At 71.6% G+C, this 99,189-nt stretch carries 91 protein-coding genes (1 of these 91 cut by a window edge); 52 read left to right on the top strand and 39 right to left on the bottom strand.

What is annotated here, in order from left to right; all coding sequences use genetic code 11:
- Window positions 1-264 precede the first annotated feature (264 nt).
- From ACWPOB_RS11410 to ACWPOB_RS11370, 9 genes are all read left to right on the top strand, one after another.
- On the top strand, window positions 265-1,521 hold the full coding sequence (locus tag ACWPOB_RS11410) for a nitrate/nitrite transporter (protein WP_100056178.1): 1,257 nt from the start codon (window positions 265-267) through the stop codon (window positions 1,519-1,521).
- A 1-nt stretch (window position 1,522) separates the two neighbouring features.
- On the top strand, window positions 1,523-5,212 hold the full coding sequence (locus tag ACWPOB_RS11405; RefSeq protein WP_455400868.1) for a nitrate reductase subunit alpha: 3,690 nt from the start codon (window positions 1,523-1,525) through the stop codon (window positions 5,210-5,212).
- Window positions 5,213-5,252: 40 nt separating this feature from the next.
- Complete coding sequence (gene narH / locus ACWPOB_RS11400; RefSeq protein ID WP_455400867.1) at window positions 5,253-6,929, top strand: nitrate reductase subunit beta; 1,677 nt, start codon at window positions 5,253-5,255, stop codon at window positions 6,927-6,929.
- Complete coding sequence (gene narJ / locus ACWPOB_RS11395) at window positions 6,926-7,624, top strand: nitrate reductase molybdenum cofactor assembly chaperone (RefSeq protein ID WP_455400866.1); 699 nt, start codon at window positions 6,926-6,928, stop codon at window positions 7,622-7,624. Before narH ends, narJ begins: the two co-directional genes overlap by 4 nt.
- A gap of 2 nt (window positions 7,625-7,626) precedes the next feature.
- A complete protein-coding gene (narI, locus tag ACWPOB_RS11390) occupies window positions 7,627-8,358 on the top strand; it encodes a respiratory nitrate reductase subunit gamma (protein ID WP_455400865.1) in 732 nt (243 codons plus the stop codon).
- An 84-nt stretch (window positions 8,359-8,442) separates the two neighbouring features.
- Window positions 8,443-9,825 (top strand): M16 family metallopeptidase, encoded by a 1,383-nt coding sequence (locus tag ACWPOB_RS11385; RefSeq protein WP_455400864.1) that lies wholly within the window; start codon window positions 8,443-8,445, stop codon window positions 9,823-9,825.
- An 83-nt stretch (window positions 9,826-9,908) separates the two neighbouring features.
- Window positions 9,909-10,664 carry a 4-hydroxy-tetrahydrodipicolinate reductase gene (dapB, locus tag ACWPOB_RS11380; RefSeq protein WP_455400863.1) on the top strand — a complete coding sequence of 252 codons (756 nt, stop codon included), beginning with the start codon at window positions 9,909-9,911 and terminating at the stop codon, window positions 10,662-10,664.
- The gene (locus ACWPOB_RS11375; RefSeq protein ID WP_100056171.1) at window positions 10,661-11,137 is read left to right on the top strand and encodes a hypothetical protein; all 477 of its coding nucleotides are present in this window, start codon (window positions 10,661-10,663) and stop codon (window positions 11,135-11,137) included. The genes dapB and ACWPOB_RS11375 overlap by 4 nt, the downstream gene beginning before the upstream one ends.
- Before the next feature lie 152 nt (window positions 11,138-11,289).
- Window positions 11,290-11,772 (top strand): flavodoxin family protein, encoded by a 483-nt coding sequence (locus ACWPOB_RS11370; RefSeq protein WP_100056170.1) that lies wholly within the window; start codon window positions 11,290-11,292, stop codon window positions 11,770-11,772.
- A 39-nt stretch (window positions 11,773-11,811) separates the two neighbouring features.
- Here the strand turns inward: ACWPOB_RS11370 and ACWPOB_RS11365 are convergent, their stop codons facing one another.
- Both ACWPOB_RS11365 and ACWPOB_RS11360 read right to left on the bottom strand, forming a co-directional pair.
- Window positions 11,812-12,249, bottom strand: coding sequence for an SRPBCC family protein (locus ACWPOB_RS11365; protein ID WP_100056169.1), 438 nt, complete (start codon window positions 12,247-12,249; stop codon window positions 11,812-11,814).
- Between the two features lie 60 nt (window positions 12,250-12,309).
- Complete coding sequence (locus tag ACWPOB_RS11360) at window positions 12,310-12,837, bottom strand: toxin-antitoxin system HicB family antitoxin (protein ID WP_100056168.1); 528 nt, start codon at window positions 12,835-12,837, stop codon at window positions 12,310-12,312.
- 116 nt (window positions 12,838-12,953) lie between these two features.
- Here ACWPOB_RS11360 and thyX point away from each other — a divergent pair, with 116 nt between their 5' ends.
- The 6 genes from thyX (at window position 12,954) to ACWPOB_RS11330 (ending at window position 21,129) form a co-directional block, all read left to right on the top strand.
- Window positions 12,954-13,709 carry an FAD-dependent thymidylate synthase gene (gene thyX / locus ACWPOB_RS11355; RefSeq protein WP_006948294.1) on the top strand — a complete coding sequence of 252 codons (756 nt, stop codon included), beginning with the start codon at window positions 12,954-12,956 and terminating at the stop codon, window positions 13,707-13,709.
- Window positions 13,710-13,758: 49 nt separating this feature from the next.
- Window positions 13,759-14,667 carry a 4-hydroxy-tetrahydrodipicolinate synthase gene (gene dapA / locus ACWPOB_RS11350; protein WP_455400862.1) on the top strand — a complete coding sequence of 303 codons (909 nt, stop codon included), beginning with the start codon at window positions 13,759-13,761 and terminating at the stop codon, window positions 14,665-14,667.
- Window positions 14,664-16,481: a ribonuclease J gene (locus ACWPOB_RS11345; protein WP_455400861.1), complete on the top strand. Its 1,818-nt coding sequence runs from the start codon at window positions 14,664-14,666 to the stop codon at window positions 16,479-16,481. Before dapA ends, ACWPOB_RS11345 begins: the two co-directional genes overlap by 4 nt.
- Before the next feature lie 76 nt (window positions 16,482-16,557).
- Window positions 16,558-17,181, top strand: coding sequence for a TIGR03085 family metal-binding protein (locus tag ACWPOB_RS11340; RefSeq protein WP_455400860.1), 624 nt, complete (start codon window positions 16,558-16,560; stop codon window positions 17,179-17,181).
- Between the two features lie 90 nt (window positions 17,182-17,271).
- The gene (locus tag ACWPOB_RS11335) at window positions 17,272-19,932 is read left to right on the top strand and encodes a DNA translocase FtsK (protein WP_455400859.1); all 2,661 of its coding nucleotides are present in this window, start codon (window positions 17,272-17,274) and stop codon (window positions 19,930-19,932) included.
- A gap of 210 nt (window positions 19,933-20,142) precedes the next feature.
- The gene (locus tag ACWPOB_RS11330; RefSeq protein ID WP_006948285.1) at window positions 20,143-21,129 is read left to right on the top strand and encodes a TerC family protein; all 987 of its coding nucleotides are present in this window, start codon (window positions 20,143-20,145) and stop codon (window positions 21,127-21,129) included.
- A gap of 26 nt (window positions 21,130-21,155) precedes the next feature.
- On the opposite strand, the gene ACWPOB_RS11325 is transcribed toward ACWPOB_RS11330, so the two are convergent.
- Both ACWPOB_RS11325 and ACWPOB_RS11320 read right to left on the bottom strand, forming a co-directional pair.
- Window positions 21,156-21,440, bottom strand: coding sequence for a YciI family protein (locus ACWPOB_RS11325; protein WP_100058400.1), 285 nt, complete (start codon window positions 21,438-21,440; stop codon window positions 21,156-21,158).
- Between the two features lie 42 nt (window positions 21,441-21,482).
- Window positions 21,483-22,010, bottom strand: a complete 528-nt coding sequence (locus tag ACWPOB_RS11320) for an amino-acid N-acetyltransferase (protein WP_455400858.1) — start codon at window positions 22,008-22,010, stop codon at window positions 21,483-21,485.
- A 132-nt stretch (window positions 22,011-22,142) separates the two neighbouring features.
- On the opposite strand from ACWPOB_RS11320, the gene pgsA reads away from it, so the two are divergent.
- The 5 genes from pgsA (at window position 22,143) to pspM (ending at window position 25,708) form a co-directional block, all read left to right on the top strand.
- Entirely contained in the window at window positions 22,143-22,799 is a 657-nt protein-coding gene (gene pgsA, locus ACWPOB_RS11315) for a CDP-diacylglycerol--glycerol-3-phosphate 3-phosphatidyltransferase (RefSeq protein WP_455400857.1), read from the top strand.
- Between the two features lie 4 nt (window positions 22,800-22,803).
- Window positions 22,804-23,304, top strand: a complete 501-nt coding sequence (locus ACWPOB_RS11310) for a CinA family protein (protein WP_455400856.1) — start codon at window positions 22,804-22,806, stop codon at window positions 23,302-23,304.
- Between the two features lie 145 nt (window positions 23,305-23,449).
- Window positions 23,450-23,848, top strand: a complete 399-nt coding sequence (locus ACWPOB_RS11305; RefSeq protein WP_006948280.1) for a helix-turn-helix domain-containing protein — start codon at window positions 23,450-23,452, stop codon at window positions 23,846-23,848.
- A gap of 194 nt (window positions 23,849-24,042) precedes the next feature.
- Window positions 24,043-24,858, top strand: coding sequence for a PspA/IM30 family protein (locus tag ACWPOB_RS11300; protein WP_100059027.1), 816 nt, complete (start codon window positions 24,043-24,045; stop codon window positions 24,856-24,858).
- A 40-nt stretch (window positions 24,859-24,898) separates the two neighbouring features.
- On the top strand, window positions 24,899-25,708 hold the full coding sequence (pspM, locus tag ACWPOB_RS11295) for a phage shock envelope stress response protein PspM (protein WP_455400855.1): 810 nt from the start codon (window positions 24,899-24,901) through the stop codon (window positions 25,706-25,708).
- A 15-nt stretch (window positions 25,709-25,723) separates the two neighbouring features.
- Here pspM and ACWPOB_RS11290 read toward each other — a convergent pair whose 3' ends face one another.
- The 3 genes from ACWPOB_RS11290 to ACWPOB_RS11280 are packed head-to-tail and all read right to left on the bottom strand — an operon-like array spanning window position 25,724 to window position 27,625.
- Window positions 25,724-26,329, bottom strand: a complete 606-nt coding sequence (locus ACWPOB_RS11290; RefSeq protein ID WP_455400854.1) for an energy-coupling factor transporter transmembrane component T family protein — start codon at window positions 26,327-26,329, stop codon at window positions 25,724-25,726.
- Entirely contained in the window at window positions 26,326-27,006 is a 681-nt protein-coding gene (locus ACWPOB_RS11285) for an energy-coupling factor ABC transporter ATP-binding protein (RefSeq protein ID WP_455400853.1), read from the bottom strand. Before ACWPOB_RS11285 ends, ACWPOB_RS11290 begins: the two co-directional genes overlap by 4 nt.
- Window positions 27,007-27,028: 22 nt before the next feature.
- A complete protein-coding gene (locus ACWPOB_RS11280; RefSeq protein ID WP_455400852.1) occupies window positions 27,029-27,625 on the bottom strand; it encodes a biotin transporter BioY in 597 nt (198 codons plus the stop codon).
- A 217-nt stretch (window positions 27,626-27,842) separates the two neighbouring features.
- Between ACWPOB_RS11280 and ACWPOB_RS11275 the strand changes: the two genes are divergently transcribed.
- Window positions 27,843-28,016, top strand: coding sequence for a hypothetical protein (locus tag ACWPOB_RS11275; protein WP_029543328.1), 174 nt, complete (start codon window positions 27,843-27,845; stop codon window positions 28,014-28,016).
- Window positions 28,017-28,028: 12 nt separating this feature from the next.
- Here ACWPOB_RS11275 and ACWPOB_RS11270 read toward each other — a convergent pair whose 3' ends face one another.
- Entirely contained in the window at window positions 28,029-30,452 is a 2,424-nt protein-coding gene (locus ACWPOB_RS11270) for a bifunctional lysylphosphatidylglycerol flippase/synthetase MprF (protein WP_455400875.1), read from the bottom strand.
- 59 nt (window positions 30,453-30,511) lie between these two features.
- Window positions 30,512-31,846 carry an alpha/beta hydrolase gene (locus ACWPOB_RS11265; RefSeq protein WP_455400851.1) on the bottom strand — a complete coding sequence of 445 codons (1,335 nt, stop codon included), beginning with the start codon at window positions 31,844-31,846 and terminating at the stop codon, window positions 30,512-30,514.
- 57 nt (window positions 31,847-31,903) lie between these two features.
- Here ACWPOB_RS11265 and ACWPOB_RS11260 point away from each other — a divergent pair, with 57 nt between their 5' ends.
- Window positions 31,904-32,623, top strand: coding sequence for a PIG-L deacetylase family protein (locus ACWPOB_RS11260; protein ID WP_455400850.1), 720 nt, complete (start codon window positions 31,904-31,906; stop codon window positions 32,621-32,623).
- Here the strand turns inward: ACWPOB_RS11260 and ACWPOB_RS11255 are convergent.
- On the bottom strand, window positions 32,605-33,510 hold the full coding sequence (locus ACWPOB_RS11255) for a diacylglycerol kinase (protein WP_455400849.1): 906 nt from the start codon (window positions 33,508-33,510) through the stop codon (window positions 32,605-32,607). The genes ACWPOB_RS11260 and ACWPOB_RS11255 overlap by 19 nt on opposite strands.
- Entirely contained in the window at window positions 33,507-35,129 is a 1,623-nt protein-coding gene (locus ACWPOB_RS11250; protein ID WP_455400848.1) for an FAD-binding oxidoreductase, read from the bottom strand. The genes ACWPOB_RS11255 and ACWPOB_RS11250 overlap by 4 nt, the downstream gene beginning before the upstream one ends.
- Before the next feature lie 20 nt (window positions 35,130-35,149).
- Between ACWPOB_RS11250 and ACWPOB_RS11245 the strand changes: the two genes are divergently transcribed.
- From ACWPOB_RS11245 to ACWPOB_RS11235, 3 genes are all read left to right on the top strand, one after another.
- The gene (locus tag ACWPOB_RS11245) at window positions 35,150-35,767 is read left to right on the top strand and encodes a TetR/AcrR family transcriptional regulator (protein ID WP_100057112.1); all 618 of its coding nucleotides are present in this window, start codon (window positions 35,150-35,152) and stop codon (window positions 35,765-35,767) included.
- Complete coding sequence (locus ACWPOB_RS11240; RefSeq protein WP_455400847.1) at window positions 35,764-37,299, top strand: glycerol-3-phosphate dehydrogenase/oxidase; 1,536 nt, start codon at window positions 35,764-35,766, stop codon at window positions 37,297-37,299. The genes ACWPOB_RS11245 and ACWPOB_RS11240 overlap by 4 nt, the downstream gene beginning before the upstream one ends.
- Window positions 37,300-37,383: 84 nt before the next feature.
- Window positions 37,384-38,931, top strand: coding sequence for a serine/threonine-protein kinase (locus ACWPOB_RS11235; protein WP_455400846.1), 1,548 nt, complete (start codon window positions 37,384-37,386; stop codon window positions 38,929-38,931).
- 117 nt (window positions 38,932-39,048) lie between these two features.
- On the opposite strand, the gene ACWPOB_RS11230 is transcribed toward ACWPOB_RS11235, so the two are convergent.
- The gene (locus ACWPOB_RS11230; RefSeq protein WP_455400845.1) at window positions 39,049-39,552 is read right to left on the bottom strand and encodes a DUF427 domain-containing protein; all 504 of its coding nucleotides are present in this window, start codon (window positions 39,550-39,552) and stop codon (window positions 39,049-39,051) included.
- A gap of 160 nt (window positions 39,553-39,712) precedes the next feature.
- Here ACWPOB_RS11230 and ACWPOB_RS11225 point away from each other — a divergent pair, with 160 nt between their 5' ends.
- From ACWPOB_RS11225 to recX, 4 genes are all read left to right on the top strand, one after another.
- A complete protein-coding gene (locus tag ACWPOB_RS11225) occupies window positions 39,713-40,867 on the top strand; it encodes a glycosyltransferase (RefSeq protein ID WP_455400844.1) in 1,155 nt (384 codons plus the stop codon).
- Between the two features lie 63 nt (window positions 40,868-40,930).
- A complete protein-coding gene (locus ACWPOB_RS11220) occupies window positions 40,931-41,125 on the top strand; it encodes a DUF3046 domain-containing protein (protein ID WP_165037959.1) in 195 nt (64 codons plus the stop codon).
- Window positions 41,126-41,310: 185 nt separating this feature from the next.
- Complete coding sequence (gene recA, locus ACWPOB_RS11215; RefSeq protein WP_100057242.1) at window positions 41,311-42,351, top strand: recombinase RecA; 1,041 nt, start codon at window positions 41,311-41,313, stop codon at window positions 42,349-42,351.
- A gap of 8 nt (window positions 42,352-42,359) precedes the next feature.
- Complete coding sequence (recX, locus tag ACWPOB_RS11210; RefSeq protein WP_455400843.1) at window positions 42,360-42,938, top strand: recombination regulator RecX; 579 nt, start codon at window positions 42,360-42,362, stop codon at window positions 42,936-42,938.
- Between the two features lie 4 nt (window positions 42,939-42,942).
- Here recX and ACWPOB_RS11205 read toward each other — a convergent pair whose 3' ends face one another.
- From ACWPOB_RS11205 to ACWPOB_RS11190, 4 genes are all read right to left on the bottom strand, one after another.
- A complete protein-coding gene (locus ACWPOB_RS11205) occupies window positions 42,943-43,872 on the bottom strand; it encodes an amino acid ABC transporter permease (protein ID WP_100057244.1) in 930 nt (309 codons plus the stop codon).
- The gene (locus ACWPOB_RS11200; protein ID WP_165037965.1) at window positions 43,869-44,549 is read right to left on the bottom strand and encodes an ABC transporter permease subunit; all 681 of its coding nucleotides are present in this window, start codon (window positions 44,547-44,549) and stop codon (window positions 43,869-43,871) included. The genes ACWPOB_RS11205 and ACWPOB_RS11200 overlap by 4 nt, the downstream gene beginning before the upstream one ends.
- 83 nt (window positions 44,550-44,632) lie before the next feature.
- Complete coding sequence (locus tag ACWPOB_RS11195) at window positions 44,633-45,466, bottom strand: glutamate ABC transporter substrate-binding protein (RefSeq protein WP_100057246.1); 834 nt, start codon at window positions 45,464-45,466, stop codon at window positions 44,633-44,635.
- A gap of 58 nt (window positions 45,467-45,524) precedes the next feature.
- On the bottom strand, window positions 45,525-46,253 hold the full coding sequence (locus ACWPOB_RS11190) for an amino acid ABC transporter ATP-binding protein (RefSeq protein WP_100057250.1): 729 nt from the start codon (window positions 46,251-46,253) through the stop codon (window positions 45,525-45,527).
- Between the two features lie 260 nt (window positions 46,254-46,513).
- On the opposite strand from ACWPOB_RS11190, the gene miaB reads away from it, so the two are divergent.
- Together miaB and ACWPOB_RS11180 are read left to right on the top strand one after the other, a co-directional pair.
- The gene (gene miaB / locus ACWPOB_RS11185) at window positions 46,514-48,064 is read left to right on the top strand and encodes a tRNA (N6-isopentenyl adenosine(37)-C2)-methylthiotransferase MiaB (protein ID WP_455400842.1); all 1,551 of its coding nucleotides are present in this window, start codon (window positions 46,514-46,516) and stop codon (window positions 48,062-48,064) included.
- Complete coding sequence (locus ACWPOB_RS11180) at window positions 48,061-48,669, top strand: Rv2732c family membrane protein (protein ID WP_455400841.1); 609 nt, start codon at window positions 48,061-48,063, stop codon at window positions 48,667-48,669. Before miaB ends, ACWPOB_RS11180 begins: the two co-directional genes overlap by 4 nt.
- Before the next feature lie 74 nt (window positions 48,670-48,743).
- Here the strand turns inward: ACWPOB_RS11180 and ACWPOB_RS11175 are convergent, their stop codons facing one another.
- Window positions 48,744-50,102, bottom strand: a complete 1,359-nt coding sequence (locus ACWPOB_RS11175) for a DUF349 domain-containing protein (RefSeq protein WP_100057249.1) — start codon at window positions 50,100-50,102, stop codon at window positions 48,744-48,746.
- A 151-nt stretch (window positions 50,103-50,253) separates the two neighbouring features.
- Here ACWPOB_RS11175 and ACWPOB_RS11170 point away from each other — a divergent pair, with 151 nt between their 5' ends.
- From ACWPOB_RS11170 to ACWPOB_RS11150, 5 genes are all read left to right on the top strand, one after another.
- Window positions 50,254-50,970, top strand: a complete 717-nt coding sequence (locus ACWPOB_RS11170; protein WP_455400840.1) for a hypothetical protein — start codon at window positions 50,254-50,256, stop codon at window positions 50,968-50,970.
- Entirely contained in the window at window positions 50,958-51,893 is a 936-nt protein-coding gene (gene miaA, locus ACWPOB_RS11165; RefSeq protein ID WP_455400839.1) for a tRNA (adenosine(37)-N6)-dimethylallyltransferase MiaA, read from the top strand. The genes ACWPOB_RS11170 and miaA overlap by 13 nt, the downstream gene beginning before the upstream one ends.
- Window positions 51,894-51,903: 10 nt before the next feature.
- Window positions 51,904-52,770 (top strand): diaminopimelate epimerase, encoded by an 867-nt coding sequence (gene dapF, locus ACWPOB_RS11160; RefSeq protein ID WP_029543356.1) that lies wholly within the window; start codon window positions 51,904-51,906, stop codon window positions 52,768-52,770.
- Window positions 52,771-52,872: 102 nt separating this feature from the next.
- Window positions 52,873-54,321 carry a GTPase HflX gene (gene hflX / locus ACWPOB_RS11155; protein ID WP_006935077.1) on the top strand — a complete coding sequence of 483 codons (1,449 nt, stop codon included), beginning with the start codon at window positions 52,873-52,875 and terminating at the stop codon, window positions 54,319-54,321.
- A complete protein-coding gene (locus tag ACWPOB_RS11150) occupies window positions 54,321-55,352 on the top strand; it encodes a hypothetical protein (protein WP_455400838.1) in 1,032 nt (343 codons plus the stop codon). The genes hflX and ACWPOB_RS11150 overlap by 1 nt, the downstream gene beginning before the upstream one ends.
- Before the next feature lie 2 nt (window positions 55,353-55,354).
- Here the strand turns inward: ACWPOB_RS11150 and ACWPOB_RS11145 are convergent, their stop codons facing one another.
- From ACWPOB_RS11145 to ACWPOB_RS11130, 4 genes are read right to left on the bottom strand one after another with little or no spacing between them, the layout of a single operon-like run.
- Window positions 55,355-55,612, bottom strand: coding sequence for an HPr family phosphocarrier protein (locus ACWPOB_RS11145; RefSeq protein WP_100058929.1), 258 nt, complete (start codon window positions 55,610-55,612; stop codon window positions 55,355-55,357).
- Between the two features lie 38 nt (window positions 55,613-55,650).
- Window positions 55,651-57,696 carry a PTS fructose transporter subunit IIABC gene (locus ACWPOB_RS11140; protein ID WP_455400837.1) on the bottom strand — a complete coding sequence of 682 codons (2,046 nt, stop codon included), beginning with the start codon at window positions 57,694-57,696 and terminating at the stop codon, window positions 55,651-55,653.
- A 9-nt stretch (window positions 57,697-57,705) separates the two neighbouring features.
- A complete protein-coding gene (locus tag ACWPOB_RS11135; protein ID WP_455400836.1) occupies window positions 57,706-58,728 on the bottom strand; it encodes a 1-phosphofructokinase family hexose kinase in 1,023 nt (340 codons plus the stop codon).
- Window positions 58,725-59,492, bottom strand: coding sequence for a DeoR/GlpR family DNA-binding transcription regulator (locus tag ACWPOB_RS11130; RefSeq protein WP_100059067.1), 768 nt, complete (start codon window positions 59,490-59,492; stop codon window positions 58,725-58,727). Before ACWPOB_RS11130 ends, ACWPOB_RS11135 begins: the two co-directional genes overlap by 4 nt.
- A gap of 139 nt (window positions 59,493-59,631) precedes the next feature.
- Here ACWPOB_RS11130 and ptsP point away from each other — a divergent pair, with 139 nt between their 5' ends.
- The 3 genes from ptsP (at window position 59,632) to ACWPOB_RS11115 (ending at window position 63,920) form a co-directional block, all read left to right on the top strand.
- A complete protein-coding gene (ptsP, locus tag ACWPOB_RS11125; protein WP_455400835.1) occupies window positions 59,632-61,317 on the top strand; it encodes a phosphoenolpyruvate--protein phosphotransferase in 1,686 nt (561 codons plus the stop codon).
- 69 nt (window positions 61,318-61,386) lie between these two features.
- Window positions 61,387-62,697, top strand: a complete 1,311-nt coding sequence (locus tag ACWPOB_RS11120) for a uracil-xanthine permease family protein (RefSeq protein WP_455400834.1) — start codon at window positions 61,387-61,389, stop codon at window positions 62,695-62,697.
- A gap of 80 nt (window positions 62,698-62,777) precedes the next feature.
- Window positions 62,778-63,920, top strand: coding sequence for an acyl-CoA dehydrogenase family protein (locus ACWPOB_RS11115; protein WP_100058521.1), 1,143 nt, complete (start codon window positions 62,778-62,780; stop codon window positions 63,918-63,920).
- Between the two features lie 90 nt (window positions 63,921-64,010).
- Here the strand turns inward: ACWPOB_RS11115 and lexA are convergent, their stop codons facing one another.
- On the bottom strand, window positions 64,011-64,724 hold the full coding sequence (gene lexA / locus ACWPOB_RS11110) for a transcriptional repressor LexA (protein ID WP_100058522.1): 714 nt from the start codon (window positions 64,722-64,724) through the stop codon (window positions 64,011-64,013).
- A 251-nt stretch (window positions 64,725-64,975) separates the two neighbouring features.
- Here lexA and ACWPOB_RS11105 point away from each other — a divergent pair, with 251 nt between their 5' ends.
- On the top strand, window positions 64,976-65,509 hold the full coding sequence (locus ACWPOB_RS11105) for a LysM peptidoglycan-binding domain-containing protein (protein WP_455400833.1): 534 nt from the start codon (window positions 64,976-64,978) through the stop codon (window positions 65,507-65,509).
- 192 nt (window positions 65,510-65,701) lie between these two features.
- Window positions 65,702-66,175 (top strand): transcriptional regulator NrdR, encoded by a 474-nt coding sequence (gene nrdR, locus ACWPOB_RS11100; protein ID WP_029543374.1) that lies wholly within the window; start codon window positions 65,702-65,704, stop codon window positions 66,173-66,175.
- A 42-nt stretch (window positions 66,176-66,217) separates the two neighbouring features.
- On the opposite strand, the gene hrpA is transcribed toward nrdR, so the two are convergent.
- Window positions 66,218-70,138: an ATP-dependent RNA helicase HrpA gene (hrpA, locus tag ACWPOB_RS11095; RefSeq protein WP_455400832.1), complete on the bottom strand. Its 3,921-nt coding sequence runs from the start codon at window positions 70,136-70,138 to the stop codon at window positions 66,218-66,220.
- 68 nt (window positions 70,139-70,206) lie between these two features.
- On the opposite strand from hrpA, the gene ACWPOB_RS11090 reads away from it, so the two are divergent.
- The gene (locus ACWPOB_RS11090; protein WP_455400831.1) at window positions 70,207-71,469 is read left to right on the top strand and encodes an aminotransferase family protein; all 1,263 of its coding nucleotides are present in this window, start codon (window positions 70,207-70,209) and stop codon (window positions 71,467-71,469) included.
- A gap of 50 nt (window positions 71,470-71,519) precedes the next feature.
- Here the strand turns inward: ACWPOB_RS11090 and ACWPOB_RS11085 are convergent, their stop codons facing one another.
- The 4 genes from ACWPOB_RS11085 to ACWPOB_RS11070 all read right to left on the bottom strand — a co-directional run bounded on the left by ACWPOB_RS11085 (window position 71,520) and on the right by ACWPOB_RS11070 (window position 74,808).
- Entirely contained in the window at window positions 71,520-71,783 is a 264-nt protein-coding gene (locus ACWPOB_RS11085) for a hypothetical protein (protein ID WP_006935037.1), read from the bottom strand.
- 128 nt (window positions 71,784-71,911) lie between these two features.
- Window positions 71,912-73,009 carry an MBL fold metallo-hydrolase gene (locus ACWPOB_RS11080; RefSeq protein ID WP_455400830.1) on the bottom strand — a complete coding sequence of 366 codons (1,098 nt, stop codon included), beginning with the start codon at window positions 73,007-73,009 and terminating at the stop codon, window positions 71,912-71,914.
- A gap of 50 nt (window positions 73,010-73,059) precedes the next feature.
- Window positions 73,060-73,647 carry a cysteine dioxygenase family protein gene (locus tag ACWPOB_RS11075; protein WP_100056941.1) on the bottom strand — a complete coding sequence of 196 codons (588 nt, stop codon included), beginning with the start codon at window positions 73,645-73,647 and terminating at the stop codon, window positions 73,060-73,062.
- Window positions 73,648-73,758: 111 nt separating this feature from the next.
- A complete protein-coding gene (locus ACWPOB_RS11070; protein WP_455400829.1) occupies window positions 73,759-74,808 on the bottom strand; it encodes an alpha/beta fold hydrolase in 1,050 nt (349 codons plus the stop codon).
- Between the two features lie 140 nt (window positions 74,809-74,948).
- Here ACWPOB_RS11070 and ACWPOB_RS11065 point away from each other — a divergent pair, with 140 nt between their 5' ends.
- Entirely contained in the window at window positions 74,949-75,605 is a 657-nt protein-coding gene (locus ACWPOB_RS11065; RefSeq protein ID WP_455400828.1) for a hypothetical protein, read from the top strand.
- 95 nt (window positions 75,606-75,700) lie between these two features.
- Window positions 75,701-76,078, top strand: coding sequence for a VOC family protein (locus ACWPOB_RS11060; protein ID WP_006935029.1), 378 nt, complete (start codon window positions 75,701-75,703; stop codon window positions 76,076-76,078).
- A gap of 162 nt (window positions 76,079-76,240) precedes the next feature.
- Here the strand turns inward: ACWPOB_RS11060 and ACWPOB_RS11055 are convergent, their stop codons facing one another.
- From ACWPOB_RS11055 to ACWPOB_RS11035, 5 genes are all read right to left on the bottom strand, one after another.
- The gene (locus ACWPOB_RS11055; protein ID WP_455400827.1) at window positions 76,241-76,993 is read right to left on the bottom strand and encodes a LysR substrate-binding domain-containing protein; all 753 of its coding nucleotides are present in this window, start codon (window positions 76,991-76,993) and stop codon (window positions 76,241-76,243) included.
- Between the two features lie 4 nt (window positions 76,994-76,997).
- A complete protein-coding gene (locus tag ACWPOB_RS11050) occupies window positions 76,998-78,440 on the bottom strand; it encodes an amidohydrolase (protein ID WP_455400826.1) in 1,443 nt (480 codons plus the stop codon).
- Window positions 78,441-78,443: 3 nt separating this feature from the next.
- The gene (locus ACWPOB_RS11045; protein WP_455400825.1) at window positions 78,444-80,948 is read right to left on the bottom strand and encodes a DEAD/DEAH box helicase; all 2,505 of its coding nucleotides are present in this window, start codon (window positions 80,946-80,948) and stop codon (window positions 78,444-78,446) included.
- A 183-nt stretch (window positions 80,949-81,131) separates the two neighbouring features.
- Window positions 81,132-82,169, bottom strand: a complete 1,038-nt coding sequence (locus ACWPOB_RS11040; RefSeq protein WP_100058562.1) for an alpha/beta fold hydrolase — start codon at window positions 82,167-82,169, stop codon at window positions 81,132-81,134.
- A gap of 182 nt (window positions 82,170-82,351) precedes the next feature.
- The gene (locus ACWPOB_RS11035; protein WP_100058561.1) at window positions 82,352-83,308 is read right to left on the bottom strand and encodes a proteasome assembly chaperone family protein; all 957 of its coding nucleotides are present in this window, start codon (window positions 83,306-83,308) and stop codon (window positions 82,352-82,354) included.
- Window positions 83,309-83,447: 139 nt separating this feature from the next.
- On the opposite strand from ACWPOB_RS11035, the gene ACWPOB_RS11030 reads away from it, so the two are divergent.
- Window positions 83,448-84,215 carry a hypothetical protein gene (locus ACWPOB_RS11030; RefSeq protein ID WP_100058560.1) on the top strand — a complete coding sequence of 256 codons (768 nt, stop codon included), beginning with the start codon at window positions 83,448-83,450 and terminating at the stop codon, window positions 84,213-84,215.
- Between the two features lie 151 nt (window positions 84,216-84,366).
- The gene (locus ACWPOB_RS11025; protein ID WP_455400824.1) at window positions 84,367-85,500 is read left to right on the top strand and encodes a DUF4192 domain-containing protein; all 1,134 of its coding nucleotides are present in this window, start codon (window positions 84,367-84,369) and stop codon (window positions 85,498-85,500) included.
- A 19-nt stretch (window positions 85,501-85,519) separates the two neighbouring features.
- On the opposite strand, the gene galE is transcribed toward ACWPOB_RS11025, so the two are convergent.
- Together galE and ACWPOB_RS11015 are read right to left on the bottom strand one after the other, a co-directional pair.
- Entirely contained in the window at window positions 85,520-86,512 is a 993-nt protein-coding gene (galE, locus tag ACWPOB_RS11020; protein WP_455400823.1) for a UDP-glucose 4-epimerase GalE, read from the bottom strand.
- 51 nt (window positions 86,513-86,563) lie between these two features.
- The gene (locus ACWPOB_RS11015) at window positions 86,564-87,250 is read right to left on the bottom strand and encodes a metal-dependent transcriptional regulator (RefSeq protein WP_006935008.1); all 687 of its coding nucleotides are present in this window, start codon (window positions 87,248-87,250) and stop codon (window positions 86,564-86,566) included.
- Window positions 87,251-87,400: 150 nt separating this feature from the next.
- Here ACWPOB_RS11015 and ACWPOB_RS11010 point away from each other — a divergent pair, with 150 nt between their 5' ends.
- Together ACWPOB_RS11010 and ACWPOB_RS11005 are read left to right on the top strand one after the other, a co-directional pair.
- The gene (locus tag ACWPOB_RS11010) at window positions 87,401-88,672 is read left to right on the top strand and encodes an acetoin utilization protein AcuC (protein ID WP_029543391.1); all 1,272 of its coding nucleotides are present in this window, start codon (window positions 87,401-87,403) and stop codon (window positions 88,670-88,672) included.
- A 136-nt stretch (window positions 88,673-88,808) separates the two neighbouring features.
- Window positions 88,809-91,454: a bifunctional acetate--CoA ligase family protein/GNAT family N-acetyltransferase gene (locus ACWPOB_RS11005; RefSeq protein WP_455400874.1), complete on the top strand. Its 2,646-nt coding sequence runs from the start codon at window positions 88,809-88,811 to the stop codon at window positions 91,452-91,454.
- An 87-nt stretch (window positions 91,455-91,541) separates the two neighbouring features.
- Here ACWPOB_RS11005 and ACWPOB_RS11000 read toward each other — a convergent pair whose 3' ends face one another.
- The 3 genes from ACWPOB_RS11000 to ACWPOB_RS10990 form a co-directional block, all read right to left on the bottom strand.
- Complete coding sequence (locus tag ACWPOB_RS11000) at window positions 91,542-92,504, bottom strand: sigma-70 family RNA polymerase sigma factor (RefSeq protein ID WP_100058687.1); 963 nt, start codon at window positions 92,502-92,504, stop codon at window positions 91,542-91,544.
- Window positions 92,505-92,677: 173 nt separating this feature from the next.
- Window positions 92,678-94,159: a DUF7782 domain-containing protein gene (locus tag ACWPOB_RS10995; protein ID WP_455400822.1), complete on the bottom strand. Its 1,482-nt coding sequence runs from the start codon at window positions 94,157-94,159 to the stop codon at window positions 92,678-92,680.
- Between the two features lie 54 nt (window positions 94,160-94,213).
- Window positions 94,214-94,573 carry a DUF3099 domain-containing protein gene (locus ACWPOB_RS10990; RefSeq protein ID WP_455400821.1) on the bottom strand — a complete coding sequence of 120 codons (360 nt, stop codon included), beginning with the start codon at window positions 94,571-94,573 and terminating at the stop codon, window positions 94,214-94,216.
- A 72-nt stretch (window positions 94,574-94,645) separates the two neighbouring features.
- Here ACWPOB_RS10990 and ACWPOB_RS10985 point away from each other — a divergent pair, with 72 nt between their 5' ends.
- The gene (locus ACWPOB_RS10985; protein WP_003935590.1) at window positions 94,646-94,882 is read left to right on the top strand and encodes a DUF3039 domain-containing protein; all 237 of its coding nucleotides are present in this window, start codon (window positions 94,646-94,648) and stop codon (window positions 94,880-94,882) included.
- Here ACWPOB_RS10985 and ACWPOB_RS10980 read toward each other — a convergent pair.
- A complete protein-coding gene (locus ACWPOB_RS10980) occupies window positions 94,855-96,036 on the bottom strand; it encodes a YihY/virulence factor BrkB family protein (RefSeq protein ID WP_455400820.1) in 1,182 nt (393 codons plus the stop codon). The genes ACWPOB_RS10985 and ACWPOB_RS10980 overlap by 28 nt on opposite strands.
- A 257-nt stretch (window positions 96,037-96,293) precedes the next feature.
- Here ACWPOB_RS10980 and ACWPOB_RS10975 point away from each other — a divergent pair, with 257 nt between their 5' ends.
- Window positions 96,294-98,018: a DEAD/DEAH box helicase gene (locus ACWPOB_RS10975; protein ID WP_455400819.1), complete on the top strand. Its 1,725-nt coding sequence runs from the start codon at window positions 96,294-96,296 to the stop codon at window positions 98,016-98,018.
- A 103-nt stretch (window positions 98,019-98,121) separates the two neighbouring features.
- Here ACWPOB_RS10975 and ACWPOB_RS10970 read toward each other — a convergent pair whose 3' ends face one another.
- On the bottom strand, window positions 98,122-98,322 hold the full coding sequence (locus ACWPOB_RS10970) for a DUF7455 domain-containing protein (protein ID WP_003935586.1): 201 nt from the start codon (window positions 98,320-98,322) through the stop codon (window positions 98,122-98,124).
- A gap of 255 nt (window positions 98,323-98,577) precedes the next feature.
- Between ACWPOB_RS10970 and ACWPOB_RS10965 the strand changes: the two genes are divergently transcribed.
- Together ACWPOB_RS10965 and ACWPOB_RS10960 are read left to right on the top strand one after the other, a co-directional pair.
- Complete coding sequence (locus ACWPOB_RS10965; protein WP_455400818.1) at window positions 98,578-98,922, top strand: DUF952 domain-containing protein; 345 nt, start codon at window positions 98,578-98,580, stop codon at window positions 98,920-98,922.
- Window positions 98,923-98,967: 45 nt separating this feature from the next.
- A protein-coding gene (locus ACWPOB_RS10960; protein WP_029543402.1) for a cation:proton antiporter regulatory subunit crosses the window boundary here: on the top strand, window positions 98,968-99,189 show its start. The gene runs 261 nt beyond the window's last position; the window shows 222 of its 483 coding nt (coding positions 1-222); the start codon lies at window positions 98,968-98,970; the stop codon falls past the right edge of the window.

Raw genomic sequence — 99,189 nt, 5'->3', positions numbered from 1 at the left:
CCCCCCCCTTTCCGAGGTTGTGGTCCCGCGGTCGTGTTTCCGTGGGAAGGCACGCGTGGGGCATCGGCCGGGTCGCGCCCCGGGGTCCGGGACATTCGCCCCGGCGTGACCGGATCGTTGTACTGTGTTGACGCACAATGCGTTCGGTGAATCCACGTGCCGTGTTCCGGGGGCGGAACCGTTCGCCCATCCCACAGCCGGCCCGCCATGCAACTTTTCCCTCAAAGCGGCTCGCTCGTTGCCTGATGGTGGTTCTCTGGGGACGTGAACACCGCAACGGAGCGTGGCCCCGGTTCCGGCCGGGGACTGAACCTGGCGCTGGCCACCTGGGTTTCCGCCATCAACTTCTGGGCCTGGAACATGATCGGCCCGTTGTCCACCACCTACGCGGGTGACCTGTCCCTCAGCAGCTCGCAGGCGTCGATGCTGGTCGCGACGCCGATCCTGGTCGGTTCGCTCGGCCGCATCGCCGTCGGTTCGCTCACCGACCGCCACGGCGGACGGATCATGTTCATCGCGATCTCCCTCCTGTCGATCCTGCCCGTGATCGCGGTGGGTTTCGCGGCCGAGGCCGGATCGTACCCGCTCCTGTTGGTCTGCGGGTTCTTCCTCGGCATCGCGGGCACGATCTTCGCGGTCGGAATCCCGTTCGCGAACAATTGGTACGAATCCGCCCGCCGCGGATTCGCCACGGGCGTTTTCGGCGCCGGCATGGTCGGCACCGCGCTCTCGGCATTCTTCACCCCACGCTTCGTGAACTGGTTCGGGCTCCTCGCGACGCATGTCATCGTCGCGGCCGCCCTCGCCGTCACCGCCGGCGTGTGCGTCCTCGTGATGCGCAACTCCCCGGACTTCCACCCGAACACCGACCCCGTCGTACCGAAACTTGCTGCGGCGCTGAAACTGCGGGTCACGTGGGAGATGTCGTTCCTCTACGCCGTGGTGTTCGGCGGATTCGTGGCCTTCAGCAACTACCTGCCCACCTACATCAAGACCGTCTACGGCTTCTCCGCCGTCGACGCGGGCGCCCGCACCGCAGCGTTCGCCCTCGCCGCGGTGATTGCGCGGCCGATCGGCGGTGCCCTGTCCGACCGGATCGGCCCCAAGCCCGTCGTGCTCGTCTCGTTCGCCGGGACCGCGGTGATGGCCGCCATCGCGGTCCTGCAGCCGCCGCCGGAGGTGTGGGCGGCCACCGACTTCATCCTGCTCGCGGTCTTCCTCGGCGCCGGCACCGGCGGTGTCTTCGCCTGGGTCGCACGACGTTCCCCGGCGAAGTCCGTGGGATCGGTCACCGGCATCGTCGCCGCGGCCGGAGGTCTCGGCGGCTACTTCCCGCCGCTGGTCATGGGCGCGACCTACGACCCCGTCGACAACGACTACACCGTGGGACTGGTGCTGCTCGTCGCCACCGCTTTCGTCGCCCTGCTCTACACCGCGGTCAAGCTGAGGGCCCACGAGAACGCCGCGCACGACAAACCCGGGGCCGGCACGACCACCACGACACGACCCGAAGGGAGATGACGTGACAACCCAGCACACCGGCGGTGCCGCCGAAGAGTTGCTGCGCAGCAGCGGACGGTTCTTCACCCCGGGGGAGATCTCCGACGACGGCCGTACCGTCACCCGCCGCGGCGGCCGCGAAGGCGACATCTTCTACCGGGACCGGTGGAGTCACGACAAGGTGGTCCGATCCACCCACGGCGTCAACTGCACCGGCTCGTGCTCGTGGAAGATCTACGTCAAGGACGGGATCATCACGTGGGAGACGCAGGAAACCGACTACCCCACCGTGGGGCCCGACCGCCCCGAGTACGAACCGCGCGGCTGCCCCCGCGGCGCTGCGTTCTCGTGGTACACGTACTCGCCGACGCGGGTGCGCTACCCGTACGCCCGCGGCGTGCTCGTCGAGATGTACCGCGAGGCCAGGGCGCGGCTCGGCGATCCCGTTCTGGCCTGGGCCGACATCCAGGACGATCCCGACCGGCGCCGCCGCTACCAGCGGGCCCGCGGCAAGGGCGGCCTGGTCCGGGTGACGTGGGCCGAGGCGACCGAGATGATTGCGGCGGCCCACGTGCACACCGTCCGGGAATACGGCCCCGACCGGGTGGCCGGCTTCTCGCCGATCCCCGCGATGTCGATGGTGTCCTTCGCTGCCGGTTCCCGGTTCGTCGAGTTGATCGGCGGCGTCATGACGTCCTTCTACGACTGGTACGCCGACCTTCCCGTCGCCTCTCCGCAGGTGTTCGGGGACCAGACCGACGTACCCGAATCCGGCGACTGGTGGGATGCGTCGTATCTCATGATGTGGGGATCGAACGTGCCGGTCACGCGCACACCCGACGCGCACTGGATGGCCGAGGTCCGCTACCGCGGTACGAAAGTCGTGACGGTGAGTCCCGACTACGCCGACAACACGAAGTTCGCCGACGAATGGATACCGTGCGCGGCGGGCACCGACGGCGCACTGGCGATGGCGATGGGCCATGTGCTGCTGACCGAGTTCTACGTCGAGCAGCGGGTCCCCTTCTTCGTCGACTACGTCCGGCAGTACACCGACCTGCCGTTCCTCGTGAAACTCGAGGAACGCGACGGCCGGCTCGTCCCGGGCAAGAACCTCACCGCGGCCGACCTCGGTCGGGACGTAGAGAACGCGGCGTTCAAGCCGGTGCTGCTCGACGGTGCGACCGACACCGTGGCGGTTCCGCACGGTTCGCTCGGCTACCGGTACGGCGACGACGGTATCGGCAAGTGGAACCTCGATCTGGGCGACCTCGTGCCGGTACTGACCGTCGCACATCCCGGCGGCATCGCCGGCGAGGACGCGGTGACGGTGCACCTCCCGAGCTTCGACACGGTCGACGGGCACGGGGCGAGCATCGAGCGCGGAGTGCCGGTGCGGCGCGTCGGAGAACACCTGGTATGCACCGTGTTCGACCTCATGCTTGCGCAGTACGGCGTCTCCCGTCCGGGCCTACCGGGCGTGTGGCCGACCGGCTACGACGATCCCGCCGTCCCCTACACCCCGGCGTGGCAGGAAGGCATCACGGGAGTTCCCGCCGCCCAGGCGATCCGGATCGCGAAAGAGTTCGCGCGCAACGCGGAGGAATCCGGCGGCCGGTCGATGATCATCATGGGTGCCGGAATCTGCCAGTGGTTCCATGGTGACGCGACCTACCGGGCGGTGCTGGCGTTGCTCCTACTCACCGGGTCGATGGGCCGCAACGGGGGTGGCTGGGCCCACTACGTCGGGCAGGAGAAGTGCCGCCCCGTCACCGGCTGGGCTGCGATGGCGATGGGCACCGACTGGAGCCGGCCGCCGCGGCAGATGGCCGGTACGTCGTACTGGTACGTCCACACCGACCAGTGGCGCTACGACGGGTACCGCGCCGACGCGCTGGCGAGCCCGCTGGGCCGCGGCCGGTTCCGGGACAAGCACACGATGGACGTGATGACCTCCGCGGTCGCGATGGGGTGGACCCCGTTCTACCCGCAGTTCGACCGCAACACCCACGAGATCGCCGACGAGGCGCGGACCGCGGGCGTGGACATCCCCGCGTACGTCGCCCGGAAACTCGCGAGCGGCGAGGTGAAACTGTCGGTCACCGACCCGGACAACCCGCGCAACTGGCCGCGGGTGCTCAACGTGTGGCGGTCCAACCTGCTCGGCTCGTCCAGCAAGGGCAACGAGTACTTCCTGCGGCACCTGCTCGGGACCGACTCGAACATCCAGGGCGTGCCGACCGGTCCGGACCTGCGCCCGCACGACGTCGCCTGGCCGGACGACCTGCCCGAAGGCAAGCTCGACCTGCTGATGTCGATCGACTTCCGGATGACGTCGACCACGCTGTTCTCCGACGTGGTGCTGCCCGCCGCGACGTGGTACGAGAAGGGCGACCTGTCGAGCACCGACATGCACCCCTACATCCACGCCTTCAGTCCCGCGATCGACCCGCCGTGGGAAACGCGTTCCGACTACGAGGCATTCGGCGCCATCGCGAAGGTGTTCAGCGCGCTGGCGGCGAAGCATCTCGGAACCCGCACCGACATCGTGCTCGGCACACTGCAGCACGACACCCCGGGCGCGATGGCGTATCCGTCGGGCACGGAGAAGGATTGGCGCGTCACCGGGGAGGTGCCGGTGCCGGGCAGGACCATGGGCCCGCTCGTGGTGGTCGAACGGGACTACACCGCGATCGCCGACAAATGGTCGACCCTCGGGCCGCTCGTCGACACCCTCGGCCTGACCACCAAGGGCGTCACGACACGTCCGGTGCAGGAGGTCGCGGAGCTCGCCGCGAAGTTCGGTGTGATGAATTCCGGTGCGGGGGAAGGACGCCCGGCGGTCACGAGCGCCGAACGCATGGCCGATGTCATCCTCGCGCTGTCGGGCACCTCGAACGGCCGGCTCGCCGTCGAGGGCTTCCGTGAACTCGAGAAGCGCACCGGTCGCCGGCTCGTGCACCTCGCCGAGGGCAGCGAAGAACGCCGCATCACCTACGCCGACACCCAGGCCCGGCCGGTCCCGGTGATCACCAGCCCGGAATGGTCCGGCAGCGAGACCGGCGGGCGCCGCTACGCGCCGTTCACGGTGAACATCGAGGAACTCAAACCGTTCCACACGCTCACCGGCCGCATGCACTTCTACGTCGATCACGACTGGATCGAGGAACTCGGCGAGCAGCTGCCGACCTACCGTCCGCCGCTGGACATGTCGCGCCTGTTCGGCGAACCCGCGGTGGGCAGCGGCGACGGCGTCGGACTGACCGTGCGGTACCTCACCCCGCACTCGAAGTGGTCGATCCACTCCGAGTACCAGGACAACCTGTTCATGCTGTCCCTCTCGCGGGGCGGCCCGACCATGTGGATGAGCCCGGGGGACGCGGCGACGATCTCGGTGCGTGACAACGACTGGGTCGAGGCCGTCAACCGCAACGGCGTCGTGGTGTGCCGCGCGATCGTCTCGCACCGCATGCCCGACGGCGTCGTGTACGTATACCACGCGCAGGAACGCACCATCGACGTGCCGCTCACCGAGACCACCGGCACCCGCGGCGGCATCCACAACTCGCTCACAAGGATCCTGATCAAGCCCACGCACCTGGCGGGTGGCTACGCGCAGACGTCGTTCGCGTTCAACTACCTCGGCCCCACCGGAAACCAACGCGACGAGGTGACGGTCGTACGCCGCCGGTCGCAGGAGGTCACGTACTGATGTCGACGCCCACGACCACGATCCGGGAAGCGAGGCCGGCATGAAGGTGATGGCCCAGATGGCGATGGTCATGAACCTCGACAAGTGCATCGGCTGCCACACGTGCTCGGTCACCTGCAAACAGGCCTGGACCAACCGCTCCGGCACCGAATACGTGTGGTTCAACAACGTCGAGACCCGACCAGGCCTGGGATATCCCCGTACCTACGAGGACCAGGAACGCTGGCGCGGCGGATGGATCCGCGACCGGAACGGCCGGCTACGGCTGCGCGACGGCGGCCGGTGGAACAAGCTGTTCCGGATCTTCTCGAACCCGAAGATGCCGGCGATCGACGACTACTACGAACCGTGGACCTACGACTACGAGAACCTCACCACCGCGCCGCTCGGCGACCAGATCCCGGTGGCGCCGCCGCGCAGCCTGATCAGCGGCAAGCCGATGAAGGTCGAATGGTCGGCGAACTGGGACGACGACCTCGGCGGCTCGCCGGAGATCGTCCCCGCCGATCCGGTGCTGAAGAAGGTCGGCGAGCAGGTCCGGCTCGAACTCGAACAGACCTTCATGTTCTACCTGCCGCGCATCTGCGAGCACTGCCTGAATCCGTCGTGCGTCTCGTCGTGCCCCTCGGGAGCGATGTACAAGCGTGTCGAGGACGGCATCGTTCTCGTCGACCAGGACCGCTGCCGCGGCTGGCGGATGTGCGTGTCCGGCTGCCCCTACAAGAAGGTGTACTTCAACCACAAGACCGGCAAGGCCGAGAAGTGCACGCTGTGCTACCCGCGCGTGGAGGTGGGCCTGCCCACCGTGTGCGCGGAAACCTGCGTGGGCCGGCTGCGGTACATCGGGCTCGTGCTCTACGACGTCGACCGGGTGCTCGAGGCCGCGTCCGTCGAGGACGAGAAGGACCTCTACGAGGCACAGCGGCAGGTGCTGCTCGACCCCCACGACCCGGAGGTGATCGCCGGCGCCCGCGCCGAGGGCATCTCCGACGAGTGGATCGAGGCCGCCCAGCGGTCGCCCGTGTACGCGCTGATCAACACGTATCGGGTTGCGCTGCCTCTGCACCCGGAGTACCGCACGATGCCGATGGTCTGGTACGTGCCGCCGCTCTCGCCGGTCGTCGACGCGGTGACCCGCGAGGGCCACGACGGCGAGGAGATCGGGAACCTGTTCGGTGCGCTCGAATCGCTGCGCATCCCGATCGAGTATCTGGCGGGGCTGTTCACGGCGGGCGACACCGACGCCGTCGAAGCGGTGCTGCACCGGCTCGCCGCGATGCGCTCGTACATGCGCGACATCAACCTGGGCCGGGCCACGCGGCCGGACATCCCCGATGCCGTGGGCATGACCGAGGAGCAGATGTACGAGATGTACCGATTGCTCGCCCTCGCCAAGTACGACGAGCGGTACGTGATCCCGACCGCCTACGCGGCCGAAGGCCACCAGCCCGAGGAATCCGCCACCGACTGCGCGTTGTCGTTCGAGGGCGGCCCCGGCATGTACGACTCCGGGCCGTTCGGCGAGGCCAGCGGAGGTCCCGTTCCCGTCGCGGTGGAAACCTTCCACGCGCTCCGGCAGCGGCAGACCTCCGAGGGGATGGCGGCGAACGCGTCGAATCCCTCCCGCGTGAACCTGCTCAACTGGGACGGCAAGGGCGTGCCCCAGGGCCTGTTCCCGGCCGGGCACCGAGCCGAGAACCCGGGGAGCGAGCGATGAGGGCGCTGCTGCGCCGTGGGGCGCGCGACACCGCGTCGCGGCACCTGCAGCACCGGCTGATCCGGCAGGCGGCGTCGCTGCTGCTGGCGTACCCCGACGAGCGACTGCCGTCCCGTCTCGCGACCGTCGACCGGCTTCTCGGGCACATCACCGGGGAACCGGCGGAGCTGCTGGGCCGGACCCTCGCCGCCCTGCGCGACGCCGATCCCTTCGCCGCGCAGTCCGACTACGTCGACACGTTCGACATGCGCCGGCGCTCGACGATGTACCTCACGTACTGGACCGGCGGCGACACCCGCAACCGGGGCGCGGCGATCCACGCGTTCGCGCAGGCCTACCGCGACGCCGGCGCGGAGTCGCCGCCCGGGGAAGCGCCCGATCACCTCCCGGTGGTGCTCGAATTCGCCGCGACCGTCGACCCGGACGCGGGGGAGCAGCTGCTCGCCGCGCACCGCAGCCCGATCGACGTGCTCCGGGTCGCGCTCGGCGAACGCGATTCCCGGTATGCGGCGACGATCGAGGCGGTGTGCGCGACGCTGCCCCCGGTCGGCGATCAGGAAGAGCGCCGCGCCCGGCAGCTCGCGGAGGCCGGGCCGCCGGCCGAGGCGATCGGCCTGGAACCGTTCACCCTCACCGTCCCACCGCGCCGGACCGCAACCGTCTCGGCCCGGACCCGAGCCGAAGGAGTCGACTGACCATGTCCGCCGGGGAGATCTTCTGGGACGTCGTGCCGTACGTCACCATCGCCGTGGTGGTGGTCGGTACGTGGTGGCGCTACCGCTACGACAAGTTCGGCTGGACCACCCGCTCGTCGCAGCTCTACGAGAGCCGGCTGCTGCGCATCGCCAGCCCGATGTTCCACTTCGGCATCCTCGTGGTGATCGTGGGGCACGTGATCGGTCTGCTCATCCCGCAGTCGTGGACCGATGCGATCGGTCTGAGCCAGCACGCGTACCACGTGCAGGCGGTGACGCTGGGCACCATCGCCGGGATCGCCACCCTCGTCGGGATCCTGTTGCTGATCTACCGCCGCCGCACCCGCGGACCGGTGTTCATGGCCACCACCGCCAACGACAAGCTGATGTACGTCGTCCTCGTCGCCGCGATCGTCGCGGGACTCGCCACGACCCTGATGGGCTCGGGTGTGGTGGGGGAGGAGCACAACTACCGCGAGACCGTCTCACCGTGGTTCCGCTCTATCTGGATCCTGCAGCCGCGCGGCGACCTCATGGTGCAGGCACCCCTGTCGTTCCAGCTCCATGCGCTGATCGCCCTGGTCCTGTTCGCGCTGTGGCCGTTCACCCGCCTGGTGCACGCCTTCAGCGCGCCCGTCGGATACCTGTTCCGGCCCTACGTGGTCTACCGCAGCAGGGACGTCGCTCCCAAGGGGCAGCTGGTCGGGTCGCGGCCGCACCGCCGCGGGTGGTGACCGGGAGGGGTGCGCGGCGGCGCGTGTAGTGTGAGATGTTCCGTCCAGCACACCCACTCGCCTGTAGGACCGTCGAACATCTTCATGGCCGCCACCCGCCGCTCCGCCGCCGCTCCGTCCGCCGCGACTCCGTCCGCCGCTGTTTCGTCCGTCGTTGCTTCCGCGTCGGCGCCCACCGAGCCCGACGCCGGGGTTCGGCGCACCCACCTGCCCGGGGGGCTCCGCGTCGTCACCGAACACGTGCCCGGCGTGCGTTCGGCCGCCGTCGGCGTCTGGGTGGGCGTCGGCTCCCGCGACGAGCAGCCCTCCGTCGCCGGTGCCGCCCACTTCCTCGAGCACCTGCTGTTCAAGGCCACCCCGACCCGGACCGCGCTCGACATCGCCGAACTCGTCGACGGGGTCGGCGGCGAGCTCAACGCGTTCACCGCGAAGGAGCACACCTGCTTCTACGCCCACGTGCTCGACGACGATCTGCCCCTGGCCGTCGACCTCGTCGCCGACGTCGTGCTGCGCGGCCGTTGCCGCAGCGCCGACGTCGACGTCGAACGGCAGGTCGTCCTCGAGGAGATCGCAATGCGCGACGACGATCCCGAGGATCTGCTCGGCGACGCGTTCCTCACCGCCCTGTACGGCGACCACCCGATCGGCCGGCCCATCATCGGTTCGGTCGAATCGATCGAGGCGATGACCCGCACTCAGTTGCACTCGTTCCACGTGCGGCGGTACACGCCGGACCGCATGGTCGTCGCCGTCGCCGGCAATGTCGATCACGACCACACCGTGGAACTGGTCCGTCGCGCATTCGCCGGGCACCTCGACCCCGCCACGACCGCCGCCCCGCGCCGCGAGGGCAGTCTCCGCCTGCGTACGACGCCGACGCTGAGCATCACCGACCGCGACGGCGAGCAGGCCCACCTGGCGGTCGGCGTGCGATCCTTCGGCCGCCACGACCACCGGCGCTGGGCGCTGTCGGTGCTCAACGCCGCCGTCGGCGGCGGCTTGAGCTCACGGCTGTTCCAGGAGATCCGGGAGAAGCGTGGCCTCGCCTACTCGGTGTACTCGGGTGTGGATACCTTCGCCGACACCGGCGCGTTCTCCGTCTACGCCGGCTGCCAGCCCGAGAACCTCGGCGAGGTCGCCGCACTCGTCCGCGAGGTGCTCGCCGACGTCGCCGAGAACGGCGTCACCGAGGCCGAGTGCGCCCGCGCCAAGGGTTCGCTGCGCGGGGCTCTGGTCCTCGGCCTCGAGGACACCGGGGCCCGGATGAACCGGATCGGTCGCAGCGAACTGAGCTACGGCACGCACTGGAGCGTCACCGAGACGCTCGAGCGGATCTCGTCGGTGAGTGCGGCGGAGGTCCGCGCCGTCGCCGCCGAGCTGCTGCACCAGCCGTTCGCCGCGGCCGTCGCCGGACCGTATCGCCGGCCCCGGGACCTGCCCGCCTCGGTGCGCGTCCTCGTCGCGTGACCGCGGGCTGAGCACGGTCGAGGTCGTCCGGTTGCGTAGGCTGCTGCGGGACGGCGATCGGACGAGGAAGCGTGGAGAGTCAAGTGAACGCAGCAGCAATTCGGGTGGGTGTGCTCGGCGCCAAGGGCAAGGTCGGACAGGCGATCTGCGCGGCCGTCGAGGCGGCCGCCGACCTCGAGCTCGTTGCCGCGGTCGACCGAGGCGACAGCCTCGAGGACTTCGTCACCTCCCGGGCGCAGGTGGTGGTGGACTTCACCCACCCCGATGTGGTGATGGGCAACCTGCAGTTCCTCGTCGAGCACGGCATCCACGCCGTCGTCGGTACTACCGGATTCGACGACGCACGACTGGACCTGGTCCGCGGCTGGCTGGCCGCGCAGCCGGAGGTCGGCGTCCTGATCGCGCCGAACTTCGCGATCGGCGCCGTGCTGTCGATGCGCTTCGCGCAGGCCGCCGCGCGGTTCTTCGACTCCGTCGAGGTCATCGAGCTGCACCACCCCAACAAGGCGGACGCGCCGTCGGGCACGGCCTACCGCACCGCGGCGCTCATCGCCCAGGCCCGCGCCGCGGCCGGCGTGGGCCGCAGCCCCGACGCCACCAGCACCGAACTCGAGGGTGCCCGCGGCGCCGACGTGGAGGGGGTGCGGGTGCACTCCGTGCGTCTGGCCGGGCTCGTCGCACACCAGGAGGTGCTGCTCGGCACCCAGGGCGAGACCCTGACCATCCGCCACGACTCGATCGACCGGTCCTCCTTCGCGCCCGGCGTGCTGCTCGGCGTCCGTGAGATCGGTGGCCGGCCCGGCCTCACCGTCGGCCTCGACCCCCTCCTCGACCTGTGAGGAGCGACCTGGTCAAGGTCCTCGCGCCGATCACCTTCATCGTCGTCGCGCTGGGGTTCTACTTCGTGCTGCTCGGCGGGCGCGGGCTCGAACTGGTGCGCTCCGGCAACGCCGCGGCCGTCGGGCTCGGCATCGGCGTGCTGCTGCTGCCGTTGGTGGGCGTGTGGATCGTCTACGCCACCCTGCGGGCCGGTTTCCAGCACCAGCATCTGTCCCGGCGGATCCATGAGGAGGGCCTCGAACTCGAGGTGCGCGACCTGCCGCGCCGGCCCTCGGGCCGGATCGACCGCGACGCCGCCGACGCCCTGTTCGAGCGGGTCAAGAAGGAGTGGGAGGCCGACCCGGACAACTGGCGCAACTCCTACCGTCTCGCCCGCGCGTACGACTACGCCGGCGACCGCGGCCGGGCCCGGGAGACCATGCGCCGTGCCGTCGCGCTCGAGAAGCTCGAGCGCACGCAGTCCGCCGACTGATCGCGCGCCCCGGCGTCGAGCGAATGTATCGTTCATCTCCTCAGCCGTAGCGGGCGATACATTCGCTCGGTCCACGCCCCGGTCCACGCCCCGAACGCGGTTGTGGTTGCGGGGCAGGAACACCGATCGGTCGGCGACGTACCCTGCAGGGTGTGACCGAGGCCCCCGCCGACGGTGAGCGCACTCTGCTCGTCGTCCACCACACCCCGTCCCCGTCGACCCGCGAACTGCTCGAGGCGGTGCTGGCCGGGGCGCATGACCCCGACATCACGGGCGTGCGGGTGCGGACGGTGCCCGCGCTGGGCGCGACGGTGCCGGACGTGCTCGCCGCCGACGGTTACGTGTTCGGCACCACCGCGAACTTCGGATACATGTCGGGGGCACTCAAGCACTTCTTCGACACCGTCTACTACCCGTGCCTCGATGCCGTCGCGGGCCGGCCGTACGGGTTGTGGGTACACGGCAACAACGACACCGCGGGCGCCGTCGCCTCGGTGCGCAAGCTCGTCACCGGCCTCGCTTTGGCGCAGGTCACGGAGGACCTCGAGATCACCGGGCCGATCGACGCGAAGGTCCGTGAACGCTGCTACGAACTCGGGGCGACCGTCGCGGTGTCCGTGTCGGAGGGGTACTGACCGTCCGGGAAACGCGGGCACCGGACACCGCGCGGCGCGTCAGAGCTGCTTCTCGACGAACTTCGTCAAGCCCCGCTCGGCGGTCTCCATTGCCATCTTCTGCGCCTTCTTGACCATGAAGCCGGGCAGCGGGATCTTCGGATCGATCGTGAGGGTGAAGTCGACGCGGGTGCCGATCTCGGTGGCGGTGAGGGTGTAGGTGCCGTCCTGCTGGTGCTGCTGGTGGCTCTCGACCAGGGTCCAGGACATCGATTCGTCGCCGTTCCAGTAGTAGTCCACCACCTGCTCGTCGTGGAGGCCGATGATGGAGACGGTCATGCGCACGCGGTGCGGGCGGCCGTCCGGGTGGGTGGTCTCGACGACGACGGTCTTGTGGGGCCCGGACCACTCCGGCAGCCGGTCGACCGCGGCGATTCCCGCCATCACGCGACCCGGGTCGGCCTTGATCTCGAAACTGCTGGAACTGCTGACGGCCATGGGCTCACTTCCTCGTCTTTCGGGTGACGTGCGTCGGCAATGTACCGCACGGCCTCCCGCTCAACCGTCCTCGCGCTCGGACGGTTCCGGCGATCCGGACGGACCGGGCCCGGTCTCCTCGGCGCGACGCGTCGCGGCGCGCTCGTCCGCGCGGCGCTGATACCGCATCTGCTCGCGCAGCGCCCCCTGGACGGCCTGCGACACCCACGAGTTCAGTGACACGCCGTTCTGGGCCGCCGCCTCCTCGGCGCGTGCCTTGATCTGCTCGACGAGGCGCAGCGTCACCCGGCTGATGTCCCCGGTGACGTCCTCGAAAGTCGGTGCGGCGCCCGTGGTTTCGGTAGGCGCGTCCGTGCGCACCTCGAGCACCGCCTCGCTGCCGTCGAGACGCACGGTGACCACCCGGTCGCCGAGCTCCTTCGAGATCTCCGCCGCCATGTCCGACAGCGCGCGCAGCACGGCCAGGCGGGCGGGCGCGGCGACCGCTGTGGCCAGGGCTGCCGCGGTCCGGCGGGTCTGTTCGTCGCCGAGCTCAGCGGCGGCGACGAGGGACTCGGTGATCGCGTCCAGGTACGGATCGAGGTTCATGACGCCATACTGATGTCAACAATGATGTCAGTCAAGGCGTCGACAAGCGGCCCGCGTCCGGTGCCGCCCGCGGCGGCGCTACGGTTCGACTGGATCGACAACCTGGAGGAGAACCGATGGCGCCCGAGCCCGTCACGCTGAAGGTCAGGCTGGTGGCCAAGACCGAGTTCGTCCCGCCCGCCGACGTGCCGTGGGAGACCGACGCCGACGGCGGGGAAGCACTCGCCGAGTTCGCCGGCCGGGCCTGCTACCAGAGCTGGTCCAAGCCCAACCCGCGCACGGCCACCAACGCCGGGTACCTACGCCACCTGCTCACCGTCGGGCACCTGTCCGTGCTCGAGCACGGCTCGGTGAGCTTCTACATCACCGGCATCTCCCGGTCCTGCACCCACGAACTCATCCGGCACCGGCACTTCTCCTATTCCCAGCTGTCCCAGCGGTTCGTCCGCGGCAGCGACGCGCCGGTCGTGGTCCCGCCGGCCGTGGCGGGGGATCCGCGGCTCGAGGAACTGTTCCTCGCCGCCGCCGAGTCCAGCCGGGCCGCGTACATCGAACTGCTCGACGCGCTCGACGCGAAACTGTCCCACCTGCCCGAGGGGCCGATCCGCGCGAAACAGGCCCGCGAGGCCGCGCGATCGGTGCTGCCCAACGCCACCGAGACCCGCGTCGTCGTCACCGGCAACTACCGGTCCTGGCGGCACTTCGTGGCCATGCGCGCGACCGAGCACGCCGACGTCGAGATCCGCCGCCTCGCCGTCGAATGCCTGCGTCAGCTGCAGGACGCCGCGCCGAACATCTTCGGCGACTTCACCATCACCCGCCTGCCCGACGGCTCCGAGGTCGCCGCCAGCGCCTTCGCCGCCGACACCTGACCGGCAGGTGTGTGTGGAACAGCCCCCGTCACGCGGTAGCCTTCTGACCATGACCAACGGTGATTCCGCATCTGCTGTCGAGCTTCCGTTCGGCACCATCGCCACAGCGATGGTGACCCCGTTCACCGCCGACGGCAAGCTCGACGTGGACGCGGGTGTGCGTCTTGCCGCCTACCTGGTCGACGGCGGCTGCGATGCGCTGGTTCTCGCGGGCACCACCGGCGAATCGCCGACCACCACCGAGAACGAGAAGCTCGAGCTGATGCGCGCCGTGCTCGCCGCGGTGGGGGACCGCGCGAAGATCATCGCCGGCGCCGGCAGCAACGACACCGCCCACAGCGTCGAACTCGCCCGCGACGCCGCGCGGGCCGGCGCCCACGGCCTGCTCGTCGTCACTCCGTACTACTCGCGGCCGCCGCAGGCCGGGCTCTACGCCCACTTCACGGCCGTCGCGAACGCCACCGACCTGCCGGTCATGCTCTACGACATCCCACCGCGCTCGGTCGTCCCGATCGAAACGGAGACGCTGCGCCGGCTCGCGGAGCATCCGCGCATCGTGGCAGTCAAGGACGCCAAGGGCGACCTCAACGCCGGTGCCGAGCTCATCGGCACCACCGACCTGAAGTTCTACTCCGGCGACGACCCGCTGAACCTGCCGTGGTTGTCCGTCGGCGCCGTCGGATTCGTCAGTGTCATCGGGCATCTCGTCCCCGGCCGGCTGCGCGAGCTGTACGACGCCTTCCAGGCCGGCGACCTCGTCCGCGCCCGCGCGGTCAACCTGAGCCTCATGCCGATCCTGCGCGCCGTCTCCCGCCTCGGCGGGGTGAGCGCGTCGAAGGCGGGTCTACGGTTGATGGGTCTCGACGTCGGCGAGCCCCGCCTGCCCCAGGTGCCGCCGACCTCTGCGCAGATCGACGCGCTCGCCGCGGATCTGCACGCCGCGGGGGTGCTCGCGTGAGCCGCCCGTCGCGCGGCCGGGGCCGCGCCACCCGCAACGCCGGACCGCCCAGCGGCCGGCCCGTGCGCCGTACCGTGCAGACCTCGGCCAACACCCAGCGACCCGATCCGCGCAAGGTGGCGGACATGTCGGGGCGCCTCGGCACCCCGCCGAAGGCGCCGCCCAAGGGCCTGCGCGTCGTCGCACTCGGCGGCATCGGTGAGATCGGCCGCAACATGACGGTCTTCGAGCATCAGGGCCGGCTCCTCGTCATCGACTGCGGCGTGCTCTTCCCCGAGGACCAGCAGCCCGGCGTCGACCTGATCCTGCCGGACTTCCGGCACATCGAGGACCGCATGGACGACGTCGAAGCCGTCGTCCTCACCCACGGCCACGAGGATCACATCGGGGCGGTGCCGTTCCTGCTGCGCCTGCGTCCCGACATCCCGGTCGTGGGCTCGAAGTTCACCCTCGCGCTCGTCGCCGCGAAATGCCGCGAGCACCGGCTGCGGCCCAACCTCGTCGAGGTCGTCGAGGGGGACAAGACCACGCACGGCCCGTTCGAGTGCGAGTACTTCGCCGTCAACCACTCGATCCCGGACGCGCTCGCCGTCGCCGTCCGAACCGAGGCCGGGCTCGTGCTGCACACCGGCGACATCAAGCTCGACCAGTTGCCGCTCGACGGCCGCCTCACCGACCTCGCCGGGTTCTCCCGGCTCGGTGACGAGGGCGTCGACCTGTTCCTCGTCGACTCCACCAACGCCGAGGTGCCGGGCTTCGTGATGCCCGAACGCGAGATCGGCGGCGTCCTGGACAACGTCATCGGCAAGGCCACCCAGCGCGTGATCGTCGCGTCCTTCGCCAGCCACGTGCACCGCATCCAGCAGGTCGTCGACGTCGCCGGGCGGTACAACCGCCGCATCGCCTTCGTCGGACGGTCGATGGTGCGCAACATGCAGATCGCGCAGGACCTCGGCTACCTGCGGGTGCCGGACGGGCTCGTCGTCGATCTCGACACCGCCGCGACATTGCCCGACAACCGGCTCGTGCTGATCTCCACCGGCTCGCAGGGTGAACCGCTGTCCGCGCTGTCGCGCATGGCGCGCGGCGAGCACCGCCAGATCAACATCAAGGCCGATGATCTCGTCATCCTGGCTTCCTCCCTGATCCCGGGCAACGAGAACTCGGTGTTCGCGGTCGTCAACGGCCTCGCCAAGCGAGGCGCCACCGTCGTCACCCAGCAGAACGCGAAGGTGCACGTCTCCGGCCACGCCTCCGCGGGCGAGCTGCTGTACCTGTACAACGCGGTGCGCCCGACGAATGCGATGCCGGTGCACGGCGAATGGCGGCACCTGCGGGCCAACGCGGCGCTGGCCGAGGCGACCGGGGTGCCGCGGGACCGGATCGTGCTCGCCGAGGACGGCGTGGTCGTCGACCTCGTCGACGGGCTCGCGGAGATCGTCGGACAGGTACCCGTCGGCCACGTCTACGTCGACGGCCTGTCCGTCGGCGACGTCGGCGAATCGACCCTGTCGGACCGGTTGATCCTCGGCGAGGGCGGCTTCATCTCCATCTCCGTCGCCGTGGACGAGAACGGTCGCGCCGTGAGCACCCCGGGGGTGTCCGGCCGTGGCTTCTCCGACGACCCGGGAGCGCTGTCCGAGGCCGCGCAGCTCGTGGACAAGGTCCTCAACGAGCTCGCCGCCGAGGGCATCGACGACGCCCACCGCATCGCCCAGGCGATTCGCCGTGTCGTCGGGCGCTGGGTGTCCGACACCTACCGTCGCCGGCCGATGATCGTGCCGACGGTGATCACCGTCCCGGGCCCGGCGTAACCGTGCCGGCGCGGCCGCAACCTGCCGCGTCGGACGGTCCGGCGCTACCGGACGGTCCGGCGCTACAGTGGGCCGCGTGAGCCTCGCCCGTGACGAACGACACGCACTCGTCCGCACCATGACACAGACCGGTCCCGACGCCCCCACCCTGTGCGGGGACTGGACCGCCCGGGACCTCGCCGCCCACCTCGTGGTCCGCGAACGCCGGATCGACACGATGCCGGGAATCGTCCTGCCGCCACTGGCCGGGCACACCGAGCGGGTGCGCGCCGGGGCGGCGGGACGGTCGTGGGAGCAGCTGCTCGCCGACATCGAGTCCGGACCGCCGGTCTGGTCGCCGCTGTACCTCGTCGACGGGCTCGCCAATGCCGCGGAGATGTTCGTCCACCACGAGGACGTGCGGCGCGCCGCGCCCGGGTGGGAGCCGCGACCGCTCGACCCGTCGACCCAGGACCGCCTGTGGCAGATGGCCCGGCAGATCGGCCGGCGCGGCTATCGCGGCACCGACGTCACGGTGGTGTTCGAACGCCCCGACGGCACCCGCGCGACGGTCCGGCGTCGCGGGCCGCGCACCGTGGTCCTGCGCGGAGAACCCGCCGAACTGCTCCTGCATGCGTTCGGCCGCGACGAGGTGCGCGTCGGGACGTCCGGGGAGGCAGCCGACGTCGCGGAGGTCGCCGCATCCGATCGCGGCATCTGATCCGTCCCGGCGCCGATGTGACCACCGCGTGCGGCTGATGCCGGTGTTGCGGATGGTTCGGTTGTGGACATTGCGACTAACCTGACGGGTATGGCAGGAAAGTCGGGTGCCCGCGGATCGTCGTCAACGACCTCACGGTCGAGGTCGGGCGCGCGCGGCTCGTCCGCCGCCGCGGGCTCGTCGTCGCGGACGAAGAGCAGCACCCGCAAGCCCGCCACGACGACCCGCCGGCAACCGGCGGCGAAGCGCCCGGCCCGCGCCACCACCCCCCGGCGCAAGGCGCCCGCCCGTTCGTCGCGGGGCAGCGTCCTGCACACGCTCGGTCGCGGGATCGGAAGCGGCTGGACGATGATCGCCCGCGGTGTGGGTGCCACCACCCGCACGATGGGCAGGGTGACGGAGGTCGAGCACGGCCACCGCCGCGACGGCATTGCCCTTGGGCTCATCGCCGCGAGCGTCGTCGTCGCCGGCACCGTCTGGTTCGCCGTCGGTGGCCCGCTCGGGGGCTGGCTCGAGACCGCGGTCCGCGCGGTCGTCGGCGGCGCCAGCGCAGTGCTGCCGCTGGTGGGCCTCGTGATCGCCGTCGTCCTCATGCGCACCGAGCCGCGGCCGGAGATCCGGCCCCGGCTCGTCCTCGGGTCGCTGCTCGTCGCGCTGCCCGCACTCGGCCTGTGGCACATCGCCTCGGGTATGCCGGACGACGGCCCGGGCCGGGAGGGTGGCGCCGGGTTCGTCGGCTATCTGGTGGGCGGACCCCTCACCGACGGTCTGACGGTGTGGCTGTCGGTTCCGTTGCTGCTGATGGCGGCCGGCTTCGGGATCCTGCTGCTCACCGGCACGACGATCCGGGAACTGCCCGGCATGTTCCGCGACTACTTCGGTCTGCACTACCGAGCCGACGACGAGTACGGCGAGTACGACCCGGACCCTGCCGACGGCTACGACCCGGAGCGCGACCCGACCCTGTTCGACGCCGACGGCTACCCCGTCGAGCGGCGCACCCGGACCCGGCGGCGCACCCCGGTCGAGAACTACCCCACGGACGAGTTCGACGGCGACGCCCGCACCGAGGTGCTGCCCATGTGGGAGCCGGATCCGGCGCCCGCCGCGCCGCCGGCGCCCGAACCCGAACCGGTGCCCGAACCGCCGCGGGCCCGCACCCGGCCCAAGGCGGCCCCCGCACCGGTCCCGCCGGCGGAGGAGCCCCCCGCCGACGACAAGCTCGAGCCGCTCGTGCCCGATCGGGTGGTCGAGGGCGACTACACCCTGCCGTCGCTCGGGCTGCTGCTCGAGGGCGATCCGCCCAAGCAGCACAGCTCGGCGAACGACCAGATGATCGAGGCCATCACCGAGGTGCTCGAGCAGTTCAAGATCGACGCCGCCGTCACCGGCTTCACCCGCGGCCCGACGGTCACGCGGTACGAGGTGGAACTCGGCCCGGGTGTGAAGGTCGAGAAGATCACCGCACTCGCCCGCAACATCGCGTACGCCGTGGCCACCGACAACGTGCGACTGCTCGCGCCGATCCCCGGCAAGTCCGCCGTCGGCATCGAGGTCCCGAACTCGGACCGTGAGCTGGTGCGTCTCGCCGATGTGCTCGCCGCACCATCGACCCGCAAGGACCACCACCCGCTGGTGATCGGGCTCGGCAAGGACATCGAGGGCGACTTCGTCTGCGCGAACCTGGCGAAGATGCCGCACCTGCTGGTTGCCGGCTCCACCGGCTCCGGTAAGTCGAGCTTCGTCAACTCGATGCTGGTGTCGCTGCTCGTGCGCGCCACGCCGGACGAGGTCCGGATGATCCTCATCGACCCGAAGATGGTCGAGCTCACGCCCTACGAGGGCATCCCGCACCTGATCACGCCCATCATCACCCAGCCGAAGAAGGCGGCCGCCGCCCTCGCGTGGCTGGTGGAGGAGATGGAACAGCGCTACCAGGACATGCAGGCCAACCGGGTGCGGCACATCGACGACTTCAACACCAAGGTCAGGTCCGGCGAGATCACCGCGCCGCTCGGCAGCGAGCGCGTCTACCGGCCCTACCCGTACATCCTGGCGATCGTCGACGAGCTCGCCGACCTGATGATGACGGCCCCGCGCGACGTGGAGGACGCGATCGTGCGGATCACCCAGAAGGCCCGCGCCGCCGGCATCCACCTGGTGCTCGCCACGCAGCGGCCCTCGGTGGACGTCGTGACCGGCCTGATCAAGACGAACGTGCCGTCGCGGCTCGCGTTCGCCACGTCGTCGCTGACCGACTCCCGGGTCATCCTCGACCAGCCCGGTGCCGAGAAACTCATCGGCATGGGCGACGGCCTGTTCCTGCCGATGGGCGCCGGCAGGCCGATCCGGATGCAGGGCGCGTTCATCACCGACGAGGAGATCGCGGCCGTCGTCGACTTCGCCAAGAACCAGAAGGAACCGGAGTACACCGAGGGCGTCACGACGGCGAAGGCGGGCGAGAAGAAGGACGTCGACCCCGACATCGGCGACGACCTCGACGTTCTCCTGCAGGCGGTCGAGCTGGTGGTATCGAGCCAGTTCGGTTCGACGTCGATGCTGCAGCGCAAGCTGCGCGTCGGCTTCGCGAAGGCGGGTCGGCTGATGGATCTGATGGAGACCCGCGGCGTCGTCGGTCCCAGCGAGGGGTCCAAGGCGCGGGAGGTCCTGGTCAAGCCGGAGGAACTCGACGGCCTGTTGTTCTCGATCCGCGGCGGCGGGGACGGGGAGGCGCCGGCGCCGGCGGAGTAGGGCCGGCGGCACGGTTCGATGCCGCGACCCGCATGTGGTTGAATGGGAGAAGTGGAGGGGAGTATCCCCTAACCCGCGGCAGTTCCGTCAACACGTGCGACACCGATGTCGTTCCGGGGCTGCCGACCTCGAAGCCGCACCGTCGAGCTGCGATCCGAGGTGGGAGAGACCTCCGGTGGTTTGCTGTACCTACCGGAGGAATATCTGCCGATGCATGTCACCCCGCTCACCTGGATCGTCACCATCCTGGTGATTCTCGGGCTCTTCGTCTTCGACTTCTACGCCCACGTCCGCAAACCGCACGCGCCGTCGCTGCGCGAGTCAGGCTTCTGGTCGGCGGTGTTCATCGGCCTCGCCGTGGTGTTCGGCGTCGTGGTGTTCGCGATCTGGGGGCCGACGTACGGCGGTGAGTACTTCGCCGGTTACGTCACCGAGAAGGCCCTCAGCGTCGACAACCTGTTCGTGTTCGTCATCATCATGTCGACCTTCGCGGTGCCGCGCGAGTACCAGCAGAAGGTGCTCACGATCGGCATCGTCCTGGCGCTCGTGATGCGCGGGGCGTTCATCGCCGTGGGTGCCGCGGCCATCAACGCCTACAGCTGGGTGTTCTACCTGTTCGGGGCGTTTCTCATCTACACCGCGATCAAGCTGATCCGCGAGCACGGAGACGAGGTCGAGCACGAGAAGGAGCGGGAGAACCGCATCGTCTCGCTGGTCCGCAAGGTGTACCCGACCACCGACGAGTACCACGGCGACAAGCTGTTCACCCGGATCGACGGCAAGCGCTTCGCCACCCCGATGCTGCTCGCCCTCGCCGCCATCGGCTTCACCGACATCCTGTTCGCGCTCGACTCGATCCCGGCGATCTACGGCCTCACCAGCGAGCCCTACCTGGTGTTCACCGCCAACGCGTTCGCCCTGATGGGCCTGCGGCAGCTGTTCTTCCTCATCGGCGGTCTGCTCGAGCGGTTGGTCTACCTGTCCTACGGCCTGTCCGTGATCCTCGCGTTCATCGGCGTCAAGCTGGTGCTGCACGCGCTGCACGAGAACACCCTGTCGTTCGTCAACGGCGGTGAGCACGTCGCGGTGCCGGAGATCTCGACCTGGCTGTCGCTGGGCGTGATCGTCGGCGTGCTGGTGGTGACGACCGTCGCGAGCCTGCTCAAGACGCGCAGCGAGAAGGCCGACCTCACCTGACCTTCCCGCCGTGCCGGTGATGGGCGTCAGTCGTTGAAGACGCCCATCACCGGAAGCCACTCCGTGATCCGGACCTCGTCGACCAGGCCCTGACGGGCGAACGGATCCTGAGCCATGACCTCCCGCACCGCCGGCTCGTCCGCGGCCTCGACGACGATCAGTGCGCCCGACCCGTCGACCCACGGTCCGGTCGCGCGCACCGTCCCGGCCTCGACGAGTTCTCCGAGCCAGCCCCGGTGGGCGGGCCGGTGCTCGTCGCGGCCGCTCGCGGTGGCCTCGGAGTAGGTGTACTCGACGGCGAACAGGGGCATGGGTCCTCGCATTCGTGACAGGTGGACGGAAGGAGCGGCGGCTCAGAGCGTGAGCAGCATCCGGGTGTTTCCGAGGGTGTTCGGTTTGACGTAGCTCAGATCCAGGAACTCGGCGACACCGGTGTCGTACGAGCGGCACATCTCCGCGTACACCTCGGCGGTGACGGGTGTGCCGTCGATCTCGGTGAATCCGTGCCGGCCGAAGAACTCGACCTCGAACGTGAGCACGAACAGCCGTTCCAGTTCGAGTTCGTGGGCGACGTCGATCAGGCGGGACACCACGAGGTGGCCGACCCCGCGGCCCTTGACCCGGGGATCCACCGCGACGGTCCGGATCTCGCCCAGGTCGGACCACAGCACGTGCAGGGCCCCGCAGCCGACCACGGTGCCCGCCGTCTCGGCCACCCAGAACTCCTGCACGGCCTCGTACAGCGTGACGAGGTTCTTCTCCAGGAGGATCTTGCCCGAGTAGATGTCGACCAGCCGCTTGATCTCCGGAATGTCGCCGGTTCGCGCACGTCGTACGAGGATGCGGTCGTGAGTCTCCTGGTCCGTCGTCCGCGAAGTCATAGTGGTGAACAGTAGCCGGTCGCTCTACCGATATTGTGTCCGTGTGCCGGTCGGATCCCCATGCTCACGTGTCGCCCCGGCGGACCCGGGTCCGCCTCGTCCTGCGGCGACGTCCGTGGCGCGGAGGCCGGCGTGAGCGCGCCGCATCCGGAGGTGGCCGGAACCGGCGGTGCGGCGGCGGCTCCCGGGCCGCATGCCCCCGCGGCCGCGGGGGCGGTGCCGCTGTGGAACATCGCCAACATCCTCACCATGCTGCGGATCGTTCTGGTGCCGGTCTTCCTTCTGGTGCTGTTCGTCGGCGACGGTCACGACGTCGCGTGGCGCATCGCCGCGACGGGTGTGTTCGCCGTCGCGGCGATCACGGACCGCATCGACGGTCAGCTCGCGCGCAAGTACGGACTCGTGACCGATTTCGGCAAGCTCGCCGATCCGATCGCCGACAAGGCGCTCATCGGCGCCGCCCTCGTGGGCCTGTCGCTGCTCGGTGACCTGTCGTGGTGGGTGACCGGCATCATCGCGGCCCGCGAGCTCGGCGTCACGGCGCTGCGCTTCTTCGTGCTGCGGCACGCGGTGATCCCCGCGAGCCGCGGCGGCAAGGCCAAGACCCTGGTCCAGACGCTCGCGATCGCGCTGTACCTGCTGCCGCTGCCGGAGGCGGCGACGCCCTTCGCCGTCGCGCTCATGGGGCTCGCGGTGATCCTGACGGTGGGCACCGGCATCGACTACGTGGTCCAGGCGGTGCGGCTGCGCGCCGGCGTGCACCGCGTCGAGCAACAGCACGGGGAGTGAGGCGGTGCCCGACCCGCTCGTTCCCGGCACCGCGGCCGCGGAGCTGGTCGCGACCCTGGCCGCGCGGCGGCAGACGGTGGCCACGGCCGAATCACTCACGGCCGGGCTGATTGCGGCGACGATCGCCGGGGTACCCGGCGCGAGCGTGGTGCTGCGCGGTGGGCTGATCGTCTACGCCACCGACCTCAAGTCCACCCTGGCCGGCGTGGACCCGGAACGGCTCGCGGCGGACGGGCCGGTCTCCGAGTCCACCGCCGCGGCCCTGGCCGAGGGCGCAGCGGCTCGCTGCGGAGCGACGTGGGGCGTGGGCGTCACCGGCGTGGCCGGACCGGACCCGCAGGACGGGCATCCGCCGGGCGCGCTGTATCTCGGGATTGCCGGGCCGGGCGGCACGGTGGTCACCCGCCCGCCGGTGCGCGGGGACCGGTGGGACATCCGGGCCGGGGCGGCCCGTGCCGCCGTGTCGGGCCTACTCACCCGCGTGCGCGGCGCCGCGGGGATGTAGTGTCTTGACACCGCGGTACCGGTGGCAGCCGGACCCGTGCGGAGCCGCGCCCGGCAGGGTTTTCGTGCCCGGGCGGGGAGCCGGGAACCCGGCGACGTGCGTCGTGCGTTGACGGGTTGAGCGACGACGGACGAAGGAGGATGGGATGGCGCTGTTGTTGCGTGAGGCAATCGGTGACAGTCTTCGGCGCACCCGCGTTTCGCAGAGCCGCACCCTGCGTGAGGTCTCCAGCAGCGCCCGGGTCAGCCTCGGCTACCTCTCCGAGATCGAACGCGGGCGCAAGGAGGCGTCGAGCGAACTGCTCGCCGCGATCTGCGACGCCCTCGACGTCCCCTTGTCCGACGTGCTCTTCGACGTCAGCGAGTCGCTTGCCGATGCGGTTCCCGCCCGCGGCCGGACCCCGGTGGGGGCGGCGGCGGGTCTCGGGGCCGAGCCGAAGTCCCGCGACTCGGACGCCCGCGCCGCCGAGCATGCGGCGCTCGTGGCCCAGGACACGCGTGTGGTGATCCCGCCGCCGGCGGCACGCGCGCTGGCCGCCGCATAACATGGAGGACGGACCGCGCCGGCCTGGCCGGACGCGGCCGAAAGCGACACAATTCGGGTCACCACCGGGGGGTGGCTCGGGACACACGGCGGCCGGGTACGCGGGGATCACACGGCCGACCGGAAACGGTGCGCGAGGGCCGCGCACCGGGTCGCGTTCGCCGCGGCGTACCAGATGGAGGCAGGATCACACCCATGGCTAATCCGTTCGTCAAGGGTTGGAAGTACCTGATGGCGCTCTTCAACTCGAAGATCGATGAGAAGGCCGATCCGAAGGTCCAGATTCAGCAGGCGATCGAGGACGCGCAGCGCCAGCACCAGGCACTGTCCCAGCAGGCCGCGTCCGTCATCGGCAACCAGCGTCAGCTCGAGATGAAGCTCAACCGTCAGCTCGACGAGGTCGAGAAGCTCAACGCGAGCGCGCGGCAGGCCGTGCTCATGGCGGATCAGGCCAACGCCGCCGGCGACACCGAGAAGGCCATCCAGTACACGAACGCCGCGGAGGCGTTCGCGGCCCAGCTGGTGACCGCCGAGCAGTCCGTCGAGGATCTGAAGGTGTTGCACGATCAGTCGCTGCAGGCCGCGGCGCAGGCGAAGAAGGCCGTCGAGCAGAACGCGATGGCTCTCCAGCAGAAGGTTGCCGAGCGCACCAAGCTGCTCAGCCAGCTCGAGCAGGCCAAGATGCAGGAGCGCGTGAGCGAGTCCCTGCGCTCGATGGACTCGACGCTCGCCGCGCCCGGCACCACGCCGAGTCTCGACGCGGTCCGCGAGAAGATCGAGCGTCGCTACGCCACCGCGCTCGGATCCGCCGAGCTCGCGCAGAACACGGTGCACGGCCGCATGCTCGAGGTTCAGCAGGCCACCGTCCAGATGGCCGGCCACAGCCGTCTCGAGCAGATCCGGGCCTCCATGAAGGGCGAGGCGCTGCCCGGCGCGGCGGCACCCGCGACCCCCGCGGTCAACCCCACCAAGGAACCGCCGTCGGCGGCGGGAAGCGCCGGCTCGCAGTAGCGCCGGCGTCGACGGCAGACGGCAGAAACGCGGCAACGCAATGAACACACCCGCACGCGGCCGGACCGGACAGTTCCCCGGTCCGGCCGCGGCTGCGCTCCGGGACATGACCGGCAGCGTGGTCGAGGCGGCGCGCCGCTGGAACGACCCCGCGGCCCGGTTGCGCCGCAAGAAGCGCCGCGCCCGTCGTCGTGCCCGCCTCTTCGGCGCCGCCTCCGGAATGAGCGGTGTCGGCACCGCGACGCTGGTGGCCGCGTCGGCTCCCGACTGGACCATCGTCGCCACCGGGGGGACGACCGCCGCGCTCGTCGTGCCCGCCGCGCTGGCGGTGCGTACCTTCCGGCGCCTCGACGCCGTGCCCCTGCCGCCGCCGGCACCCGCCCGCCGGGCCCTGCCGCCGTCGGGTTCCGTCGCGCGGGCCCCGATGGCCCGGCTGGCGAGCGACGAACAGAGTCTCGCCCAGCTGCTGTCGGTGCTGGCCCGTTCCCGCACCGTCGCCGCCGACGACCTCGAGGAGATCGCCGCGGCCGCCCGGGAGGCATCCGCCGCGCTCGAGGCCGTCGCGGTGGATGTGGTCGCGCTCGAATCCGCCGCCCGGGACAGCGCCGCCGCCGGGGCGCACCTCGGGGCGGCCGTCGCGGCCGCCGGAAAGCGACTCGACACGGGCGTCGACCAATTCGAGGAACTCGTTGCCGCCGCGGCCCGGCTCGCGGCGGCCCCGGACGGAACCCGCTCGATGGCCCTGCTCGACCGCCAGCGCGCCGAGCTGATCTCGGCCTCGGACCGGCTCGAGAGCTGGGCCCAGTCGTGGCGGGAGATCCAGCAGATCGAGGGCCGCTACCGGTACTGACGTCGTACCGGTGGCTCAGTCGTCCAGGCCGCGGGCGACGAGGGCCTCGCCCATCGCCTCGGCGGTCAGCAACGCCCCCACGACGACGGGCACCGCCAGGGCCCGCAGCGAGAAGCCGAGCCCGCGGGCCTTGCGTGCCTCGGTCACCTGCGCGACGATCCCGCCGAGCATCGGGACGGCCCGGACGGTCATCACCAGCACGAGGCCGACCCGCTCCGGATCCACGCCGACCCGCCGGAACGGGCCCAGCCCCGCCACGATCGCATCGAGCATGTCGCTCACCCGGGTGGTCAGCGTCACCAGCGCGGCGAGGGCCACGGCAACCAGCAGCTGACCGGACACCACCACCGCCCGCTCCCAGCCGGCGAGCAGCACCTGGAACGCCGCGATCACCACGAGCATCCACAGCAGCGGCCGGAGCTGTCGCAGTGCGGGCCGGGGCGGGATCCGCGCCAGCAGGTAGAGCCCGAGCACGATCACCCCGGCCACCGGCACCTGCCACGGCTGTCGCATCCACACCGTGAGCGCGACGATGAGCACGGCGGTGACCAGCAGCTTCGGGCCCGCCGGCGCCCGGTGCAACGGCGACGACGCGCGATGGTACAAGCCCAGGGTGCTCACGCGACCAGCCTGCGGTAGTAGTCGATCGCCGGGGCGGGCGCGTCGTCGGCGACGACGCGCCCATCGTCGACGACGAGCACCCGATCGAAGCCGGTCAGCAGGTCGAGATGGTGGGTGACCACCACCAGTTGCTGCTCGAGGTCGGCGAAGGTCCGCGCGATCAGCCGGGCGTTGCGCAGATCCAGCAGCGTGGTGGGCTCGTCCGCCACCAGCACCTGCGGCTCGGTGACCATGATCGCCGCGAGGGCCAGGAGCTGCTTCTGCCCGCCGGAGAGCAGGTGACTCGGGTGGTCGTGGTGCCCGGCCAGCCCGAAGTCGGCGAGCACCCGCCGAACCCGCTCCGCGCGCTCGGCCTTGTTCAGTCCGCTGCGGCGCAGGGAGAAGGCGACGTCTTCCGCGACCGTGGGCATCACGATCTGATGGTCGGGATCGGTGAAGACGAATCCCACGCGCCGGCGCACCTCGCGGGCCTTGCGGGCGGTGTCCAGGCCGTCCACCGTGACCGTGCCGGCGGTCGGGATCACCAGCCCGTTGATCATCCGGGCCAGGGTGGACTTGCCGCTGCCGTTGGCGCCGACGATCCCGACGCGGCGCTCGGTGAGGGTCACGTCGATGCCGTCGAGGACGGTGCGCTCACCGTAGGCGTGGCCCACCTGCCGGAAGCGGATCTCGCTCATGCGGTCGTGCCCGGCCCGGCGCTCAGCGCGCGGGGTCGGTGGCCGGGCGTGCCGGTGCGCTCGGGCTGAGCAGGGCCGGGTAGGCGCGGTGCACCTGGGCGGCGACGACCGCCGTGACGACGGCCTTGAGCAGGTCACCGGGCAGGAAGGTGGCATTCGCGCTCAGCGCCGCCCACAGCGTGAGATCGGTGCGTGCGAGCATGCCGGCGATACCGAAGACGTAGAGCACGACGATGCCGCCGAGCACGTTGACGGCGATGCCCGGCAGCACCCGGTAGCGGGGCAGCATGCGCGCCGAGAGCCAGCCGATCACCGCGACGGCGGGAAGCCAGCCGAGCAGGAAGCCGACCGTCGGCCCGGCCAGCGCCGTGAGGGTCGTGCGTCCCCCGGCGAGCACCGGCAGCGCCAGGCCCAGCACGATCACCGTGGCCACCGACAGCACGCCCTTGCGGACGCCGAGCAGCGCCCCGGCGAGCATCACGCCCAGCGTCTGCAGCGTGATCGGCACACCCGACGAGCCGACGGTGATCTGCCCGGGCAGACCCAGAGCGATGATCAGGGCGGCGAACACGGCGATCTGCGCCAGGTCGCGGGCGGGCGTGCGGCGGGTCGAGGACACGATTCTCAGCCTTCTGACGAGGGGACCGAACCTGTCGAGGGTATGTCGCCGCGGCGTGCACTTTCTCACCACCCCGCTCCGGGCCGGCCCCCGAACAGGGCCGCACCGGCCTCCGGGTAACCACCCATCTTTCCCTGATCTCTGCGTTGACCTGGTGTTTTTCCGTCCGTGGGGTGTCACGATCGACAACGAACGGCAACGACGCAAGGAGAAGACGATGTTCTGGAAGATCGTGGGTGTGGTGGCGCTGGTGTGGATCGCCCTCGTGGTGGTCGGGGCGCTCGCGGAGCACCTGTTCGGGATTCTCGTGGTGAGCGCGCTGATCTTCGGCGGCTACATGCTGTACAAGGCCGTGGCCGGCAGCAAGGACGACCACATCACCCACGTGTGAGGTCGCGGCGGCTCAGCGGCGCAGCAACTGCGCGAGCAGCCGGCGACCCTGCCCGAGCGACACGTCGGGCAGGTACGCATGACCGACGGCGATGCCGATCGTGGGCAGTGCCGCGGCGTCCGGGAACACCATGTACATGGGCCGGCGCTGCGGCTGGAACTTCGCCTTGAAGGCGAGCAGTGACCGGAAACCGTAGACCGGCTCGAGGGTGCGGCCCAGCAGGTCGAGCAGCGCGTCGAGCGCGCCGCGGTCGAGCGCGCCGGCCGACGGGTCGGCGCCGGCGAGCGGCGCGCCGGACAGGCTGAGGAAATCGAGGCCCTGTTCCTGCGCGGACATGGCGGCCGAGGCGATGAGGAACTCCATCGCGGGACGGAAGCCGTCGGAGCGGCGGCGCATGAAGTCCAGGGTCAGGCCGACCAGGGTGCCGTCCCGGTAGACCGGCATCCACGACGTCACGGCGTGCACGTGGTCGTCCGCGTCGATCGCCAGGAGCAGCCGCACCTCGGGGTCGCGCAGTTCCTCGAGCCCACCGAGGGTGAAGCCCATCTCGGGGAGGCCCTTGTCGGCGACCCATTCCTCGGAGATCTCGACGATCTGCTCCGTCACCGGCAACGGAGCCTCGGTGAACGTCGTCCACCGCGCCTCCACACCGTCCTTGGCGGCGCGGTTGAGGGCGGTGCGGACGTCCTGGAACTTCTTGCCCTTGAACACGAGGCCGGGAAGCACGACGACCGTCTCCTCGGCCACCCGCAGACAGCTCCAGCCGTGGTCCCGGGCGATCGCGGCGGTGTCCTCCCCGACGGAGTAGAAGCACGGGGTCCAGCCGTTGCCGAGGCAGTACGCGGCGAACTCGTCGATCGCGTTCTCCAGGCCGGCCGGATCGCCCACGGGGTCGCCTGTGGTCAGGGCGACCCCCGAGTGCACGCGGTAGGCCACGGCGTGCCGGCCGTCCTCGCCGAACCAGTAGTGGTTGCCGGGCCACGTCGTCATCCACGACAGCGAGGTGCCGCCGGGGGAGTGCAGCAGTGCACGCACCCGGTGTTCGTCGCCGGGATCGTGCCCGAGCGCGGGGAGCAGGAAGCTGCGGACCATCAGCAGGCAGAACGCGGCCCACACCAGCACCCCCACCCACTCGAACAGCAGCGTGGTGGCCGGGGTCAGCGGCAGTACCGGCGGCTCGAACAGCTGCAGATACACGGGTGGGACGAGACGGCGCGGCGCGTCGCGCACCAGCGTGGCGGCGCCGGGGTCGCGGTCGAAGCCGTCGGCGAGCAGTACCCCCACCACCACGTAGGTGACGAGCGCGGCACCCGCCGCGGCGGCGGTGCCCAGCCACACCCGCGGATACGTCCCGCGCGGGGCGCGCACCTCGAACAGCCGGCGGGTCACCAGCAGCAGCACGAGCACCGCGACGAGGGCCAGCAGCGGAGCGAGCTCCATGTACACCGAGCTGGTGCGGCGGGTGCCGTACAGCAGCGACCGGGTCTCTTCCTGCTCGGTGATCTGCACGACCGCACTGACGGCGGCCACCGCGATCAGGGCGACGTGCCCCCACACCGAGAGCAGCCACGCGGCGCGGCGGCCCCGGCGCAGTCCCTCCGCACCCACGAGCAGCACCGCCGACGGCATCAGGTTCATCACCAGCGGTCCGATCCCGGACAGGCGCAGCGCCTGCCGGCCCTTGCGGCACTCGTCGCGCAGGGCCGGGTCGGCGCAGATGTCGACCAGTTCCCGCGCGCTGTACGGGACCTGGTCGAACAACTCCCGCAGCGCCGCGAGCGGCCCGATGGCGTGGGGGGAGAACGCCGCCAGGATCGGGCCGAGGACGCTTGCGGCGACCACCAGCGCCACGAGGGTGCGGCGCTCCCGCACGGTGCCGCCGAGGGCCGGGCCCCGGGCCGCGCGGCCGAACAGCACGGGTCCGAGGAACAGGCCCGCCAGCGCCGCGCAGAGCCGCACCACGTCCTGCAGGTGCCCCGCGAACAGGGCGCTCGTCACGAGGAACACCAGCACCAGGGTGCGGATGCGGCGCCGCCACAGCGTGCCCATCGCCGCGGTGGCGGCGAGCAGGGTGCCGAGCACCCACGGCAGGGGATCCTCGGTCAGGTGCCCGTGCAGTTCGAAGCCCCACGAGTTCGGCACGGTCGACGCCAGCAGCGCCACCAGCAGGGCGAGCGCGGCGCCCGCGCCCTGCGAGAGCGCCGCGGCGAGCGCGAATCTGCGGCTGCCGAGGCGGTTCTCCACCGGCACCGCGACGGCGAGGATCGCCACGCTCGACAGGACGTACTCGCCGAGGCCGGACGCGAAGAGCCCGGACGTCCAGAGCACCCACGGATGGCCCTCGCCGAAGCTACGGGTGCCGAGGGAGACGTCGAGGGCCAGTTCGTGGGACGGCCCGCGCCACACGGACCCGGTGGCGATCGCGAGCACCCACATCGCCGCGAGCAGGGTGAGACCGACGGGGGCCCGGCGCAGCGCCGCGACGCTGCGTGCGATCACGGGGCGACGAGGCCGAGTCGGCGGCTGAGCCACGGCAGCTCCTTCTCGAGTCCGGCGGACCACACCGCGAAGCTGTGCGCTCCCGGCAGTTCCGTGAGGTGGACGTCCATGCCGGCGGCCCGGGCCGCCGTCGTGAGTTGTTCTATTCCCGAACGGTATTCGCTGTCGTCGAGGCCCACGACGAACGCCCCCGCCGAGCCGGGGTAGCGGTTGCGGGCCAGCAGGTCGGCAGGGTTGTTCCGCGCGAACGCCTCCGTGTCGCCGCCGAACACCTCACGGATCGTGCGGTCCCGGTCGCCGAGGGTCGGCTCGGCCTGGCCGGAGAAGTCGAGGAACGTGGGGTACACGTCGGGGCGGGCGGTCGCGAGCTGCAGCGCGCACGTCCCGCCGTACGAGAGACCGCCGATCGCCCAGCCCGCCGGATCGTCGTCGACCTGCAGGTGCTCGCGGACCCAGGCGGGCACGTCGACCGCCAGGTAGGTTGCGGCGTTGCCGAGGTGGGAATCGGCGCACAGCGGGTTGTCGAACTGGCCGCCGGTGCCGTCGGCGAGCACGACGACCGGTGCCAGCCCCTCGTGCTCGGCCGCGAACGCGTCCATGATCTGCGGCAGCCGGCCCCCGATCAGCCAGTCGTCGGTGCTGCCGGGCTGGCCGGCGAGCAGCACCAGCACCGGGAGTTCGGGGCGCGGCTCGGCGAAGTAGGCGGGTGGCAGGTAGATCCGCGCGTCGCGGGCGCGGAATCCCGAGACGGCAGCGGGGATCGGGGTGGTCGTCACCGCGCCGGTCGCGGGCAGATCGGCCGGGGGCGACCAGTTCTCGGACAGCGGTTGCCGAGCGATCGTCGCCGTGGCCGGTGCCAGGGCCACGTCGAGCGGCACGGTGCGGTAGTCGGTCATGCCGAGGGCGGAACGCACGGTGGGGTAGGCGTCGAACACCGCGTTGATCCGCCCCGCACCCGCCACCGCCACCGCCAGCGCGGCGACGACGAGGGCGGCCGCGACGAGCGGACGCGCCCGGTCCCGGCGGCGGACGAGCCACCGGCCGGCCAGGAGCACCACGGCGAGGACGGCGAGGGCGGACCACGCGTACACATCCCGTGGTAACCGATCCGGGAACGGTCGCCACACCTGCTCGACGAGCACGGCGGCGAGCACCACCAGCACCAGGGTCAGCGCGACGGTCGTCGGAATCCCCATCAGGAGCCAGCGGCGGTGCCGTCGTGCGGCCAGGGTGGCCAAGCCGGCGACGGTGAGGACGGTGAACACCACGGCCGCCGCCGTCGTCGTCAACCGCACGTCGAGCGCTGCTTCGACGAGCCCGGACCACGACACGACGTCCAGTATGCGCGAGGCCCCCACCCGCGCATCGGGATCGGCGATAGTGGACGAATGGAACCGGTACCGGAGGACTGGCAGCGGGCGCTCGTGATCGCCGCGCACCCCGACGACATCGAGTACGGCGCGGCGTCCGCGGTGGCGCGGTGGACCCGACAGGGCAAGGAGGTGCGCTACGTCCTGGCGACCAGCGGCGAGGCCGGCATCGCGGGCCTGCCGCCGGCGGCGTGCGGGCCGCTGCGCGAGCAGGAGGAGCGGGCATCCGCCCGGGTCGTCGGGGTCGAGGTGGTCGAGTTCCTCGGGCATCCCGACGGCCGCCTGGTGGCGGGGCCGGACCTGCGCCGCGATCTTGCGGCGGCGATCCGCCGGCACCGACCCGAGATGGTGGTGACCGGCAACTTCGGGCTCACGTGGTTCCCCGGCGTCCTCAACAGCGCCGACCACCGTGCCCTGGGGCTGAGCGTGCTCGACGCGGTCACCGACGCGGCGAACGAGTGGATCTTCCCGGACCTGGCCGAGCAGGGTCTGCCGCCGTGGCCGGGGGTGCGGTGGGTGGCGGTGAGCACCACGTCTCCCACTCACGGAGTGGACGTCACCGACACCGTCGAGGACGGCGTCGCGTCCCTCGCCGAGCACCGCCGCTATCTCGAGGCGCTCGCGCCCGCCCCCGTGCTCGACCAGGCCCGGGGGCAGGTGGAGTCGGCCACGGCCGCTCTGCCCGGGTTCGCGGCGGAACGGGCCGCCGGGTTCGAGCTCTACACGTTCGGGGCCTGACCGCCGGGCACGAGGACGACTCCGGCACCGGGCACGGCCTCGACGTCCACGGGCAGCGGTCCGAGCGGTTCGCCGTCCGCGTAGGCGGAGATGCCGGGACACTCGAGCCGCACCCGCCGGACGCGGTGCACGTTCACCTCGTCCAGGTCGACGTGCGTACCGCGGTAGACGGTGGGGAACAGGCGCAGCAGGCGGGTCCGGTTGGCCGAGGTCACGATCACGACGTCGAGGAGGCCGTCGTCGAGACGCGCGTCCGGCGCGATGCGCATGCCGCCCCCGTAGGTGGAGGCATTGCCCACGGCCACCATCGTCGCCGTCACGTCGAGGTCGTCCCCGTCCAGCGTGATGCGATACGGCAGCAGGCGAAGATTCGCCAGTTCCGCGACCATCGCGACGTTGTAGCGCAGGCGGCCGCGCGGCCGGCGCATCCGGTTGGCGCGGTCGGTGACCAGGGAGTCGAATCCGCTGGCGAGCACGGTGCCGAACCAGTGGTCCGGCCGCCCGGGCGCCCGGACCCTTCCGAGGTCGATCGTCCGCGTGGCCCCGTCGGCGATCACGTCGGCCGCCGCCACCGGATCCGACGGCACGTGCAGGACGCGGGCGAGGTCGTTGCCGGTTCCGGCCGGGACGATGCCGAGCGGAATCCCGGTCTGCGCGAGCGCCTGCCAGGCGAGCCAGACGAGCCCGTCCCCGCCGACCGCGACGAGGGCCCCGGTTCCCTCGGCGACGGCGCGGCGCACCAGCTCGAGGGAGTGTTCCGGGGTGTCGCCGGCGATCTCGGTGACGCGCAGGCCCCGTTCGCGCAGCCGGGCCGTCGCGGACCTCGTTGCGCGCGCGGTGTGCGGGCCCGCGGCCGGGTTCGTCAGGACGGTGACGGATTCGATCACGGCAGCAGCTTTCCAGGGTTGAGGATGCCGACCGGGTCGAGTGCGTCCTTGACCGCGCGGAGCAGGCCGGTGCCCAGAGCCCCGATCTCGTCGGCCATCCACGGCCGATGGTCGCGCCCGACCGCGTGGTGGTGGGTGACGGTGCCGCCGGTGGTCATGATCGCGTCCGTGGCGGCGCGCTTGGCGGCCGACCACTGCGTGAGGGGATCGTCCGTCTGCGCGCACACGACGGTGAAGTACAGGGACGCGCCGGTGGGGTAGGTGTGCGAAATGTGGCACAGCACCAGTGGCGGGGTGCCCTGTTCCTGCAGGGAGGCGGTGAGCGCGTCGGTCACCGCCGTCCGCAGCCGTGCCAGATTGCTCCACGTGGTGGCGGTTTCGAGGGTCTCGGCGAGTGCCCCGACCCGCAGCAGGGCGTCGCGCAGGTGCGGTGCGTCGAACCGTCCGTGCTCCCAGGCGCGGGCCGGCTCTTCTCCGAGGTCGGTGCCGCCCAGGGTCGCGAGCAGGGCGTCGACCTCCGCGGCGCGGGCGCGTACGTGTTCGGCGGTGCCCTCGACGGTGGTCACGGCCAGGCATCCGGTGGGGGCGGTCGCACCGATGTGTTCGTGCAGCGCGAGGTTCGTCGCGGTCTCGGTCTCGTCCGACAGGCGCAGCACGGTGGGGACGGCGCCGGTCTGCACGAGGGTGCGCAGGGCGTCCGCGCCCGTGGCGAAGTCGGGGAACGACCAGGCGCGGTGGGCGGTCGCGGCGGGGATCGGGTGGATTCGCACGCCGACCTCGGTGACGATGCCGAACAGACCCTCGGACCCGAGGAACAGTTGCCGCAGGTCCGGGCCCGCGGCCGAGGCCGGGGCGCGGCCGGCCCGGACGGTACCGCGCGGGGTGGCGACGACGAGGTGCTCGACCATCTCGTCGAACCGGCCGTGGCCCGCGGAGGCCTGGCCGGAGGATCGGGTGACGGCGAACCCGCCCACGGTCGCGTGGCGGAAGCTCTGCGGGAAGTGCCCGAGCGAGAAGCCGTGGGCACCGAGCAGCTCCTCGGCCTGCGGTCCGGTCGCGCCGGCCTGCAGCGTCGCCAGACCGGAGACCGGATCGAGGTCGGTGAGCGCGTTCATCCGTTGCAGGTCCACTGCGACGACGGCCTCGAAGCCGTCGCGCACCGGGTCCAGCCCGCCGACGACGCTGGTGCCGCCGCCGAACGGCACGACGGCGATCCCCTCGCCGGCGCAGTAGTCGAGTACGGCGAGCACCTCGTCGTGGCTGCCGGGCCGCAGCACCGCGTCGGGTCCGTCCTGCGGCCCGGGGTTCTGTCGCCGCAGCAGGTCGAGGGTGCTCTTGCCGCCGGCGTGCCGGAGCCGGGTCGCGTCGTCGTCGGCGACGTGTTCCGGGCCGACGATGCGCCGCAGGCCCTGGTGGTGCCGGGTGTCCAGCCGTGACGGGGTGAGCCGCACGGCGGTCTCGGGCAGCGAGCGGGCGCGATCGGTGTCCACGCCGAGGGCCTGACGAAGCAGTGTGCGGACGCCCTCGCCGAGTTCCTTCCGGCGGTCCGCCGTGCCCCACGCGTCCCACTCCATCTCGGCTGCGGCGGTGGGGTGTTGCGGTGTGAACCTCACAGTCATGCGTTACAGTGTTACATACAATGTCTATTCGTAACGATGAGATCCGGTCTTCCGGCCCGCCGACGGCAACCGTCGAGAACCAGATCCTCGACGCCACCCGCTCGTGCCTGCTCGACTTCGGACTGCGGCGCACCACCCTCGCCGAGGTGGCGCGGCGCGCCGGTGTCAGCCGCCCCACGGTCTATCGCCGCTGGCCCGACACCCGTGCCCTGGTCGCGGACCTTCTCACCCGTGAGATCCGCGCCGTCCTGCCGGATCTCGGCGGAGAGGGGCCCGTCCGGCCGCGCGTCGTGCGGGCCGTCGTGACGGCCGTCGACGAGATCGGCACACACCCGCTGTTCGAGAAGATCCTGCGGTCGGACCCGGACCTGCTCATGACGTACATCGTGGACCGGCTCGGGACCAGCCAGCACGCAGTGCTCGAGGTGCTGACCGGGGCGCTCGTCCTCGGCCAGCGCGACGGCACCGTCCGCGGCGGCGACGTCCACGCGCTCGCCGCCTTCGTGCTGCTCACCGCCCAGTCCGTGGTGCAGTCCGCCGGGATGGTCGCCGAGGTGGTCGACCGTGCGGCACTGCTGACCGAGCTGGCGCACGCCGTGGACACCTATCTCGCACCCTCCGGGGAGGATCGCCCGTGACCGGACCCGCCTCCAGCGCCCTCGACGCCGCCCGCCGACGCCGGGAACTCGACGACCTCGCCGCCCGGCCCACCGTCGACGTGCTCGTCGTCGGTGGCGGTGTCACCGGCGCCGGCGCCGCGCTCGACGCCGCGTCGCGCGGCCTGAGCGTCGTCCTCGTCGAACGGCACGATCTCGCCTTCGGCACGAGCCGGTGGAGTTCGAAGCTCGTCCACGGCGGCCTGCGCTATCTCGCCACCGGGAACATCGGCATCGCCCGCGAAAGTGCCTTCGAGCGGGGAATTCTCATGACCCACACGGCGCCGCACCTCGTGCGCGCGATGCCGCAGCTGGTGCCGCTGCTGCCGTCGGTCGGCCGCGGCGAGGCCGCGCTCGTGCGCACCGGGTTCCTCGCCGGCGACGCCCTGCGGGTCTCCGCGCACACGCCGTCCGCGGTGCTGCCGCGCTCGCGCCGCATCGGCGCGGGGCGCGCCGCCGACCTGGTCCCCGCCGTCCGGCGCGACGGGCTGCGCGGGGGACTGCTCGCCTACGACGGCCAGCTCGTCGACGACGCCCGGCTCGTCGTCGCCCTCGCCCGCACCGCCGCCTCCTACGGCGCCCGCATCCTCACCCGCGTCGACGCGCACTCCGTCACGGCCGACGGCGCCTCCCTGCGCGACACCCGCACCGGCACCGAGGTGCGGGTGACGGCCCGCGCCGTGATCAACGCGGCGGGCGTGTGGGCGGGACAGGTGGATCCGTCGATCCGGCTGAGACCGAGCCGCGGCACTCACCTCGTGCTCGCCGCCGCCGCCCTCGGCAACCCCACGGCCGCGCTCACCGTGCCGATTCCCGGCGCCACCAACCGGTTCGTCTTCGCGCTGCCCGCCCAGCTGGGCCGCATCTATCTGGGACTGACCGACGAGGAGGCGCCCGGCGCGCTGCCCGACGTCCCGCAGGCCACCGACGGCGAGATCGACTTCCTCCTCGACACCGCCAACACGGCCCTCGCCGTGCCCCTGACCCGCAACGACGTCCTCGGCACCTTCGCGGGACTGCGGCCGCTGCTCGACTCCTCCGCGCCGGGCACCGACACCGGCGGCGGCACCGCGGACCTGTCGCGCCGGCACGCGGTCGTGCGCTCCGAGTCCGGTCCGATCGGCATCGTCGGCGGCAAGCTCACCACCTACCGGCGGATGGCGCAGGACGCCGTCGACGCGGCCGTCGAGACGGCCGGGCTGCGCGTCGGGCCGTGCCGCACCCAGCGGCTCCCTCTCGTCGGCGCCGCGCCTCCTGCCGTGCTGCGCACCGTCGCCGCCCCGCCGAACCTGGTGCGGCGCTACGGCACCGAGGCGGCCCTGCTCGCCGCGGACCCGCGCAGACTGGAACCGATCGCCCCCGGGCTCGACGTCAGCCGCGCGGAACTGGAATTCGCCGTCACCCACGAGGGCGCCCTCGACGTCGACGACATCCTCGACCGCCGTACCCGGATCGGGCTCGTGCCCGGCGACCGGGCCCGGGCGCTCGACGCCGCCGGTGATGTGTCGGCCTGACCGCCAAAGCGTCCGGCCCGGCACTCTTCACGTGCGCGATATTCTGAGACGGCCGTCGGGCGGGCGCCCGCGACGGACTCGGGAGTGGACGACACCGTGGGAGAACTGCAGACCGGCTCCGTGTTCGCCGGGTACCGTATCGAACGCCGCCTCGGCACGGGAGGTATGGGCAGCGTCTACCTGGCGCGGCATCCGAACCTGCCGCGTTTCATCGCGCTGAAGCTGCTGGACCCGTCGGCGACCGCGAACCCGGGAAACCGCAGCCGGTTCCTCCGGGAGGCCGACCACGTCGCGCGGCTCGAACATCCCAACATCGTCACCGTGTACGACCGCGGCAATGTCGGCGACCAGTTGTGGATTGCGATGCAGTACGTGGACGGCACCGACGCGGTGGGTGCACTGCGCAGGGGACCGATGCCTCCGGGGCGCGCCGTGCACATCGTGTCCGAGACCGCCCGCGCGCTCGATTACGCGCATGCACACGGGATACTGCACCGCGACGTCAAGCCCGCGAACATCCTGCTCGCGCCGAGCGGGGGGAGTGAACCCGAGCGCGTCCTGCTCGCGGACTTCGGGATCGCGAAGAGCCTCGACAGCACGGCGGTCACCGAGACCGGCATGCTCGTCGCCAGCCTGCAGTACGCGTCCCCCGAACAGATCGAGGGACGGCCCCTCGGCCCCCGGACCGACGTCTACGCCCTCGGGTGCACGCTCTATCAACTGCTCACGACGCGGCCACCGTTTCCGGGGTCCGAGCCGGCACATCTGGTCCACGCGCATCTGCATCTGCCCCCGCCGCGCCCCACCGCGGCGCGGCCGGACCTGCCGTCCGCGTTCGACGACGTGATCGCCCGCGCGATGGCCAAGCGCCCCGAGGACCGCTTCCCCACGTGCGGTGCGCTGGCCGCGGCCGCGCGTGCCGCTCTCACCGAGCCGGTCACCGAGCCGGTCACCGCGCCGACCCGGGCGATCACCGCCGCCGAACCCGCCCCCGCCCCCGTGTACGCCGGTCCGACCGACCCGCCCGGACACCCGACGTCGCGTTCCCGGCGGCCGCTGCTCGTGCTGCTGGGCGCCGCGGTCGTGGGCCTCGCGCTCGCCGGATCGCTGACGTGGATCCTGCCCGGCCGCGACGAGACGCCGGAGCCGGATGCGCGGGCCGACACCTCGGTCACCGGGCAGATCGACAGCCCCGGTCCGGTGGCGCCGCCCCCCGCGACGGTCACGGTGGAGGTCACCGACCTCCCCACCACGTCGCCCGCACCGACGACCACGGACCCGCCGCAGAGCCGCCCGGACCGCATCCCGGTCGCGCAGGCGGACACCCGGGGCTTCGACGACGACATCGGGCCGCGCTGCAACTCGACCGACGAGGCCGTCGCGGTGGCGCGCACGTCGGAGTCGCGGGTCCTGGTGTGCCGCAACGACTCCGATCGCCTCTACTACAAGGGCCTGCGGCTCAGCGACGGTGCCGACATCGAACTGGCCGATGCCGCTCCGGCCGCCGCCGGATTCACCGTCCTGGCCGGACCTGTGCGCTACACCTTCGACGAGGACGAACTGCTGATCATCGACAACGGAACGGTCACCACCCGCGAGCAGGTGCTCCAGTTCTGGTCGGCGTATCCGTGACCGCCGGCGCCGCAGAACGGCCACCCCGTGGGACTGTTGCCGCCGATCTCCGCGCCGATCGGTGGCCGTCCCCGGATTCGGGTCCATCGCCCCGGCTGTGCTCGCCCCTCCGAGCGATCACCAGTAGCGACTGCCGGGCCCGCCTTTGAAGGGGCCGACCACCCGATCGGTGATCCACCCGCCGTAGAAGCCCCCCGCCTGGGGACGCACCCGCTCGCCGTCGACGAAACAGCCGTCCATCGGACCCGGCATGACTGCCACATGCCCGACGAGTGCCTCGTATCCGGCAACCGGCCGGGGATAGTGCCACGCCGCACGCTCGGCGACGTGTCCGCCCGCCACGACGTCGAAATAGTCGGCCCGTCCCTTCCACTCGCACACCGTGCTCCCGGGAACCGGCCGCAGGACCCCCTCGGCGAAGCATGTCCGGGGCAGGTAGTAGGTCGGCGGGTGGCTCGTCTCCAGCAGCCGCAACGGGTTGCGGGTGCGTGCGACGAGTTGCCCGCCGAACCACACCTCGACCAACTCGTCGCTCCGTCGGACCACGGGCGGCCGCGGGTAGTCCCACACCGACTCCTGTCCCGGACCGGCGGGGTCCGGCACCGGGTGGCCGCTCCTCACGGGACACCTGCCGACATCGTCATGCTTCCAGGCTCGCACGTTCGATGCGGTGGGCACAGTCCGGGCGAGCCCCACCGCCGAGGCGCTGCACCGGCGGCGGGTACTCCCGGCATCGCCTCCACAACCGGGCAGCGGGGAGCGGGTGTGGCAGTCTGAGCCGATGCGAGTGGCGGTGGTGGCCGGGCCCGACGCCGGGCATGCGATCCCGGCGATAGCCCTGAGCCTGCGTCTGGCCGAGGCGGGCGACGAGCCGGTCCTCTTCACCGGCGAGCGGTGGCTCGGCCTCGACCTCGACGGGGTGACGCTCGCGCCGCTCGCCGGCCTGGCGCCGCGTCCGGAGGACGACGATGCCGATGCCGGTGCCCGCATCCATGCCCGCGCCGCCCACATCGCGTCCGAGATGCTGCCCGGGCTCAGCGCGTTGCTGCCCGACCTCGTCGTCTCCGACGTGCTCACCGCGGGCGGCGGCATGGCCGCCGAACGCCTCGGTATCCCCTGGGTGGAGCTGTCGCCCCATCCGCTGTATCTGCCCTCGCGGGGGCTGCCCCCCATCGGCAGCGGTCTCGCCGCAGGCACCGGGCTGCGCGGGCGCGCGCGGGACACGGTGCTGCGCGCGGCGACCGCCCGCTCGATCCGGCAGGGGGAACGCGAACGGTCCGCCGCGCGCGTCGGGATCGGCCTGGCCGCCCGGGATCCGGGGCCGGCGGCCCGGCTCGTCGCCACCCTGCCCGCCCTCGAGGTGCCGCGACCGGACTGGCCCGCCGGGGCGCACGTCGTCGGGCCGCTGCTGTGGGAGCCCACCGGCGACGTCCTGGAGCCGCCCCCCGGCGACGGACCGCTGGTGATGGTGGCCCCGTCCACCGCGGCTACCGGCGTGCCCGGCCTGCTCGACGCCGTGTGCACGGGCCTCGGCGGATCCGGGATGCGGATCGTCGTCGCGATGCTCGAGCCGCCCGAGCGGGACTGGCCGGACGGCGTCGTGGCCGGACACGGCCGGCAGGACCTGCTGCTCGAGCAGGCCGACGTGGTGGTGTGCGGCGGCGGCCACGGGATGCTCGCCAAGGCCCTGCGCGCCGGGGTGCCCGCGGTAGTGGTGCCCGGCGGCGGCGACCAGTGGGAGCTGGCCAATCGGGCCGCCCGGCAGGGCAGCGCGGCGGTGGTGCGGCCACTCGACTCCGACGCGCTGCGGGCGGCCGTCGACACCGTGCTGGCCGAGCCGCGCTTCACGCGCGCGGCCCGCCTGGCCGCCGCGACGGAAACGCAGGTCGAGGACCCTGTGGCCGTCTGCCGCGGCGTCGTGGCGCCGATGCGGTGACGTGTCCCGTGTCCGCTCCACCGGCCGCTGTCGCGGGTCCGGGAGGCGACTACCGTGGCGCAGGTGCGACTGACGGAATTTCACGAGTGTGTCCGCAACGAGTTCGGGCAACTGCGCGGCGACGCCCTGCTACGTGACCACGTGCTGCTCTCGCTCGGAGGGCGGACCGCCGCCGCGGCCATCGAGGCCGGCCGGGAACCCCGTGAGGTGTGGCGGGCCCTGTGCGACGAGTTCGACGTCCCGCCCGCGCGCCGGTGAAACCGCCGCGCCCGTTCCGTTCGAACAATTGTTCGCCTATGCTGGTCCGCGGGTGGTGAAGAAGTAGTCCACAGGCGTCCGATTCATCCACAGATCCGGCCGCTCGCCGGTCGGGACGGCGAACTTGTCGGTGCCGGACTCTAACGTCATCGGCAAGCAAGACGAGACTCGAAAAGGGGACCACGATGGCACCACAGGCACACGATCGCGACAAGGCGCTCGAGCTGGCGCTCGCGCAGATCGACAAGAGCTTCGGCAAGGGCTCGGTGATGCGCCTGGGGGAGGAGTCCCGCCAGCCCATCGCCGTGATCCCGACGGGCTCGATCGCGCTCGACGTCGCGCTCGGCATCGGCGGCCTCCCACGCGGCCGGGTCGTCGAGATCTACGGCCCGGAATCCTCCGGTAAGACGACGGTCGCTCTGCACGCCGTTGCCAACGCCCAGGCCGCCGGCGGCATCGCCGCCTTCATCGACGCCGAGCATGCGCTCGATCCCGAGTACGCCCGCAAGCTCGGCGTCGACACGGACGCCCTGCTCGTGTCGCAGCCGGATACCGGTGAGCAGGCGCTCGAGATCGCGGACATGCTGATCCGTTCCGGCGCGCTCGACATCATCGTGGTCGACTCGGTGGCGGCCCTGGTGCCGCGCGCCGAGATCGAGGGCGAGATGGGTGACAGCCACGTCGGCCTGCAGGCCCGCCTGATGAGCCAGGCGCTGCGCAAGATGACCGGTGCACTCAACAACTCGGGCACCACCGCGATCTTCATCAACCAGCTGCGCGAGAAGATCGGGGTCATGTTCGGCTCGCCCGAAACGACCACCGGCGGTAAGGCTCTGAAGTTCTACGCGTCGGTGCGCCTGGACGTGCGGCGTATTGAGACCCTCAAGGACGGCTCCGACGCGGTGGGCAACCGCACCCGCGTCAAGGTCGTCAAGAACAAGGTGTCGCCGCCCTTCAAGCAGGCCGAGTTCGACATCCTCTACGGCCACGGCATCAGCAAGGAGGGCTCGCTCATCGACATGGGTGTCGAGCAGGGCTTCATCCGCAAGTCCGGCTCCTGGTACACCTACGAGGGCGACCAACTCGGTCAGGGCAAGGAGAACGCCCGCAAGTTCCTGTTGGAGAACACCGACATCCGGGACGAGATCGAGAAGAAGATCAAGGAGAAGCTCGGCATCGGGGCGGACATCACCGCCGAGGTGGCCGACGAGCCCGCCGACTTCTGAGTCGAGCGTTGGGCAGCGACTCCCGTCGCGGTGACCGGCGTGGCGACGACCTGCCCGGCGGCGGAACGGAGGCACAGGCCAAGGACCTGTGCCTCCGTCTGCTGACCGACCGGGCTCGCAGCCGCGCCGAACTCGCCGCGAAACTCGAACAGAAGGGCTTCGCCGCGGACGTCGCCGAGCGGACCCTCGACCGGCTCACCGAGGTGGGTCTCGTCGACGACGCCGAGTTCGCCCAGCAGTGGGTGCGCTCCCGTCACCGGCATGCCGGCCGGGGCAAACGTGCCCTGGCAATGGAACTGCGCCGCAAGGGTATCGGGCAGCACGAGGCGGCTGAGGCGCTGGAGCAGATCGACGGCGACGACGAACGCGCCCGCGCCGCCGAACTGGTGCGCAAGAAGCTGCGCACCCAGCCCCCGCTGCCCACGGAGGGGGATCGGCGCGAGATCGCCGCGGAACGGGACAAGGTGGTGCGACGGCTGGTCGGCATGCTCGCCCGCCGTGGTTACCCGCAGGGCGTGGCCTTCGACGTGGTCCGCAGCGAGCTCGCCGGGCTCGATCCCGAGCCCGGCGACGTCGCCACCGACTGACGGGTTACCGGCGCTTGTCGTGATCGCTGGTGATGTCCACCCCCGGCACGGTCATGCCGGAAAGCACGTTGTCGGGTGCGTTCTCGTCGGCCTCCGGCATCGCGGCACGGTTCTTGCGTCCGGTCCGCAGACGCCGCTCGAGCCGGGTCGCGACGACCGTCAACGCGCCGTTGAGCACGATCATGATCGCGGCCACCACGAGCAGCGACGGCAGGTAGTTGCCGAAGAACGCGCCGAGCTGCTGACCGGCGCGCACGACTTCGACGTACCCGATGAGATAGCCGAGCGCGGAGTCCTTCAGGGCCACCACCATCTGCGAGACGATCGCCGGCAACATCGCCGTGACGGCCTGCGGCAACAGGATCAGACGCATGATCTGGCCCTTGCGCATGCCCAGCGCCGCGGCGGCCTCGGTCTGCCCACGGGGCAGCGACCGGATACCGGCGCGGACGATCTCGGCGATCACCGAGCCGTTGTAGAGGGTCAGGCCGGTGACCACCGCAGCCAGCGCCAGGTACTTCGACCGGAAGACCTGGTATTCGGCGAACAACTGGTAGGCGAAGATCATCAGGATCAGCACCGGAATGGCCCGGAACAGTTCGACGATGAAGCCGCACACCGCGCGTACGGGCCGGTGATCGGAGAGCCGGCCGATGCCCAGCGCGGCCCCGAGGACCAGGGCGAGCACGATGGATACCGCCGCCGCGATGAGTGTGCCCCGGATGCCGGGGATCAGATACGTGGTCCACGAGCTCGATTCCAGGAACGGCTCCCACTTCTCGGTGGTGAGCTGCCCCTTGGCGTCGAGAGCCCGGTAGACCAAATAGCCGACGGCGACGAGCAGCACGGCCACCGCCGCCGAGGCGACGTGGTAGATCGTTCGCGCCCGGGGACCGGGGGCGTCGTAGAGGACGGTTGCGCGGCCGGTGCTCACCGGGACACCTCGAATCGCGTGCTCAGCCAGCCGAACAGCAGGCCCGTGGGCAGGGTCAGGATCACGAAGCCGAGGGCGAAGATGCCGCCGATGACGAAGATCTGCGCCTCGTTCTCGATCATGGTCTTCATCAGCAGGGAGGCCTCCGAGACGCCGATGACGGACGCGATCGTCGAATTCTTGGTCAGGGCGATCAGCACGCTACCGAGGGGTGCGATCACCGCGCGGAACGCCTGCGGCAGCACGATCAGGCGCAGATTCTGGCCGAAGGTCAACCCGAGGGAGCGGCCCGCCTCGGCCTGCCCGACGTTGACGGTGTTGATGCCCGAGCGCAGCGACTCGCAGACGAACGCCGCGGTGTAGACGCTCAGGCCCAGCACCGCGAGCCGGAAGTTGTTGTCCACCAGGAATGTCGGCGACGACTGGGGTGCAAGGCTGATGCCCAGCGTCTGTGACAGGCCGAACAGGCAGAAGATGATGATCAGCGTCAGGGGGGTGTTGCGGAAGATCCCCACGTATACGGTGCCGACCGCCCGTGCCACCGGCACCGGGGACACGCGCATCCCGGCGAGGATCGTTCCGAGGATCAGGGCGCCGATCGCCGAGAGCACCGTCAACTGCACGGTGGTCCAGAAGGCGTCGATCAACTGATCGCCGTACTTGCTCAACAGATCCACAGGTCAACTCCACCGATCGGGGACTGGGATCCGGCCGGCCCGTGACGAGTCGTCGAACGGGCCGGCCGGACGGCGGGGGACGGTCAGTAGCGGTCGACCTGCGGCGGTTCCGGCAGGGGGTATCCGGACGGGCCGACAGTGGATTCGAGGGCGGCCTGCCAGGCACCGCTCGAGATCATCTCTTCGATCGCGTCGTTGATCTGGTTGCGGGACTCGGTGTCGCCCTTGGCCAGACCGATACCGTAGCGCTCCTCCGTGAACGGCTCGCCCACGACCTTCAGCTGGCCCGGGTACTGGGCCGCGTAACCGGCGAGGATGATGTCGTCGGTGGTCACGGCGTCGACCGCACCGTTGCGCAGCGCCTCGACGCAGGCGGAGTAGGTGTCGAACTCCTGCAGCTGCACGTCCTGCGCGTAGGTGTCCTTGACCTTCTGTGCGGGGGTGGAGCCGGCCACCGAGCACAGCCGCTTGCCGCCGTTGAGCGACTCCGGTCCGGTGATGTCGGTGTTGTCGGCACGCACGAGCAGCGACTGGCCGGCGACGAAGTACGGCCCGGCGAAGTCGACCTTCTCCTTGCGCGTGTCGGTGATCGAGTAGGTGGCGACGATGTAGTCCACCTCACCGTTCTCGATGAGAGTCTCGCGCTGCGGGGACGGAGCTTCCTTGAACTCGATGTTCTCCGGCGCCACTCCCAGCTGCTGCCCGACGTACTTCGCGACCTCGACGTCGAACCCGGTGAAGGTACCGTCGGGATTGCGCAACCCGAGTCCGGGCTGGTCGAACTTGATGCCGACGACGAGGGAGCCGCTCTCGGCGGACTGCGACACGCTGCGCTGCTCGTCTCCGCCACACGCGGTGGCGAGCACGGCGACGGCGATCGCGCCGATGCCCAGGCGAACCGAGCGGGTGATTCTCATCGAGTACCTCCGTGTTGTGGGTGATGCCGCCCCGGTTCGGTGCGGCAGCGACGCCGGATCAGTGACTGAGGATCTTGCCGAGGAAGTCCTGGGCGCGGGCGGACTTGGGCGCGGTGAAGAACGTGTCGGGGTCGGTGTCCTCGACGATCTGCCCGTCCGCCATGAACAGCACGCGGTTGCCCGCCTTGCGGGCGAAGCCCATCTCGTGGGTGACGACGAGCATCGTCATGCCCTCCCGGGCCAGCGACGTCATGACGTCGAGCACCTCCTGGACCATCTCGGGGTCCAGCGCCGAGGTCGGCTCGTCGAACAGCATGACCTTCGGGTTCATCGCCAGTGCCCGCGCGATCGCGACGCGCTGCTGCTGGCCGCCCGAGAGCTGCGCGGGATACTTCTCCGCCTGATTGGCGATGCCGACGCGGTCGAGAAGTTGCAGCGCCTGCTCCTTGGCCTCGGCCTTGCCCTTGCGACGGACCTTCACCGGGGCGAGCATGACGTTCTCGAGGATGGTCTTGTGCGCGAACAGGTTGAACGACTGGAACACCATTCCCACGTCGGCTCGCAGCGCCGCGAGCGCCTTACCCTCCGCGGGAAGCAGCCTGCCGTCCACCCGGATCTCGCCCGAGTCGATCGGCTCGAGCCGGTTGATGGTCCGGCACAGGGTGGACTTGCCGGACCCGGACGGCCCCACCACGATCACGACCTGCCCCGCAGACACCTCGAGATTGATGTCCTGCAGCACGTGCAGGGCTCCGAAGTGCTTCTCCACCGCCGACATCGAGATCATCGGGGGTGCGCCGCCTGCCGAGCCGGAGGGCTTCTCGAATTCGACCGCCGCTGGTGTCATGGACAGAACCCTATGCTGCCCGCGCCGCCGTGCCGCGATTTTCGGAAGCCGAGTTCGGACTGCGTAATGGAAAATTTACGGTCGGCACCGAAAGGCCGGATCCGGTTCGCCCCGCCGGGTCGCGCGATGGACTAAATTGTCTCTCTCGGCCCACTTCAGGAGCGGTCCGACCCCGTGAGCTAGGCTGGGACGTGTCATCGATGGACCATGAACCCCCCAGCGCCCCGGCCGCCCTCGACGCGACCGCCGAGGTCGGCGCCCGCACCTACGAGGTGCGCACCTATGGCTGCCAGATGAACGTGCACGACTCGGAGCGCCTGTCCGGGCTGCTCGAGGACTCCGGGTTCACCAAGGCAGGGCCGGGTGCGCCCGCCGATCTCGTGGTCTTCAACACCTGCGCGGTGCGCGAGAACGCCGACAACAAGCTCTACGGCAACCTGAGCCATCTGCGGCCCGTCAAGGACGCCAACCCGCACATGCAGATCGCCGTCGGCGGGTGCCTTGCCCAGAAGGACCGCGAGGTCGTCGTGAAGAAGGCGCCGTGGGTCGACGTCGTGTTCGGCACGCACAACATCGGCAACCTGCCGGCGCTGCTCGATCGTGCCCGGCACAACCGCCGCGCCGAGGTCGAGATCCTCGAATCGCTCGAGGCGTTCCCCTCGACCCTGCCCGCCCGGCGCGAGTCCAGCTACGCCGGCTGGGTGTCGATCTCCGTGGGCTGCAACAACACCTGCACCTTCTGTATCGTGCCGTCGCTGCGTGGCAAGGAGGTGGACCGCCGGCCCGGTGACATCCTCGCCGAGGTCCGCGCGCTCGTCGACGAGGGCGTCCTCGAGGTGACCCTGCTCGGCCAGAACGTCAACTCCTACGGCCGCTCCTTCGCCGATCCGGAGCAGCCCCGCGACCGCGGCGCGTTCGCCGCGCTGCTGCGCGCCTGCGGCGGTATCGAGGGCCTCGAACGGGTCCGCTTCACCTCCCCGCACCCCGCGGAGTTCACCGACGACGTCATCGAGGCGATGGCGCAGACCCCGAACGTGTGCCCGCAGCTGCACATGCCGCTGCAGTCCGGCTCGGACCGCGTCCTGCGCGCGATGCGCCGCTCGTACCGCAAGGAGCGGTTCCTCGGGATCATCGAGAAGGTGCGCGCGGCCATGCCGCACGCGGCGATCACCACCGATATCATCGTCGGATTCCCCGGCGAGACCGAGGAGGACTTCCAGGAGACCCTCGACGTCGTCGAGAAGGCCCGGTTCACCAGCGCCTTCACCTTCCAGTACTCCAGGCGACCCGGCACGCCGGCCGCGGAGATGGACGGCCAGCTGCCCAAGGCGGTGGTGCAGGAACGGTACGAACGGCTCATCGCGCTGCAGGAGCGGATCACCCTCGAGGAGAACCTCGCGCTCGTCGGCACGGAGGTCGAACTGCTCGTCGCCGCGGGGGAGGGCCGCAAGGACTCCGAGACCGCCCGGATGAGCGGCCGCGCCCGTGACGGCCGGCTCGTGCACTTCCGGCCCGAGGGAAACATCGACCGTGCGGTCCGCCCCGGCGACGTCGTCACGATCGTGATCAGTGAGGCCGCCCCGCACCATCTGGTCGCGGACACCCCGATCCTGACCCATCGGCGCACCCGCGCCGGCGACCGGTTCGAGCAGGGCCGCACCCCCAAGACGCCCCCCATCGGGGTGGGGCTCGGTCTCCCGCAGATCGGTGTGCCCGAGCCGCTTCCGGCACAGACGGGATGTGACGCATGACCGCGAGCGGCCCCGACGAGGGCAGGACGCCCGGCGACGACGCCGGGGACGACGGAAGGGATCCGATGGACGAAGTCCGTGCCGACCTCGAGGCAGCCGAACGCAAGATCGCCGGTGAGATCGACCCGGGGGCCCGCGCGCTCGTCGTCGCGGTCGCGGTGCTCGTGCTGCTCGGCTCGTTCAGCCTGCCCCACGCCGGGGCGGCCAACGGGTGGGAGGTGCTGTCCTTCGCCCCCGACGCGACCGCCGAGTCCATCGCGCTGCCCTCCCGCATCTTCCTGTGGCTCGCTCTGGTATTCGGCGCGATCTTCTCCATCCTGGCGCTCGTCACCCGCCGGTGGGTGCTGGCGTGGCTGGCGCTGGCCGGCTCCGCGGTGTCGATCGTGTTCGGCATGCTCTCGATCTGGTCGAGGCAGACCCTTCCCGTCGGCGACCCGGGCGCGGGACCGGGCATCGGCCTGATCCTGGGCTGGATCACCGTCATGGTGCTCACCTTCCACTGGGCGAAGGTGGTGTGGACGCGCACCGCGCTTCAGCTCGCCGCCGAGGAGGAACTCCGCAACGCGGCGGCCCAGCAGGAGAACAAGGGCCTGCTCGACGACTGACCGTCCGGGACCGGACGAACGACGGTGCCCCCGGCTCGAACGAGCCGGGGGCACCGTCGTGTCCGGAGGGGCGCTCAGCGCTCCCCGACGGCTCCTTCCGCGGCGTCGGCCCATTCCCGCCACTGCTGCGCCTGCGCGAGCGCGCTCTCGGCGTCCTTCGGGCGGCCCGCGGCGGTGGCCTTGGCGGCCTGCTCCTCGAACTGGCGCACGCGCTCCCGGAACTGGGCGGCACGGGCGAGCGCCTCCGGGTCGGTGCGCCGCCACTCGGACTCGGCGGCCTCGCGGACCCGCTTCTCGATCGCCCGCAGACGGCTCTCGAGGTCGTGCATCCGCTCCCGCGGGACCTTGCCGATCTCCTCCCACCTTTCCTGCAGCTCGCGCAGCCGGGCTCGGGCGGCGTCGATGTCCGCCGCCGGATCGATCGACACCGCCGACTGCAGCAGCGCCTCCTTCGCCTGCGCGTTCTCCTCGAACTCCGCGTCTCGCTCCGAGGCGGCAGCGTTGCGGGCGGCGAAGAACACGTCCTGGGCGCCCTTGAACCGCTTCCACAGCTGATCGTCGGCCTCGCGCGGCGCCCGGCCGGCCGCCTTCCATTCGGCGAGGAGTTCCCGGAACGCGGCCGCCGTCGCACCCCAGTCGGTCGAGTCCTGCAGTTCCTCGGCCCGCGCCACGAGATCCTCTTTGCGGGCCCTGGAGGCGGCGCGCTCGCGGTCCAGTTCGGCGAAGTGCGCGCCGCGCCGGCGGTTGAACGCCTCACGGGCCTTCGAATAGCGCCGCCACAGGGCGTCGTCGACTTTACGGTCCACGCCGCGGATCGTCTTCCACTCCTCGAGGATCTCCCGCAACCGGTCGCCGGCGGCCTTCCACTGGGTCGACTCGGCGCCGATCTGCTCGGCCTCGGCCGCGAGGGACTCCTTGCGGGCGGTGGCCGCCGCCCGCTGGTGCTCCTTCTCCTGTTTCGCGGCGACCGCCGCCTTCTCCGAGTCCGCGACGATCGCGGCGAGCCGCTCGGCGAGGGCGTCGAGGTCACCGATCACGGCGGCGGTGGGCAAGGACTCCGCGAGGGCCTGGGCTGCCGCCCGGGTCTTCTTCGCGTCCCCGGTGCCCGAGCTCAGCCGCGACTCGAGGATCGCCACCTCGGTCGCGAGGTCGTCGTACCGGCGGCCGAAGTGTGCAAGCCCCTCGGCGGCGTCGCCCGCCTGCCAGGACCCGATGCACCGCTCGCCCTCGGCGGTCTTCACCCACGCCGTGCCGTCCTCGTCGACGCGGCCCCACCGGCTCGGATCGCTGGCCGGGACCGTGGGCTGCGGATGGGGATGGGCGGCCGGGTGCGGCTTGGGTGCCGACGACTCGGGGGCCGGCCGCTGCCGACCCGGTTTGGGAGCGCCCGGCTTCGGAGCGCGGGATTCCTGCGTTGCGTTCGGGTCGGTCATCGGTCCTCATCTCTGCCGCGCGGCACGGCTGCCTGGTCGCACTGGTTCGCGTGGTCGGGCCGCGGAGGTCGCTCCGAGACCACGCCCGCCCACTATTGAAACAGGTCGCACGGCCGGGAGGCGGCGGGTCGGGTCGACTACGGTGGCCCGTGTGTTGATCGCCGCGGCGTTCGTGCCGTCCCCACCCCTGCTCGTTCCCGAGCTGACCGGCTCCGCGGCCGCCGAGACCGCCGACCTGCGCGACGCCGTGCTCGCCGTCGGGGCGGAACTGCGCGCCGCGGCGCAGTGGGTCGTCGTCGGTACGGGCACGGAGGCCGCGGACCTCCCGGACACGGCCGTCGGAACGTTCCGCGGCTTCGGCGTCGACCTGGCCGTATCGCTCGGGCCGGCGACCGCGGGGACGCCCGATCCGCAGCTGCCGCTGCCGGCCCTGATCGCGGGCTGGTTGCGCGACCGGACGGCGCCGGTCGTGCGCGCCACCACGCACGTCGTGCCGGCCGACGCGACCCCGCAGGACTGCGCCCGCTTCGGGCGGCGGCTGCGCGGCGCCCTGGACGCGGACCGCACCCCGACGGCCCTGCTCGTGGTCGCGGACGGCCCGGCCACGCTCACCGCGAAGGCACCCGGGGCCTACCACCCCGGGGCGCAGGAGGTGGACGAGGCGCTCGGCGCCGCCCTCGCCGTCGGCGACGCCGCCGCGCTCGCCGCGCTCGACCCGGCGCTCTGTACCGAACTGGTCCTCGACGGCCGTGCCGCATGGCAGGTGCTGGCCGCGGTGTTCGGCTCCGACGGGCCGGCGGCGGCCGCCACGACCCACAGCAGCGCGCCGTACGGGGTGGGATACCACGTGGGGGTGTGGCGACCGTGACCCGTGAGCCCATCCGTCCGGTGGCCGTCGTCGGCCCGACGGCCACCGGCAAGTCCGATCTGGGCCTCGATCTCGCCGAGGAACTCGGCGGGGAGATCGTCAACATCGATGCGATGCAGCAGTACCGCGGCATGGACATCGGCACCGCCAAGCTGCCCGTCGACGAGCGCCGCGGCATCACCCACCATCAGCTCGACGTCCTCGACGTCACCGAGACCGCCACGGTCGCCCGCTACCAGCAGGCCGCGACCGCCGACGTCGAGGCGATCCGGGCCCGCGGCGCCGTGCCGATCATCGTCGGCGGCTCGATGATGTACGTGCAGGCGCTCCTCGACGAGTGGCAGTTCCCCGCCACGGATCCGCAGGTACGGGCCAGGTGGGAGGCGCTGCTCGCCGACGAGGGGGTGGCCGCGGTGCACGCGGCGCTGCAGCGGGCCGACCCGGTCGCCGCGGCGACGATTCTCCCCACCGACGGCCGCCGCATGGTCCGCGCCCTCGAGGTGGTCGAGCTCACCGGGGCGCCGTTCGCGGCGTCGCAGCCGCAGATCGGCGATCCCAGATGGGGGACCGTCGTGCTGGGGGTGGACCGGGACACCGTGGCCCTCGACGACCGGATCGCCCGGCGCACGGACCTGATGTTCGAGCGCGGACTGGTCGACGAGGTGGCGGCGCTGTGCGAGCAGGGGCTGCATGAGGGGGTGACGGCCCGTCGGGCGATCGGGTACGCGCAGGTGCTCGAGTACCTGGCAGGTGAGTGCGACCTCGCACACGCCCGCGAGCGCACCTTCATCGGGACACGGCGCTACGTGCGCCGGCAACGCTCGTGGTTCCGCCGGGATCCGCGGGTGCACTGGCTCGACGGTGCCGATCCGGCGCTGCGGGACACGGCGCTGCGGGTTCTCGCCGATGCGAACCGTCGTTAAGGTGACGGGCATGGACTTCAGCAAGGGCCACGGCACCGAGAACGACTTCGTGATCCTCCCGGATCCCGACGTGAGGATCTCCCTCGAGCCGAAGCGGGTGGCGGCGCTGTGCGACCGCCGGCGCGGCCTCGGGGCGGACGGGGTCCTGCGCGTCGCGCGCGCCGGGGCGCTGGTCGACGCCGGGGTTCTGCCGGCACTGCCCGAGGGGACGGACGCCGACGACTGGTTCATGGACTACCGCAACGCCGACGGCTCGATCGCGGAGATGTGCGGCAACGGGGTGCGGGTGTTCGCGCACTTCGTCACCGCCAGCGGGCTCGAGTCGCGGGGCGAGTTCGTCGTCGGCAGCCGCGCCGGCGGTAAGCCGGTGCAGGTGCACAGCGCCGACGCCACCCACGGCGAGGTCACCGTCGACATGGGTGTGGTGCGGGAGCTGGGGGAGTCGACGGCCACCATCGAGGGCCGGGTGTATCGCGGGCTGGGCATCGACGTCGGCAACCCGCACCTGGCCTGTGTCGATCCGCACCTCACCGCGGCGACCCTGGCCGCCCTCGACCTGTCCGGTCCGGGTTTCGACCCCGGCTTCTTCCCGCAGGGGGTCAACATCGAGTTCCTCACGCCGATCTCCGCGGGCGCGGTGGACATGCGGGTGTACGAGCGGGGCGTGGGGGAGACCCGGTCCTGCGGCACCGGCACGGTCGCGGCCGCCGCCGCGGCGTTGCGTTTCGACGGGTCCGGCTCCGGTACGGTCCAGGTGCACGTCCCCGGCGGGACCGTGCAGGTGCGCCTCGAGGACGGCCGGGCCGCGTTGCGCGGCCCGTCGGTGCTGGTGGCGTCGGGCACGATCGGCGACGACTGGTGGGGCGGCCTGGACTGACTCCCGGCCCGGCGGCGCCGGTGCGCCGCGCGGGTTTCGCCCTGCGCGGACACCCGGAAAGTCGCATGCGTCGGCGCGTCCGACGTGGGACGATGGTCGTGTATGACGAACACACGACGAAACGAATCGGCCACCGACGACGCGGACCGCGTCGCGGGCTGGGCCCCCGCCGACCCGTCGGTCGGCGAGATGCAGCTCGAGGACCGCAGCGCCCTGCGCCGCGTCGCCGGGTTGTCCACCGAACTCGAGGACATCACCGAGGTCGAATACCGTCAGCTCCGCCTCGAGCGGGTCGTGCTGGTCGGGGTGTGGACCGGCGGCACCGCGGCCCAGGCGGAGGCCAGCCTCGCCGAGCTCGCCGCACTGGCCGAGACCGCGGGCTCCGAGGTACTCGAGGGACTGATCCAGCGCCGGGACCGTCCCGACGCCGCGACCTACATCGGCTCCGGCAAGGCCGAGGAACTGCGCCAGGTGGTGCTGGCCACCGGTGCCGACACCGTCATCTGCGACGGCGAGCTCACCCCCGCGCAGCTGACCGCCCTGGAGAAGATCGTCAAGGTCAAGGTCATCGACCGCACCGCACTGATCCTCGACATCTTCGCCCAGCACGCCACCTCCCGGGAAGGCAAGGCGCAGGTATCGCTTGCGCAGATGGAGTACATGCTGCCGCGACTGCGCGGCTGGGGCGAGTCGATGTCGCGGCAGGCCGGCGGCCGTGCCGGCAGCAACGGCGGCGTGGGCCTGCGTGGTCCCGGCGAGACGAAGATCGAGACGGACCGGCGCCGCATCCGCGAACGGATGGCCAAGCTGCGCCGCGAGATCAAGGCGATGAAGTCCGTTCGCGACACCAAGCGCACCCGGCGCATGCGCAACCGCATCCCGTCGGTCGCCATCGTCGGCTACACCAACGCCGGCAAGTCCAGCCTGCTCAACAAGCTCACCGGTTCCGGTGTGCTGGTGCAGAACGCGTTGTTCGCGACGCTCGACCCGACCACCCGCCGGGCCGAACTGCCGGACGGGCGGGAGTACGTGCTCACCGACACCGTCGGCTTCGTGCGGCACCTGCCGACCCAGCTCGTCGAGGCGTTCCGCTCCACCCTCGAGGAGGTCACGGACGCGGACCTGCTGCTGCACGTGGTGGACGGGTCCGATCCGCTGCCGACGGACCAGATCAAGGCGGTACGCGAGGTGATCACCGACGTGCTGCGCGAGTCCGACGCTCCGCCGCCGCCCGAGCTGATCGTGGTGAACAAGGTCGACGCCGCCGACCCGCTGACCCTCACCGAGCTGCGCGCCCTGCTGCCCGACGCGGTGTTCGTCTCGGCGCGCAGCGGCGAGGGACTCGACGAACTGCGCGAGCACCTCGCAGCGCTGCTCGAACACCCGGACGTCGAGGTGAAGGTGCTGCTGCCGTACACGCGGGGCGACCTGCTCGCGCGGATCCACTCGGACGGGCAGGTCCTGAACTCCGCGCACGAGGTGGACGGTACGCGCGTGCATGCCCGCGTGCCGCAGGCGCTCGCGTCGGCCCTGGTCGAGTACGCCGCCTAGTGCGCGGCGCCCTCGTCGGCCTGGTGGCCTCGGCTGCCGTCGTGTCGGCGCCGGCCGCCGCGGCGCAGACCTCCACGGTCCCGATCGCCGAGGTCGACGGTGGCGTGCTGTGCACCCCCACCGATCCCGCCCTCGCGGAGCTGTCGGGCCTCGCCGTCTCCGGTGATCGCGTGTTCGCGGTGCCGGACGCCGGGGCCGACGAGGCGGTGTTCGAGCTCGGTGCCGACTGCGCGGTGCTGCGCCGCATCCCGCCGGCCGTCGACCCGTACGACGTGGAGGACCTCGCCGCCGGTCCGGGCGGCCGGCTGTGGCTCGGCGACGTCGGCGACAATCGCGCCGCGCGCGACACCGTCGCGCTGATCTCGGTCGACCCGCAGACCGGCGCGAGCAGCCTGCACCGGCTCACCTACCCCGACGGCCCACGCGACGCGGAGACGCTGCTCGTCCCGCGCGACGGGGTGCCGCTGATCGTCTCCAAGCCGCTGTTCGGCAGTGCCGGGATCTACCGCCCGGCGGGCGGGCGGAGCGTGGACGACCTGCCCGACCCGGGGCCGGTCCCGCTCGAACGCGTCGGATCCCTGACCCTCGGCCCCACGGACACCCCCGGCGGACCCGTCGGCGGGGCCTCCTCCGCGTTGGTCACCGGTGGCGCGGTCAGCGCCGACGGCACCGTCGCCGCAGTGCGCACGTATACCGATGTCTACCTCTTCCACGCCCCCGACGGCGACGTCGCGGCGGCGCTCGCGGCGGGCCCGGCCCTGCGGGTGCCGGTGCCCGACGAACCGCAGGGCGAGGCGGTGGCCTTCACCGCGAACGGGGACCTGCTGACCGCTTCCGAATCCGCCGGCGGCGCCCTGCCGGGAGTGCGGGTGTGGCGCGACGTGGTGGGCCTGTTCCGGCCCGCGCCTGCGGGGGAGCCGGCGCAGACCCCGGACGGCGCGATGCCCGCGGCGATCGCCGCGGGCATCGTGGTGGTCGCAGCCGCCGCAGGCGGCCTGTGGCGACGGGCCGCGCGCCGCCGCCGGGGCTGACGTCAGGCGTCGAGGTCGGCGGCCACCAGCTCGGCGACCCGGGCGAGCACGTCGGCGTCGTCGCTGGTCACGGTGACCTCGGTGCCCTGGGTGGCGCCGAGCGTCATGATGAGCAGCGCCGAGCCCGCGTCGACGGGTTCGCCGCCGTCCGCGGCCAGGGTCACCGGGACTCCGGAGGCGACCACGGCTTCGGCGATGATGCCGGCCGGCCGGGCATGCAGGCCGATGGACGAGCCGACGGTGACGGTGGTGCTGGGCATGGGAACTCCTTCGGGGTAGGGACGGTCGTCGGATCCGATCAGGCGACGGCGGGCTGGGCCGCGGTGTCGCTGCTGCGCAGGTGGGCGGGCCGGTGCACCTCCTTGGCGAGGGTCACGCACAGCGCACCCACGACGGTGCCGGCGGCGAGGGCGACCAGGAACCACAGCAGGTTGCCGATGGCGAAGAACACGAAGATGCCGCCGTGCGGGGCGCTGAGGGTCGTCCCGGTGGCCATCACGATCGCGCCGGTGACGGCGCCGCCGGCCATCATCGACGGGATCACCCGCAACGGGTCTGCCGCCGCGAACGGGATCGCGCCCTCGGAGATGAACGAGGCGCCGAGCAGCCATGCGGCCTTGCCGTTCTCGCGTTCGGCGGTGCTGTAGATGCCCGGCCGCAGGGTCGAGGACAGTGCCATCGCCAGCGGCGGCACCATGCCGGCGGCCATCACGGCCGCCATGATCTGCAGCGATGCGTTGTTCGAGACGTCGAGGCCGGCGACGGCGAAGGCGTAGGCCGCCTTGTTGACCGGGCCGCCGAGGTCGAAGCACATCATCAGGCCGAGGATCACGCCGAGGATGATGACCGAACTCCCGGACAGGCCGTTGAGCCAGTTCGTCAGGCCCGTGGTGATCGCGGCGAGGGGCTTGCCGAGGACGAGGAACATGAGGGCGCCGACGATGAGGGTGGCGAACAGCGGGATGATCACCACCGGCATCAGCCCGCGGGCCCACACCGGGACCGGGATGCGACCCACCCACAGCGCTGCGAAGCCCGCGATGAGGCCGCCGACGAGGCCACCGATGAAGCCGGCCCCGACGAACACGGCCACCGCGCCGGCGGTGAAGCCGGGCGCCAGGCCGGGCCGGTCCGCGATCGCGAAGGCGATGAAGCCCGCCAGGGCGGGCACCAGGAACGAGAACGCCAGCGAGCCGAGCTGGAACAGAACCGCGCCGAGATAGGTGGTCAGGCCGCCGTCCGGTAGGTCGGTCAGTGAGTTGCCGACCACGATGTCGGCGGCGGGCTCGGTGATCTCGTACCCGCCGAGCAGGAATCCGAGGGCGATGAGCAGGCCGCCCGCGGCGACGAACGGGATCATGTAGCTCACGCCGGTCAGCAGGATCTGACGCAGCCGGGTGCCCCAGCCGACCTCGCCGGCCGAGGGCTCGTCCGCCGCCGCAGCCACGGAGGCCGCGTCGACGGTGCCCGCGGACGGGTCCTTCGCCGCGCGCATCGCCTCGGCGACCATCACGTCGGGCTCGTTGATCGCCCGCTTGACGCCCGAGGCGACCACCGGTTTGCCGGCGAACCGTTCGCGGTTCTTCACGCCGACGTCGGTGGCGAAGATGACGGCGTCGGCACCGGCGATCACGGACGCCGGCAGGGGGGTGCTGCCGCTCGAACCCTGGGTCTCGACCCGCACCGTGACCCCGGCGCGTTCGCCCGCGGCCTTGAGGGCATCGGCGGCCATGTAGGTGTGGGCGATTCCCGTCGGGCAGGCGGTGACAGCGACGATGGTGCGCTCGGCGGCCGGGGTGGGTTCGGTGGCCGGGGTGACCGGCGCGGATTCGGCGGCTGGGGCCGCGGTGGCGGCCGGGGCCGGTTTCGGCAGGACCCCCTCGACCAGCGCGATCACGTCCGCGGGTGTGGCGGCGTCGCGCAGTGACCCGACGAAGTCCGGCCGCACGAGTGCCCGGGCGAGCGACGAGAGCAGCTTCATGTGCTCGGCTCCGGCGCCCTCCGGGGCGGCGATGAGGAACACGAGGTCGGCGGGTCCGTCGGGGGCGCCGAAGTCCACCTTGGGGGACAGCCGCGCGAAACCGAGCGACGCGGTGGCGACGGCGTCGGCGCGGCAGTGCGGGATGGCGATCCCACCGGGCAGGCCGGTGGCCGACTTGGCCTCCCGGTCCAGGGTGGCGGCCGTCAGTGCCGCCGCGTCGGTGGCGCGGCCGGCGGCGGCCAGCCGCGAGGCCAGCGCGGCGATGACCGACTCCTTGTCGGCGCCGAGGTCTGCGTCGAGCGCGATCAGGCCGTCGTCGATGATCGCGGGCCCGGAGGCGGGGCCGGAAGCGATGTCTGGCATGGCGTGTCCTTACTGGTGGTGAGGGAGGGCCGGGGACGGGGTGTCGAGGGGAACGGGGTGGAGCGGAGCGACCGCGACGGCGCCGGTGTCGACGTCGTCGGGTCCGGGAAGCGTGGTGCCGGGCAGAGCCACGGCCGCCGAGCCGTACGCGACGGCGTGCCGGAGGCGCTCGGCGGGACCGAGCCCGGCCAGCTCCGCGACGAGGTAGCCGGCGAGGGAGGAGTCGCCGGCGCCGACGGTGCTGCGCGCGGTCACGGGTCCGGGTACCGCGTGCCAGGCACCCTCGGCGGTGATCAGCACCGCGCCGGCTGCGCCGAGCGTGGCCAGCACCGCCCCGACGCCACGCTCGACGAGCCGGCGTCCGGCGGCGACGACGGGTCCGGTGTCGCCGGCCGCCGCCGCGGATTCCAGGGTGGTGGCGTCCGCGCCGGTGAGCTGGGCGAGCTCGTCCGAGTTCGGTTTGAGCAGATCGGGGGCGGCGTCGGGGAACCGGGCCGCGAGCGACAGCAGGGGAGACTCGGAGGTGTCCACCGCGATGCGGCACGCGACGGACCCGTCGACAGCGGCCGTGCGGACGGAGCGGACGAGGTCGGCGTACCAGTCGGCGGGCACGCCGGGCGGCAACGATCCGGACATCACCACCCAGCGGGCGTCGGCGGCGGCATCGACGACGGTCCGGCGCAGCGCATCGAGCGTCCCTTCGGTGTACGCCGGGCCGGGCTCGTTGAGCTTGGTGGTGGTGCCGTCGGGCTCGGCGACGGTGATGTTGCTGCGCGCGAAGCCCCCGGTCGGTACGGCGCGGTAGCCGATGCCGTGGTCGTCGAGCGCGGTGAGCAACGGGTCGCCGGTGTTTCCCGGCAGGACGGCCAGGACCGGCCGTCCGGCCGCGCGGAGCACGCGGGCGACGTTGACGCCCTTGCCGCCCGGGTCGACGCGGGTGGCGGCGGCGCGGTGCACAGCGCCGCGGACGAGCGGGCCCGTCAGTGCGACCGTCCGGTCCAGGCTGGGGTTGGCGGTCAGCGTGACGATCATGCCGTCACCACCTCGATTCCGTTGTCGGTGAGCTCTTTGCAGTCGGTGTCGTCGATCTCGGTGTCGGTGACGAGCACGTCCACGGCGTCGACGGGGGCGAAGCTGATCAGGTGCTGTCGGCCGATCTTGGAGGAGTCGGCGAGGACGACCACCCGGTCGGCGCATCGGACCATCGCGCGCTTGACGGCGGCCTCGTCCGGGTCGGGAGTGGACAGGCCGTGGCCGACGCTGAGCGCGTTGGTGCCGATGAAGGCGACGTCGACGTGCAGAGCCCGGAGGAACCGCAGCGCGTCCTCGCCCACGCTGGCCTGCGTGATCCCGCGGACCCGGCCGCCGAGCATGTGCAGGCGCACCGATCCGAGGCCGGCGAGCCGGGCGGCGATGGGAACCGAGTTGGTGACCACCTCGAGGTCCACGTCGGCGGGCAGCGCCGCCACCAGCCGGCCGGTGGTGGTGCCGGCGTCGAACACCACACTGCCGCCGGCGGGGGGGAGGTACCGGGCCGCCGCGGCGGCGATCCGGTCCTTCTGTACGGCGTGGGTGTGTTCGCGCTCGCTCAGCGCGGGTTCGGTCACCGTGAGCGCTGCGGTGGGGATCGCGCCGCCGTGCACCCGGCGCACATGGCCGAGCCGCTCGAGCAGGGCGAGGTCCCGCCGGACGGTCTCGGTGGTGACGCGGAAACGGGTGGCCAGATCGGCGACGGACATCCGTCCCCGTCGGCCGATCAGCTCGGCGATCGCCTGCTGCCGTTCCTCTGCGTACACGCCGGGCTCCCTTTCGGCCGAATGTTGTTTTATGTTGTTTTACGCCCGTATGTGTTGACATGTCAATGGTTCGGAGTAATCTCGATCACAGAAATACCCCGGAGGCCCATCCCGACACACCGGGCGGCGAGGAGGAGACATGGAGAAGGTGATCCCCGCAGCGGCGGAGATGTCGATCGTTCGGGGCACGCCCGTCGTGCCCGGGGTTGCCTACGGCCCTGTCGTGCGCCCCGCGCCGCGGCCGCAGATCCCCACCACTTTCGAGAGCATCCCGGACACCGCGCGCGACGCCGAGGCGGAGCGTTTCCGGGCGGCCGCGACCACCGTCGCGGACCGGCTGCGCAGCCGCGCCGGCCAGGCCTCCGGCGCCGCCGCCGAGGTCCTGCTCGCCAACGCCCAGCTCGCCGAGGACCGCGGCTGGCTCGGCGCCGTCGCCGCGAAGATCCGCAGCGGGGCCGGCGCGACCGAGGCCGCCGTCGGCGCCACCGACCAGTTCGCCGACATGTTCACCAAGCTCGGCGGGCTGATGGCCGAGCGCGTCACCGACCTCCTCGACATCCGCGACCGCGTGATCGCCGAGCTCAGCGGCCACCCCGAACCCGGTCTCGACCTGCCCGAGGAACCCTCGATTCTCTTCGCGGAGGACCTCGCCCCCGCCGACACCGCCGGCCTCGATCCGACCCGCGTGATCGGGCTCGCCACCACCCTCGGCGGGCCCACCAGCCACACCGCGATCATCGCCCGGCAGCTCGGCATCCCCTGCGTGGTCGCGGCGGCCGACCTCGACACCGTTCCCGCCGGCACCCGCGTCCTCCTCGACGGGGCCGCCGGTGAGATCCGCCTCGAGCCCGACCCCGAAGGCGCGGCCGCTGCGGTCGCCGCCGACCGCAGCGAGCGTGCGCGCATCGCGTCCTGGGCCGGTCCGGGCACCACCGCGGACGGTCATCGTGTCGAGATCCTCGCGAACGTGCAGGACGGTGCCGGTGCCCGTGCCGCCCGCGAGACCCCGGCCGAGGGGGTCGGCCTGTTCCGGACCGAGCTGTGCTTCCTGGACCGGGAAACCGAGCCGACCGTCGAGGAACAGGCCGAGATCTACGCGGAGGTCTTCACCGCCTTCGCCGGCCGGAAGGTCGTCCTGCGGACCCTCGACGCGGGCTCCGACAAGCCGCTGCGCTTCGTCAACCATCCCGACGAGCACAACCCCGCACTCGGGTTGCGCGGCATCCGGATCGCGACCGCCACCGAAGGACTGCTCGACCGGCAGCTCGACGCCGTCGCCGCCGCGGCCGCCCGCACGGGCGCCGCGCCGTGGGTGATGGCGCCGATGATCGCGACCGTCGCGGAGGCCGCGCACTTCGCCGCCGCCGTCCGCGCCCGCGACCTCGTGCCCGGGGTGATGGTGGAGGTGCCGGCCGCCGCGCTGCTCGCCGAACGTCTCCTCGAACACGTCGACTTCCTGTCGATCGGCACCAACGACCTCGCGCAGTACACGATGGCCGCGGACCGCATGTCGCCGCACCTCGCGGCCCTCACCGACCCGTGGCAGCCGGCCGTGCTGGCCCTGGTCGCCCGCACCGCCGCCGCCGGGCGCGCGGCCGGCAAGCGGGTCGGGGTGTGCGGGGAGGCGGCAGCCGACCCGTTGCTCGGCTGTGTCCTGACCGGCATGGGGGTCACATCGTTGTCCTGTGCGGCAGCGGCCGTCGCCGGCGTCGGCTCCCGCCTGGCCACGGTCACCCTCGACCGGTGCCGCGAGGCCGCGGACGAAGTGCTCCGCACCGTCGACCCCGGCGAGGCGCGCGAGGCAGCGGCCCGGGTGCTCGCCTGACGTGATCCGCGTCGGGAGTCACCCCCGCGCCCTGCTCCCGGAGCCGGCCGGCGCCTACCATTCCCCGTTGTGAACGAACAACTGAGGACGCGGACGGCCGGGTTCGGCTGGACCCTGCACGGCGACGGACGTCGCGTTGCCGACGGCGAGGTCGTCGCCCCGGACGAACGACTGTCCTGGCCCCGCACCGTGGGCATCGGCATGCAGCACGTGATCGCGATGTTCGGCGCCACGCTGCTCGTGCCGACGATCACCGGCTTCCCGGTCACCACGACGCTGCTCTTCTCCGGGGTCGGCACCGCCCTGTTCCTGCTGATCACCCGCGGCCGGGTGCCCAGCTATCTCGGTTCGTCGTTCGCGTTCATCGCGCCGCTGGCGGCCTCGGCCGGCGAGGGCCCCGCCGCCCAGCTCGGCGGCATCGTCGCCGTAGGAGTCGCCCTCGCGCTCGTCGGTCTCGTCGTCAAGGCGCTGGGGTCCCGCGTCGTCGACGCGCTGATGCCACCCGTCGTGACCGGCGCGATCGTCGCACTCATCGGCCTGAACCTCGCGCCGGTCGCGGTCGGATCCTTCGAGGCCCAGCCGCTCGTCGCGGCGATCACGCTGGCCGCGATCCTGCTCGTCACGGTGCTAGGCCCCGGCCTCGTCGGCCGCCTCGGCATTCTCGTCGGCGTGATCGTCGGCTGGCTCTTCGCCGCCGTCACCGGCGGCCTCGCCGAGGAACGCGTCGCGGCCCTGCGCGACGCCGCGTGGTTCGGCCTGCCCGAGCTGCGCGCCCCCGCGTTCGAGCTGTCCGTGGTGCTGATCGCCCTGCCCGTCGTGGTGGTTCTCGTCGCCGAGAACGTCGGCCACGTCAAGGCCGTGGCGGCCATGACCGGCCGCAATCTCGACGACGTCGCCGGCGACGCGTTGCTCGCCGACGGCCTGGCCACGACGCTCGCCGGGATCGGCGGCGGCTCGGGCACCACCACCTACGCCGAGAACATCGGCGTGATGGCGGCGACGCGGGTGTACTCGACCGCGGCGTACTGGGTGGCCGCCGCGACGGCCGTGGTCCTCGCCTTCTCGCCGAAGTTCGGTGCCCTCGTCTTCACCGTCCCGGACGGCGTGCTCGGCGGCGCCACCCTGGTCCTGTACGGCCTGATCGGCATCCTCGGCGTGCGGATCTGGATGGAGGCGAAGGTCGACTTCACCGATCCGGTCAACCTCACGGTGGCCGCCGCCGCGCTCGTGGCCGGGATCGGCGACCTCACCCTCACCGTCGGCTCCGTCGAACTCGGCGGCATCGCGTGGGGCTCGATCGGCATCCTGATCGCCTACCCGCTCCTGCGGCGGTTGGCGGACCTGCGCCGCCGACCGCCCGGCGTGTCCGGTCACAAATAACGCTCGTTCCTGTCAGCGTCAGACCCGTCCTCCGATGTCTACCGTGAGCGTGACGCACGTCATCGGATACAGGAGCGCACATGGAACGCACCCTCTTCGAGCCCGAGCACGAACTTTTCCGCGAGTCGTACCGGAAGTTCCTCGAGCAGGAGGTGGCTCCCTTCCACGAGCAGTGGGAGCAGGACAAGATCGTCGACCGTGAGGTCTGGAAGAAGGCAGGCGCGCAGGGCTTCCTGGGCATGGCCGTGCCCGAGGAGTACGGCGGCGGCGGTGTCGAGGACTTCCGCTACAACACGATCGTCACCGAGGAGACCACGCGCGGAGGTTTCAGCGGCATCGGTTTCATGCTGCACAACGACGTCGTGGCGCCGTACCTGCTGAAGCTGGCGAACGAGGAGCAGAAGCAGCGCTGGCTGCCGGGATTCTGTTCCGGCGAGATCATCACCGCGATCGCGATGACCGAGCCCGGCACGGGCAGCGACCTGCAGGGCATCAAGACCCGCGCGGTGCGGGACGGCGACGAGTGGATCCTCAACGGTTCCAAGACCTTCATCACCAACGGCATCAACGCGGACCTGGTGATCGTCGTCGCCTGCACCGACCCGGACAAGGGGGCGCAGGGCTTCTCGCTCCTCGTCGTCGAGCGCGGGATGGCCGGCTTCGAGCGCGGCCGCAATCTCGACAAGATCGGCCTCGCGGCGCAGGACACCGCCGAACTGCACTTCACCGACGTGCGGGTGCCCGCCGCCAACCTCCTCGGTGAGGAGGGCCTGGGCTTCATCTACCTGATGCAGAACCTGCCGCAGGAGCGCCTGTCGATCGCCGTGGTGGCGGCGGCGGCGATGGAGGCCGTGCTCGAGGACACGATGCAGTACTGCCGCGACCGCAAGGCGTTCGGCAAGTCGATCGGCAGCTTCCAGAACACCCGGTTCGAGCTGGCCGAGCTGGCCACCGAGACCACCCTCGCGCGCGTGTTCGTGGACAGGTGCATCGAGCAGCTCAACGCCGGAACCCTGAGCGTGCAGGAGGCGGCGATGGCCAAGTACTGGACCACCGACAAGCAGGTCGAGCTGATCGACCGGTGCCTGCAGTTGCACGGCGGTTACGGCTACATGCGCGAATACCCGGTCGCGAAGGCGTATCTCGACGCCCGCGTGCAGAAGATCTACGGCGGCACCAACGAGATCATGAAGGACATCATCGGCCGCGGCCTGAATCTCTGACCGGCCTCGGGGCACCGGTCCCGGCCCGGAACGAGCACGGGCGGCGCCGCGATCCGCGGCGCCGCCCGAGCGCGTTCGCAGGGAGCGACGTCAGAGCTTGCGGATCACGGTGACGACCTTGCCCAGGATGACGGCGTCGTTGCCCGGAATCGGTTCGAACATCGGGTTGTGCGGCATCAGCCACACGTCGTTCTTCACGCGCTTGAACGTCTTCACGGTCGCTTCGCCGTCGAGCATGGCGGCGACGATATCGCCGTTGTCCGCGACGTTCTGCTGGCGCACCACCACCCAGTCACCGTCGCAGATGGCCGCGTCGACCATCGATTCGCCGACGACCTTGAGCAGGAACAGCGATCCCTGCCCCACCAGTTCTCTCGGGAGCGGGAACACGTCCTCGACGGACTCCTCCGCCAGGATCGGACCACCCGCCGCGATCCTGCCCAGCACGGGAACCATGGCGGCCGGCGTCGCGGACTCGGCGGCGGTGTCGACCCCGTCCATCGGCTGCGCTTGCGGGGCCGCTGGCTGCGGATCGTCGAGGCCGCGCACGTCCACTGCCCGGGGGCGGTTCGGATCGCGCCGGAGGAAGCCCTTGCGTTCGAGGGTGCGCAACTGGTGCGCCACCGACGAGGTGGAGTTGAGGCCCACCGCGTCACCGATCTCGCGGATGCTCGGAGGGTAGCCCCGTTCGGTGACCGATTCGCGGATCACCTCGAGGACGCGGCGCTGGCGTTCAGTCAGGCCGGCGGCCGGATCGGCGGTGGTCGTCCGGCTCCGCCCGGCCCGGGGATGGCCGTCCGTCATGATCGTGACCTCCGTGCGTCGTGTGTCGGATGTGCTGGATGTGATGGATCGAATCTAGCTCTCCGATGGCCGGTTATCAAACATCTGTTCGAGATTTTCGGCCGGTAGTGCTGACTTTGTCGGAGCGGCGTGGTACACATCGAACACACGTTCTTTCGAACAGGTGATCGAATCATTCTCGCCGTCGATCGAGCGGTGACCGAAGTTCCGCCGCGGGCCCCGGCCCGCGGACGAGCGACACGGAGGCCTCTATGAGGACATCAGCAGTTCGCCGAACCGAATGGAACGACACCGGGCAGTACGACGGTACCGGGCAGTATGACACCGGACGGGACGGCGAGGGCCGGGCACGACGCTCCGCGGCGACGCACCTCGCGCGGCGCCCGCACGAGGCGGCGGACCGGCGGCTGCCGGTCCGGCCGGATCCGGGGGTGGTGGACTACCGGCGCGCTCCGGTCCGGGTCTCGCGCGTCCCGCACCGGCCCGCCGGGACCGCGCAGTCCGGCCTGCGCACCGTACTGGCGACGGCCCTGCTGACCGCGGTCGCGACCGCGGGACTGCTCGGGATTGCCCACCTGCGCACCAGCCAGGTCGCGGCCGGGGCCACACGTACCGACGTCACCGTCGTGCAGGTGGGGGAGTCGCTCGGCGACGTCGCGGCGCGGGTGGCTCCGGCTTTGCCCCGCCCCGAGGCGATCGAGCGGATCCGCGAACTCAATGCCATGTCGGACGGCCGTCTGCGGGACGGCCAGGCCCTGCTCGTTCCGGCCTCCGTGCCGCGGTGAACCGGCATGGACGGGCGGGTACCGGATCCGGCCGACGACCCGGGTATGCAGGTATTGTCGACTCTTGTCAGTCACACCACCTCGTGTGGTCGCGCCGAGAGCGATTCGCCTGCCGGTGAGTCCGGTCTCGGGAGGACGGCATCGGTTCGACGCCGACGTCGCGGCCAGCACGGCTACGACGAAGGAATCGACATGTACTGCCCGTATTGCCGGCACCCCGATTCCCGCGTCGTCGATTCCCGCGAAGCCGACGAGGGGGCCGCGATCCGTCGCCGTCGGGCATGCCCCCAGTGCGGCAGGCGGTTCACCACCGTCGAGACGGCGGTGCTGTCGGTCGTCAAGCGCAGCGGCGTCACCGAGCCGTTCAGCCGGGAGAAGGTGGTGCGCGGGGTGGCCCGTGCCTGCCAGGGCCGCGACGTCGACAACGACGCCCTCAACCTCCTCGCCCAGCAGGTCGAGGACGCGGTGCGGGCCAAGGGTTCCCCGGAGATTCCGAGCAACGAGGTCGGTCTGGCCATCCTCGGCCCCCTGCGGGACCTGGACGAGGTGGCGTATCTGCGGTTCGCCTCCGTCTACCGGTCCTTCAGCTCCGCAGAGGATTTCGAGCGCGAGATCAAGGAACTGCGCGAGCACCAGCACCGGCGCGAGACCGAGTCCCCGGACTGAACGCCGCGCCGTTCGTCGCGCGCCGGGATCCTCGTCGCCGGATCAGCGAATCGCCGCGACGGCCTTGAGGATTCGCCTCTCCGAGATCGGCCCGCGGGTGCCGAGGTGCTGCGCGAACAGGCTGACCCGCAACTCCTCGATCATCCACGAGACCGCCACCACATCGGCCGCCGTGGCCCGCTCCTCCGGCAGCCGCGCGAGCAGTCGGTCGTACTCGGCGTAGACCCGGTCCAGCACGTCCATGCCCTGCCGGTCGCGAAGGGCGCTCGCCGGCAGCGATTCGAGCCGGTGTGCCGCCGCCGCCAGGTAGCGGGGCAGGTCGGCCAGCCGGGCACTGCCGAGTTCGGCGACGAAACCCTTGAACAGCAGCGAGGTCAGCTGTTCACGCACGTCCTCGGCGGCCTCGCCGCGCACCCGTTCGAGCAGCACCTCCACGTCGTGTGCCCTGGCCAGGGCGGGGACGACGAGCTTCAGCAGCGCCGCCACCCGGCCCGGCAGCTGGGCCCGCACCACCTTCGCCAGCGCGGTGAACTCGTCCGGTGTGCGCACCGTCTTGCCGTGCCGGGCGATCAGCTCGTCCACGGCGCACGCCCGGCAGTCCTCGAGCAGATCCTCGAACGAGCCGTCCGGATTGCGGCCGAGTGCCAGCCGTTCGCCGTTGCTCAGGCCCGATGTCGTGGCGCGCGCCTGCATCGGGACCGCCTCGAGCAGCAGGGCCCGCAGCCCGGTGCGCATCGCGGCCTGCTGCGCGTGCGGGGTGCTGAGCACCCGCACGGCCACGCCGCCATTCTCGGCGACCAGCGTCGGATATCCGGTCACCTGTTGGCCGGCGACGGTGCGTGTGACCGTGGGCTCGAGGGTGCCGAGCGTCTCGGCTGTCCATACCAGTGCCGGGGCGCGCTCTATGCTGGACGCCGCCCGGGAGACCTCGGCCTCGACACGGTTCGCCAGCTGCCTGCGCAGCGCGGTCAGGCTCTTGCTGCGCGCGAGTACCGCGCCCCGTTCGTCGACGGCCGCGAACGTCATCCGCAGGTGGTCCGGCAGTGCGGTCGGCTCGAAGTCGCTCGGCTCGATCCGCGCCGCGCCGAGCCGCGACAGCTCCCGCGCCATCGCGTTGACGAGCGGCTCGGACCGCGGCTGCACAGACGCGAGGGCTGCCGCAGCGAAGTCCGGTGCCGGAACGACTTGGCGGCGAAGATGCTTGGGAAGCGTCTTGATCAGGGCGGTGACCAGCTCGACCCGCATACCGGGTACCGACCAGTCGAAGCCGACGGGCCGGACCCCGGCCAGCAGCGCGACGGGAATGCGGACGGTGACGCCGTCCTCCTCGGTGCCGGGCTCGAACTGGTAAGTGAGGGGGAACTGCAGATCGCCCTGCCGCCACGCGTCGGGGTAGTCGCCGCCGAGGACGGTGGGGGCCTCCTGGTTGACCACCGTTTCCGGGGTGAAGGTCAACAGGTCGGGATTCTTCTGCCGCTCCTTCTTCCACCACGCGTCGAAGTGCCGCGCCGAGACGACCTCCGGTCCGACGCGCTGGTCGTAGAACTCGAACAGCGTCTCGTCGTCGACGAGGATGTCGCGCCTGCGGGCCCGGTGCTCGAGCGCCTCCACGTCCTCGAGCAACTCACGGTTGGCGTGGAAGAACCTGTGACGCGTCCGCCATTCGCCCTGGACGAGGGCATGCCGGATGAACAGCTCGCGTGAGGCCTCGCGGTCGATCGGGCCGTACTGCACGGGCCGTTGCGCGACCAGAGGAATGCCGTAGAGCGTGACCCGCTCGTAGGCCATGGCGGCCTCGCGCTTGGTGGACCAGTGCGGTTCGGAATAGGTGCGTTTGACCAGGTGCGGGGCGAGCTTCTCGGCCCATTCGGGTTCGATCCGCGCGGTGACCCGGGCCCACAGCCGCGACGTCTCGACCAGCTCGGCGGCCATCACCCAGCGCGGCGGCTTCCTGGACAGCGACGAGCCGGGGAAGATCGCGAACCGGGTCCCGCGCGCGCCGAGGAAGTCCCGCTTCTCGCCCTCACGCACACCGACGTGCGAGAGCAGCCCGGCCAGCAGCGACTGGTGGATCGCGTCGTGGCCGACGTCCTGATGCCGCGTCTCCCACCCGAGGTTGAGGGTGATCTGGCGCAGCTGGCCCTGCAGATCCTGCCATTCCCGGATCCGCAGCCAGTGCAGGAACTCGTCGCGGCACATCTTGCGGAACCGGCTGGACGACAGTTCCTTCCGCTGCTCCTTCAGGTAGTCCCACAGCTTCAGGTACGCGAGGAAGTCCGAGCCCTCGACGGCGAACCGGGCGTGCTTCTCGTCCGCCGCCTGCTGGAACTCGGCCGGCCGTTCGCGCACGTCCTGGATCGACAGCGCCGCAACGATGATCAGGACCTCGCGCAGGCACCCGTTGCGGTGACCCTCCACGATCATCCGCGCCATGCGCGGATCGACCGGCAACAGCGCGAGTTCGCGTCCGGTGCCGGTCAGTTTCGGTGGTTCGTCCTTCGACGGCGGTTCGAGCGCACCGAGTTCCTCGAGCAGCGCGATACCGTCGCGGACGGCCCGCGGATCGGGGGCCTCGACGAATGGGAACGAGGCGAGGTCACCGAGCCCGAGCGCCGTCATCTGCAGCACGACCGAGGCGAGGTTGGTGCGCAGGATCTCCGGTTCGGTGAACTCGGGGCGGGCCTCGAAGTCCTCCTCGGAGTACAGCCGGATACAGATGCCGTCGGCGACGCGGCCGCAGCGGCCGGACCGCTGCCGGGCGGAGGCCTGCGAGATCTCCTCGATGGGCAGTCGCTGGACCTTGGTGCGCACCGAGTAGCGGGAGATCCGCGCGGTGCCGGGGTCGACGACGTAGCGGATGCCGGGCACGGTGAGCGAGGTCTCGGCGACGTTGGTGGACAGCACCACTCGCCGGCCGGTGTGCGGGGTGAACACCCGGTGCTGCTCGGCGGCGGACAGCCGCGCGTACAGCGGCAGGATCTCGGTGCCCCGTAGCTTGCGGTCGCGCAGCGCGTCGGCGGTGTCGCGGATCTCGCGTTCACCGGAGAGGAACACGAGGATGTCCCCGTCTCCCTCGGCGCAGAGTTCCTCGACCGCCTCACAGACGGCGTCCACCGGGTCGCGGTCGACGAGCGCGTCGCCCACCTCGACCGTCAGGGGCCGGTACCGGATCTCGACCGGATAGGTGCGGCCGGAGACCTCGACGATGGGTGCGGGCGTGCCGTCGGCCGCTGCGAAGTGGTTCGCGAACCGTTCGGGGTCGATGGTCGCCGAGGTGATGATCACCTTCAGGTCCGGCCGCCGGGGCAGCAGTTCCTTGAGGTAGCCGAGGATGAAGTCGATGTTGAGGCTGCGTTCGTGGGCCTCGTCGATGACGAGGGTGTCGTAACGGCGCAGCAGCCGATCGCGCTGGATCTCGGCGAGGAGGATGCCGTCGGTCATCAGCTTGATCAGCGTCGAGTCCGACACCCGGTCGGTGAACCGGACGGTGTAGCCGACGGTGTCGCCGAGTTCGGAGTCGAGTTCCTCGGCGATGCGCTCGGCGACCGCCCGGGCCGCGATGCGGCGCGGCTGCGTGTGCCCGATCAGGCCGCGCACGCCGCGGCCGAGTTCGAGGCAGATCTTCGGGATCTGCGTGGTCTTGCCGGAGCCGGTCTCGCCGGCGACGATCACCACCTGGTGGTCGCGGATCGCGGCGGCGATGTCGTCCCTGCGCTGCGAGACCGGGAGGTTGTCGGGATAGGTGACCGTCGGCACGCCGGCCGCCCGCGCCGCGAGCCGCAACCGCGCCTGCTCGATCTCGTCGGCGATCTTCGCCAGCGCCTCGGGTCCGCGGGCGCGGTCGAGCCGCCGGCGGATGCGGTGCTCGTCGCGCAGCGATACCTCGGTGAGGCCTGCCTTCAGGTCGCGACGGGTCGCCCCGGGCGGGGCGGGGGAGCGCGGGGTCTCGGGTGAGGTGGACATGCTGAATCAACAGCCTAGCGAAGCGCGGACCGTCGCCGCGCGGCGCCCGCGGACCGTCGCCGCATAGGATGGCAATTTCATCGCCGTTCGTGGAACAGGAGCAGATCGTGGGCGCGTTGTGGCACGGGTTCGCAGACATGGGTGTCGTCGAGCGGGACGGTGCGTTCGTCGTCGCGCGCGGAGAGGGCGCCTACATCTGGGATTCCGCCGGCACCCGCTATCTCGACGCGACCGCCGGCCTGTGGTTCGCGAACGTCGGCCACGGCCGCTCCGAGATCGGTGACGCGGTGGCGGCGCAGCTGGCGAAGGTGGCGCACTACTCCAACTTCGGTGACCTCGCCGCGGAGCCGACCGTCGAGCTGGCCGAGCGGCTCGCGGCGATCGCTCCCGTTCCCGGCAGCAAGATCTTCTTCACCTCGGGTGGTTCCGATTCGATCGACACGGCGGCCAAGCTGACGCGCCGCTACTGGCAGGAGATGGGCCGGCCGGAGAAGACCCTCGTCGTCAGCCGCGAGAAGGCTTACCACGGCATGCACGTCGGAGGCACGTCGCTCGCCGGGATCCCCGTCAACGCCGAGGGGTACGGGAACCTGTGGGACGACGCCGCGAAGGTGGCCTGGGACGACGCGAAGTCGCTGCTCGCCCTCATCGAGCGGGTCGGCGCGGACCGGATCGCGGCGTTCTTCTGTGAGCCGATCATCGGCGCGGGTGGGGTGTACCTGCCGCCGGAGGGCTATCTCGCCGAGGTCCGCGACATCTGCCGCGAGCACGACGTGCTCTTCGTGGTCGACGAGGTGGTCACCGGCTTCGGCCGCATCGGCGGGTCGTGGTTCGCCTCGGGCCGGTTCGGCCTGGAACCCGACCTGATCACCACGGCGAAGGGCCTGACCTCGGGGTACGTGCCGATGGGCGCGGTGTTCGTGGCGCCGAAGGTGGCCGAGCCGTTCTTCGCCGGCGGGGTGTGGTGGCGGCACGGCTACACCTACGGCGGGCACGCCGGTGCCGCCGCGGCTGCCCTGGCGAACCTGGACATCATCGAGCGTGAGAACCTGCTCGACGAGTCGGCGCGGTTGGAGCGGACCCTGCACGAGAAGCTGTCCCCGCTGGCCGAGCACCCGCGCGTCGCGGAGGTCCGCAGCGGTCTCGGCGCCGTCGCCGCAGTGCAGCTCGCCGACCCGGGTGAGGCGCCGGGGTTCGTGAAGGTGCTTCGGCGGCACGGGGTTTCGAGCCGGGCGGCGGGACAGGGTGCGCTGCAGATCTCGCCGTCGTTCGTGATGACGGACGAGCAGGTGCAGGACCTCGTGGACGGGTTCGCCTCGGCCCTGGGTTGATCGACGATCGAGCGGCGCCGACCGATTCGGAACCGGCAGCGCGGGTCGCGTCAGCGGCGGGGGCGGAGCCGTTGCAGCACAGTGCAGATCCGCTCGCGCAGTCCCGTGGGCACGTCGTCCAGCGGCACCGCGCCCTGCGTGTCGTGCGCGGCGGCGACGCGGGCGTAGCGGTCGTGGAGCACCGTGCGTACCTCGTCGGGCGTGTGGGCGCGTCGTCTGCGCTCGTCGCGCGCGACGACTGCGCCCGTCGCCGCGACGCCGACCACACCGGCGAGTCCGACGAGTTTCCACCACTGCCTGCCCTTCAATGCCATGGGCGCGAGCCTAGACGGTAGGGATTGGGCTGGGGCCGCGCTCACCTGTGACCGATGCTCGCCACCGTCGACCGGCGCGATCGCCCGGACGAGGCGATCGCCCGGACGCTCCGGCCGAACAGTGTGTCTCAGGGCCTGTCCGGTGCTCCGTTGCGTCCCTGCGCGGCCGTATCCGGCTGCGGGCTTGTCCGGAATTCGAATCGGCTGCCGACGGCATTGGGGTGGAAGGCGTCCGGGAGGGCGGTGAACAGCGCGTGCTGCGCCTTCCACGACGTGCAGTGGGCGGGCACGACCACGGCCGGATCCGCCGCGGCGAGGGCGGTCACCGTCCGGGGGACGATCGGACCGTCGCGGAGATGGAACCCGCCGAGGACGGCATGGAGCCGGCCGACCCCGGTGAGCCGCTCGGCGTGCTCGAGGATGTTGATCAGCCCGGCGTGCCCGCATCCGGTGAGCACGACGAGTCCCCGGTCGCGTAGGTGCAGGACGACGGCCTGGTCGTCGTGGATGAGCGGGTCGGGCCGCCAGCGGCCGTGCCGGTGGGCTTGATGGCCCGGCATGCCGGTCTCGTACTCGGTGGTCCGGGCGATCCGGCCGGTCACCAGGAGCATTCCGTCCAGCAGGAAGGAGGGGCGCCGGTTCTCGACGACGACGAATCCCGCGCCCTCGATCGCTGCGCGGCTCGGTGTCGGTAGCTCGAAGGCGCCGTCGGGACCGACGATGCGCCGCCTCGTCCAGAAGTCGGGGTGCACGAGGATCGGCAGGCGCCGGGAGCCGAGCCGGCGGGCGAGGCCCTGCAGACCCATGACGTGGTCGAAGTGGCCGTGGCTGAACACGATCGCCTCGATGCCGTCCGGGGAGATCGCCAGCCGATCGAGGTTCGCCATCAGACCGTCCGGCGTGGCCCCCGCGTCGTAGAGCACGCGGTGCGTGGTTTCGCCGACCCGGACCTCGATCAGTACGGAGAACCCGTGCTCCGCTCGGAGGAGGTCGACAGTCCGGAATCCGACCGCCAGATCGCTGGGGACGATCGGGAGCGGACCTGCCGATCCGGCCAGCCCCCAGCGGCGGACGGGCCCCACGTCGGGCAGCAGCACGTCGGAGGAGTTGTCCACCAGCGTCGTCACATCGACCGCGTCGACCGGCCGGAGCTCCACCCGTACCGGGTCCCGCTCCGGCAGCTGTCCGGCGGATCGTCGATCGCGGGTCTCCGCTCCCGTCGTCACGCCCTCCTCCTTCCAGTGGACACGGGGAAACAGCCTTCGGCGCCGGGCCGTCAGCGCTCGGGTCCGACGTCGGTGAAGTCGGGACGGAAGGGCGCCTCGCTGCCCGTACGCAGATCGAACGTGCTGCGGTTCTGCGTGAGAATGTCCGTGCCGTAGACGTGGATCGAGATCGCATCGGTCCCGCCGAGTGCCTCCACCGAGTGGATCGTTCCGTCGGGAACGACGGTCACCTTGCCCCGCGGGTTCACGAAGGTGTCGGCAACCTGGAGCCGGGCCCTGCCCGGCACACTCCCGTCGTCGAGCCGGCGATACCACGTCTCCCGTTCCCGGCCCCGATACACGCCGACCACGGCCCACGCGCCGTGATTGTGCGCCGGAGTGCTCACTCCGGCCTTGAACACCGCCACCAGGATCGACAGGTGCCCGTCCGAGGCCCGGTGGACGGGGTACAGCACCCAGTCCCGTGTCTCGGGACGCTCCTGGTACTGCGGGTCCAGCCAGTCGCTGTCGTCGGCGACTGCGGCGGCCAGAACCGCACGGACCGACTCCGGTCCGTCGCGCAGTGCGGACGCCTGTCGGAGGCGGGGGATCAGATCGTGGATCGACTGCCGGGGGCCGACTTCGGCGTGCCTGTTCATGATGCACCTCCTGCAACCGCTCTCGAAGAGAACGGTATGCGCACAACAGAGATGAACGCATCGGTACCAGTACGGACATTGCGCGCCGTCCCGGCGGTGCCGGGCGCCGGCTCACAGACCGAATTCGACCGCCCGCCGCACCAGCTCCACCCTCGAGTTGATGCCGAGCTTCGCGTAGATGTTGGCGAGGTGGGTCTCCACCGTCCGCTCGCCGATGAACAGGCGCCGGCCGATCTCAGGGGAGCTGAGTCCGGCGACCGCCAGGGCGCCCACCTCCCGTTCCCGGGTGGTCAGGGCCTCCGGCCCCCAGGCCGGGCGGTCCCGGCGGCCCCGCCGTACCCCCGTCAGGAAGGCCTCGATCTCGATCAGCACCGCGTCCATGTCGCCGATCCAGGGCCAGTGATCGATCCCGGGCAGTTCGACGAGTGTCGCGCCCGGAATGCGCGCGGCGACGTAGCGGGAATGCTCGACCGACAGCCACGGATCGTCGACGTGGTGGAGCAGGAGCGTCGGCACTCGAATCTCGTGCAGCCTCGGACGAAGATCGGTCGCGGCGCAGAGCCGGAACAGTTCCCGGGCCTGCGCCGGGCCCGCCGCTGCCCGGGCGTGACGCGCGAACCAGGATCGATACCGCTCGTCCCCGGCCAGTGTCGGATTCATCGACCCGATGCCGGAGCCCGTCGCCCACCCCTCGTCGATGCCGTCCAGGACCGACGAGAAGAACTCCTCGCTCCACCCCGCCGCATACCCGTCGTCCCGCAGGAGCCGGGCATGGGCGTCCCACAGGATCATCGAACGTGTGCGGCCGGGGTACTTCAACGCGAACGACGTGCAGATCCCGGCGCCGACGGCGACCCCGAACAGGGTCGCCCGCCGGGACCCGGCGGCGTCCATCACGGCGCGGATGTCCTCGACACAGGCGTCCATGGACACCTCCTCCCGCGGCACGTCCGACAGGCCGGTGCCCCGCTTGTCGAACCAGATCAACCGGGCGAACGACGCCAGGCCGCGCAGGAAACGCGCGAAGAACCGCTCCTCCCAGGCGAGGTCGAGGTGCGAGACGAATCCCGGAACGAAGACGAGGTCGGGTCCCGCTTTGCCCAGCACCTGGTACGCGATGCTGACATTCCCGCTGGCGGCGTACCGGACCTCGTGGTCCATCCCTGCACCGTAGCGCCGTCTGCCGCGCTGTCAACCTCGGGTGAGGCGCATCGACGCGGGGCAGCGACGGCGGGTCGGCCGCCACCTCCCGTGCTCGGCGTCCGGATCCCGTTACCTCCCCGCGTGAGAGGCTGTCGGTCATGCAGCAGCGGAGCTCAGCGCAGTCCCGGATCACCCTCGACGACGCGGTGGCGCTGACCCGCACCGGCGACCTCTGGATCTTCCGCGGCAGCAGCCACGCCGACCGGGCGATCCAGACGCTGACCAACGCCCCCGTCAACCACGTCGGCATGGCGGTGGTCCTCGACGATCTGCCACCGCTGATGTGGCATGCCGAACTGGGCAGGAGCCTGCCGGACATGTGGACCGGCCGGCACCACCGCGGTGTGCAGCTGCACGACCTGCGTGGAGCGGTGCAGGTGTGGAGTGCCCGGTACGGGCAGCGCGGCTGGCTGCGCCAGCTCGGCGTCGAGGTGACGCCGGCGCAGGAGGATCAGCTGCTGCGCACCGTCGCCCGGCTGGACGGCACGCCGTTCCCCTCGACGGGCCGGCTGGCGGGTCGCTGGTTCGCGGGCCGGCTGCCGTGGCGGAAACGCACGGCGGATGCGGGCCTCGAGCGCGCGTACTGCGCCGAGGTGGTGGGCGCGACCCTGGAGGCGATGGGGCTGCTCGAGCAACGCGGGCGCGGCAGCAACTGGTACGACCCCGGACGGTTCTGGAGCGGGGACCGGTTGCCGGCCGCGCCCGGGGTCGCCTGGGGGCGCGAGATCGAGGTCGTGCCTCCCGAAAACGGATGAGGGGCTGGAGTGCTCGGTCGCCCCGCCGGAGGCCCGCGCCGCCGGATAGGCCCGTTTCCCGGGCCCACGCGACGACTTCGCGGGATCATGAGCCCATGTCGCGTCCCGCCATCGCACTGCAGGTCTACGTCCTCGACACGCCGGACCCGTCGGGGCTGGCCTCGTTCTACGCCGTGCTGCTCGGCTGGGACATCGACGACGCCGCCACCGACGACGACTGGGTCCAGTTGCGCGCCCCGGCCGGTGGGGGCCTGGCGTTCCAGCTGGCCCCCGAGTTCACCCCGTCGACGTGGCCGGACGACCGGGTCGGGCTGCAGGCACACCTGGACCTCGAGGTCGACGACCTCGACGCCGCGGAGGAGTGGGTGCTGCGGCACGGCGCAACCCGCGTCGTCGGGCCCAACCCCAGCCCGACCTTCCGCACCTACCGGGATCCGAGCGGCCACCTCTTCTGCCTGGTGCGGTCCGCGTGAGCGGTCCGCGGGGACCGCGGAGGCTACGCCGCTTCGCCCGGGCCGCCGGTCACCGTGACCGGTCCGCCCGCCGGCGTGCGTGTCGACCGGAACGTCGCGGTGCCCGCACGCGACGGAACACTCCTGCGCGGCGCCGTGTTCCGGCCCCGGCCTCCCGGGCTGCTACCGGCGCCGGCGCGCACGCCCGGCGCTCTTCGGCCGGCCCGCGTTTCCGCGCCGGGTCTTCGGCTTCTTGTCGCCGACCACCTTCTTCGGCTGCGATCCTTGCCGCTCCCCGCGCCGTTTCTGCTTCGGCTGGGACTCGTCCTGCCGGCCGCGGGAGCTGTTGGCGGTGCGGCCGCGCACGATCCCGACGAACTCCTCGACCAGATCGGTGGTCCGCTCCGAGAGCCACACCAGGCCCACCTGCGACTGCGGGGCATCGGTCACCGGCCGGTACGTCAGATCCTTGCGGTGGTGCAGCCGGGCCAGCGACTGCGGCACGACCAGCACCCCCACCTCGGAGGCGACGTACGACACGGCCGTCTCCGTCGTGGCCGGGCGCTCGAACGCCGCCTCTCCCGGCAGGCGCGCCCAGTCCAGCACGTCGTCGCGCGGATGCAGCACCGTTTCCTCCGCGAGATCGGCGACGCTCAGTTCGTCGACGGCCGCAACGGCATGCTCCTCGGGTACCACCACCACCGATACCTCGGTGTAGAGATTGATCACCGACAGCCCCTCGCGCGGCAGCGGCAGCCGCAGCACCGCGGCGTCGACCGTGCCGTCGCGCACAGCGGCCTCGCCGTCGGCGGCGTCCACCGGCACCAGCTCGAGGGGGACGTCGGGTATCCGCTCCGCCCACACCCGCACCCATTTCGCGGGGGTGACCCCGGGGACGTAGGCCAGCCGGAACGCCGGGGCGGACTCTTCGCTCACCCGCTCAGGCTAGCGGCCCGTGCGTCCAGCGTCCGCCGAGCATCGTGCCCCACACCGGCATCGCGGCCAGCTCCGCACCGGAGCGGGGCAGCGCGTCCGCGTCGAGCACCACCAGGTCGGCGACGTCGCCGACGGCGACGCGGGCACGACCACCGGTGGACGCGGCCAGCGCCACCCGCAGGTCCAGTTCGTGTTCGCGGTGCCAGACCCGGCCGTCGGGCAGCGTGCGGTCGATCGCGGCGGCCAGCGTCCGCCACGGATCCAGGGGCGCGACCGGCGCGTCGGAGCCCAGCACCAGCCGCGCCCCGGCCGCGTGCAGCGTCCCGTACGGGAAGGAGCGGTGCGTGCGGCCGGGCCAGTACCGTTCGGCCAGGTCCACGTCGTCGTACACGTGCGCCGGCTGGATGCTCGCCGTCACACCCGACCGGGCGAACCGCGGGAAGTCGCGCTCGGCCACGAACTGGGCGTGCTCGACGCTGCCGCGCGCCCCGGTGGCGGCGAACGCGTCGAGCACGTGCTCGCAGGCGTGGTCACCGATCGCGTGGATCGCGCTCTCGAGCCCGTGTTCGTGGGCGTGGCGCATCAGCGGCTCGAGCCGTTCCGGCGGCACCGACAACACCCCGTGCCCGCCGTCGGGATACGGGTCGTGGCAGTAGGCGGTGCGGGTGCCGAGCGATCCGTCGACGATCACCTTCAGCGGACCCACCGTCGCCAGCCCCGCGGTGCCGGGTACCACGTCGCCGGTGCGCATGCCCGCCGCGATCGCCGCGTCCAGCCACCGGGGCCAGATCCCGCACCGCACACGCAGGTGCCGCGTCCCGGCGCCGATGCGGCGCCTCCACGCGGCGAGAGTGTCCGCGATCTCGAAGTCGACGACGCCCACCACGCCGCGGGCCGCGGCCGCCCGGGCCGCGGAGTCCACGAGGCGATCGCGCACCTCGGGCTCGACGTGCTGGATCTCGTTCATCAGCGGCATGAACTCGGTCTCCCGCAGCAACCCCGTCGGGTGTGGATGCAGCCAGAAACGCTGTAGCGCAGCAGTATTGAACCAGGCGCTGTGCAGGTCCCCGCTGAACGCGACGACCGGCCGGGCGGGGGCGATCGCATCGAGCGCCGCAGCGGTGGGCATGTCCGGCCACAGCCCGTCGCGGAAACCGTGCGCGACCACGACGGGGACGGGGTCACCGGCCAGGCGGGCGGCCACCAGCGCGGCCGCGTGCGCGGCCGACGTCGCGCCCGACAGGTCGAGCGCGGCCTGCGCGAGGGTCCACTGGTCGAAGTGCACGTGCGCGTCCCACAGGCCCGGCAGCACCAGTCGCCCGCCGACGTCGACGACCTCGGTGCTGCCCGCGATGTCACCGCCGACGCGGTCGCCGGTGATCGGCAGGTCGACCGGGTCGGCACCGGGCGCCGTGCGGGCGCCACGCAGGACGAGGGACGACGGCACCGCTCAGCCCTCGACGATCTCGAACTCGTCGAACACCACCTCGCCGGCCGCGTCGGACTCGGCGAGGTTCACCTCGCCGAGCAGCGCCCAGCCGTGGTCCCCTGCGGGGTCGGCCAGGGTCTGCCGGACCCGCCACAGATCCTTCTCCTCGACCACGGTGAACAGCTGCGGGCCCCGCGCGTCGGGGCCGGTGCCGATTTCGTCGTACTCCTCGAAGTACAGCTCGAGCAGGTCGGCCCAGTCCTGTGCCTCGAGTCCGTCGCCCAGCTCGGCGAGTTCGTTCCACCGTCGCCGCGACGCCAGTTCCACCCGCTTGAACATCGCATTGCGCACCATCACCTTGAACGCCCGCGTGTTCGCCGAGATCGGTTTGGGCACATCCGCGCCGAATGCCACCTGCTGATCGTCGGATTCGACGCCGGGGTTGGTCAGCGACTCCCACTCGTCGAGCAGGCTCGAATCGACCTGGCGGATCAGCTCGCCCAGCCACTCGGTGAGGTCTTCGAGTTCCTCGGTGCGGGCCGCATCCGGAACCGTCTGGCGCAGCGCCCGGTAGGCGTCCGCGAGGTAGCGCAGCACCAGTCCCTCCGAACGGGTCAGGCCGTAGTGACCGACCAGTTCGGCGAACGTCATGGCTTTCTCGACCATGTCCCGCACCACCGACTTGGGGGACAGCGGGAACTCCGAGACCCACGGATGCCCGGCGCGGTACGTCTCGAACGCCGGCTCGAGGAGTTCCGCCAGCGGCTTCGGCCAGGTGATCTCCTCGAGCAGTTCCATGCGCTCCTCGTACTCGATGCCGTCGGCCTTCATCTGCTGCACGGCCTCACCGCGCGCGGCGTGCTGCTGCGCCATGAGGATCTGCCGCGGATCGTCGAGCGTGGACTCGATCACCGACACCACGTCCAGCGCATAGGTGGGGGAGTCGATGTCGAGCAGCTCGATCGCGGCGAGCGCGAACGGCGACAGCGGCTGGTTCAGCGCGAAGTCGCGCTGCAGGTCCACGGTCAGCCGCGCCGTCCGGCCGAACTCGTCGGGCTCGTCGAGCTGCTGCACCACCCCGGCCTGCAACAGCCCCCGGTACAGCGAGATCGCCTTGAGGATGTGCCGGCGCTGGGCGGGGGGCGCTTCGTGGTTGTCCTCGAGCAGATGGCGCATCGCCTCGAAACAACTGCCGGGGCGGGCGATCACGTTCAGCAGCATCGAATTGCTCACGGAGAAGCGCGAAGTGAGCGGCTCGGGGGAGGCGGCGACGAGCTTCTCGAACGTGCCCTCGCCCCACGAGACGAATCCCTCGGGCGGCTTCTTGCGCTGCACCTTGCGGCGCTTCTTCGGGTCGTCACCGGCCTTGGCGAGGGCACGCACGTTCTCGATCTCGTGCTCGGGCGCCTGCACCACGACGGTGCCCATCGTGTCGAATCCGGCGCGGCCGGCGCGGCCGGCGATCTGATGGAACTCGCGGGCCTTGAGCTGCCGGGTCCGGGTGCCGTCGAACTTCGTCAGGCCGGTCAGCAGCACCGTCCGGATGGGCACGTTGATGCCCACCCCGAGGGTGTCGGTGCCGCAGATGACCTTCAGCAGCCCGTCCTGGGCCAGCCGCTCGACGAGCCGCCGGTACTTCGGCAGCATCCCGGCGTGGTGCACGCCGATGCCGTGCCGCACCAGCCGCGACAGCGTCTTGCCGAAGCCGGTGGAGAACCGGAACGCGCCGATCGCCTCGGCGATCGCGTCCTTCTCCTCGCGCGAGCACATGCTCACGCTGGTCAGGGCCTGCGCCCGCTCCAGGGCGGCGGCCTGGGTGAAGTGGACGACGTAGACGGGGGCCTGGTGCGTGGTGACCAGTTCCTCGATCTCTTCGCCGATCGGCTTCTGGGAGTAGGAGAAGGACAGCGGCACCGGCCGCTCGGAGCCGGACACCTCGGTGGTGGTGCGGCCGGTGCGCCGGGTCAGGTCCTTCTTCAGGAAGGTGACGTCGCCGAGGGTCGCCGACATCAACAGGAACTGCGCGCGGGGCAGTTCGACGAGGGGCACCTGCCAGGCCCACCCGCGGTCCGGCTCCGAGTAGAAGTGGAACTCGTCCATCACCACCTGGCCGATGTCCGAGTCGGCGCCCTCGCGCAGCGCCAGATTGGCGACGATCTCGGCGGTGGCGCAGATGATCGGGGCACCGGGGTTCACCGAGGCGTCGCCGGTCATCATCCCGACCCGAGCGGCGCCGAACACCTCGCACAACGCGAAGAACTTCTCGCTGACCAGCGCCTTGATCGGGGCCGTGTAGAAGGTGCGCGTACCGGTGGCCAGGGCGAAGAAGTGCGCGCCGAGCGCCACCATCGACTTGCCCGACCCGGTGGGCGTCGCGAGGATCACGTTCGACCCGGAGACCAGCTCCAGCAGCGCCTCCTCCTGTGCCGGATACAGCGAGAGGCCGCGCCCGGTCGTGAAGGCGGTGAAGGCGTCGAACAGCGAGTCCTCGTCGACGATGTCGGGGGTCAGATCCGGAAGCAGCACCGCTCCAGGCTAGTTGTTGCCGCCGTGACCGCGCCGACGCGCCATGCGCGGCAGGCCGGCGCGCGGCGGCCGACGAGTCCTGCCGCCCGCGCCGGTCTCGACGGATGCACCTGCCGGAGCGGGCCGACGGCGACGTGCGACGGCGTTCGAGGACTCGGCGGGGCGTCGTGGGAGGCGGGTCGCTCAGGTGGCGCTGCGTTCGTCGGCGCCCATCGCGCCGAGCACGGCCCGGCGGGTGGCCGGACCGCCGGTGATCTGGTTCTCGCTGACGCCGTTGATCAGCAACTCGCGCCAGCGTTGCTCGTCGAACACGAGGGGTGCGGTGGAGTCGAGGAACTCCTCGACGACCCGCAGGAACCGGATGGGGTCGTCCCGGAACGGGAAATGGCCGGCGCCGCGGAAGACGTCGAGCCGGGAATTGGGCATCGCCGAATGCGCCAGGTAACCGTGACTGACCGGGATCACGCTGTCGTGATCTCCCCAGATCAGCTGCACGGGCAGGTTCTCGGTCAGGTAACAGCGGTCGAGCATCGTCACCACCTGGCCGCGCCAGTCCACGACGGCCCGCAGCGTGCGCAGGAACGCCTCGTACGCGGTGGGATCGGGCAATCCGCTCAGGACGCGGATCAGATCCGAGGTGTCGTGCAGGAAGGGGCCGGGCCGCAGCGGAGTGTCGTGCAACTGTCCGAGCAGGCCGCCGGCGATGCGTACCGCGGGCATGGCGCCGGGCAGCCGCAGCAGCTTGAGGACCTCGCTCAGGCCGGGCATGGACAGCAGGCGCAGCGCCGGGTGGACGTCCTTGGTGACGCCGCCGGCCGAGACCAGGATGAGCCGGTCGACCATCTGCGGGAACTGGTACGCGAACTGCATCGCGACGCCGCCGCCGAGGGAGTGCCCGACCACCGTGACGTGCTCGATGTCCAGGACCGACAGCAGGTCGCGGACGCCGTTGGCGTACGCGGCGACCGAGTAGTCGGCGCGCGGCTTGTCGGAGCGGCCGTGGCCGAGCAGGTCCGGCGCGATGACCGTGTACTTGCGGGCCAGATGCGGGATGACCTCCTGCCAGGTCGAGGAGTTGTCGCCGATCCCGTGGATCAGCAGCAGCGCGGGGCCCTCGCCGGCGAGCCGGAAGGCGCGACGGTAGCCATGGATGGTGCGGAAGACCATCCGCGTCTCCGCATCCGGCACCGGCCGGAGCGTGCGTGTGCGCGGTGTACCCATGTGCGTCTCCTGACCGCCGGTTCCTCGTCGACCTGTGGTGTCCGAGGCGCCGGACCGTCTCCGGCCCGACCCTTCAGCTCAACTCGTCGAACTGAGCGTACTGACTGTATGTGACCTGCACAACGCGAAGTGTAACGAGAGAGTAATGATCCGGGGTCGGACAGGCGGCGATTCGAACCCGGTCAGGCGGGGGGATCCGCCTCGCCGGGCTGTCCGCTCCCGCCGCGATCGTCGTATTCGGCGAGGAAACGCTCGAACTCGGCGCCGATCTCCTCGCCGGTCGGCAGGTTCTCGTCCGTCGGCAGCTGGGCGGCCTGCTGCTCCTGGGCCGCGACATAGCTGTCGTACTGCCGCTCGAGTCCGCGGACCACCGCCTGCACCTCCTCGTTCTGGGCGATGTGCTCGTCGATCTGCTCACGCACCCGTGCGGCGGCCTCGCCGAGCGCGGCCAGCGGCAACCCGAGGCCCCCGGCTTCGGCGACGTTCTCGAGCAACGTCTCGGCAGCGCCCGGATACTCGGTCTGCGCCAGATAGTGGGGCACGTGGACCGAGAACCCCACCGACTCGTGCCCGTGCTGCGCCATCCGCAGCTCCAGCAGCGACGACACCCCCGCCGGCACCTGCAGCTCGCCCGTCCAGCGGTGGTGGTCGGCGATCAGGTCCTTGTTCGTCGAGTGCGCCGTCACGCCCAGCGGGCGGGTGTGGGGGATCGCCATCGGGATCGCGCTGATCCCGATCGTGCGCCGGACGCCGAACTGCTCGGCGAGCAGGCGCACCGCCGTGATGAACCGCTCCCATTTCAGGTCCGGCTCCGCGCCGGCCAGCAACAGGAAGGGGGTTCCGGCCGTGTCGATCAGGGCGTACAGGTTGAGTTCGGGGGCGGCGTAGTCGGAGAAGTGATCGGCCTTGAACGTCATGGTCGGCCGCCGGGACCGGTAGTCGATCAGCTCGTCCACGGCGAACGACGCCACGAGTTCGCTTTCGAGGCTCTCGCGCAGGTGCGTGGTGGCGAGCCGTACCGCATGCCCGGCGTCGGCGAACCCCTCGAGACCGTGCACCAGCACCGGACCCTCGCCGTCGGCAGACGTCAGCTGCGGAGCGGGGAACTCGAGCTCGTACATGCGGGACTGGTCGTCCATGCGAACATCCTCCGTTCGATCCGGGGCGCCGTGATACCGCCGGGTCACCGGCGTGGCATGGTGGAGTTCGAGTCTAGTTGAACTGGTGATCAGCTTCTGCCGGGGCACGACCCCGACGGGACGCGACAGCGGAGGTCCGGTGGCAACCCACAGCGCAGGAGACGACGTCCGGACGCCGCGCCGCCCCCGGACCCGGCCGGTGCCCTTCCGCCGGCTGGGCGCGACCGTGATCGGGGGCGCGTTGCTGCTCGCCGCCGGTTGTTCGTCGACCGTCGACGGCACACCACAGCCCGAGCCGGCCGCACTGGCCACCACGGACGAAGCCGGCACCGCGAGCCGGCCCCTCGCCGAACTGCTGCTGCCGCCCGAACAATTCCCCGAGCCGTACGACGCGGTGGTGCTACCGCCGCAGGCGGTCGCCCAGGCCGCTCCCGACCTCACCGGAGTCCCGGAGGGGGCCAAGGTGGATCCTCCCGGATGCCTGCCGCCGCCGCAGAACTACGGCCCGGACGGGACCGCGATGGTAGTCGGCACGGACAACGACAGCCGGGCCACGATCTCGGTCGAGCTCGTCGCTGTCACCGACGAACTGGCCGCCTACCGCGACCGTCTCGTCGAGTGCCCCGTCGTCGCGGCGACCCGCCGGGGCGTCACCGCCACGGTGACGACCACGGTCGACCCGTCGGCGCCGCCGGCCGCCGCGGGGGTGGCGACCCTCGCGTTCACCCGCACCGTCCGCTCGGGCGAGGGCCGGGAGGTGGTCACCCAGTCGATGACCAGCCGGATCGCCCAGGTCGACGACGTGCGGGTGCTGGTGACGTACATGTCCTTCGGTGCGGGGCCCGCCGACATCGCCACCCTCGCCCGGGTGTTCGATGCGAGCGTGGAGCGCGTCCGCGTCGGCTGAGACGCGGCACGCTACCAGCCGGCACCGACATCGGGCGGCCGGAACTCCTGCGGCCGCAGTACTTGTCCACAATCGGAGCGCTCGTCCCCAGATTCGACGGATCCGGGTCGCGCGGCCCCCGAGGGCACCGGTCGTCGGGGACAGTCGGCGCATGACCACATCGACTTCCTCGCCCCGGCCGCTGCGACTCACCGATCCGGGGGATCTGATCGCCGCCGTGCCGGCCATGCTCGGCTTCCTTCCCGCACGGTCGCTGATCGTGCTGAGCCTCGCGTCCGATGCCGGCGGCGGGCGCAACGGTGCCCGGTCCGCGACCGTCGGCGCCGTCATGCGCCACGACCTGATCCTGCCGTCCGGCGAGGACGATCCGGTGCCGGCTGCGATGCGCGACGTCTTCGACCGATTCGGTGCGCTCTGCGACCGGGAGGGCGCCGACGCCGTGCTCGTCGTCCTCGTCGACGACCGTCTCGACCATCCCGACGCCCCCGCCGTCGCCGCGGCCTGCCGGCTGCTCGACGACTTCGCCGTCCGCCTCGACCGGCGCGGGGTTCGCATCGCGGGGGCGCACGCCGTTTCCGAGGTCGCCTGCGGCAGAACCTGGTTCGCGCTCGTCGGCGGTGTGCGCGGGACGGTGCCGGACCCGCAGGCCTCGCCCGTCGCCGCCGCCCGCGTCTTCGAGGGCGGGGCGATCCGGCGGTCCCGCGCCGAACTCGCCGATCTGCTCGCCCCGCTGCCGATGCCCGGGCGCGTACAGGTCGCCGACCACATCGACGAGGCGATCGACGCGCGCGACCTCGCCTACGAACTCGCCGTCCGCGCCGGCGGCCGCGACCGCGCCGACCGTCAGGAGCTCGAGGCCGTGCTGGCCCACATCGCCCGGCACGACGACGGCGCCGAGCTGCTCGCCCCCGAGCTCGCCGAACTCGCGGTCCTGCTGTCCAATTCGACCGTGCGCGACGCCGTGATGGCCCTCGCGGCGGGCGCCGAGGCCGACACCGCCGAACGGTTGTGGGTCGCGCTCACCCGGCGTCTCCCGGACCCGGAACGAGCCGAGGCCGCCGCCCTCGTCGGCTACAGCGCGTACGTTCGGGGCGACGGACCGCTCGCCGGGGTGGCCCTGGGGGTGGCGCTCGAGTCGAACCCGCGGCACCGGCTCGCCGACCTCCTCGACCAGGCCCTGCAGGCCGGGCTGCGGCCGCACACCGTGCGCGGCCTCGCCGACACCGGCTACGAGATCGCCGCGCGGCTCGGGGTGCGAATGCCCCCGCCCGAGCCGGCGGCGTGACTGCCGGGACGGCGCCGGCTCAGCGCCGTGCCGCGTGCGACCGGTCGCCGAGTTCCTGCAGGTAGACCCACGCGTCGGCGACGATCTCGTCGAGGCTTGTGTGCTGCGGCTTCCAGCCCAGTTCCTCGACGGCGCGGCGGCTCGAGGCGATCAGCACGGCCGGGTCCCCGGCGCGCCGGGGTGCATCGACCACCGTGATCGGCAGGCCCGTCACCCGGCGGCACGCCTCGATGACCTCCCGGACGGTGAAACCCTCGCCGCTCCCGAGGTTGTAGACGGCGTGCTCGCCGGGTCGGGCGGCCGCCAGTGCCAGCAGGTGGGCGTCGGCGAGGTCCTTGACATGGATGTAGTCCCGCACCGCTGTGCCGTCCTTGGTCGGCCAGTCGGTGCCGAACACCGAGATGTGCTCGCGTTGGCCGAGAGCCACCTGCAGCACGAGCGGAATCAGGTGCGTCTCGACCACGCGGTTCTCGCCGGCACCGTGGTATGCGCCCGCGACGTTGAAGTAGCGCAGGCTCGTCGCGGCCAGGCCGTACGCCCGCGTGTACGACGAGATCGCATGGTCGATGGCGAGTTTCGTGGCGCCGTAGGGGTTGGTGGGCCGGGCGGGTGCATCCTCGGTGATCGGTACCCGGTCCGGTTCGCCGTACGTCGCCGCCGTCGACGAGAACACCAGCCGCGGTGTTCCCGACGCGCGGATCGCGTCCAGCAGGGCGAGGGTCGCGACGACGTTGCCGTGCCAGTACTTGTCCGGATGCTCGACGGACTCGCCGACCAGGGACTGGGCCGCGAAGTGCAGCACCCCGTCGAACCGGGGCTGTGCCCCGCCGCCGAGCACCTCGGCGGCCGCGGTCGCGATGTCGCCCTCGACGAACTCCGCGCCGGCCGGGACGGCGTCGGCGGTGCCGGTGGACAGATCGTCGAGGATCACCACCTCGTGACCCTGCTCGAGCAGCACCGTGCTGCAGACGCTGCCCACATAGCCGGCACCGCCGGTAACCAGAAGCCTCACGCTGGGACCCTTCTTCGCCGGCCCGCGCGGGGCCGGCGAAGGGGGCCTGTCTCAGACCTGCTTCACCTGCACCGCGTGGGCCATCTCGTCGGAAAGTTCGAAGCCGTCGTGGCCGGGCACGTTGATGACCACCGACCCCGGCTTCGTCTCGACTGTAACGCGTGCGTCGGGGACGATCCCCGCCTCACGCAGCCGCCCGATCACCTCGTGATCGGACTGCACGTACTCCGCCAGCCGGCGCACGACCACGGCGGTCGGCTTGCCCGGCGGGATCTCGGTGAGCCGCACCAGCCGCTCGTCCGCCGCGGCCGGGCGGTCCAGGCCGAGCTGGTCCAGTCCCGGAATCGGATTGCCGTACGGCGAGGTCGTGGGGTTGTGCAGCACCTCGACGAGGCGGCGCTCGACCTCCTCGCTCATCACGTGCTCCCAGCGGCATGCCTCGGCGTGCACGTTCTCCCAATCGAGACCGATCACATCCACGAGCAGCCGCTCGGCGAGCCGATGCTTGCGCATGACCGACACCGCCAGGTCGCGGCCCTTCTCGGTCAGCTCGAGGTGCCGGTCGCCTGCCACGCGCAGCAGCCCGTCCCGCTCCATCCGGGCGACGGTCTGGCTCACGGTCGGTCCGCTCTGTTCCAGGCGTTCGGCAATGCGCGCACGCAGCGGCACGACGCCCTCTTCCTCCAAGTCGTAGATCGTCCGGAGGTACATCTCCGTGGTATCGACCAGGTCCTTCACTCTCACACCCCTTCGTCTGCGGCCGATTCTAACCGGGCGAAACCCCCGGCGGGCGCACCTCGAGCGGCGCCGCCCGGCGGGACCCGCGGCGGGCGCGCCGGGGCCCTGCGGCACTCGCATCGCCCCGGACGGCGCAGTAGCTTTGTGGCCATGACCACGACCTCCGCCGCGACGGGCGATCCGACACATCCGAGCGGCGACCGAGTGGTGGTGTGGAGCCCGGACTTCCTCGACTACCGGTGGGGCCCGACCCACCCCATGAATCCCACCCGGCTCGATCTCACGATGGCGCTGTCCCGCGGCCTCGGCCTGCTCGAGGGGGTGGAGACCCTGCGCCCGCCGGCCGCGACCGACGCCGAGCTGCTGCGCATTCACACCCCTGCCTACGTCGAGGCCGTCAAGCACGCCGGCAGCCTGCCGCCAGGTTCGACCGCCGGGGCGGAGGCCCCGCACGGTCTCGGCACCGAGGACAACCCGATCTTCCCGCGCATGCACGAGGCCAGTGCCGTCCTCGCAGGCGGCACCCTCGCCGCCGCCCGGGAGATCGCCGCCGGCCGCACCCGGCGGGCGGTGAGCATCGGCGGTGGGATGCACCATGCGATGGCGGACTGGGCCGCCGGATTCTGTGTGTACAACGACGCCGCCATCGCCATCTCGTGGCTCCTGGACAACGGCTTCGACCGGATCGCCTACATCGACGTCGACGCCCACCACGGCGACGGGGTGCAGCACGCCTTCCTGAGCGATCCCCGGGTGCTCACCGTCTCCATCCACCAGCACCCGGCGACGCTGTGGCCGAACACCGGCTGGTCGAGCGAGGTCGGCACCGGCGCCGCCGAGGGGACCGCGATCAACCTGCCGGTCCTGCCCGGCACCGTCGACGCGCTGTGGCTGCGCGCATTCCACGCCGTCGTCCCCGCCGCGGTCGCGACGTTCCGGCCGCAGATCATCATCAGCCAGTGCGGCGCCGACAGCCACCGGGAGGATCCGCTGGCCGACCTCTCCTTGACCGTCGACGGCCAGCGCGCGGCGTATCTGGCCATGCGCGAGCTCGCGGACCGGCACTGCGAGGGCCGGTGGCTCGCCGTGGGCGGAGGCGGCTACGGGTTGGTGCGGGTGGTGCCGAGATCCTGGACCCACCTGATCGCAGCCGTACTCGACCGCGAGATCGACCCCGCCACCCCGATCCCCGACGAGTGGCGCGAGCGGGTCGCCGCGATGGCGCCGGGGGTCGATCTGCCGACCGTGATGGGGGAGGGCGGCGACGTGGCGTATCTGCCGTGGGACGGCCCCGGCGGTACCCCCGAGACCGGCGTCGCATCGTTCGATCGTGCCCTCAGCCGCGTCGACTCGGCCATCGTCGCCACCCGCCGGGCCTGCTTCCCGCTGCTCGGCCTGGACCCGGAGGACCCGCGTGACTGAATCCGAGAACACGGCCCACGGCCCCGCGGTCACCGCGGGGCAGACCCCCGACGGCGATGCCGCCGCCGGCGAGCCGGCCGATGCCGCCGCCCGCGCACAGGCGGAGAAGGATGCCGCCCGCGAGCGCGCACTCGCCGTGGCCCGCAACTACCCCAAGCACTGGGTGGCGGACGTCCTCGCCGCGGACGGCAAGGCCGTGCACCTGCGCCCCATCGTCCCCGAGGACGCGGACCTGCTCGTGGACTTCCACAGCAAACTCTCCGAGCGCACCCGCTATCTCCGCTACTTCGGTCCCTACCCGACGATGTCGAAACGGGACCTGTTCAACTTCACCGTCGTCGACCACCACCGGCGGGTCGCGTTCGTGGCTCTGCTCGGCGGGGAGATCATCGCGGTCGGCCGCTACGAGGGTCTGCCCGAGGGCGACGGCCTGTCCGCCGAGGTCGCATTCACCGTCGCCGACGCGCACCAGGGCCGCGGCCTCGGTCCGATCCTGCTCGAGCACCTCGCCGGGGCCGCCGCCGAGAACGGCCTCCACACCTTCGTCGCGGAGGTGCTGGCCGAGAACCGCAACATGGTGACGGTGTTCCGGGAGGCCGGCTACCAGGTCAGCCGCAGTTTCGAGGGCGGCGTGGTGCGACTCGAGTTCGCCATCGACCCCACCGAGGCGCTGGTGTCGGTGCGTAACGCCCGCGAACGCGCCGCCGAGGCCCGCAGCGTCCGCAACCTGCTCAGCCCGGGCAGTGCCGCCGTCATCGGCGCGTCCACCGACAGCCGCAAGGTCGGCAACGCGGTCCTGGTCAACATGCTGCGCAGCGGCTTCACCGGCCCGGTCTATCCGGTCAATGCCGAGCACCGCTCGGTGCGTGGCGTGCGGGCCTATCCGACCGTCCGCGACATCCCCGACGACATCGACCTCGCGATCGCGGCGGTCCCGGCCGAGGCCATCGACGCGGTGCTCGACGACTGCCTCGCCAAGGGCGTCAAGGCGTTGCTCGTCGTGTCGTCCGGCTTCGGTGAGACCGGCCCGGAGGGCCGGACCGCGGAACGCCGCCTCGCCCACGCGGCCCGGGCGCACGGCATGCGGCTGATCGGGCCGAACGCGCTCGGCGTCGCCAACAACGATCCGGAAATCCGTCTCAACGCCACCCTCGCGCCCGTGCTGCCCGCGGCCGGCAACGTCGGCTTCTTCTGCCAGTCCGGCGCGCTGGGCATCGCGATCCTCGACGAGGCGGCCAAGACCGGCGTCGGCCTGTCCTCGTTCGTCTCTGCCGGCAACCGCGCCGACCTGTCGGGCAACGACCTGCTGCAGTACTGGGACACCGACCCGGCCACAGAGGTGGTGCTGCTGTATCTCGAGAGCTTCGGCAATCCGCGCAAGTTCTCGCGCATCGCGCGGCGCGTGGCCCGCAGCAAGCCGATCGTCGCCGTCAAGAGCGGCCGCCACGCCGTGCCCCCGGTCCTTGCGGCCCGCACAGGGGAGATGGACGACACCATCGTGCGGGACCTGTTCGAGCAGGCCGGCGTCGTGCAGGTGGGTTCGATCTCGCAGTTGTTCGACTCCGCCCTGTTGTTCGGCTACCAGCCGCTGCCGGCCGGACCCCGCGTCGCGGTGGTGGGCAACTCCACGGCCCTCGGCGTGCTCGCCGTCGACGCCGCCCGCAGCGAGGGCCTGCACGTCGGCGAACCCGTCGATCTGGGGGCGGCGGCCTCGCCGGAACAGTTCGCGGCGGCCGTCGCCCACGCGCTCGAGGCGGCCGATGTCGACGCGGTGATCGCGGTGTTCGTGCCCCCGGTCGCCGTGACGGTCGAGCCGTACGCGCAGGCCCTGCGCGACGCCGTCGCCGGCACCGACAAGCCGGTGCTGACGACGTTCCTCGCCACCGAAGGCCTGCCCGACGTGCTCGCCGTGCGCGGACCGGACGGCCACCCCACCCGGGGTTCGGTGCCGTCGTATCCGGGGCCCGAGCGGGCGGCGCTCGCGCTGGCCCGGGCGTGGCGGTACGCCAAGTGGCGCAGCCGCCCGGCCTCCCAGGTCGTCCGTCCGGCGGGCATCGAAGCCGACAAGGCCCGCACCCTGGTCGAAGGGTGGCTGGCGACGTCGCCGGACGGGCGCTGGCTCTCGGACACCGAGGCGGCGCTCCTGCTCGCGTGCTACGGCGTGCACATCGCCGAGTTCCGGGCGGTGACCACGGCCGACGAGGCCGTTGCCGCCGCGGAGGAGATCGGGTTCCCCGTCGCGGTGAAGGCGACCGGCGCCCACTGGCGGCACCGGCCGGACCTGAGCGGGGTACGGCTGGATCTGCTCGGGCCCGAGGCGGTGCGGATCGCGTACCGTGACCTCTCCGCGGTCTCCGGGGAGCCGTTGCTGCACGTGCAGAAGATGGCCACCAAGGGCATCGGTTGCGTCGTGCAGGTGCAGGACGACCCGTCGTTCGGGTCGCTGATCTCGTTCGGTCTCGCCGGGGTCATCTCCGACCTGCTCGGCGACCGCGCCTTCCGGGTCCTGCCGGTCACCGAGGACGAGGCGGTCGAGCTGATAGACGCACCCAAGGCGGCGCCGCTGCTGTCCGGCTACCGCAACACCGAGCCGGTCAGCAAGGCCGCGCTCGTCGACCTGGTCCAGCGCATCTCCGCTCTCGCAGACGATCTGCCGGAGGTGCGGGAGATCGCGTGCGAACCGGTCCTCGCGTCTCCCACGGGCGCGGAGATCACCGACGCGCACCTGCGGATCGGCCCCGAACCGCACCCCCTCGACCTCGGCCCCCGCCGGCTGCGCTGACGGCCGCAGCGACCGCGGCGGTCCGCGGACGCGAAGATCCCCGAGAACCCAGCCCGGTTCTCGGGGATCGTCCGGCCGACTGCCCGGTCAGCTGGCGTAGGCGCGGAGGCGTTCGGCGCGGTCGCCCTGGCGGAGCTTGCCCATCACTTCCCGCTCGATCTGGCGGACCCGCTCACGGGAGAGGCCGAACAGCTTGCCGATCTGGTCGAGGGTGCGGGGCTGGCCGTCGTCGAGGCCGTAGCGCAGCCGGATCACCTGCTGCTCGCGCTCGTCCAGGGTGGCCAGGACGCTGCGCACGTCGCTGTGCAGCAGCCCGGCGATCACCGCGTTCTCCGCGGACGTCGCCTCGGCATCCTCGATGAAGTCGCCGAGCGGGGCCTCCTCGTCGTTGCCGACCGGCATGTCCAGGCTCACCGGGTCGCGGCTGTGGTCCAGCAGGTCGCCGATCTTTTCGACCGGGATTCCGGACTCCGCGGACAGTTCGTCGTCGGTCGCCTCCCGGCCGAGCTGCTGGTGCAGTTCCCGCTTGATCCGGGCCAGCTTGTTGACCTGCTCGACGAGGTGGACGGGGAGCCGGATCGTGCGGCTCTGGTCGGCCATGCCGCGGGTGATGGCCTGCCGGATCCACCAGGTGGCGTAGGTCGAGAACTTGAAGCCCTTGGCGTAGTCGAACTTCTCCATGGCGCGGATCAGGCCCAGGTTGCCCTCCTGGATCAGGTCCAGCAGGGGCATGCCGCGGCCGGTGTAGCGCTTGGCCAGGGACACGACCAGACGCAGGTTCGCCTCGAGCAGGTGACTGCGGGCGGCCTGACCGTCACGCACGACGAACGCCAGGTCGCGCTTCTTCGCGGCGGTGAGCCGCTTCTTGGTCTCCAGCAGATGCTGGGCGTACAGGCCGGCCTCGATCCGCTTGGCCAGCTCCACCTCGTCCGCAGCGCTCAGCAGGGCCGTGCGGCCGATCCCGTTCAGATAGACGCGGACCAGGTCCGCGGCCGGGCTCTGGCTGTCGAGGTCGGAATCGACGCGGGCGGTGGTATCGGGGCGTGCCATGACGTGCCTCCTCATCGGTGGTGTCTCGATGCGTTCAACGCGTAGGACCCCTGGGAAAGTTCCCGGGGTTCCTCCGCCGGAACCGCCCTGACCTGCGCATATGGCGAACAGGTCCTGAGAAGTTGCTGAGAACACACCACCGGGGGAACCGGCGGGTAACTTTCCGGGCCGCCCTAGCGGACGGGTTCGACGAGTCCGTGCCGGACGAGGGCCTGCACCAGGGGGGCCGCCCGCCCGGCCAGCACCTGCTCGTCCTCGTCGTGCGCGGCGGCGAGCAGCGCCACCAGCTCCGACAGCGGCAGGCCGTCGGCCCGCATCCCCGCCAGCAGGGCCGCCGCGGGGTCGTCCACCTCGTGCTGCCAGTTCGGGCCGCCGCCGCGGTGCACGCGCGTCACCACCTGCCGCCAGCCGTCCTCGCCCGGCAGGTACACGCGCTCCAGGGCGGTGTCGGGCCGGACGACGAACCGCGCCTTGAGGACATCGTGGTCGCGCAACCACGCCAGCCGCTCGAAGTAGCCGACGGCCTCCGCCCCGAGCGGGTCGGTGAAGCCGTGCCGCAGGTCCTCGGCGAGCACGTCGCTGGGCGCGTCGGTGCGCCGCAGGTAGACGAACCCGAAGCCGATGCCCTCGACCCGGTGCCGCTCGAAGTGGTCGAGCCAGGCCTCGGCGCGCGCCGCCACCGCCGGATCCCGCGGGTCGGCGTCGCCGTCACGCAGCCACGTCCCCACGTAGAGGGCCGGGTCGGCGACGTCGCGCTGCACGATCCACGCATCGACCCCGTGGGCGGGCAGCCAGGAGGCGATCCGGCGTCGCCAGTCCTCGTCCTCGACGTGCACCCACGAGGCCAGCATCGCCGCGGTCCCACCCGGGTTCAGGTGCTCGGCGGCGCGGGAGACCATCAGTTCGCTCGCGCCGTCGAGGTCCAGGCCCGAGTCCCGGTAGGTGTGCTCGACCCGCCCGGTACTCACCACGAACGGCGGGTTCGCGATGATCCGGTCGAAGCGGCGGCCGGCCACCGGCTCGAACCACGATCCCTCGAGCAGTTCGACCTCGACCTCGTTGAGCGCGGCCGTGGCGGCGGCCAGGTCCAGTGCCCGCGGGTTGACGTCGGTGGCGGTGACGGTGCCGGCGAAGTCGGTGGCGCGCACTGCCTGTACGCCGCAGCCGGTGCCCAGGTCCAGCACCGAGCCGACCGGGTCGGTGGGCATGGCCTGCAGCAGCGACAGCGAGGCGTGCCCGACCCCGAGCACGTGGTCCTCGCGGGTGGGCCGGGGGCGCATCGCCCCGTCGAGGTCCGACAGCATCCAGCGGGTGCCGGTGCCGGCGTCGAGCGGTCGCAGATCCAGCGCCGCGCGCACGCCGTCGCCGTCGCGTTCGAGCAGCCCGGCCGCGATCGCCGTCGCCACGTCGACCGGGGCGAGCGCCGCGGCCACCTCCGCGGCAGGCAGCGTGTCGCACACCAGGAACAGGCGCACGAGGGTGCCGAGATCACCTCCGCCCGCCGCGGCCCGCCGCACCGGCACGGGCTCGCCCCGGCCGAGCGCGGCGTGCGCGTCGGGGCCGAGCAGCTCGAGCAGCGTGTCGGTGTCGAACCGGGCGCGCGTCAGCGCCGTGCGCAGCGGGGGACAGATCGAAAGCAGCAGGTCGCGGTCCACCCCCGCATTCTGGCAGCACCCCGAGGCCGCGTCGCCGGGGACCGGGGAACCGGGTCAGCCCTCGATGATGCGAGGCTGCGGGCCTTCCAGGGCGGTGGTCCCGTCCCCGCGGCCGTCCCAGCGGCTGGGCTCGTCCTTCGACCGCGGTGGCCGATCGTTGGCGATGAGCACCGCCACCCACGGTAGCGGGACGGACAGGGCGAGGATGCCCACCGAGAGCCAGGGGTTGGCGAACGCCGCGTACGCGAGGGCGGCGAGGATCATGGCGGGGATGCGGAAGGACATGAGCGTGAGGTACTTGCGGACCCGCGCACGGTGCTGCTCCTCCAGCGACAACGCCGCCTCGGTGATCAGAACCGGTTTCTCGGGTGACCCGTCGTCGTAGTCCCCATTGAAACCCGGAGTTCTCGACATCCTTCTACTGTCCCACTCGCGCGCGCGGAATGCACATGCGCATCCGCACCGAGGGTGCGGCATCATGTAACGGTGAGCACCGACATCAAGGAACGGCCGGATACCACCACCGACGAAACCACCGACGACGACACTCCCAAGTTCTTCCACTACGTCAAGAAGGACAAGATCGCCGAGAGCGCGGTCATGGGCACCCACGTCGTCGCGCTGTGCGGCGAGGTCTTCCCGGTGACGCGCTCCCCGAAGCCGGGGTCACCGGTGTGCCCGGAGTGCAAGAAGGTCTACGAGGGCCTGCGCAAGGGCGATTGACCGACCGTCTCGTCCGGAGCCGCCGGGGCGTGTTCGCCGGCGGCCTCCTCCGCCGTGCGCGGGTGCGGCGCGTCCACGGGGCACGACTCCGGTTCCCGCTGGTCCGGCCGCATGATGTCCGGTAGCCGGATCGGGATCGGCGCCGTCCCGAGCCGCCGGGTCAGGCCGGTCACCGCGGCCGCCGCCGGTGAGGGCGCCGCGGCGGCCCGTTCGGCCAGCCACCGGCGCATCTGCTCGATGCGGGTCTCGCGGGCAGGCCAGAACTCCTGCACGGTCGCGTTGAACTCGGCACCCAGCACGACGGCGAAGCCGAGGAAGAAGGTGAACAGCAGGAACGCGATCGGGGTGGCGAGCGCGCCGTAGGTGTAGCCGGTCCCGGAGACCCACCGCAGATACCAGCGCAGTCCCGCGCTCGACGCCATGAAGAACGTGCCCGCGAGGATCGCGCCGCCCAGCAGCCGATGCCACGGCAGCGATCTCGGCAGCGCCACCTTGTACAGCGTCGTCAGGCCCACGAGCAGCAGCAGTCCCACGCCGGGGTAGTAGAACGTGTCCAGCAGCCGGGTGCCGAGGTCGTACCACGCCGCCGGCAGCGCGCGTCCGATCATGGTCGGCCCGAGCGCGACGAGTGGCAGCGTGAACACCGCCAGCACGAGGAACACCACGTACAGCAGCAGCGCGAAGAACCGCTGCCAGACGGGATGCCGGTGATCGTGCTGGTCGTGTGCCTCGTCGATCGAGTCCACGAACGTCGAGATCGCCGACGAACCCGCCCACAGCGACAGCAGGAACCCGAGGGACATCACGTCGGCGCGTCCCCGCAGCAGCACGTCCTGCACCGTGGGCCCGATGATGTCGTCGACGACGCTCTCGCTGAACATCGTGCGGCTGAACGTGACGATCTTGGACTGGATGATCTCCACCGTGTCCGGCCCGAACCACCCGGCCACGTATCCGAGACTGCCCAGCAGGCCCAGCAGCAGCGGGGGCAACGACAGCGTCTGCCAGAAGGCGGCCGCTGCGGCCTTGCTGAAGATGGAGTCGTCCCACGCCTTGGTCGCCGTGCGGGCGATCACCTGCAGGCCGCGATGCACCGGCCGCCGTCGCGGGCTCGATGCGGCGGTGGATCCGGCCGGTGGGGATATGTCGCTCATGGGTACTTCCAGCATTCCTGACGACACGCCGCGGTGCGCGGCGGCGGGCCGACGGGACCGCGAATTCTGTCATGATCGTCTCCTGTCGCCCGCGTCACGGACGGCGGTTCGGATGCGGGCCGGGCCCGCGGGCCGGGATAGGCTGCTCGACGGCCGTCGCCCGCCCGGCAACCGCACGGCGGTGCCCGTTCGCCGCCCGGCGACGTCGCCGCAGAGCGAAACCACCTGCACGACCGGAGAAGGAGCACGAGTAGCCGGTGAGCACCGAGACCCTCGGAACAGCGTCCTCCGCCCCCGCCGGACAGCTGCGCGCCTGGCAGCGCCGGGCCCTCACGAAGTACCTCGCGACGGGTCCGCGGGACTTCCTCGCCGTCGCGACCCCGGGCGCCGGTAAGACCACGTTCGCGCTGCGCGTCGCGAGCGAGCTGCTGCGCGACCGCACCGTCGATCAGGTGACGGTCGTCGCCCCGACCGAGCACCTCAAACACCAGTGGGCCGCCTCGGCCGCCCGCTCCGGCATCGCGCTGGACTCGAACTTCACCAACTCCACGGGCCAGACGTCGAGCGACTTCCACGGCGTCGTGGTGACCTATGCGCAGGTCGCCTCGCATCCGTTCAAGCACCGGGTCCGCACCGAGGCGCGCCGCACCCTGGTGATCCTCGACGAGATCCACCACGGCGGCGACGCCAAGAGCTGGGGCGAGGGCATCCGGGAGGCGTTCGGCGACGCCACCCGCCGCCTCGCCCTGACCGGTACGCCGTTCCGCAGCGACGACAGCGCCATTCCGTTCGTGGTGTACGAACCGAACGCCGACGGTCTCATGCAGTCCAGGGCCGACCACGCGTACGGCTACGCCGACGCACTCGCCGACGGTGTCGTGCGCCCGGTGGTGTTCCTCGCCTACTCCGGTGAAGCCCGGTGGCGCAACAGCGCGGGGGAGGAGTACTCGGCGCGGCTCGGCGAGCCGCTCAGCGCCGAGCAGACCGCCCGGGCGTGGCGGACCGCGCTCGATCCCGCCGGCGACTGGATCCCGGCCGTCCTCACCGCCGCCAACACGCGGCTCGAGCAGTTGCGCCAGGGCGGGATGCCCGACGCGGGCGGACTGGTCATCGCCAGCGACCAGACGGTGGCCCGCGCGTACGCCAGGATCCTCGAGCAGCTCACCGGCGAGGCGCCCGCACTCGTCCTGTCCGACGACCCGACCGCCTCCGGGCGCATCTCGGAGTTCGATGCGAGCACCCAACGCTGGATGGTGGCGGTGCGAATGGTGTCCGAAGGCGTCGACGTGCCGCGGCTCGCGGTGGGCGTGTACGCCACCAGCGCATCGACGCCGCTGTTCTTCGCCCAGGCCATCGGCCGGTTCGTGCGATCGCGCCGCAAGGGCGAGACCGCGAGCGTGTTCCTGCCGTCGGTGCCGGTGCTGCTCGATCTCGCCAGCCAGCTCGAGGCCCAACGGGACCACGTGCTCGGCAAGCCCCACCGCGAGAAGGAGGGCTTCGACGACGACCTGCTCGCCGACGCCAACCGGCGCAAGGACGAACCCGGTGAGGAGGAGAAGGCGTTCACCGCGCTCGGCGCCGACGCCGAGCTCGACCAGGTGATCTACGACGGCTCCTCGTTCGGCACGGCGACGTTCGCCGGCAGCGAGGAGGAAGCCGACTACCTGGGGCTTCCCGGGCTGCTCGATGCCGAACAGATGCGGGCGCTGCTGCGCCGCCGTCAGCAGGAACAGCTGGACAAGCCGACCTCCCCGCCCGCCCCCGTCCCGCCGCCGCAGGTGGCCGAGCGGGTGGCGACCGCCGACTCGCTGGCCCGGCTGCGCAAGGAACTGAACTCGCTCGTGGCCATGCACCACCACCGCACCGGCAAGCCGCACGGGGTCATCCACGGGGAGCTGCGGCGGCAGTGCGGCGGCCCGCCGACCGCGATCGCCACGGCCGAGCAGCTCGGCGACCGCATTGCCCTGCTGCGTCAGTGGTGAGCCGGCCGACGGCACACTCCCGGAACGGCGAAACGGGCGACCACTCGCGGTGGTCGCCCGTTTCGGCTCGGGTCTCGGAGTCGCTCGGCTCCGGAACGGTGGATCAGACGGCGGCTTCGGCGTCGGACTCGGTCACGATCGTGGCGCCGAGTTCACGCAGCCGGTCGGTGTGCTCCTTGGCGTGGTGGCCACAGAAGAGCAGCTCGCCACCGGTGGCAAGGACGGCACGGACGCGAGCGGCTGCACTGCACCGATCGCAGCGGTCTGCGGCGGTCAACTTCGGGCTGGTCAACGTTCCGGGCATGACTCCTCCAAACTGGCCACCACTGTCGTCGGTTGCCTGGGGTCTGGTCCGCCGCACCGGGCCGGCGCGGTGGATCTACTGTGTCAGACGATTCCCGTTCATGCGTTGTTCCAATCCTCCGGAAATCGTGTCGCGTTTCACCCCGGAACCGGCCGAATGCCGACGACGTGCGGTTTCAGGGCCGCGGGTGTTCGCTCACAGCGCAGAGCCCCCGGCGCCGTCGCGGGCCCGGAACGGCCGTCGAGAGGGGTCGCGGTGACGGATCGGCTGGTACACATCTGCGCGCGGGCCGACTGGGAGCGGGCGCAGCGCAGCGGGGCGTTGACCCCCGAGTCGCTCGCCGCGCAGGGGTTCGTGCACCTGTCGACCCCGGAACAGGTGCACCTGCCGGCGAACCGGTTGTTCGCCGGCCGCACGGACCTGGTGCTGTTGCACATCGACCCGGCACGGCTCGCGGACGAGGTGCGGTCCGAGCCGGGCGTGCCGGGCGATCCGGCGGGGATGGTGTTCCCGCACCTCTACGGCCCCCTCCCCGTCGCCGCGGTCAGCGCAGTCGTCGACTACCTCCCCGACGAAAACGGACGGTTCGGACATCTCTGACGGTGCGCCGTCACCCGTCTCCGCAGTGAGCCCTACTCTGGCGGCATGAACGTCGAAGTGACGCCGCTTCCCGGGATCGGTGTGCGCAAGGACTTCGAGCTGGCGTCGGGTCGTCGGATCGGGGTCATCACGCATCGGGACGGCCATTCGGACCTGATCATCTCGAAGGCGGACGATCCCGACGCCTGCGCCGCCTCCCTGCCGCTGACCGTCGAGGAGGCGGCCACACTGAGCAACCTGCTCGGCGCGCCCCAACTCGTCGCCCAG

This window comes from Rhodococcus sp. 2H158, assembly GCF_053764755.1.
Note: the sequence above shows the minus strand (reverse complement) of the source record. Positions and strands in the feature narration are given on the sequence as shown.

Excerpts from the sequence above, each read along its gene's own strand:
- narH (WP_455400867.1), top strand. The coding sequence starts at position 5,253 with ATGAAGGTGATGGCCCAGATGGCGATGGTCATGAACCTCGACAAGTGC.
- narJ (WP_455400866.1), top strand. The coding sequence starts at position 6,926 with ATGAGGGCGCTGCTGCGCCGTGGGGCGCGCGACACCGCGTCGCGGCAC.
- narI (WP_455400865.1), top strand. The coding sequence starts at position 7,627 with ATGTCCGCCGGGGAGATCTTCTGGGACGTCGTGCCGTACGTCACCATC.
- ACWPOB_RS11385 (WP_455400864.1), top strand. The coding sequence starts at position 8,443 with ATGGCCGCCACCCGCCGCTCCGCCGCCGCTCCGTCCGCCGCGACTCCG.
- ACWPOB_RS11365 (WP_100056169.1), bottom strand. The coding sequence starts at position 12,249 with ATGGCCGTCAGCAGTTCCAGCAGTTTCGAGATCAAGGCCGACCCGGGT.
- ACWPOB_RS11360 (WP_100056168.1), bottom strand. The coding sequence starts at position 12,837 with ATGAACCTCGATCCGTACCTGGACGCGATCACCGAGTCCCTCGTCGCC.
- thyX (WP_006948294.1), top strand. The coding sequence starts at position 12,954 with ATGGCGCCCGAGCCCGTCACGCTGAAGGTCAGGCTGGTGGCCAAGACC.
- dapA (WP_455400862.1), top strand. The coding sequence starts at position 13,759 with ATGACCAACGGTGATTCCGCATCTGCTGTCGAGCTTCCGTTCGGCACC.
- ACWPOB_RS11335 (WP_455400859.1), top strand. The coding sequence starts at position 17,272 with ATGGCAGGAAAGTCGGGTGCCCGCGGATCGTCGTCAACGACCTCACGG.
- ACWPOB_RS11330 (WP_006948285.1), top strand. The coding sequence starts at position 20,143 with ATGCATGTCACCCCGCTCACCTGGATCGTCACCATCCTGGTGATTCTC.
- ACWPOB_RS11325 (WP_100058400.1), bottom strand. The coding sequence starts at position 21,440 with ATGCCCCTGTTCGCCGTCGAGTACACCTACTCCGAGGCCACCGCGAGC.
- ACWPOB_RS11320 (WP_455400858.1), bottom strand. The coding sequence starts at position 22,010 with ATGACTTCGCGGACGACGGACCAGGAGACTCACGACCGCATCCTCGTA.
- ACWPOB_RS11305 (WP_006948280.1), top strand. The coding sequence starts at position 23,450 with ATGGCGCTGTTGTTGCGTGAGGCAATCGGTGACAGTCTTCGGCGCACC.
- ACWPOB_RS11300 (WP_100059027.1), top strand. The coding sequence starts at position 24,043 with ATGGCTAATCCGTTCGTCAAGGGTTGGAAGTACCTGATGGCGCTCTTC.
- pspM (WP_455400855.1), top strand. The coding sequence starts at position 24,899 with ATGAACACACCCGCACGCGGCCGGACCGGACAGTTCCCCGGTCCGGCC.
- ACWPOB_RS11285 (WP_455400853.1), bottom strand. The coding sequence starts at position 27,006 with ATGAGCGAGATCCGCTTCCGGCAGGTGGGCCACGCCTACGGTGAGCGC.
- ACWPOB_RS11275 (WP_029543328.1), top strand. The coding sequence starts at position 27,843 with ATGTTCTGGAAGATCGTGGGTGTGGTGGCGCTGGTGTGGATCGCCCTC.
- ACWPOB_RS11270 (WP_455400875.1), bottom strand. The coding sequence starts at position 30,452 with ATGTGGGTGCTCGCGATCGCCACCGGGTCCGTGTGGCGCGGGCCGTCC.
- ACWPOB_RS11260 (WP_455400850.1), top strand. The coding sequence starts at position 31,904 with ATGGAACCGGTACCGGAGGACTGGCAGCGGGCGCTCGTGATCGCCGCG.
- ACWPOB_RS11250 (WP_455400848.1), bottom strand. The coding sequence starts at position 35,129 with ATGACTGTGAGGTTCACACCGCAACACCCCACCGCCGCAGCCGAGATG.
- ACWPOB_RS11245 (WP_100057112.1), top strand. The coding sequence starts at position 35,150 with ATGTCTATTCGTAACGATGAGATCCGGTCTTCCGGCCCGCCGACGGCA.
- ACWPOB_RS11225 (WP_455400844.1), top strand. The coding sequence starts at position 39,713 with ATGCGAGTGGCGGTGGTGGCCGGGCCCGACGCCGGGCATGCGATCCCG.
- recA (WP_100057242.1), top strand. The coding sequence starts at position 41,311 with ATGGCACCACAGGCACACGATCGCGACAAGGCGCTCGAGCTGGCGCTC.
- ACWPOB_RS11195 (WP_100057246.1), bottom strand. The coding sequence starts at position 45,466 with ATGAGAATCACCCGCTCGGTTCGCCTGGGCATCGGCGCGATCGCCGTC.
- ACWPOB_RS11190 (WP_100057250.1), bottom strand. The coding sequence starts at position 46,253 with ATGATCTCGATGTCGGCGGTGGAGAAGCACTTCGGAGCCCTGCACGTG.
- miaB (WP_455400842.1), top strand. The coding sequence starts at position 46,514 with ATGGACCATGAACCCCCCAGCGCCCCGGCCGCCCTCGACGCGACCGCC.
- ACWPOB_RS11180 (WP_455400841.1), top strand. The coding sequence starts at position 48,061 with ATGACCGCGAGCGGCCCCGACGAGGGCAGGACGCCCGGCGACGACGCC.
- ACWPOB_RS11175 (WP_100057249.1), bottom strand. The coding sequence starts at position 50,102 with ATGACCGACCCGAACGCAACGCAGGAATCCCGCGCTCCGAAGCCGGGC.
- dapF (WP_029543356.1), top strand. The coding sequence starts at position 51,904 with ATGGACTTCAGCAAGGGCCACGGCACCGAGAACGACTTCGTGATCCTC.
- hflX (WP_006935077.1), top strand. The coding sequence starts at position 52,873 with ATGACGAACACACGACGAAACGAATCGGCCACCGACGACGCGGACCGC.
- ACWPOB_RS11145 (WP_100058929.1), bottom strand. The coding sequence starts at position 55,612 with ATGCCCAGCACCACCGTCACCGTCGGCTCGTCCATCGGCCTGCATGCC.
- ACWPOB_RS11140 (WP_455400837.1), bottom strand. The coding sequence starts at position 57,696 with ATGCCAGACATCGCTTCCGGCCCCGCCTCCGGGCCCGCGATCATCGAC.
- ACWPOB_RS11135 (WP_455400836.1), bottom strand. The coding sequence starts at position 58,728 with ATGATCGTCACGCTGACCGCCAACCCCAGCCTGGACCGGACGGTCGCA.
- ptsP (WP_455400835.1), top strand. The coding sequence starts at position 59,632 with ATGGAGAAGGTGATCCCCGCAGCGGCGGAGATGTCGATCGTTCGGGGC.
- ACWPOB_RS11115 (WP_100058521.1), top strand. The coding sequence starts at position 62,778 with ATGGAACGCACCCTCTTCGAGCCCGAGCACGAACTTTTCCGCGAGTCG.
- lexA (WP_100058522.1), bottom strand. The coding sequence starts at position 64,724 with ATGACGGACGGCCATCCCCGGGCCGGGCGGAGCCGGACGACCACCGCC.
- ACWPOB_RS11105 (WP_455400833.1), top strand. The coding sequence starts at position 64,976 with ATGAGGACATCAGCAGTTCGCCGAACCGAATGGAACGACACCGGGCAG.
- nrdR (WP_029543374.1), top strand. The coding sequence starts at position 65,702 with ATGTACTGCCCGTATTGCCGGCACCCCGATTCCCGCGTCGTCGATTCC.
- hrpA (WP_455400832.1), bottom strand. The coding sequence starts at position 70,138 with ATGTCCACCTCACCCGAGACCCCGCGCTCCCCCGCCCCGCCCGGGGCG.
- ACWPOB_RS11090 (WP_455400831.1), top strand. The coding sequence starts at position 70,207 with ATGGCAATTTCATCGCCGTTCGTGGAACAGGAGCAGATCGTGGGCGCG.
- ACWPOB_RS11085 (WP_006935037.1), bottom strand. The coding sequence starts at position 71,783 with ATGGCATTGAAGGGCAGGCAGTGGTGGAAACTCGTCGGACTCGCCGGT.
- ACWPOB_RS11075 (WP_100056941.1), bottom strand. The coding sequence starts at position 73,647 with ATGAACAGGCACGCCGAAGTCGGCCCCCGGCAGTCGATCCACGATCTG.
- ACWPOB_RS11070 (WP_455400829.1), bottom strand. The coding sequence starts at position 74,808 with ATGGACCACGAGGTCCGGTACGCCGCCAGCGGGAATGTCAGCATCGCG.
- ACWPOB_RS11065 (WP_455400828.1), top strand. The coding sequence starts at position 74,949 with ATGCAGCAGCGGAGCTCAGCGCAGTCCCGGATCACCCTCGACGACGCG.
- ACWPOB_RS11060 (WP_006935029.1), top strand. The coding sequence starts at position 75,701 with ATGTCGCGTCCCGCCATCGCACTGCAGGTCTACGTCCTCGACACGCCG.
- ACWPOB_RS11040 (WP_100058562.1), bottom strand. The coding sequence starts at position 82,169 with ATGGGTACACCGCGCACACGCACGCTCCGGCCGGTGCCGGATGCGGAG.
- ACWPOB_RS11035 (WP_100058561.1), bottom strand. The coding sequence starts at position 83,308 with ATGGACGACCAGTCCCGCATGTACGAGCTCGAGTTCCCCGCTCCGCAG.
- ACWPOB_RS11025 (WP_455400824.1), top strand. The coding sequence starts at position 84,367 with ATGACCACATCGACTTCCTCGCCCCGGCCGCTGCGACTCACCGATCCG.
- ACWPOB_RS11010 (WP_029543391.1), top strand. The coding sequence starts at position 87,401 with ATGACCACGACCTCCGCCGCGACGGGCGATCCGACACATCCGAGCGGC.
- ACWPOB_RS11000 (WP_100058687.1), bottom strand. The coding sequence starts at position 92,504 with ATGGCACGCCCCGATACCACCGCCCGCGTCGATTCCGACCTCGACAGC.
- ACWPOB_RS10990 (WP_455400821.1), bottom strand. The coding sequence starts at position 94,573 with ATGTCGAGAACTCCGGGTTTCAATGGGGACTACGACGACGGGTCACCC.
- ACWPOB_RS10980 (WP_455400820.1), bottom strand. The coding sequence starts at position 96,036 with ATGAGCGACATATCCCCACCGGCCGGATCCACCGCCGCATCGAGCCCG.
- ACWPOB_RS10970 (WP_003935586.1), bottom strand. The coding sequence starts at position 98,322 with ATGCCCGGAACGTTGACCAGCCCGAAGTTGACCGCCGCAGACCGCTGC.